This window comes from Alicyclobacillus herbarius DSM 13609 (assembly GCF_000430585.1).
Lineage (GTDB): Bacteria > Bacillota > Bacilli > Alicyclobacillales > Alicyclobacillaceae > Alicyclobacillus_G > Alicyclobacillus_G herbarius.
The window spans coordinates 1-114,523 of record NZ_AUMH01000003.1 but is presented as its reverse complement, the minus strand read 5'-3'; the positions used below and the strand labels follow the sequence as shown (position 1 = coordinate 114,523).

Here is a 114,523-nt window from a genome sequence, read left to right as displayed (position 1 = left end):
ATCGACCTGTTCGGGATCGCGGACATCGGTCGGGACGGCGTAGGCTTCACCGCCGGCCGCAGTGATTTCCGCCACCGCCTTTTCCAGGTTTTCGGCCTTACGGCTGGCCAACACGACGCGGGCGCCGAGCTGCGAAAGGTACTTGGCGATGCCAAGACCGATGCCGGTGCCACCGCCCGTAATGACCGCGGTCTGTCCTTGGAACGTATCTCCAGGCAACATAGGTTTATGCATGTGGATTCTCCTTTCCTCATTGACCAGAAAATTTCGGCTGGCGTTTCTCCAAGAACGCAGCCACGGCTTCCTGATGGTCCCCTGTGTGCGCCAAGCGGTCTTGCGCTTCCCGTTCAAACTGAAGCGTTTCCTCCAATGAATGGGCAGCCGCCAAATCATACAAGCGGCGAATCTCGGCGTATGCCCGCGTGGGGCCGGCTGCCAACTCGGCCAATAGGGCGTGGGCTTCCTCCCAGGCTTCGTCCATGGAGGAGTTGACTTTCGCGGCCAATCCGCATGCGACCGCTTCTTCCGGCGTCAAGGTCCCTCCCCTCAGGGTTAGGCTCGTCGCTCGCGCGTGTCCAATGGCGCGGGAGAGCAAAAAGCTCACAGCCGTGTCGGGAGCCAGTCCTACCTTCACGAACACGGGGGACAGGTTGGACTTAGTATGCAGGATGCGAAAGTCGGCAGCCAAAACCAGTGCCAATCCGCCGCCGACCGCGGCGCCGTTGACCAAGACCACGCAAGGCTTTGGCAGGGAGCGCAGGCGCCGAACAATGGGTATGTACTCTTCGTCCACGACGCGGCCCAGCTCAGGTCCATTTTGTTCATAATAATCAGCGAGTTCACGCACATCCTGGCCGACACAGAACGCCCGGCCAGCCCCGGTGATGAGAAGCGCGCGAATCTGCCGGTCTTGCGCCACTCGTTCCAATGCGTCCAACAGTTCGCGGCGCATCGTGCGCGTAAGCGCGTTTAAGGCCTCTGGACGGTTCAGGGTGATGGTTGCAACCGCCCCATCGACTTGATATAGAATTTCTTGATATTCCATTCCAGACCTCCCTAGCATACAGACGTGCACGTAGTGCATGTCCAGCAGCCGCTCAGGCTACCGCAGAACACAAGCACAGCTGTGAACGATCCCTATTTTAACGATCCCTATTTTATTATAAAAACATGGCGCATGGACAACCCATGCCGCCATCCTCCGGGGGAAGTTTATCTGTTTACCCTTCTGTGTTTCGCCCGCGCCCGCGTGCTGGGTACGGATTCAGCCAAAGTTTTGGCCTCCGACGGAAATGGAAATGGTTCGTCCCAGCCGGGCATCATTGGTACGCGGGTTGACCAAGCAGTTCGGACACCGTGCGGAACGAATACCCCTCCCGGCGCAAGACATGAATGATATACGGCAGTGCGTCCACAGTATCTTGGAGACTCTCGCCGCGCCCTCCGGCCGAGTGCATGAGGATGATGGACCCAGGCGAGACGTGCGAGAGCACGTTGGCCGCCACCTGGGGTCCGGTCAGCCCTGCCCAATCGAGGCTATCCACGTTCCAAAACAAGATTTTCATGTTGAGTTCCTGAACCACCTCGATGACGGTCCGGTTCAAGGCTCCGTACGGCGGACGGATAAACCTGGGCGTACGGTGGATGATTTGCGCGATGGCTTGATTCGTGCTCGTAATCTCGGTTCGAATCTGCTCCCGCGTTATCTTTGTCAAATTCGGATGATGGTAGCTGTGATTGGCGACAACATGCCCCTCGCGGGTGATGCGTCGCAAGACATCCGGGTTGCTGCGGACGCGTTGCCCCACGCAACAGAATGTCGCCTTAACCTGCTCGCTGGAGAGAATGGATAGGATTTGTGGGGTCCATTCCGTGTCTGGGCCATCGTCAAAGGTCAGCGCCACCGCCCGTTCCGTAGCGGGTCCCTGCAGGATGATGAGGTCCGGATAACGGCTGTGCCAGTCGATATGCTGCGGCCGTGGCGGACGCTCAGCTGAGCTTTCTGGACCGTGTTGGTGGATCGGCTGTTGGCGAGCCCATGGTCCTTCGTAGCCTTCGTGGAATCCCGACATTGTAAAACCTCCCTCGTCGGTCATTAAGATATGGGTGTTTGTGGCGAAAGGTGCCGTTTGATCGGGCCGACGAAGTTTTGCTCGACCTATGCGTGCGTAGGTAGTAACCTATACACGTGTGTCCATGGCGTGCCTTTGCGCGATCTCGATGCAGGACATGGCACTACACTTGCGGAATGGTGGTTGAGACGATGGAGTGGATTTTGGGCGGCGTAACCGCAGCGAGAGGCTTTGTCGCTGCCTCTGGGCGGGCTGGAGTGAAATCGTCTGGGGATGACCTCGCGTTGGTTGTCAGCGAGGTTCCCGCGCAGCCAGCCGGGGTGTTTACAACCAATGTCGTGCAGGCCGCGCCTGTGCGCTGGTCACGTCGGATTGTCGAGCAGCAAGGAACAGTGCGAGCTGTTCTGATCAACAGCGGGAATGCGAACGCCTGTACAGGCCGGCAGGGCGAGTTGGACACGCGGATTATGGCCGTCGCTGCGGCGGAAGAGCTCGGGGTCGGGGCGGAAGAGGTTCTGGTTGCGTCCACCGGGGTCATCGGCGTGCCGCTGCCGATGGAACGCATTCGGGCAGGAATCTGTGGCTTGAATCGTCGGTTGGGTCGGGGGCAGGAGCACGATGCACGAGCCGCCGACGCGATCCGTACCACGGACACGGTCATCAAACAAGCGGCGGTGCGAATCGAGCTGGACGGGGTGCCGGTCACAATTGGCGGGATGGCCAAGGGCTCCGGAATGATTCATCCGAACATGGCCACGATGTTGGCCGTCATCACGACCGATGCCAGTCTGGCCTCGGGGGACTTACAGGACGCCCTGCGTAGGGGGGCGGATGCATCGTTCAACATGCTTTCTGTGGATGGGGATACGAGCACCAATGATACCGTGTTTTTGTTGGCCAACGGACAGGCCGGGGCCAGCCCGATAAGTCGAGGGTCCGGTCTGTATGACACGTTTGTCGAGGCTCTGACCGCCGTGATGGTTTCCTTAGCGAAGCAGATTGCACGCGATGGAGAAGGCGCGACCAAGCTGTTGGAAGTTCAGGTAACCGGTGCACGCGATAGAGAAACGGCACGTCGACTCGCCAAGTCGGTCGTATCCTCCAACCTGGTTAAGGCGGCCATTTTTGGCCGGGATGCGAATTGGGGCCGGGTGGTTGCGGCTTTGGGTTATAGCGGCGCTGATTTTCAACCAAATCAGGTTCGCATGGAGTTTGTGAGTCCGTATGGCCAAGTGCTATTGCTTGAGGACGGAGAACCGGTGCCGTTTTCCGAGGCGTTGGCCGAACGTGTTCTGAGTGCCGATGAGGTACAGGTTTACGTGGAGCTGAGAGACGGCGCTGGACAAGCCACCGCCTGGGGATGCGACCTCAGCTACGATTATGTGCGGATTAACGCAGATTATCGAACGTAATGGAGTTGCAGGGCTCAATTGACGGTTGACAATCCGGCGGCATATAATGTCGAAATGGCAGCAAATACGAGGGGGCGAGGCCCATGATTAAGACGTATTTTTACAATCATCAAGATCAACGGATGTATCATGATGTGGACCTATCGCGCCTGCAGGATTTGCTTGCCGATGAACAGAGCCTTTTATGGATTGACCTGTATAATTGCACCCTGGATGAGCTGAAATGGGTTGCGGCCAAGTTCGACTTTCACCCATTGGCGATTGAAGATTGCCTGCATGATTCGCCGCGCTCCAAGGTTGACCGATATGATGAGTACTATTTCTTCACGTTTCATGCACTGAAATACGACGAAGAGAGCGACCGCGAAGTCACCACCGAGGAATTAAACGTATTTTTGGCCAAGAATTATATTGTCACCGTACACCGGCATCCCGTTCAACCCATTGGGCGGATTGCATCCCGGTCGTTGCGGGACCCGTTTCATATGAACAAGGGCCCGGATTTCTTACTCTATTCCATCGTCGACGGCATCACGGACGAATACTTTCCCATCATCGAACGTATTTCGGCTCGTATTGATGAACTTGAGGACGAGATGTATGAGCATCCGGCCATGGAGATCACCGAAGAGTTTCTTTCCTTGAAACGAACGATTGTTTTAATTCGGCGTGTGGTCCAACCGAAGAAACGGATCTTCCAAAATGTTGGTTCCGCTTATTCATTTGCCGTGCAGGAGGAGAACATCCCGTATTACATGGACCTTACGGATCATCTGGAGCGAATTTCCGATTCGATTGAGGTCTTTCGCGATTTGGTATCCGGCGCTTTGGATACGTATTCGTCGCTGGTTTCGGCCAAGACAAACGAAACCATGCGCGTCTTGACCGTGATCACGACGGTCACGGCGACCTTGACCCTTATCACGGGATATTTTGGCATGAACGTCCCGATTCCGTTTCAGAAGCGTTGGATTGCCACGGCCGTGGTCACGGCCGGCTTGTTTGTGATCACCTGGATCATGCTTCGGGTGTTTCGTCGACGGAAATGGATTTAAGACCGAGTCCCTTACCCGGGCACGGAAATTGAATCCTAAGTAAAGCTTGCAGGTATTGAGTTGCTTTTGCCTGACATACTGGAAATAGGCACCCGGCTCCTTGGCATGTTTGGGGCCGGCGTTTTTTCTTTTGATGCCCCGGATGGAAAGGTGAGGTTGCCTCTAGGATTGTTTGGTTGCTAAAATAAGTACGGACAAACCATGGGAGTGATGAACACAGATGAACGACGGGGCACACTGGGTTCGCCAATTCGAAGACATCATGGCCCGGTTTCAACAAATGTCGCACATACATTCGCAGGTGAAAAAGTTCGGCCTGACTACAAGTGAAATGTTTATCCTGCGTTATTTGGATGCATGCGACCGAGCGAAAGCTTCGGATTTGGCACGTGTTGTCGGGCTCAGTCCGGGGGCGGTCACCCAGGTGTGCGACGAATTGGTCAAGGCGGGGTTTGTCGATCGGACGAGATCCGAAGAAGACCGGCGCGTCGTACTGATTGCCATTACGGATAAAGGCCGACAGAAGCTGGAGGACATCCGAGCGGCCCGGATTCAGAAGTGGCGCAGTGTAATGGAGCGTCTCGGGCCCGAAGACGCCGCAGAGCTGTTGCGTATTTTACAGCGTGTTCTCCATCTTGTCGATGAAGCCAGCAAGGAGCATGGTTGTCATGAACAGCGTCCGCCTGCCGACGGCGTACAGTCTTCCCAGTGACGGGAGAATGGGAGGGAGGATAGGCAAACCTGCCGTTGTACTTGACCGGGATGGCGTTATCAATGAATATCGAATGCACGTCAATCGACCGGACGACCTTCATATCTATTCTTATGCCGCAGAGGCCATAGGCTTGCTGAACAAAGCGGGATTTTACGTGTTGGTGGCCACGAATCAGGGAGGCATTGGCCTGGGTTACTTATCGGAGGCTGATTTAGCCGCGATTCATGAGCGTATGCAACAGGAGTTGCGGGAACAAGGCGCGCGTATCGATGGTATTGCATACTGTCCGCATGCCCCAGGGGCCCGCTGCCCCTGTCGGAAGCCGCGTCCCGGAATGCTTTACGACTTGCAGCGGCGTTATGCGTTCGATTTTCGCCGCAGCTATATGGTGGGCGATCGGGAAACAGATGTGGCTTGCGGACGGACTGTCGGAATGAAAACCATCCTCATCCACGAATTCCCCACGCAGACGGCGGCGGATTATACGGCAATCGACCTGCTGCAGGCCGCAAAGTGGATTTTGACGCAAACCAACGGCAAATTCCATACATAGGTTACTCCATGGATTCTTGCCATCGTTCCCGATGGCACCTGGGAGGGGCAAGGTATGAGTGGTCCGGAATCCATGGACAGTTTCGAGGGAGCTTATGCATGGGCTGAACAACCGCCAATGTGGAGCTACCCCTACTGGTACGGCAGTCCGGTAGACGTTCTGCCTTGGTGGATGCGTGCCCATATGGTTTCACCCCATCATTTGTACCGGGTTGAGGTGGATTGGCTCCGCAACCTTTCAAAAGACGCGAACGTGGCGGCTGGGTATCCGGTCAACGGGCCATGGTATCCCTTGGCCGTCCTGCATCCAGATTGGATAGACCCTTGGAGTATGCAGGTTTATCACGGCTATTGGTGGCCATAGTGGCCTGTTGAGGTGGTCTTATAAGCGCCGCAAACGGGCACCAGGAAGGTTAGGTCCGACACCAGACTGGTGCCCGTTTGCGGCGTCCAAGTGTGGTCTATTGGGCAGGGCTCAGGAGCCAGCTGGCAACATATCCGACGCTACCATTCGATAGCTGGACCTTATCCCATCCCCCTGTCTCGCCGAGCTTCCACAGCGTTTCCCCTGGCGCTGCCGTGCCCATGATGGCATAGTCTTTGCTTGGGCCCGAACGCACATTAATGTGGCCGGAGACGACCATCTTTACTGCGTCCGGAACAGGAGGAGTGCTGGTATCGGGATTGACAGTGCTGCTATCTCCTGCCGGCGTGGAGGTTACCGTACGGTTCCCGTTAGCTGCATCGCCCGTCGACGTGGTTCGAATCCGGGCGTTTGCCCCCATCCCGTCGGCGGGCATCCAATGCTCGGTCACGGATGGGTCTTGCACCGGGTCCTTCACATGGGTTCCGTATTCCAGTAGATGCTTTGTTGCATAACGAGCCTCCGTCGGATTGACAATCCAATAACTGGCGTCCTGTGCCACGGTGGGGTCAGGGTTATGGAACGAACCAGGTAGGGTCTCAGAGACAAGCGAGTAGTGTTTATACTCTTTCGCGTGAGCCGCCAAATCGATGACCTGTCCCAGGCTCATATCGGTATCAATGGTTCCCCAGAACTCCCGTATGAGTTGTGGAAGGCGGATGATGTTCGTAGGTTCCATTAACTTTTGTGAGAGTGCCTTAAGAAACTCCTGCTGGCGCTCGGTGCGGCCGATATCTCCCAAACGGTCGTGACGAAAGCGAACAAACCCTAAGGCCTGCGCGCCGTTCAAGGTTTGCACGCCAGGCTGGAGGTTGATGACTCCATACTGTTTATCCCCGGTCCGATAATACATGCGTTCCGGAACGTCGACACGGATACCCCCGAGCGTATCGATGATTTGGACCAAGCCCCCAAAGTGCGTCAAGGCATAGTCATCGATATGCACGCCGAGCAAGTCACTTACCATCCGTTCCGTTAATGCTGGGCCGCCCAACGACAAAGCTTCATTAATCTTTCCTTGATCTCCGTCCGGGAAGGTTACCTTGGTATCCCGAGGAATCGAAAGCAGTTCGATGCGGTTGTGCGCCCGGTCGATGCTGCATAAAATCAGAACGTCGGTGTTGCCACCCACCTGTCCCGGCCGGGTATCCGAGCCAATCAGGAGAATGTTGCTTCGATTCGGATCGGCAGGGATTTGGGATTTGTCTGCCAGGTTCGTGAACGTAGAACCGTTGGGGGAAGGCGCGACCTTGAGAGGACGTTGAAACGCATAATAGGTTACGCCCGCAGCACCGATCACGCAGGCCGTCGCAATGGTGAAGAGGATAGTTCGGCGCCGCCTCGTTCTCCGGCGGTCTTTGGTATACGGGTGCGGCGATTTTGGACGGCCTGGCATGATTCAGTCACTCTCCCACTCGAACAAAATCGAAAAAACACGTGTCCAACAATCAGTCGTGACGACCCTTCCAATCTTCATCCAATACTTGATTGCAATTTGCGCATATGTAACGATACGTCACGTTGGTCGTTCGGCCTTCAACCGGCAGGGAAGGATGAATCACGACACTGGCGTCCAGTTGTACAATTTTCTCCTCACGGAACCATGTATGGTTGCAGTTCGGACAAGCGTGAACATGTCGTTGATGAGCCATTTGTAGTCACCTCGCTCCTGATTATATAGAAGTTTTACCCTCTTAAACAAGCACATACAATGAATGCGTGCGTCCTTTCCCTGGATGGGTGAGCCCAACTTTTCGTCCTGTGAATCGGTGCTATAATGTGGGCAGTATTCACGTGAACATCGCAAGTATGGGGAGGATGGCGGTTGAATCCGTTTTTGCCGGATTGGATGTTTGCCGCATTCGCCATCGGCGGCTGGGAGTTGTGCCGCACGTTGGGACGAATGTTTCATATCATGACGCTTATGACGCGTCTCGGAGCCACCATCGTCGGGATTTGCGCATTGGTTTTGGCAGTTCGGTACGCCATACGGTTTGTCGGGCGAATCCGTCATCCAGAGCCGCCGCCCGATCCGGACGAATGGAAGCGCTATTAAGTCGAGGGGAGGACAACGGGGATGGGCGAAGTACGCCTAGAAAATCGCAATGGCGTCGCCGTGTTGACATTGGACAACCCGCCGTTAAACGTATTAAGTGTGGATATGGGGCGAAAAATTCGCGCGGCGGTGGACCAGGTGGGCACAGACAATCAGGTATTCGCTGTAGTCATTACGGGGCAGGGGAACCGTGCGTTCATGGCGGGCGCAGATATCAAAGAGTTTCCCGAATACATCGCCCAAGGCATTGCCGAGGAGATGGCGCTGCAGTTTGACGAGACGATGACGCGTCTCTATGAGCTGGGCAAGCCCACCATCGCCGCTCTCAACGGTGTGACACTTGGGGGTGGCTTAGAGCTGGCGCTTGCCTGCGATTTTCGCATCGCGGAAGAACAAATCCAGATTGGATTTCCGGAAGTGAAGCTCGGGGTATTCCCTGGTGCGGGTGGCACGCAACGGTTGCCGCGCTTAATCGGAGTGTCCCGGGCTAAGGAGTTGATTTTGACCGGGGAGCCCATTGACGCCGCGAGTGCGTTACAAATCGGATTGGTGAATCGGGTGGTTCCTAAGGGCCAAGCGTTGACAAGCGCCCTTGCGTTCGTGGAGGTTTTTCGGGAACGCAGCCTCGCGTCGGTGCGGCGCGCAAAGTTGGCGATTGATCAAGGCATGGAAGGAACCCTGGAAGCGGGGCTGCGCCTTGAGGCCAAATTATTTGGCGAGGTTTTTGAAACCAAGGACGCCCGCGAAGGGATTTCGGCGTTTATGGAAAAACGCAAGCCGCGTTTTGAACACAGGTAACGGTTACAAGCGAAGATCTATCCGCCAGCGAGGGCCGAGCCGAGTGATTCGTCTCGGTCCCTGTCTTATCAGGCGCGTCCGGACAACCTATAGCCACTCGCCGTCCGCGTTCCGGATGGGGCCGTACCGCGCCGGCTCGGGCAAGCCCAGGTGACGAGCTATGTCGGGATGGATGAGGGAAACAAGTTGCTCCAATCCGTCCATCAGACGTGGTGAAGGTCGGCAATAGAGTCCTTCGCACAGGATGTAGATGCGATGGTTTCGATAAGCGGGGATCTGTCCCCAGCCCTCACGCCGTGCGATTTTTTCAATCGGGACTTTCGCTTGCGGAATACCCGTCCAAACCGCGAACAGGTAATCGGGAGCGGCCGCAATCACTCGTCTTCCGTCATCGCGCACCTGTTGTCCGGGATCTTCGGCAAAGATGTTGATCCCGCCGGCCAACTCTGCCAGTTCCGTGAGCCAATTTGCGCCTGCTGGGGAGAAGATGGGGTTGGGCCACCATTCGAAATACAAGTTGGGCCTCTGCCGGAGTTTGGAGGTTGCTGTCGCGACCCGGTTCAGGCGCTGCGCGAGCGGACGGATGACGTTCACTTCCGCGTCCTTGACCACCTCATCACCGAGTGCCTGAGCCAGCCTCCGCAGGTCGTCAAAGATATCTTGAAAACTCGTCGGGTTCAGCACCAGCATCGGCAAACCGGCCTCTTTGACCTGTCGCACGACCCGCTCCATCCCCGGAACGGACAAAGAAGCCAGCACCAGGTCCGGTTTGATCCGGACCAGAGCGTCGATGTCAATGTGCAGGTCCGGTCCCAATCGCGGCAGGCTCTCGACAAGCGGGGCGGGATAATCGGAGTAGTTGTCTACGGCGACAAGACAGTCGGCCCTGCCCAGGGCACACAGGAGTTCGGTGTTGCTGGGGCAAAGTGACGCGATTCGTGGGTTACGCATCTTCACATTCGCCCTCCTTCGGGTTACACGGTCACCATATAGCTCGAAAACTCGGTACAATAGGGTTGATAGGGTGAGACCGCGATTTGATTTCGAGTGGGGGGACGGGCATGACGAATGGGACGGCGTTTGCCATAGGCGCCTGGTTCCTGTTAGGGTTGCTGGCCATGGTCACCACGTTCGGTGTCGGCGCGTTTTTGAACATGGTATTGCGACGCTGGTGGGTCTCTGTTTGCCTGTATGCGGCCTTTACCGTCTACGTACTGGTGAGCGTGGCAGCGCGCATGTCATTTCCGGAATGGGTGTTGTTCCTGGTGGGCTGGCTTGGCAGCCTGCTCGCAGCCTGGACTGTGCATGGACTAAAAAAACGTGGCTACCCATTGTTTTCCTGATAGAGGTTGTTCAGCTGCATGGACGCACCTGCGTTTAGCGATGCTTCGGGGAGAGGACGAGACGCCGTCGTCCTCTCCCGAATTTCAAGGATTCGCAGACCGTATCTACGGGAAGGCGAGCGGCCGAGTGAAGCCGCGATGAATTACTTACCGTACCGCTCGAGTGCCTCGGAAAGAATGCGCTCTGCGTCTTCGACCCCTTTCCAGCCGTCGATGCGTGTCTCTTTGCCTTCGAGGTCCTTATAGACCTGGAAGAAGTGGGCAATTTCTTTCAAGATATGCGCCGGGATGTCTTCCAAGGTCTGAACGTGCGCAAACCGCGGGTCTTTGGTGGCCACACCGATTAATTTTTCGTCTTGTCCCTTGTCGTCCGCCATCAGCAAGACACCGACTACACGCGTTTCAATCACGCATCCGGGGAATGTCGGATTGCTGACCAGAACCAGGGCATCGAGCGGATCGCCATCCTCGGCGAGGGTGTTCTGTATGTATCCGTAGTCTGCCGGATAGAACATTGGAGAATACAAAACGCGATCCAGACGGAAGACGCCCGCCTCTTTGTCAAATTCATACTTGTTCTGGCTTCCTTTGGGGATCTCGATAAATACATCCACATTGAATGTTTCGTTGGCCATCTGGTAAACCTCCCTATGCGTCACGGATGTCACACGACATCCTGTGAACTCTTTACCAATTCATTATAATGGATTGTATGCGGCGTGGGAACGGGCCAAGGGGCGTGTTGACGAAACCGCGCCGTGTCCGCCATCTTCTTGTCAGGAAACCGGAGGGGTGCAGTAAGTTGAACAAATGGATTTGGCCGGTCACGGCCGTTCTTGTCGGGGCCAGTGCGGTCATGCACTACATGCACGCGGCGGCCATCTGGGTGTTTCTGTTATCTTGCCTGAGCATTATCCCGTTGGCGGGGGTGATGGGAAGGTCGACCGAATCCATCGCCGCACACGCCGGCCCTCGTCTGGGCGGGTTGTTATCCGCCACGTTTGGCAACGCTGTGGAATTAATTATCGGTGTCATCGCCATCAAGGACGGGCTGTTGGACCTTGTCAAAGCGTCCATCACGGGTTCGATTTTGGGAAACCTCTTGTTCGTACTCGGCGTCAGTTTCCTAGTTGGTGGGATTCGCCACCCGATACAGAAGTTCAATATTCGTGCTGCCCGCAGTAATTCCTCCATGCTGGTGGCGGCCATTGGAGTTGCTTACATCGTACCGGCAATCTTTGTCTCGCGTACGCACGGGGCGCACATTCTGTTGTCGAGTGTGGTCGCCGCCGCCTTGTTCGTGCTGTACATAGCGGGGTTGTATTTCTCCTTGATTACCCATCGCGATTTGTTTACCTCGATTAACACGGTCGCGGCCGATCCGGACGAACAAGAACCTTGGCGGCTATGGCCAGCGGTCATCATCTTGTTCCTCACCACCATCCTGGTCAGCTTTGAGAGCGAGTGGTTGGTGGAGACGGTCAAGGAGGTCGGTCATTCGTTCGGGTGGAGCGAGTTGTTTATCGGTGTCATCGTGGTGGCGATTGTTGGAAACGCGGCTGAGCACGCGTCTGCTGTCATTATGGCCTGGAAGAATCGAATGGATTTATCGCTGGAAATTGCGGTCGGCAGCAGCCTGCAGGTGGCCATGTTTGTGGCGCCGGTCCTGTTTGGCGCAAGCCTTTTGCTCGGACATCCCATGTACCTGGTTTTCTCGTGGCCGGAACTGGCCTGCATGGGAGCCGGCGCGATTCTTATTGCGATTTTGATGATGGATGGAGAATCGAACTGGCTGGAAGGGGCCGTGGCGTTGGCCGCGTATGTGATTATGGCGGTAGGATTCTATTCATTACCAAGTTTTTAACCGCCTTGGCACGGGGCCGGCTTTGTCTGGCCCCCGCTGGTTCATCGGCTAGGGCTCGGCCCGCATGGTTTGACCCCCGCTTGGATAGGCGGTTCCGGCTAGCTCAGCTGGTTTGGTAAATACCCGTGTGCCTTCAGCGACTGTAAAATTGCTTCGATGTGGCCCGCGTCGCGCGTTTCGAGATCAATCTCGACCTCGGTCTGGCCGAGTGCGATGCGTGTGCCAACCCGGTGGTGCTGGATGGTCAACACGTTGGCGCCAAGACTTGCGAACACGTCCAGCAGGTCGCGTAGGGCACCGGGGCGGTCGGGGAGAGTCACGGAGAGCCGTAAGAACCGTCCGGACTCCACCAACCCGTGTTCGATAATCCGGGAAAGCATCGTGACGTCGACATTGCCACCGGAGACAATCACCACCACATCGCCGATGCCGCGCGGCACTTTCCCATAGGCGACAGCCGCGACCGCCGCCGCAGCGGCCCCTTCCGCGACAATTTTCGACCGTTCCAACAACAGCACCATGCTGCGAGCAATCTGCTCCTCTTCGACAGTAAATACATCATCCAGCCACCGTTTGACCAACTCATAGGTGATCCGCCCGGGCTCGGCGACGGCAATCCCGTCTGCGATGGTAGGCTGGACGTGGACTTTCGTGCGTTGACCGGTATCCATCGATTGACGAAAGGCTGGGACGGAGGCCGATTCCACGCCGAATACCCGGATGTCTGGGCGCACCGCCTTCGCGGCCATGGCGATGCCGGCCGCCAGTCCGCCGCCGCCGACCGGAACGACAATCGCTTTCGCCGTCGGCACTTGCTCCAAGACCTCCAAGGCAAGCGTGCCTTGTCCGGCAATTACGGCCGGATCGTCAAACGCGTGGACAAACGTGGCCCCGCGCAGGGACTGGAGTTCGCAGGCACGAACGTACGCCTCATCATAGGACGCCCCAGCCAAGACCACTTCTGCCCCATAGCGGCGGGTGGCCGCCACTTTGGCGAGGCTAGCGGCCTCCGGCATGACAATCGTGCAGGGGACCTGGTGGACGCGCGCCGCATAGGCCACGCCTTGCGCGTGGTTCCCGGCAGAGGCGGCAATGACGCCTTTACGCCGTTGTTCTTCGGACAAAAGGGCAATTTTGTTGTACGCCCCGCGGAGTTTGAACGATCCAGTCGTCTGCAGGTTTTCCATCTTCAAATACACGGGGTTTCCACACATCTCGGAGAAGGTCTGTGAGAGATCCACGGGAGTGGTCTGAATGACGCCAGACAGGCGTTGGCGCGCCGCCTTCACTGCGGCGAGATTCGGTACATCGTGAGCGCCCTGTGCTGTGGTCGACAAGCTGACTGCTCCTTTGCGACAGGAATCCGCAGGCGGCCCATTGGGCACCAGTGGATTGTCGCGAATTTTTCGGGTGTGATAGAATCAACTATATTGTAGCAGAGTCAATGGCGGTGAGTCAGGCCGCCAGGCGAGGGGGGCGGCGGAATGCTGCAGGTTGCTGACCGCGTACGGCCGGGATTGGACCGAATCCAGCCGTATGTACCAGGTTTGACAGACGACGAGATTAAACGGATGTATGGTGTGCAGCGTGTCGTCAAATTAAACGCAAACGAAAATGCTTTAGGACCTTCGCCGAAGGCTCTCGAGGCGATTGCTGCCGAGGCTAACATCCTCCATCTGTACCCAGACGGCGGCAGTGGCTGGCTACGTCAGGCCATCGCGGAGTTTCACGGCGTTCGGCAAGAGCAGGTTCTGGCGGGCAACGGATCGGACGATATCATCAAGTTGTTGGCTGAGACGTTTCTCGAGCCGGACGATGAAGTGGTCGTACCTACGCCATCGTTTTCCCAGTACGGGTTGGGCGCCGCCATTATGGGCGCGCGTCAGGTCAGCGTTCCATTGCGGGCAGACTTTAGTTACGATGTGGAAGCCATCTACCAAGCCGTCGGACCGAAGACCAAGGTCGTTTATATTTGTTCTCCCAATAATCCGACGGGGACGTTGTTCACGGCCGAACAGGCGGAATGGCTACTGGATGCGCTGCCCGAACACGTCATGGTCGTGTTTGACCTGGCATACAACGATTACACGGAAAATCCAGCGCGCGTACGCGAGAATCCGCGCTTGTTGAACGATCCGCGCGTCATCATTCTGCATACGTTCTCGAAGTTATACGGGTTAGCTGGTCTGCGCGTGGGTTACGGTCTCGCCCAGCCGGAGGTGTGGGAATTTGTGCATCGCGTGCGGGAGCCGTTCAACGTCAATCGGATGGCGCAGAGGGCTGCGGCCGCCGCGCTCAAAGACGAGGATCACCGCCGGCGCTCACGCGAACATGCAGAAAAGAGCCGTGAATATTATCGCTTTATCGCGGCCGACCTGGGGCTGGACATGGTACCCAGTGAAGCGAATTTCGTCTTAATACGGACCGGGGACGGGATGCAGACGGTGCGCAGCCTAATGTCGAAAGGGGTCCTTGTTCGGGCGGGTTTCCCAGGTGTCGAGGCGTACATTCGCGTCACGTTTGGGACGGACGCCGAGAATCAGGCGTTTCATGCGGCCATGCAGGAACTGCTGGCTGAAAAGGGATAAACCCGTAGCCCCGACAACAGCAAACTTCACGATAGAAAAGCGGTCCACCGTAAGTGGGGACCGCTTTTCGGTATGTCTTTCGAGGCTGCAAGTTACTGCGGCGGGGCGGATCGACATCGCCTTGCTTGACGTTACGGCGTCCTCGACGAAACCGGCGTGCTCACTGAACAACATCGTCGTCTGTCAACCGGAGCCGCCGGTCTCGGAAATACAGATAGATACCCAAACCGAGTCCGATGACAACCAGCGGCGCCGCCGTCCATTGCGCCGCGTCCCAGTGAAACAAGAAGCGCGGCGAGTCGCCCCGGAGCATTTCCAGGAAAAATCGGACCGCATTGTATCCCACCAAGTAGTACGCAAACAACCAGCCTTGCGGCCACCGGCGCTGCTTAAGGATGAGCAGCAGCGCGAACAAGATGATATCGGCTTGGCCTTCCCAGACTTCAGCCGGCCACAACGGTTGGTTCCCATAGGTCTGATACGCCAGGGTGGAATGCGGATACAAGAGCCCGAACCCACGATGCGTCGGATCCCCGAACGCGTCGCCGTTCATCAGGTTGGCGTCTCGCCCAATGCTTTGGCCGAGCAGCAGCGCGGGCGCGAAGATGTCGGCGAGAACCCAGAAGTTGAGACGATGACGCCATATGTACCAAGCCCCGGCAAGCGCCGCCCCGACAAAGCCGCCCTGAATGGATAGCCCGCCATGCCAAATCGCGATGATCTCGCTCGGGTGTTGCGAGTAATAGTTCCAGTCGAAAAAGAATACCTGCCAAAAGCGTGAACCTATCAATCCGGCAATCAAGAGCAAAGGGGCCAGGTTCCAAATGTGCGGTTTGTATTCCTCTCGCCCATCGGCGCTTGCAAAGTATAAAGCGGCTCCTAGTCCGAATAAAAACGCTGCCGCAAAGATGGTGCTGTACGCCCGCACCGGGAAGTTGCCAATCCAAAACCAGTATTGATGCAAGTGAAATCACGTCTCCTTGCGCACCCGAATCCTGCACGGCCTTGGGGACACGGCTGCCAAATTCAACCTGGCCGTCCAGCGTCCCCATTATAGCACACTACAGAAACGCCTCATGGAGCGCAAGGTATCCGGTTAGTTTTCACTTTCAATCGTCCCTTCCGGTGCATTGGCCGGCGGTTCTTCGCGTGCGACCTTTCGGTCACTGGTGACTGGGTTTTGATCTTTTAAATGAGAGACGGTTTGCTGCCCGGGACGCCAGGGCGAAGACTTGCCGAGTTTGTCTGGGTGGGTGGCTGCGCCATACGGGCCGTCCGGAAACTCTTCCAGCTGAAGGTCGTTTTTTCGCGCTTCCACCACATCCGTATCGGCCGGTTCCACCGGTCCGGGATTGTAGGTGCCGGAAGGGGTCGTAGCACCCACAGGGGGGGTGGGATTCCGTTCAAAGGAGTCATCGGGTGCGTAGAAAGTGGACATGGCTATCACCTCGTGGTTATAGTTTCATGGAGAAGGTCGCCCTATCCCCGGGAGTCGGTGAAGACTCAGGGGAAGTTTGAAACGAGGAAGGATGTTCATGACAAAGACTGTACGGGTGCGATTCGCACCCAGTCCGACCGGAGCGCTCCATATTGGCGGGGCGCGTACCGCGTATTTCAACTGGCTGTTTGCACGCCAAAATGACGGGTCGTTCGTACTGCGCATTGATGATACGGATAAGGCGCGCTCAACGGAGGAGTCGTATCGACAAATTTTAGAGAGTTTCCGCTGGCTCGGCATCGATTGGGACGAAGGACCGGATATCGGTGGACCATACGGTCCCTATCGGCAATCGGAACGGTTGTCGTTGTACCGGCAATACCTGAATCAATTGATTGCCGAAGATAAGGTCTATCCCTGTTTCTGTTCGCCGGAACAATTGGCACAAGACCGGGAGCAAATGCAGAAACAGGGCCTGGCTCCGCGCTACGTGGGACGTTGCCGAGAATTGTCAAAGGCCGAGCAGCAAGCACGCTTACAAAATGGCGATCCGCACGTTTATCGACTGCGCACCCCATCCGAGGGCGAGACGGTGGTTCACGATCTAATCCGCGGTACGGTTTCCTTTGCGAACCGTGAGTTGGACGATTTTATCGTCTGGAAAGCGGATGATACGCCGACCTATCACTTTGCTAGCTGTGTCGACGACATGACCATGCGTATCACGCATGTGATTCGGGCCGAGGAACACCTGTCGAACACCCCTCGGCACATCGCCTTGCTACAGGCGCTAGGCGCCGAGGTTCCTGTTTTTGCCCACGTCCCGATGATTCTGGCCCCCGACCGGAGCAAGCTGAGCAAACGCCATGGCGCAACCAGCGTGGAGGAGTTCCGGGAGCAGGGGATTTTGCCGGAGGCGCTCGTCAACTATCTGCTGCTTTTGGGGTTTGCGCCGGGAGACGATGTGGAACTGGTTGACCGGGACGAGGCTCTAAAGCGGTTTGACCTACGACGTGTGACCAAGCACGCAGCCATTTACGACGTAAAGAAGCTCGAGTGGATGAATGCGCAGTATATGCGCCGCTTGTCTCCAGACGTGGTGTTGAATAAAGTCTGGCCCGTCCTGTTAGAACGTGGTTGGGTACAAGCAGACATGAACGAGCAGGCGCTGTCCTGGGTGCGCACCGTCATCCAAGCGGTCCAGGCGCGGGCTCGCAGCCTGCCAAACCTGATTGAGAGCATGTCATATTTCTTTGTGGCCGATTTTTCTTATGACGAAAAAGGCGTCAAGAAACACTTTGCGAATGTAGAGACCGCTGAACGCTTGGAACAGGCGGCTCGTGCGTTGGAAGGCGTTCATCCTTTTTGGGTGACGGAAATCGAGGCTTGCTATCGACAGTTGATTGCCGACTGGGGCATCAAGGGCGGTCAGTTGATTCATCCCACCCGCCTGGCGATTACGGGCGTCACGGTGGGACCTGGCCTGTTTGATGTGATGGCGCTCTTGGGGAAACCCGAGTGTCAACGCCGCATGCGCACAGCCGCCGAGTGGATTCGTCGTCACAACGCCTAAGGTCTCCATGTCGGGAGGGGATGGGGGACCCGACGCGCACCGGCTGAATCATGTCGGGATGTTACCGAGGGTGGTAAGCCCCAACCTCGGGCATCCCGAAAGCCGGGAAAGAAACGGGAAAGAAAAATAAAATCACGTATTGACAAGCGCCTTTGCGCCCTGTATACTAACAAACGTCGACGGGCGATGACGAAAGCGACGACGACAAACGGCACGATGCCGGATGGTGTAATGGTAGCACGACTGACTCTGGATCAGTTAGTCTAGGTTCGAGTCCTAGTCCGGCAGCCAAAGGCCCTATCGTCTAATGGTTAGGACGCCGCCCTCTCACGGCGGTAATCGGGGTTCGAATCCCCGTAGGGTCACCAAGCGGGTCATTAGCTCAATTGGTAGAGCATCCGACTCTTAATCGGCAGGTTGAAGGTTCGAGTCCTTCATGACCCACCATAATTGAGTGTAAAATACCCCGTGGCTGGTTCAGCTTCGGGGTATTTTTATCTCACAGGTGATTTGTGCTGGGGTATCATGGGGAGAGGTTGTGATCGGGGGGAGAGACGTTGGACGTCCGATTGAACATATGCCGCCGACAAGTCGACCGATGGATTGACGACTTTGGTGAGGCGGTGTTTGCGGCTTGCTGTGAGTCAGACGGAGAACCCGTCGAGCGTTTTATTGAGGTGTACCAAGACGCGTTTCTGGCCCTCTATCGTGGGCGGGATCGACAGTTAACGGCTGCGCCGCGAGCGTGGCTCATCCGGCGGGCAGAGGACGGAACACGTCCCAAGGGAGACGCTCGGCAAGACAAGGCGGAAAAGCCGTCGGAGATGGCGTATGAAGCCCTGCTCTGCCAGACAAAAAAACGCGTGAGAGCGATCGCGATTGCGGAATGGGCTCGGCAGCAACAGCAGGGGCCTCGCTGGACTCGTTACGCGTTAGGGCTGACCGGCCTATTTGGACTTTTGGCCGTGGCGGCGGCGGAATTCAGCAGTGTTTGGTTGCATCCAGTGCACGCGGCCGCGGGCAATTCGGACAAAGCCCGCGCCTTGCCGCCCGTTCTCGCTAATCTACCGACGGCCACGCACGCCCAGTTTGCGGTGGAGGGCCAGCAAGTGTCCTTGGACCACGCGGCGGCAAACGACAACGCCCTGTTTCTCCCAAGGTTGCAGACCACTGACGCTAAGGGAACCCGAGAAATTGACGTTTACGGCTACCGTTTCCGAGACAGCGGTCGGCCGCTGGATGGCGCACAGAACTTGTTTGGACGAATTCGTCTCTTGCCTCCGGGTGGAAAGGGTGTTGCCGAGTCGGCCTGGAAAGTCGACGCTTGGTCGTTCCAACCAGCGGGAACCCGCTGGGCCATCGCGACGGTCGAGTGGCAACCACGCGACACGGAATCTGGCCCAGACGGTTCTGTGGTTCAACTGTACGCTCTCTCTCTGGAAAACGGGGAATCGGCTTTGGTCAAATCGCTGACGACGGGTGGGAGCGGTGCTGATGAATATATCATCGCTTCTGGCGCTGGGCGAGTCGTGGTCGAGGGGGAGGTCGGTTCCGCCGATACGGGCACGGCCGATACGTCCGTCGCCTTACCAGTGCAAGTGTATAATCTTGTAGGGGCCCACCCGCAGCACGCGCTCGTTCTGTGGAAAGAGCTTGCGGCACTTCATCATCCCCTCTATCGTCCGGTGGTAACGCGGACGGGGATTATCAGCCAGGCTACGGACACGAGCTCCGCCGGAGAGACGTCGTGGAATTTGCTGAATTGGAACGGGCAGGTCTCGGATTTAGCTGGCCCGCCGGCCGATGGTCAGCCCCATTGGGCGCTCGAGGGAGAGGATGGCCGTCTGTGGTGGGTGGAAACGACGCCGGACGCGCACCAAGGGGATAAGCGGTTGCAGGTCTTGATGGGTTCGCTAAATTCAACGTCGAATGTCGATCAATCCCCGGCCTTAACCCTCGATGGGTCGGTCCTGGATTTTCAGGTCAGCGGGGATAACCTGATCTGGTTGCAAGACGTAGGAAACATTCGTCAACTTGTGGTGGCTGAGGTGAAATGAACGTCCAAATTCGCGATAAGCTTCAGTTGTTGCCCGACAAACCGGGAGTCTATCTCATGAAAGATAGCTCCGGGAGAGTCATCTACGTCGGCAAAGCCAAGGTGCTGCGGAATCGGGTCCGGTCTTATTTCACCGGTTCTCATGACCGAAAAACGCAGCATATGGTTGCCAACATCGCCGACTTTGAGTACATTGTCACGGACAGCGTGGTCGAGGCGCTCGTCTTGGAGTGTAACCTGATTAAACAGTATTCTCCCCAGTACAACATCATGCTGCGGGACGATAAGGCGTATCCGTATATCAAAATTACGCACGAACAACACCCGCGCCTGGAGATTGTGCGGCGCGTGAAAAACGATAAAGCCAAGTATTTCGGACCGTATCCGAACGCCACTTCGGCGACAGAGACGAAACGCTTGTTGGAGCGGTTATATCCGCTGCGCAAGTGCAAGCGTCTCAAACCGAAGGTATGCCTGTACTATCACATCGGTCAGTGTTTGGGACCCTGCGAGTACCCGGTGGAGCCTGGGACGTATGAGCAGTTAACGGGCGAGATCGCCCGTTTTTTGAGTGGGGGGCATAAGGCTGTTCAGGAAGAACTGAGGCAGCGGATGGAGCGCGAGGCGGAGCAACTGAACTTTGAACGGGCGGCCGAGTTGCGTGACTTAATTGCGCACATTGACAGGGTCATGGAGCCGCAGAAGGTGTCCGTGCTCGATCAGACCGACAGGGACGTGTTTGGCTATTATGCAGAAAAAGGGTTGCTCTGTGTGCAGGTCTTCTATGTCCGATCCGGCAAGCTGATTGAGCGGTCTGTCAACATCCTTAAGCACTACGGCGATCCAGCTAACGACTTCATGTCCTATGTGGAGCAGTTTTACTACGAGCAGGCGGACATCCCGAAGGAAGTCTTGTTGCCGCAGGGGACCCATAGCGAAGTCTTGAGCGAATGGCTGGGTACGCGCTGTCTTCACCCGCAGCGTGGACAAAAGCGACAGTTGGTCGATCTCGCCTGCGAAAACGCCCGCCTGGCCCTGCTGGAAAGACTCAAGTTGCTGGAAAAGGATATGGATCGGACGTTGGGTGCCGTAGTGGCCTTAGGGGAAAAGTTGGGGATCCCGGAGCCGCGCCGCATCGAGGCCTTTGACAATTCGAACATCCAAGGCACGGATGCGGTCGCCGCTATGGTGGTGTTTCTCGATGGCAGGCCGGCGCGCAGCGAGTACCGCAAGTACAAGATTCGAACGGTGCACGGCCCGGACGATTACGAGTCGATGCGGGAGGTCATTCGTCGGCGTTATACACGCGTGCTCAAGGAGAAACTTCCCCTGCCCGACCTGATTGTCATTGACGGGGGCAAGGGGCAGCTGCGCGCAGCTCTGGATGTGTTAGAAAACGAACTGGACTTGGAATTGCCCGTCGTCGGACTGGCCAAGGACAATCACCACCGAACAAGCCAATTGTTCTTTCGGGATGAGGAGGAACCGGTGCCTATGGACCGTCATTCGAGTGCGTTTTACTTGTTGGAGCGCATCCAAGATGAGGTCCATCGGTTTGCGATCACGTTCCACCGGCAGCAGCGGAAAAAGTCTGGATTGGCTTCCCGTCTCGACGAGGTGCCAGGGATTGGCCCGCAGCGCAGGCGGCGTTTGCTGCAGCACTTCGGCTCTCTGAAAGGGATTTTAGAAGCGGACGTATCCTCGTTTCGCGAAATCGGGATTGGAGAAAAATTAGCGCGTCGGATACAAGAGCATCTTGCCGGGGCAGAGAGTACGAAAGACGGCGTTTCTTGACGCTGTATGTCGTAACCAGTACAATTTGCAGTGGACCGTCGCAGTGGACCGTCGCCACAACCGGGCAGGCAGTCGTGCTACGACTGCCCTTACATATGTATGGGTATGTTCCGGCAGGTGGAAAGACAGGCCCGTGAAACGGCGCCGTCACGGGCCGGCAACTGAAGGGAGGCACAGGCGTGGCTACTACCAACGCCCACACAGAGTTCATACTGCGTCGCCTACATACGCTCGCAGGTGTCATTCCGGTTGGACTGTTCCTATTGGAACACCTGTTCACGAACTCCATGGCTACATCGGGGCCGGAGACGTTCAACAGTGCGGTGTACACGATTCAGCACATTCCGTTTCTGCATTTCATTGAGTTCATCTTCATCTTCTTGCCGCTGGTGTACCACGGCGTGTTTGGTCTCTACGTCGCATTTACGTCGGGATATAACGCAGGTCAGTACTCTTGGGGCCGCAACGTGATGTTCGTATTGCAGCGAATCACCGGTGTCATCACGTTTGTGTTCATCATCTTCCATCTGTGGACAACCCGGTTTTCGGGCAAGGCGCCGACGTTCCAGATGGTGCATGACCTGCTGACCAATAACCCAGCGTATTTTTGGTTTATGGTCATCGGTGTCGTGGCGGCGACATTCCACTTCTCAAACGGACTCTGGTCTTTCTGTATCCACTGGGGGATTACGGTTGGTCAACGTGCCCAGAGGGTATCGGCCTACGTGTTTTTCGTGGTTTTCATCGTGCTTGCTGCGGTCGGTGTTGATGCTTTGATTGCGTTCACGACACAAACCGCGTAGGCTGAAGGAGGTAGACGTAATGAGCGATCAACGCATCATCGTGGTCGGCGGCGGTTTGGCCGGTCTGATGGCAACGATAAAGTGCGCGGAAGCCGGAGTCTCGGTCGATTTGTTTTCGCTGGTTCCGGTAAAACGTTCCCACTCGGTGTGCGCGCAAGGCGGAATCAATGGCGCGGTCAACACCAAGGGTGAAGGCGACAGCCCGTGGGAGCACTTCGATGACACGATTTACGGCGGCGACTTCTTGGCTAACCAGACGCAGGTTTTAGGCATGTGTGAAGCGGCGCCTGGCATCATTCACTTGATGGACCGGATGGGCGTCATGTTCAACCGTACCCCGGAAGGGCTGTTGGACTTCCGGCGGTTTGGGGGGACGAAGCACCACCGCACCGCGTTCGCGGGCGCATCGACTGGGCAACAGCTGCTGTACGCGCTGGACGAGCAGGTGCGCCGGCATGAGGTCGCTGGCCTGGTCCAGAAGTACGAGGGTTGGGAGTTCCTCTGCGCGGTTTTGGACGATGAGGGTATCTGCCGCGGCATTATCGCGCAGGATTTGCGTTCCATGGAAATCCACGCCTTCCGAGCGGATGCGGTCATCATGGCCACGGGCGGTTTGGGCATGGTGTTCGGAAAGAGCACCAACTCGATGATTAACACCGGGACGGCGCTATCGGCCTTGTATCAACAGGGGGTCTATTATGCCAACCCGGAGATGATTCAGGTACACCCGACGGCCATCCCGGGCGACGACAAGCTGCGATTGATGTCCGAGTCGGCCCGTGGTGAAGGAGGGCGCGTCTGGACGTATAAGGACGGCAAGCCTTGGTACTTCTTGGAAGAATGGTATCCGGAGTACGGCAACCTGGTGCCGCGTGACGTGGCCACCCGTGCAATCTTCAAGGTTTGTGTGGACATGGGGCTCGGTGTGGATGGACAAAACCAGGTGTATCTGGATTTGTCGCACATTCCGGCGGATGTCCTGAATGTGAAGCTGGGCAACATCCTTGAGATCTACGAGAAGTTTGTCGGCGAAGACCCGCGCAAGGTTCCGATGCGAATTTTCCCGGCCATGCACTACAGCATGGGCGGAATGTGGGTGGACATCAACCAACAGACGAACATCCCGGGGTTGTTCGCCTGTGGAGAATGCGAGTATCAATACCACGGCGCCAACCGACTGGGTGCAAACTCCCTGCTTTCCTGCATCTACGGTGGAATGATTGCCGGTCCGAACGCCGTCAATTATGCGCGCAACCTCAATAAGTCTAGCGCCGACATCGAGGCTTCCGTCTTTGAGCGGTACCGCAAACAGCAGCAGGACAAGTTTGAAGACTTGCTGAAAATGGAAGGGGACGAAAATCCCTATCAGCTGCACCGTGAACTCGGTCAGTTGATGACAGACAACGTGACGGTGGTTCGTTACAATGACCGGTTGCAGAAGACGGACGAGAAGATTCAGGAACTGATGGAGCGCTACAAGCGGATTGGCATGGCCGATACGTCGCGGTGGGAAAATCAAATGGCGCCGTTCACCCGTCAACTTTGGAATATGTTTGAGCTGGCCAGAGCTATCACGTTGGGGGCGCTCAACCGCAATGAGAGCCGCGGCGCGCATTATAAACCAGAATTTCCGGACCGTGACGACGAAAACTGGCTAAAGACCACCAAGGCCAAGTGGACTCCGGATGGACCCAAGTTCGAATACGAAGACGTTGACGTGTCTCTCATTAAACCGAGACTGCGCAACTATGCCGTCAAGAAGGAGGAGACCACCTGATGAGTGGCAGCGCAACGGCAGAACGGCAGACGGCTACGAAGACGGTGCACCTGATCATTGAACGCCAGGACGGTCCGAACTCACCGACCTACACCGAAGAGTTTGTCGTTCCCTACAAGCCGGGCATGAACGTCATTGCTTGTCTAATGGAGATTCAGCGGAATCCGGTGAATAAAGATGGCAAGCGTGTCGCTCCCGTGACCTGGGAGATGAACTGTTTGGAAGAGATTTGCGGCGCTTGCTCGATGGTGATTAACGGCAAACCCCGGCAGGCCTGTACCGCTCTGGTCGACAAGTTGGAACAGCCCATTCACTTGAAGCCGATGAGGACGTTTCCGGTAGTTCGCGACCTTGTGGTGGACCGCAGCCGGATGTTCGACGCCTTGAAAAAGGTGAAAGCCTGGATTCCGATTGACGGGACGTATGACCTCGGACCGGGCCCGCGCATGAACGAGCGGGATCGCCAGTGGGCGTATGAGTTGTCTCGCTGCTTCACATGCGGCTGTTGTGTGGAAGCCTGTCCGAATGTCAATGAACGTACGTCGTTCATAGGACCCTTTGCGATTTCGCAGGCTCGCCTTTTTAACGCCCATCCGACGGGAGCCATGCACCGAGCGGATCGGCTAGAGGCTTTGATGGAAGAGGGCGGCATCCACGAATGCGGAAATGCGCAAAACTGTGTACAGGTTTGCCCCAAAGGCATTCCGTTGACCACGTCGATTGCGGCCATGAATCGTCAGGTCACGTACCATGCCATTGGCGCATGGTTGAAAAAGTGAGCTGATGAAATCGGGCGCCCGGAATTGGGCGCCTTTTGTTCGGTTGCTGGTTTCGCCACTGGGCCATACTGAGAGGTATGGGGGTGGCGATATGAAACGGTCTTCGGAGACAGCCTTCATGGTGGCCGTCGCGGCACTAAGCCTGACCGCTACAGTCGGGCTGTTCAACGAGTTAAGACCCGATGGTCAAGGCATGCGGCTGGCGGCAATGGCGAACTCCGTTCGCGAATGGCTGGCAACCCATCCAATTGGGGACGAGCTAGAAAAACGGTACACCGTAGCTGGCACAGTGCCGGCACCAGAACAGGGCGCGCACGCTTCCACGCAGGCGGCGAGCGCCGCCGACCTGCAGGTCTCCGGCGCGGCGGATGTGGCGCGTATGTCCGCGATTCTGGAGAATGTTATCCACTCGCTGAAACCCGACGACTGGAAGGCGTTGGGGAGTGCCTTGACGATGACAGATGAACACAAGGCCAAAGACATTTTTGTGCGCGTGTTATCAAGCCATTTGCAGTCCCAGGATGCAAAGTGGCTTCAGCAGCATTTTCACGGTCGCACGGCCTTTGATGCGGAAGATGTGCGCCTGCTCCGTTCTGCCTTTTCGGAGGTAAAGGGAGAACTTACACCCGACGAGCAGCGGATGTTGATGAGTCAGCTTGGGCTTTGGCTGTCGAATTAACACGAAATTTGGTATTTGCAGGGCGCTTGACTGTTTTTCGCGAACTGTCCGTGTTAGACTAGCGACTGGGCTCGACAAGCGGCGTGAGTGCGCAGGCGTTCGGTTCCAGCATACATACGTGAAATGGTTGTGGAGGAGGAGAACGAGAGGTGTCAAAGCGGAGCCAGCAACTGGTCCAATACCTGGTCGACATTTCGACAAACCTTCGGGAGGCCGCGAATTTGTTCGGTGAGGGGCTTAAGGACCTATCACACCCAGAGTTCCTGGCCGCCAACGTCAAACGGTTGGAGGAAAAAGGTGACGACCTGACCAGCGAGCTAATGTCACTGATTAACGCCACTTACATTACCCCGTTGGATCGCGAAGATTATCTGGAATTGGCCCTTCATATGGACGATATTGTCGACGGATTGGAAGCTTGTACCGTACGCTTTGACTTGTATCAAATCACCGAGCCGACGCCGGTGATGTTTGAATTTGCGCAGAACATCGCGGAGAGTGTCGACGAAATTGCGGCTGCGATGTCAAAGTTGCAGGCGCGTAAGCTTTTGGAATTACGCGAACATACGCAGCGCTTGAACCACCTGGAGAAAACGGGGGATGCCTTGCTGCGCACGTCGCTGCGTGCGTTGTTCAACGAATCCACGGACGCGATACAGTTGATTAAACTCAAGGAAATCTACGAGATTCTGGAGAGCATTACCGATAAATGTGAAGATGTGGGCGATGTACTCGATTCCGTGATTGTGAAAAACGCGTAGGAAGGTGCGACATGTCCGGAATCATCATACTGATTATCGTGTTAGCCGTTGTTTTTGATTTTAGCAATGGATTTCACGATACGGCGAACGCAATTGCGACCACGGTTTCCACACGAGCCCTGTCTCCGCGTCGGGCTGTTATGTTGGCCGGTACGCTCAACTTCATTGGGGCCCTGGTGTTTACCGGCGTGGCGAAGACGATTGGGGGTAACATTGCCGATCCGTCCACGCTTCCGCATGGCATGCGTATTGTCTTGGCCGCCCTCATCGCCGCGGTCGTGTGGAATGTCTTAACCTGGTACTTCGGGATTCCGAGTTCTTCGTCGCACGCCCTGATTGGTGGGCTCAGCGGGGCGGTGGTCGGGGCGGCCGGCTTTCACGCCGTTCACTGGTCCGGCTTCCTCACCATCATCGAAGCGCTGGTGTTTTCACCGATTGCTGCGGTCATCTTGGGCTACATCTTGATGACGATTCTCAAGTGGCTGTTCGGGAGTACGTCTCCCCACAAGGCCAATCGGGTCTTTCGTACGCTCCAGATTTTTTCGGCAGCGTTCCAGGCGTTTAGTCATGGGACCAACGACGCCCAGAAAACGATGGGCGTCATAACCTTTGCGTTAGTAGCGGGTGGTTTCCAGTCGACATTACAGGTCCCGTTGTGGGTGAAGGTCTTGAGCGCCGTCGCAATGGGGGCAGGGACAGCCTCGGGTGGGTGGCGGATTATCAAAACGGTCGGATCGAAAATCATTAAGTTGGAACCGATTAACGGATTTGCGTCTGATTTGACGTCCGCTACGGTCATCTTGACGGCCACATTGTTCAAGCAGCCGGTGAGTACGACGCACGTGATTTCATCCGCTATCATGGGAACTGGAGCGGCGAAGCGTTTCCATCAAGTCAAGTGGGGCATGGCGTTGCGAATTGTTGTCGCATGGGTTATCACTATCCCAGCCACGGGGGTATTGGCCGCTTTGTTGTCCCGGATTTTCCTGTTATGATGGGGTGGACTGCGCAGTATAGGCGCAGTATAGCAGTATAGGCAAGGAACGAGGAAGGCCGATGCAAAAAACTTCATTATCACAATAAGATCATAACAAAGGCGCCGTATGGAACGGCGCCTTTGGCAAGTTCCGCTATCGAGCAACCCCGTCTATCGAGTCACTGCACCGGCAGTCAACGCTTGCTCGACGGCTTGCCATTCGTCTTCGTCCTCAATGTTCGACAAGGCAGGGTTTCCGGCCGTGTCGTAGACCACTTTGACCAAAGCCATTTGTTCGGCGTTCTCTGCGCTTTGCAGCAGCACATACTGGCGTTCGTTCACAACAAACGATTCACCCACATAAAATGGATGCGCCTGCCCATGTTCATCTTGCAGATATAAGACCGATGTATTGCTGCAGGAACACTGGTCATGACCACAACCGCACGCCATCCTCAATACCACCTTCCCTTGCTTCCATGATAACAGAGTGAGCAAGGAAAGGCACGAAGTCAGGAAGAAACCCCTACTGCCGAGGGGCGTAGGGGTGAATAGCCTCAGATGGTGATCTCCCCCAAGCGCACGAGTTCGACGACAGCCTGCGAACGCCCTTTGACGTTGAGTTTCTTCATGACGTTGGAGATGTGGTTCCGAACCGTCTTCTCGCTGACGAACAGTTGCGCGGCGATCTCTTTGGTCGTTTTGTCTTGAACGAGCAGTTCAAAGACTTCGCGTTCCCGGTTGGTTAGAAGCGATTTGGTGCGCATGTCTTGGTCGCCCGACATATCTTTCTATCCCTCCTTGTCGATCGGTCTACAAGTTCGGGATACAGTCAGGGTATAGTATGTCGGCCTGAGATCGCGCGTGCGAGCCAGCGAAAACATGGGCAACCGGGCAAATCAGCGAGGAAATGCGATTTGCAAACCGGAGTGGAACGCAGGTGAGCCATTGACGCTGGTTGGACCCCGTGTTACAATTCGTGGGAGTCTGGGACGACTTTTGCCTGAATGAGGTGTGTGGTTTGAAGCCTTGCCTACCAGAGTACGTCGTCGAGATCGAACAAAGGCTGCGTCAGATATCTTCGCTTGTTCGGCGTCGCGGACGTGCTCTGTTGGAGCAGTATGGGATCACACCTCCGCAATTCGATGCCCTTCTGATTCTCGACAAAGAAGGCGATTTGACGATAGGGGAAATGAGTGTCCGCCTGGGTTTGGCTTACAGCAGCACCACAGACCTGGTGGATCGACTGGAACGGGCTGGATTTGTGGTTCGCCAGCGCGACAAAGCGGATAGGCGTGTCGTACGGGTCTGTATGCAACCGTCCGGGGCGCAGTTGATTGAGGATGTCCTCGATGCACGTCGCGCCTATCTGGCAGGTATCCTTGAGCCCCTTGGACCAGAAGAAAAAAAGGAAGTGTTGCGCGTACTCGACGTTCTCCATGCACACATGGCGAAATGATTCAACACTCGTTGCCGCGGCACGGATAGAGCAGGTCATCCGGGCGGGCAGTTGAATACCTTATATGCGTATTAGCATCCGGGTAGGAGAGATGAGAGACGTGCACGCTGAACAACCAATCGCCGTTTTCGACTCGGGGCTCGGCGGCTTGACCGTGGTCGCCGAGATGATCGCGGCGTTACCCAACGAAAAGATCTTGTATTTTGGCGATACAGCTCGTTGCCCGTATGGGGATCGGACGCCTCAAGAGGTATTGGAGTTTAGTTTACAGATTGCCGACTTTCTCTTGGAGCAACAGGTGAAACTACTGGTCGTGGCGTGCAACACGGCCACGGCGGTGGCGCTCCCGGACTTAATTGAGCGGTCGCCGATTCCGGTAATCGGCGTGATTCAACCGGGGGCGCGGGCGGCGGTGAACCGCGCCAATGCCCGCAGGAAGCGCATCGGCGTCATTGGTACGGCGGTGACGATTGCCAGTGGTGCTTATGCAGATGCCATCCACAGTTTCGATCCGGACGTCGATGTGGTCAGTTTGGCCTGCCCGCGATTCGTGCCATTGGTGGAGAGCGGACGGTGTGACGGACCGGAAGTGGAACAGGTCGTCCGCGAGTCGCTCATGCCTTTACTCATGTATGACATTGATGCGTTGATTCTCGGGTGTACACATTATCCCTTGTTGGCCGGGCCGATTGGGCGTGTAGCCGGCCCCGAGGTTCAACTCATCTCCTCGGCGGCGGAAACGGCCAAGGAGGTCTTTCGGGTCTTGGACGAGAAGAAGCTTTTCCGCACTGAGGAGACACTCCCCAGGCATTGTTTTTACACAACCGGGAACGGCGTACGCATGCGTGTGGCGCTGGAGGGGTGGCTGGGTCTCCATCGTGAGGAGTTGGATTTACGAATTGTGGAACCTGAACTGCTTCATGTGCGCTCGTAGTTCGCCTGCCCGTTGTTCGCCGCCTTGCCGCTCGTACATCGCCGTGCCGTAAGAATGTCTGAGGGGAGTCGCATCGTGCAAATCATCTTTGTCGCGTCGAAGAATCGGCACAAAGTCATGGAGTTCGAGCGTCTGTTGGCCCCCTTGGGGGCGGATGTACGGCCGTTGCCCGACGGAATTCCCGAGGCCCCCGAAACGGGCACCCAGTTTGTCAGTAATGCGGTGGAAAAGGCGTACTTTTATGCTCCCTACTGCGACGGTTGGGTGTTGGCGGACGATTCGGGCTTGTGCGTGGACGCGCTTGGGGGCCAGCCGGGCGTTCTTTCGGCTCGATATGCAGGCAGACATGGAGACGATGTGGCAAACAACCAAAAGCTGTTACAGGAGTTGAGGGGTGTACCTGTAGCCGAACGGACGGCGGAGTTTGTTTGTGCTTTGTCGCTTTGGCACCACCGCCGGGCGCTCGGTTTCACGGTACTTGGCTCTGTGCCGGGTACAGTTCTGGCCGAGCCGCGGGGTGCACACGGGTTTGGCTACGATCCGTTGTTTTACGTTCCCGAAGTGGCCAAGACGTTTGCGGAGATGGTTCCTGAGGAGAAGAATCAATTCTCGCATCGGAAGCGGGCCGTCGACAAGCTGTTGCGACTGCTGGCGGACATTTGGCCAAACATTGCGCACTGATAGTCGATGCGTCGGCCCGCATGTCGACGGTCCCACGGGTCCTGCTATTGATTTGCAGGTGGGACTTCGGTAAACTAAATGTGTATTACCTTCAACATTGAGTTCCGATAAGGCTTCTGCGGGTGTAGTTCAATGGTAGAACTCCAGCCTTCCAAGCTGGTAGCGTGGGTTCGATTCCCATCACCCGCTCCATACGATTGTCTCAGTAGCTCAGCTGGATAGAGCAACAGCCTTCTAAGCTGTGGGTCGGGGGTTCGAATCCCTCCTGAGACGCCAGGAAAATCATCGTTGTGACGCGGTTTTTGAGGTTTCGCCACCATCACGGGTGGCGTTTTTCATGCGCTTGTGTGCGGGCTGTCTTATCGGCCACGAAACAGCATCCGTTGGAGCTTGTCGGCGGCGCTTTTCTGCATGTCGGGGAGGACGTGACTATATCGGTCCAGCGTCATGGTCATATTAGCGTGTCCCAGTCGCTCGGAGACGATTTTGGGATTCTCGCCTGCGAGGAGCAGGAGCGTTGCGCACGTATGGCGTAGGTCGTATAGGCGAATCGATTCGGGCAGACCAGCTGCTTTCAGCAGCGGCTTAGAGTGTCGCTTCACGAAGTTATGATGATGAATGGGCTCACCGTTTTGCGATGTGAACACGAAACCGTGGTCATGGTAGTTGGCTCCGGCTTTAAGCTTGCGCTGGGCCTGCTCAATGCGGTACTGCTGTAATGCCTCCACAACATCCGGTGGCAGGGGCACACTTCGGCGGCTCTGAGGCGTTTTTGGCTCCTTGACATGCCATTTCCCCATCTCTACGTTCCAAGGATCGCTGTACGCGAATTCTCCCGGTTTGGAAGTCCACATCTTCCCATTTTGTAGGCCGCTCACGCTGTTTGGCGGTGAATTTCTCACCGCCAAACAGCGTGAGCGGCTACAATTTCGGTGGCCGGAGTTGCGCTGCTGTTTAAGCGTAAACAACATCGGGAATCCTGTTAGCGTGTTTGCGAAATCCTAAGCTATTTTTAGCTATACGCACATATACATATCGAAAATGACAGTTCCCGCGGGAATTTTCATTTTGACTTCAGCGATAAGGAGGCATAGGATGTGGACAAACAGAACGTTGGCCTTAACAGCGAAAACGAAAAGGATGGGAAGGACATGGTGCTTCGTCAGGAGGAGATCTTGCGGAACCGTCAAGTTGCTGAAGGGAACAAGAATAGAAAAGCTCGAATCCGCACCATTGCGAATCGGGTTTGCGACCGCAATGACAAGGCTCTGAGGAGACTGGCCAAAAGTTGAGCGTCAATTATCTCATGGTTGAGGATATCAGAGAAATTCACGAAGTCGCGATTGAACGTTATGGCGGATTACCAGGAGAACATGAGCCAGGGTTAATTGAATTCATGGCCGAAAAGCCGTCTATGGAGGCTTACGGAACTGAATTGTACCCTGGCTTATTCATGAAAGCAGCCGTATATATGGAGGGTTTTTCGAGAAAGCAACTGTTTGCTGACGGAAACAAACGTACTGCATATATTTGCGCCGCAACTTTCCTTGAACTAAACGGCTACCAAGTGATGGTCGATGATGAAGAGTTGTATCAGTTTTCAATTTACGTTGCCAACGGAAATGGTTCCTTAGAAGACATAGCTCGATGGTTGGAAAGTGTATCAGTTCCAGTTTGAAATGACCCTACTTCTTTGTTCAAGTGGGGCCTTTTTTGTCATGATGTCGGGTCCCCGCACACTCCTTTATACCCACAATTTTATCAATATGCGCCGTAAGACCCCGAGCTTTAGCTCTGGGGATATAAGGCGCTCGCCGTTAGGCGAAAGTTGTTTCGATTTTACACTGTATATGGTACAACGTAAGTAGGGGCTGCTGAATGGACGTAAAACCCAATAACGGCAAGGGATTTCGGGTACAAATGTCGAATCCAAGTGTATGGATTTTTCATGGGAACGGGCGAAAAACCGTGCACATGGAGGTCGACTATGTACGCGCATAACCAGGACCAGCAGATCCTCCCCGGGGAGTTCTTCTTGCCGTTCGGAGGCAAGCTTCGAGAGAACAATCGATGGGTTCAACTCGCTCATTTGATCCCGTAGCGCAGGGTGGAACAGGAATACAGCAAGCTGTTTAGCACCTCCGCGAGAGGTGGGCGGGCAATTTCGGTTCGTATCGCACTCGGAGCCCTCATCATCCAGGAGCGAGAAGGGTTCTCGGATAGGGATTTGGTGCAGCATATCAGGGAAAACCCCTGTATGCAGTACTTCCTTGGGCTTCCCGCCTACCAAGAGGAGCCGTTGTTTCATCCTTCACTGATGACGCACGTCCGCAAACGATTGGGTCCAGACGTGTTGAACCAAGTGAACGAGTGGATTGTTCTCGCCGAACGAGAGAAGGAACAGCGCGACGACGATGAACCGCCTGCCCCGCCGACATCGGGTGAGAAAACGAGTGCCCATGGCGAGTCTTTGGAGCCGATCCCTCATCGAGGGAAGCTGATCCTGGATGCCACCTGTACACCGGCTGACATTGCATTCCCGACGGATTTGTCGCTGCTGAATGAGGCCCGTGAGAAGTTGGAAGACATCATTGACACTCTTCATCGGCCATACAAAGGAACAACAGAGGCCGCTATTTAATTCATTCAGCAGCCCCTAAATAAGCAGATGTCACGAGCGTCCCTGTGTGCGGTTTGTGTGCGAACTCAGCCGAAATGCGCGTCAATGGATGTAAATACGGTTCGAAACTGAAAGCTCAAAATGCCTGTCACGGCGCTGAAAATGACACTCAGAGGAACCGCCCGGTATTCGGTGTAAGATGCTTCTAGCCAGCCTTCTAAGCTGTGGGTCGGGGGTTCGAATCCCTCCTGAGACACCAGGAAAATCTTGATGTGACACGGTTTTTCGAGGCTTTGCCACCCATCATCGGGTGGCGTTTTTCATTGACGACTCGGTTTGAGTTTTGTGGTGAGCCAAAAACTTCGTTTAAGGGTTGTAGCCAAAAAAGAACATGGTATAATGAAACAGCTTATGATAGCCTGCAGATGGATATCGGGATACCTGTACAAGCAGGGATAGAATGATTGCGGCTGAATGTGGGCCGAAGGATTTGGGGAGGAACGTACGCATGACAGCAAAATGGGAAAAAACGGAATCGAACGTCGGGGTGCTGGAGGTTGAGGTTCCCAGCGACCGATTTGCAGAGGCATTGGATTATGCCTTTAAACGTGTAGTGAAACGGGTTAACGTCCCGGGATTCCGGAAAGGGAAGGTCCCACGCAAAGTTTTTGAGATGCGCTTCGGCGTCGAATCGCTGTACCAGGATGCGGTTGAGTATCTGTTGCCGCGAGCCTACGACGAAGCCGTGGAGGAAGCCGGGATTGAGCCGGTGGCGCAGCCGGAGGTGGACGTCGTACAGGTCGAATCCGGGAAGCCGTTTATCTTCAAGGCCACTGTGACGGTCAAGCCGGAAGTGGAGCTTGGCGAATACAAGGGGATTGAGATTGAGGATAAGAAGTTTGAAGTGACGGACGAGCTGGTCGAGGAAGAGTTGACCAATATTCGCAAAGCACATGCGGAGCTGCAGGTCTTGGAAGACGGTGCGGTCGAACAAGGAGACCTGGTCAACATCGATTTCCGGGGGACGATTGATGGCGAACCGTTTGAAGGCGGCGAGGCGGAAAACTATCAACTGGAAATCGGATCGGGCGTGTTCATCAAAGGGTTTGAAGAGCAGTTGATTGGCATGAAGCCTGGAGAAGAGCGAGATGTGACGGTCACCTTCCCTGAGGATTACCATGTCAAGGCACTGGCGGGCAAAGAAGCGGTTTTCCACGTGGTTCTGCACGACGTCAAGCGCAAAGTGCTGCGCGAGTTGGACGACGACTTCGTGCAGGAAATTAGCGATTTTGAAACCGTAGACGAGTTCGTCGCGGATGTCCGCAAACGTTTGGAGGAACGCATGGAGCAGGAGCACCAGCGCTACCTGGAAGACCAGGTGGTCGAAAAGGCGGCGCAGAACGCTACGATTGACATTCCAGCTGTGATGATTGACCATGAGATTGATCACCAGCTCGGGCACTTCTCAGAGCAGTTGGCGATGCAGCAAATTCCGTTGGAGGGATACCTGGAGTTTACCGGACAGACCCGTGATGAGCTGCGGGAGCAATTCCGTGAAGCGGCCGAACAGCGGGTTCGTGTGGGGCTGGTCTTGGAGGCCATCGCCGAGAAGGAAGGCTTGGCCGCGACCGACGAGGAGGTCGACGCCGAGGTCGCCAAGATTGCCGAGTCGGCCGGAATCGAGGTCGAGCAGGCGAAGCAGATACTTTCTCTGCGTGATCCGGGGCTTGCTGGACTACGAAGCGAATTGACCACGCGCAAGACGGTTGCCTTCTTGGTTGAGCATAGCGTTCGCAAGTGAATTGATGTACAATGTCGATAACAGCTGGGAACAAGGCACGAATTCGTGCCTTGTTTTCACAAAGTCGCGGGCCCGTTTCGATGGGTCAGGGAATGGCGAAGGAGGGCTTGGCGATGAGCTTGACGCCCATTGTCATTGAACAGACCAGCCGCGGTGAGCGGTCGTATGATATCTATTCGAGGTTGCTCCGAGACCGGATTATCATTCTCGGAACACCTATTGACGATTACGTCGCCAATTCCATTGTTGCACAGCTCTTATTCTTGGCCGCGGATGACCCAGACCGGGATATTCAACTGTACATCAACAGTCCTGGCGGTTCTGTGACAGCTGGCCTGGCCATTTACGATACAATGCAACACATTAAACCAGATGTCTCGACCCTGTGTGTGGGCCTTGCGGCCAGCATGGGGGCTTTCCTGTTGGCTGCGGGAGCCAAAGGAAAACGTTACGCACTTCCGAATAGTGAAGTGATGATTCATCAACCCCTCGGTGGAGTACAGGGACAGGCATCTGACATCAAGATTCACGCGGACTGGATCTTGAAGACGAAGGAGAAGCTGAATCGGATTTTAGCGCATCACACTGGGCAACCTATTGAACAGGTGGAGAAGGATACCGACCGCGACAATTTCCTGTCCGCCGATGAGGCCAAGGCGTACGGTATCATCGACGAAGTACTCCCTGGTGTAGGTTCTCGAGGCTGACGCCCGGGTGTGCAAGCTGCAGACCATCGGAAGCGGTCGATTTTTTGACTTGACCCTCCGTTGCCGAACATCTTGCCAGAGGGAGGGAACCTGATGTTCAAGTTCAACGAAGAAAAAGGCCAGTTGAAATGCTCGTTTTGTGGTAAGACTCAGGAACAAGTCCGCAAATTGGTGGCAGGACCTGGCGTATATATTTGCGACGAGTGCATTGAGCTCTGTAACGAAATCGTTGAGGAGCAGCTGGGTGAGGATGAGGAATTTGAGCTGAAGGATATACCGAAGCCGACGGAGATTAAGGATATCCTTGATCAATACGTCATCGGGCAGGAGAGCGCGAAGAAGTCGCTTTCCGTGGCGGTCTATAATCACTACAAGCGGATCAATTCGGGAGCGGCGAAAAACGACGACGTCGAGTTGGCCAAGAGCAACATTCTGCTCATTGGGCCTACAGGAAGCGGCAAAACGTTGTTGGCCCAGACGCTCGCTCGTATCCTCAATGTGCCATTTGCGATTGCGGACGCGACAACCTTAACCGAAGCTGGGTATGTCGGTGAAGATGTCGAGAACATCTTGTTGAAGCTGATTCAAGCGGCCGACTACGACGTTGAAAAGGCGGAGCGCGGAATCATCTACATCGACGAGATTGACAAAATCGCGCGCAAGTCGGAAAACCCATCCATCACGCGCGATGTATCAGGGGAAGGCGTGCAGCAGGCACTGTTGAAAATTCTTGAGGGGACGGTGGCGAGCGTCCCGCCTCAGGGGGGGCGAAAACACCCGCATCAAGAGTTCATCCAAATTGATACGACGAACATTCTCTTCATCTGCGGCGGTGCCTTTGATGGGATTGAGCCCATTATCAAGCGGCGTCTTGGCCGCAAGGTGATTGGTTTCGGACACCGCGCCGAATCTTCAGATCTGCGGGCGGATGACGATATTTTGGCGAAAGTTCTGCCCGAGGATTTGTTAAAGTTCGGGTTGATTCCGGAGTTCATCGGTCGCTTGCCGGTCGTGACTACCTTGACCGCGTTGGATGAGCAAGCGTTGAAGCGCATCCTGATTGAACCGAAGAACGCCTTGGTCAAGCAGTATCAGAAGCTACTGGAGATGGATGGCGTAAAACTGGAGTTCGAGGATGAGGCCTTAACGAGCATTGCCAAGGAGGCCATTAAGCGCGGGACGGGCGCTCGTGGACTTCGGTCCATCATCGAAGGAATCATGTTGGACGTGATGTACGAGGTGCCGGCCCGGGACGACGTGCAGAAGTGTCTCATCACCAAGGAGGCTGCGGCCCATGAACAGGGTCCCGTCCTCATTGGCAAGGATGGCAAGCTATCGCAAATTATGCGGACGTCGGAGGAAACCGCGTAAAGGCGTTTCCTTCCACGAGTTTAATGACTTGAGAGAGACTCCAAGGAGCAACGGCTTCTCGAAGGGATAGATATCTTCAGTGTGGCGTACGACGTAGGGTCGTACGCCTTTTTTGTTTAGGCCAGGTTGGGCGCGGGAATACTGGTTTCATCAGTGTTTTTTTACAAGGGAGGGGTCATCGTTGAGCGCCACCATCCTGGCCGTGATCCAGCTTTTCTTCGCCGTGGTCATCGGGTTGTATTTCTGGAACCTACTTAAGACGCAAAATCATAGCCGTCACGCAATTGAACGGGAGTCACGCAAAGAACTCGATAAGTTGAAGAAGCTGCGGGCGATTTCCCTGACAGAGCCGCTGGCAGAGAAAACAAGGCCCACGTCGTTGCATGACATCGTCGGCCAAGAGGAAGGGCTGCGTGCACTGCGGGCGGCGTTGTGTGGGCCGAATCCTCAGCACGTGTTGATCTACGGTCCTCCAGGCGTCGGCAAAACCGCCGCCGCGCGCGTCGTCCTGGAGGAGGCCAAACGAAATCCCGCATCCCCTTTCCAAGCTGATGCGAAGTTTATCGAAATGGACGCAACCACCGCAAGGTTTGATGAGCGCGGGATTGCCGATCCGCTCATCGGATCGGTTCACGACCCGATTTATCAGGGGGCTGGGGCGATGGGCATGGCCGGTATTCCACAGCCCAAGCCGGGTGCGGTCACCAAAGCGCACGGGGGGATGTTGTTCATCGATGAAATCGGAGAATTGCACCCGATTCAGATGAATAAGCTGTTGAAGGTTTTGGAGGATAGACGAGTCTTCCTTGAGAGCGCGTATTACAGTTCACAAGATACAACGATTCCGCCACACGTTCATGACATCTTCCAAAACGGGTTGCCCGCAGACTTTCGCCTGGTCGGGGCTACGACACGGTCCCCGGAAGAGATTCCACCGGCCATCCGTTCACGCTGTTTGGAAGTCTTTTTCCGACCGCTGTCTCGCGAGGAGATTATGCGCATCGTCCGGAATGCTAGCGCCAAGATTGGGCTCCCGATGTCGGAGGAGGCCATTGCGGAAGTGGCCAAGTACGCGACCAACGGCCGGGAGGCTGTGAATATTGTCCAGACCGCCGGCGGGATTGCCTTAACCGAACATCGATCATCGATTGACCTGGCCGATGTGCAATGGGTGGTCCAGTTTAGCCAAATGACGCCGCGTCCCGATACGAAGGTGGCAAGCCAGCCTCAGGTTGGTGTGGTCAATGGTCTGGCCGTTTGCGGACCGGGTGCCGGGACCCTGTTGGAGATTGAGGCGACCGCTGTGGCTGCGCCAGCAGGGGACGGACGCTTGACCATCACCGGTCTGGTTGAAGAGGAAACGTTGGGTGGGCGGGAGCGAAGTGTTCGCAGGCGTTCTATGGCCCGTGCCTCGGTGGATAATGTATTGACCACGTTGCGACGGCTTACAGATCTCGACGCGGCTAATTACCACATTCATCTCAACTTCCCGGGGGGAGTGCCAGTGGATGGCCCCAGCGCTGGAATAGCCATCGCTACAGCCATCTATTCGGCGGTGCGCGGGGTTCCCGTTTTGAATACATTGGCGATGACTGGGGAGATTTCCATTCGCGGCTTGGTGCGGCCGGTAGGTGGAGTACCGGTGAAAGTGGAAGCGGCCCGTGAGGCGGGCGCCGAGGTGGTGCTGATTCCGAGGGATAATTGGCAGGAAACGTTCCAAGGGTTGGACGGCATCAAGGTCATTCCAGTCGAACGCTTTGAGGATGTGCTCCGCCTCGCGCTGGTCGGGGGTGTCGATATGGAGTTGACTCGCGAAAACACTCAGCCTGTGACGCCGCTGGTGCTGCCTTCCGTCCAGAGCGCACAATCCGGCCTGAGCCGTTAGACTTCTTGTAATGGGTTCAGTAAAATTAAGTCCTATCGGATAGGCTTGGCCGTTCGTCTTCGCGTGGCCTCCTTTCCGTAGATGCCGGTGCAATCGCGGAGGTGGAACGTTGAGCAAAGAAGTAGACGCACAAAAACTGCTTCCGTTGTTGCCCCTACGGGGTTTGCTCGTGTACCCAGGGATGGTGCTGCATTTCGATGTCGGCCGCGACAAATCCGTGAAGGCTTTGGAAAGGGCGGCCTCATCGGACCATCGGATGGTATTGGCTTCGCAAGAGGATGGCCAAATTGACGATCCGTCCGCGGGTGATTTATTCCGCACGGGTACGTTAGTGCAAATCAAACAGCTGATGAAGCTGCCCAACGGAACGATTCGCGTTTTGGTTGAAGGCTTAGAGCGAGTGCGTATCCATCAATTCACGCGGGAAGACCCCTGGTTTGAAGTGCTCGTGGAGACGCTGCACGAGCCGGAGACGGATATAACCGATTCGGAAATCCAGGCATTGGTCCGGTCCGTGATGCAGCAGTTCGAACAGTACGTGAAGCTTTCGAAAAAAATCGACGAAGATACATTCTCCGCCGTGCTCGATATTGAGGACCCGAGTCGGCTCGCGGATACCGTCGCTTCGCATTTGCCGCTGAAAATGAAGGATAAGCAAATGTTGCTGGAAACGGTTCCGGTCAAGGAACGCTTGGAGCAGTTGCTGCGCATCCTTTCGGACGAACGTGAGGTCCTCGAGCTGGAACGGGCCATTCATCAGCGGGTGCGCAAGCAGATGGAGCGCACCCAGAAGGAGTATTATCTGCGCGAGCAGATGAAGGCCATCCAAAAAGAGTTGGGGGATGCGAACAGTCGGACGGCAGAGGCGGAAGAGCTGCGGGAAGCCCTTCAAAAAAAGGAACTTCCAGAGGCGGTGCGGGATCGGGTCGAAAAGGAAATCGACCGCCTGGAGCGCATTCCGCCGGCAGCGGCGGAAGGGACTGTCGCACGCACCTACATCGACTGGCTGTTGGCCCTGCCGTGGAAAGAACAGGTTCCCTCGGTGGTCGACCTGCGGAAAGCGGAACGCGTATTAAACGAGCAGCACTTTGGGTTGGAGAAGGTGAAAGACCGGATCCTTGAATTTCTGGCGGTACAAAAGCTCACCGACAAACAACGCGGTCCAATTATCTGCCTGTATGGTCCTCCGGGCGTCGGCAAGACCTCGTTGGCGCGTTCAATTGCGGAGTCTCTGAGCCGTCCGTTTGTCCGTGTCTCGCTGGGTGGAGTACGCGACGAGGCGGAGATTCGCGGCCACCGGCGTACGTATATCGGCGCGCTTCCCGGTCGCATCCTGCAAGGGATGAAGCAGGCGGGCGCTCGCAATCCGGTCTTCTTGTTGGACGAAATCGACAAGATGGCGAGCGACTTTCGGGGCGATCCCGCTTCCGCCATGCTTGAGGTGCTCGATCCGGAACAAAACCACTCGTTTTCCGACCATTACATAGAAATTCCGTTTGATTTGTCGGACGTCATGTTCATCACGACGGCGAACGATGTCTACCAGATTCCGGGGCCCTTGCGGGATCGCATGGAGATCATCCAACTCTCAGGGTATACAGAATGGGAAAAACTGCAGATTGCTAGGCGCCACCTGTTGCCGAAACAGAGGCGGAACCACGCTTTGGAAGGAGACCGTCTGCGGATTCGTGAATCTGTGTTGCAGGCGTTGATTCGCGGTTACACACGGGAGGCGGGCGTGCGTCAATTAGACAGACTCCTGGCTGCGGTGTGCCGCAAAGCGGCGCGTCAAATTGCAGCGGGCGAGAGAAAGCGGGTCACTGTGAGCGAATCGGTGTTGACGGAGTTTCTCGGTCCCCCCCCTTACCGTTTTGGACGCGTCGAAGAGCGCGACGAGGTGGGGGTGGTGACCGGTTTGGCCTGGACTGCCGCCGGAGGAGACACCCTGACCATCGAAGTCTCCGTGGTTCCTGGCCACGGCAAGCTGGTGTTAACGGGTCACTTGGGAGACGTGATGAAAGAAAGCGCCCAGACCGCTTTGACCTACGTTCGCTCGCGGGCGCGTACCCTCGGCATTTCGACCGATTTTACCGAGCGCGTGGATATTCATATCCACGTCCCGGAGGGAGCCATTCCGAAAGACGGCCCTTCCGCTGGCATCACGATGGCGACCGCCATCGCATCGGCGCTGACCAATCGCCCGGTGTCGCGGTTTGTCGCGATGACCGGCGAGGTGACGCTGCGGGGCCGTGTCCTTGCCATCGGCGGCCTCAAGGAGAAGGTTTTGGCGGCACACCGAGCCGGCATCAAGAGCGTGCTGTTCCCGAAGGAGAATGAAAAAGACCTACGGGATATCCCAGAGTCTGTTCGGAGAGAACTGACCCTGCATCCTGTCCGGCACATGGACGAGGTCCTCGAACTCGCGCTCGTCCCGCCGCCGGTCCGCGGTGAAGCCGCGTTTGATCCCGAGCACGCGTTCATTGCCACGTTTGTTCAGGAATCGTCGGAGGGAGAGCAAACGCATCAATGAAGATCCGGTCGTTGGCTTTCGAATTGAGCGCTGTCCGCCCGGCCCAATGGCCGGCGGACGGTTTGCCGGAGTTTGCTTTTGTGGGGCGGAGCAATGTCGGTAAGTCGTCTCTCCTCAACCGTCTCCTGGGGCGGAAAAACCTCGCTCGGGTGTCGAGCAAACCGGGGAAGACGCAACAGATTAACTTCTATCGAGTCAATGATAAGTTTCGCTTTGCAGACTTGCCGGGTTACGGGTATGCGGCCGTCAGCAAAGGGGAGCGGGCGGCCTTCCAGCGAATGATTCATACGTATCTCTCACAGCGCGATCCGCTCGTGCGGGTGCTGCACCTGGTGGACATTCGACATGAACCTTCGCGGGACGACCTGACGATGCATCACTGGCTTTTAGACATTGGGGTTCCCGTCTTGATTGTCGCCACCAAAGCGGACAAGGTGAAACGCGCCGAGTTGCACCAGGCGCCCGCACGGATTGCCAAGCAGTTGAATACGCCGTGGAGGGTCCTGGCGGTTTCCTCAGAAAAGAATACAGGGATCGACGACTTGTGGGCGGTTTTACAAGACGATTTGGGTGTCACGGAACGTCCACCGGATGGGCTGCCCTCTCCGTGATATAATAGAGGAGACAGGCGGCAGCGTCTCGCGTTCTGCCGCCAATTTGATAGGATTCTGGTGATTTGACATGCACATCCTCGGTCTGGGTATCAATCATCGCACCGCGCCGGTCGAACTGCGGGAGCGAGTCAGTGTGGGCGAGGCGGAATTGGCCACTGCCTTAGCTGACTTTCGTGCGACCAGCACGGTGCTGGAGAGTGTCGTTGTCTCCACTTGTAACCGTACCGAGGTCTATGCCGTAGTCAGTTCGTACAAAGCTGGCGAGGATTTTTTAATAACCTGGCTCGCACGACGCGCAGGTTTGGACAAAACGGAAATGCTCCGTCACGTCTACGTACACCGGGGTGCGCAGGCGGTAACTCACTTGATGGAAGTGGCGGCAGGGTTGGACTCCATGGTCTTGGGCGAAACCCAGATTTTAGGGCAAGTTCGGGATGCTTATTTGACAGCGCGTGAGGCCGGAACGACCGGGCTGATGCTCAACCGCCTGTTTCAGATGGCGATTCAGTTAGGAAAACGCGCGCAGACCGAGACCGGGATTGGGCAGTTGCCCGTATCGGTCAGCTATGCGGCAGTGCAGTTGGCCCGCAAGGTGTTCGGATCGCTAGAGGATAAGCGCGTTTTGGTGGTCGGTGCCGGTCAGATGGGCGCGCTGACTGCAGAGCACGTGCATGCCCATGGTGCCACCCGCATGGTGGTCATCAACCGTACTGCGGCTCGAGCCGAAGAATTGGCCGCGCGGGTCGGTGCCAAGGCAGTTCCGTGGTCGCGGCTGCGGGATGAAATCGCTCGTGCCGACTTGGTCATCTCTTCGACCGGGGCATCCCACCCAGTCATCTCGGTGGACATGGTGCGAGAGGCCATGGAGCGTCGCTCGCGGCCGTTGCTCCTTATCGATATTGCGGTCCCACGCGACATTGAGGAGGCTGCGCGTCGATTCGGGAATGTCTACCTGTACGACATTGATGACCTGAACGGTGTGGTTACGGCCAATCAACGAGAACGGGAACGTCAGGCTGAGCGAGTCCGCACGATGATTGCGGAGACTCTGCAGGATTACTCTAGGTGGCTGTCCGAACAAGAAGTGGTCCCTGTCATTGCGGCGATTCGCGCAAAGGGCGAGGCAATTCAGGCGAATGTCATGGAAAGCCTGCGCCACAAGCTCCCGGAGTTGGATGAACGCGAGTGGAAGCTGATTCAGAAACACACGATGAGCATCGTGAATCAACTTCTGCGCGATCCGATACGGAACATGAAGGACCTGTCCGCCTATCCGGGTGGATCGCGGCACGTGGAGGTTTTCGCCCGCCTGTTTGGCGTCACGGACGAAGAGTTGGCGGAATATGAGAAGTTCGCCTTCGTCGCCGAGCCGGAGTCTTCCTCCGCGTCGGATCGATTGACGTTTGCAGACTTTGTTCAGCGTTGGGGAGAATCAATGGCCAAGGTCGGGCGCGCCACGCCGGATGCTTCACTTCACCCGGCACTGCGTTAGGGTGAGGAAGGATATGAACTTGCGGTTCCTGTTTGACACCCTGACGGTACTGTACGCGGTCAGCCTGATGCTGTTTTTCATCGATGCGATGCGGCCGCGGCGCCTGGTCAACCGGACGGCGCTGGTCCTGCTGTTTGGGGTGTTCGTGCTGGAGACCGCTCTGCTTTGGCAGCGGTTGGCCTCGCTCCGCAGGGCCCCTTTGTATACTTCGTTTGATTCTCTGCTCTTACTGTCTTGGTTGATTCTCTTGGTAGCTTTAGTTGTCGACAGTGTCTTCCGTTTTGATTTGATTCTCTTTTTTGCCAACACAATTGGGTTTGTGCTGGTGGTCGTCGATCTGTTCATGTATCGACGGCCTTTGCCGTATACGGGCGGATCGAGCGATATCTTGGCCTTGCACATCCTTCTGGCGGTGGCCAGCTACGCCGCTTTTTCGTTTGCGTTTGTGTTTGCGGCCATGTATCTTGTCCAGGAGTGGTGCCTCAGGGCTCGGCGCTGGAACGGTTGGTACTTTCGTCTTGGCTCGCTGGAAAGCTTAGATCAACTGACCTTTATAGGGGTGCTCATCGGCTATCCGTTGTTGCTTTCAGCCATCGTACTTGGCATCCTGTGGGGGGAGGTCCGGTTGGGTCACATTCCGGTCCAGGACCCGAAGGTGATTGCCACCATCTTACTGTGGCTGATGTACGGGGTTTACCTCCTCCTGCGCCTGCGACGGGGCTGGGGTGGACGCCGGCTCGCTTGGTATGCTGTGATTTGTTTCTTCGGAGTGTTGGCGAATCTGGTCGTGGTGGGGATATTTTCTTGGCTCCATCGCACCATCTGAATGACGACAAAGTAGGTGAGACGATGCGAACCATTCGCGTCGCGTCGCGACGCAGCCGACTCGCGTTGACCCAGACTCAATGGGTCATCGACAAACTCAAGTCTGCTCTGCCTGACGTGGAATTTGAGGTTGTGCCGGTGGTCACGAAGGGTGACCGCGTGCTCGACGTCAGCCTGACTAAGATTGGCGGCAAGGGTCTGTTCGTGTCCGAGGTGGAACAGACGCTATTGGAGAGACGGGCAGATTTCGCGGTCCACAGCCTGAAGGACGTTCCTGCCGAGCTGGCGTCCGGATTGGTCATCGCGGCGATGCCGGCGCGGGAGGATCCGTCCGACGCGTTACTGTCTCGGGACGGAACCCCTTTGGACATGCTTCCGGCCAGGGCTCGGATTGGTACGTCGAGTCTCCGCCGGGCTGCACAACTGCGGGAGCTTCGCCCCGATGTGGAGATTGTCACTTTACGGGGTAACATCGATACGCGCCTTAAGCGGCTGCAGGAAGGGGACTACGACGCGATTGTGTTGGCCGCTGCCGGCCTCTCGCGCATGGGGTGGTCACAATTTGTCACGGAACGACTACCTGTCGAGCGATTTATCCCTGCGGTCGGCCAAGGGATTTTGGCCATCGAGTGCCGTGAGGACGATACCGAGTTGAGGGAGTGGCTCCGGACCGTGGCCGATGTAAACACAGAGTTTGCTGCTACGGCCGAACGCGCGTTTTTGGCTCGACTTGGTGGGAGCTGTCAAGTGCCGATGGGGGCTTTCGCCCGCTTGACCGAGCATGGGGAATGGCGGATGACGGGGATGGTGGCTGGTCCGGACGGCCAGCCCCTGCTTCGTTCCGAGCAGTCGGGACGCGACCCGCGGGAGCTTGGTCTTCGTGTCGCGGAAGACCTGCTGTCGCAAGGCGCGGGGCCGCTGATTGAACTGGGGGCGGCTGTACATGGTTGAAGCCTCGGCGGGTCGACGCGTCGATGGGGACGGGCTGCCACTCAAAGGTGTGCAGGTACTTATTACACGACCCCAGCGGCAAGCCGAGGCCGTCCTGCGTCAGGTCGAGTCCCTCGGGGCACGGGGCTGGGCTTTGCCGCTGATTGACATTGAACTCGTGCTAGACGCGGCATTTTGCGAACAAACCGCGCACGTCGCCGACTTTGATGCAGTCGTGTTTACTTCTCAGAACGCCGTGGCCGCAGTGCAGGCGAGTGCGGAGCGCGTAGCCGCGCCGAGCAAGGAACGCTGGCCGCCGGTTTTTACCGTAGGGAAGGCCACGGAACGGGCGGCTCAGCAACTGGCGGCCTACGTTCAGACCCCAGACGGGGTGCGCACCGGCCGAGATCTGTTCGACTACCTGGCGGATCGCCTGCCGGGAGGTAGCCGAGTGTGGTTTCCACATGGGAATCTGACCGATTCGTCCCTATGGGCCCCGCTCGTAGGAGCGGGCCACGTCGTCTGTGAGACGGTCTGCTACCGGACCAAGCGGATGGCGATAGATCGAGCGTCTTTGCGGCTGCTGGAGTCGGCGCCGGGGCAGGTGGCGGTCTTTTTGTACAGTCCCTCGGCCGCAAAGACGTTTTTCGACCAGGTGGGTTGGTTTACCCGGCAGAAAAACTGCTGGTTGTTGGCCATCGGTCCGACCACGGCCGAGGCGTGCGCCGAGTTCGACAGACCGGCAGATGCCGTGGCCTCCGTGCCATCCGATGCTGGTATGGTGGCCGCGCTGCTGAATTTGGTCGCATCGGCGAGCCGGTGAGTTCATGGAGTTTGATTTATGGAGTTTACATGGAAACAAGGGAGGATACACAATGGAAAGCTTTGCACGCCACCGTCGACTACGCGCCAGTGCCGCGATGCGCCGACTGGTGCAGGAATTTGCATGGTCTCCGGCGGATTTTGTCTATCCGATTTTTGTTCAGGAGGGTCTCCAGGGGCGCGAGCCCATCGAGGCTATGCCGGGGGTGGACCACCTCGGGTTGGACGAATTGCGCCGGGAGGTCGTCGAGTTGTCTGAGCTGGGCGTACCCGGGGTGATATTATTTGGCCTGCCGCTGGAGAAGGACGAGTTGAGTTCCAGTGCCTACGCGGAGCGTGGCGTCGTACAGGAGGCTGTGCGCGCGGTCAAGGCGGAAAACCCGGAACTTGTGGTCATGACCGACGTCTGCCTGTGTCAATACAATCCGGCCGGTCACTGCGGCATCGTTCGCGACGGCAAGATTGTCAACGATGAGAGCCTAGAGTACCTGGTGCGCACGGCAGTTTCGCACGCCCAGGCCGGCGCCGACGTGGTTGCGCCATCGGACATGATGGATGGACGTGTGGCGGCGATTCGTCGCGGCTTGGACGAGGCGGGTCTGACGCATGTGGCCATTCTCTCCTATGCGGTGAAATACGCTTCGGCATTCTATGGCCCATTTCGCGAGGCTGCGCATTCCGCGCCCGCGTTTGGGGACCGTCGGACCTATCAGATGGATGCCGCCAATGCCCGCGAAGCCATGCGCGAAGCGGCGGCTGACGTGGAGCAAGGAGCGGACATGCTGATGGTGAAGCCCGCGCTTGCTTTCCTGGACGTGATTCGTCAACTGCGGCAGCGGTTTGACCATCCGGTGGCCACCTACAACGTTAGCGGCGAATACAGCATGGTGAAGGCGGCTGCGCTGCGTGGCTGGATTGACGAGCGGGCGGTGGTATCGGAAATGTTGACCGCGTTCAAACGCGCCGGGGCGGACTTCATTTTGACCTATCATGCCAAGGATGCGGCGCGCTGGTGGCGGGAAGAGCACCGCTAAAAGTGTATGTCCGGAAGGGGGCGTCATAGAGTGACGGGAGCAAAATCACAGGCCGCGTTTGCGGAGGCGAAGCGCTGGATGCCGGGCGGTGTTAACAGCCCAGTGCGTGCGTTTGCCGCAGTTGGGGGCGAGCCGTTTTTCGCAGATCATGGCGAAGGACCCTACCTGTACGATATTGACGGGAATCGTTACGTCGATTACATCCTCTCCTGGGGGCCGCTTATTCTCGGCCACGCGCATCCCGATGTCATCCGCGCGATTATGGATACGGCCCAAAAAGGAACCAGTTTTGGCGTTCCGACCGAGTTGGAGACGGAAATGGCCCGCATGGTTCATCACCTGGTGCCTGCCATTGAAGTCGTCCGGATGGTCAACAGCGGCACGGAGGCGACGATGAGCGCCCTGCGTCTGGCACGGGCCTACACTGGACGTAGCTGCATCGTCAAATTTGAGGGGTGTTACCACGGGCATGCGGACAGCCTCCTGGTGAAAGCCGGATCCGGCGTCGCCACGCTCGGATTGCCCGATAGTCCAGGTGTGCCGCAGGCTACGGCACGGGCCACGTTGACGCTGCCCTACAATGACTTGGACGCGGCGCGGGAACTGTTTGCCCGGGAAGGCGAAAAGATTGCCGCCGTGATTGTGGAAGGGGTCGCAGGCAATATGGGCGGTGTGCCGCCGAAGCCTGGGTACCTAAAGGGCTTGGAGGAACTGGTCCACAGCCACGGTGCACTGTTTATTTTGGATGAAGTGATGACCGGATTTCGCGTCGCACTGGGCGGGGCGGCCGCCCGGTTTGGGCTGCATCCGGATCTTATCACACTCGGCAAGGTGATTGGCGGCGGCATGCCGGTCGGGGCGTACGGCGGAAAACGGGAAATCATGGAACAGGTGGCGCCGAGCGGCCCGGTCTATCAGGCCGGAACCCTCTCTGGCAACCCATTGGCCATGGTCGCCGGATTGACGACGCTTAGGTGGCTGAAGCAGGCGGAAGAAGACGGTTTGTACGCGCGGATGGAGGAATACGGACAGCGCATCGTCGACGTGTTTGTCGAGACGGGAAAGGCGCGCGGTATTCCCGTCTGGGGCCAGGCCATCGGCGGGATGTTTGGGCTGTTTTTCCATGAAGGGCCGGTCACCGATTTTCGCGCGGCCAAAGCATCCGATGACCGTTTGTATGCCCGCTTCTTTCATGCTCTCCTGGACCATGGGGTACTGCTTCCGCCTTCTCAATTGGAGTCGGGATTCCTCTCCGCGGTCCACACGCATGAGCAGTTGGAAATGACGGAGGATGCGATTCGCAAGGCGCTGCAATCCCTTTAAGTACATGTCCGGACAATCGCTTTAATGGGTCGCGAACCGAAGATTGCCAGCATCCACATGGGGGCTGTTTCCAGAGCCACAGGCACTGGGAACAGCCCTTTTCTAGTAGGGATCCGCCTTGCGGAGGGGTACATCATAATGGTTTCGGCCTGGGCATACGGTGGTAGAGGAATGATGTCAGCCGCAAGGAGGGAACGGATGGTGAGCGACTCGGACCGCACTCCAGGGGTTCACCTGGAGGTCAACCAAGAGGTGTTCCTCGACGTGGTCCGCGACGGTGACGTGATTGAAGACGCGACCGTCGCCACCGAAGTCACGTCGTTTGAGCGCATGGGAGATGCGTACGTATTAGAAGGAGCGATTGTGTTTGCGGGATACATTCCCCGCGGGGACGGCGAGGCCAGGCTGGACGTCGACGACATTCTCGGCTTTGGACCGGAAGATGGTCATGTGGAGCACGTCCATCACCGGATGCCGTTCTCGTTTCGGGTGCCGGTTGCGGCCCAGTCCCGCAGCGTGATGAACGTGACCAGCCGTATATCGAGATGGAAGCTGGAAGTTGTCGGGACGGGATGGGTGCGTGTCGTTGCGGACCTAGTGATCTTTGGATTGAATGCTGATGAAGGGTACCACTTTCAATGCGGGGCCCAGGAGGAAGGGGATGCCCTGTTCGGACAAGGGGCTGGTGATGAACCGGAATCGAGGTATGACTGGGACGATGACGCGCCGGCCTCGACTTCCGATGGGGAGATGCCGCCACCCGAGTCTAGCAAAGGACGGACAAACGCGGCCCATCTGGAGGAAGACCTGGAGTTGGCGCGCGGGCAAAAACGCGTACCGGAGACGCCCGAGGCCATCAGCTGGGCCCGGGGCGGCGCGAAGCTCGACGAGGAGGCCCAGACGCAGAATGAGACGACGCGCGAGCCAGAATCCCTCGCCGGCGCCCTGAAGCAATACGACCGTGCCCTGGACGGGGACAGAGGTCCGGGTAAACCCGGACAAAGCACCCAAGAGCACGATACGCCAGACGCGCGGACGGCGCCATCAGAAGCTCTGGACGAGCAGGAACGGTCTCCCCTTCAGTCCACGGACTACGGCCTGTCCGATGCATCGTCAACACGGGATCAGCCATCGTCCGAAAGTGCACCGGTGGCCGAATTCGAGTTTGAACACCAATTATCCACAGATGAGATGAACCTACCTGTCGATGCGACCGACGCTGCGGAGTCGTTCAGCGCCGCCCGGGCCTTCACAGAGGAAGGGTTTCAGGCCACCCAAGGATTCGCGCCACATGTCACGTACGGATCGCGCCCAGAGACCAACGCGGATGGAGAGGCGCGGGGGCGCAAAGCGGTAGAGGCTCAACCAGAGGATGCGCCATTGGACGAAGACACCGCTGTGCTCGAGGCTGCCCAGGCTGGGGAGCGGGCGGAAACCAAGCCGGTCAGTGATATGTGGTCGTTTGTCGATTTCAGTGCCCCGGAGCGAACCTACACGATACGCTTTGCCATCGTCCTGGAGGACGAGTCGGTCGACGACCTGGCTGAGCGGTTCGGATGTAGCAAGCACGAATTGTTGCGGGTAAATCGGCTTACTTCCGAAACGGCGTTGTATGCCGGTCAAACCTTGATCATCCCGAGCCGGTGACGGCCATGGAGGGTGGTGCGTGATGGCGGGCGTTATCCAAATCAGCCGCACCGCGCTGGAGGACTGCCTGCGCAGTTTTCCGGTTCCAAGGCTGCGCCTGCAGGGAGACCTATCCGCCTCCGACTGCTACGTGGTCAGTGCCATCGATGGTTGTTATGAATTGTGCATCGCGCCGATGGAGTCGGCCGTGCTTCGGCAAACGACTGCCGATTGGGCCGCCGCGAGCGGCTTTCGCCGAGTGCAGCGGCCCCTGCAAAACCTGTACGACGAGCGGCTCGTCCCCATTCAAGAAGGGCGCGTGGCGTACTTAACCCGCGCCTGGCCGGGCTTGGGACTTGCCGTCACTCCCGACGATGTGCGGCTGGCGGCGGAAAACCTCGCTTTCTTGCATTCGGCCCTGGACGGCGCTGGTGCGCGGTTGGAATCCCTGTCGACCCGAAGGCCACGATACGGGGCGTGGCTTTCCCAGTTCCAACACGGTCTGGACTTTCTCGAACGGACGCGGGTACACCTTTTGGGCAGGGAGGACTTGCGACGCGACCAACTACAGCTTGATTGGCTCGCGCGCTGGCAAGACTTGGCGGAGCAAGCGGTGGAACGGCTGCGCCAGGTAGGCTACAGGGAGCTGGCCGAAACGGCCAGGCAAAAGAAAAGCGTGGCCTGGAACGGGTATCACTTGAACTCCTTGCGTCGGCTTCCGGACGGCCAGGTAGCCACACTTCTCACGGCCGATCCGGTCCTGGATGACGCGCTCTATGATCTGGCCTGTTTATGTCGGGATGTCGCTGAAGCTGGGCATGCGGAAGGGGTTGCGGATGCACTGACTTGGTACCACGGTATTCATCCGTTGTCTCGGGAACAGGCGGAGATGGTGAGGGCATTTGCCGCGTATCCGCATCTTGGCGTCCGGATGGCGAAGACGTGGTCACAAGCAGGAAAACCCGAGCCCGAGAGCACAGTCTCCTGGCGGAAGGCCGCGGAGTCTCATCACGACTGCGCACAGTGCTTGTTGGCCGGTGAATCGATGTAATCCTCACATTGGAGGTGAACCCAGGTGACTGGTTGGTCGGATCCCGTGCGCAGGGCGTTCGCATCAGTCGGGGTCCCTATCGAGCTGCGGGAAGAGTATCCGTGGTATGGGCAGATCCGGGCGCGAGCCAGCCGTGGAGGCATCAAGGTGCGAACAGACGCCGGCTCGTATTGGCTGCGTCGCGCGCAGGTCGGACGCCTGCAGCTAGATGCAGCCTTCCGTTGCACAGAGGCGCTCTCTGGGGCCGGGTGGCGGCCGTTGCCACGTTTTGTTCGCACCATTTATGGCGATCCGTACGTGGTCGACGGCACGGGTCTCTATTATGTTACCGCGTGGATTTCCGGCAGTGCTTGTCGTTTCAAAGACCCGGGGCAGATGGAAGAGGCCGTGACGGTGTTGGCCGCCTGGCACAAGAGCGCCCACGGTTGTCTGGGTCCCTCGTCATCACCTGATGTACCGCAGGGCAGTGGTTGGCTGGAACGCCTCCAGGAGGGAATGGATGAGGTCGGACGTCTGTCCAGCGCGTTCTCTGTGCCTGCTGATTCGTCACCGTTTCAACGTCTGTTTCTCTGTGCCGCCGACGAATTGCGGCGCCGCATCGAATACGCCACTGCCGAACTGCAGGCCGTTGACTTTCTCGATCGGGAGCAGACGGCAGGGGCAGAGGGCAACGTATGTCACGGGCGTTTTCACGGCGACGCGCTGCTGCAGAACGGGGAAGGGGTGGTCATCACCGATTATGAGCGGGTGCACCCCGGTCTTCCGCTGACCGACCTGGCCAGCTGGATGCAACGCTACCTTCCGCAGCACGCTTGGGATGTGAATTTGACGACCGAACTCTTTCATCAGTACCTGACGGCCAGCGGGACGGCGAATGAAGCCCAGCCCGACGAGGCGCGCCTGATGGCCGCGCTCTTGGCCATTCCCATGCAGAGCCTGCAGATTATCCGTTGGTACGCGCGCCGAGCGCTGAACTGGGAGGAAGAGGATTACGTAGACGCGCTTGAGGCGAGTCTGGAACAGGAAGAGGCGCGCATGCGAGCTACCCAGGCCTTGCTGGCGCGTTACGCGCTGCGTCCCACCGCGCCGGCGACGTTAGCCGGGGGACCGGTGGATACCGTGGCAACGGACCTGGCGGTCGACGCGTCGGTGGAGACCCCCACAGTCGACAAGGCGGTGGACCCGACTTACGCGGTGGCCACCCTCGGGAAGAACCAGGGACGGGAGGAGGAGGTGCAAGCCGTCGACGCCACCACATCGACATCGGCGGAACCTCAGAGCGAGTCGGATGTCGATGTGGTCGTCGCGGACAGCGCTCCGGAAGCGTCCCTGGAATCACCGCTGCCGATTCGTCTCACGCCGGCTCAGCGTGAGCGCCTCCAACAGCTGCAGGAAGAAAAGCGGCGCATGCGGGAGAGACAAGGGCAAGACCGGGGCATCAAGTTGTGGGGAGACGCTCGCTCCACGGAAAATCCACAGCAAAATCCACATTCCTAATGTCCACATGGTAAGCCTTGGCAGCCGTGTGGGTTTGCCACTTCGCGCACCCATTGGGTGCGCGTTTTCGCGTGACCAACATAAAGGATTATGGCACGACCTTAGCACGACCACGACCCTGCGTGTGGCCAAGAGCCTTATGACGCTGCGACGCAGATGTCGTCGTAAATCCCTTTATCCTATGGCGGCGTGCTGATGAACATGGCCGCAAAGACGATAAACAATAGCAGCAGGACGAACAAATCCAGCGTGTTCGGCCAGAGAATGGCGCGCAGGAACAGGAGAAAGATGGCGATGGCCAGGAGTAGTTTCACAAGTCGAGCCAAGACATAGAAAAATCCCATGACGCGCCTCCTCCCACGCGACTGGTGGCTCTATCGGCTGTCTTTATGTATATGCGTTAAGGCGTCAAAAAGGACCTGTCCGCTGCTGTCTTAGTGGCCAGGCCAGTGTGGGTTTTGATAAGATAAGTGAAGTTGAACTTCTTCGTGCTGCGGGGTTTTCCACAGCCGACTCTACTAGAGGTTGTCCGAAAAGGGGTCAGAACCCCGGGGCTGTCGCACGGCCTAAACGGGACAACAGTGCACTGGACTGTTGTCCTGGCGACCAGGCCCCCAAGGCATTGCTTCGTCAGCACCCATAATGCTCACTCACGTACCGAAAAACGTACGCTCGCGTCGCATTGTGGGCTCGCTTTCTCGCACTGCTTGGGTCTTACCTAACCCCTTTTTGGACACGCATTATCAAGGACGGAGCGGGGGATGTTCACTTGCAGTTTGGGAATGGCAGTGGGGTCTGGCGCGGATGGCACCTCAAGACGGTGGGCCTGACCGTCATCAGCTTGGTCGTTCTGCAGCTCATTGCGAAGTACGCGGTGCATTATCCGCTCTTGTACACCGTTGCCCTGGCAGAAATCATTGCTTGCTACTTTATTGTGCCACGTGTCAAGGAACGGACGGTGGCAAACGCCCTGGCCGGTGCGATTGCCTTATTCGTCATCAATATGGTCCTTCAGTTCGAGCTGGAGTGGCCGATTCTGGCTCAGGTGGGTTGGCGCGGGACCCTCTTGGAGGATGGATTCGCACTCCTCATCGGTTTGGTCTGGTCGGTCCTTTATTTTCGACTGAACGCGTGGTCGGAACGCAAGCGGTTGGAGGCAGAGGAGAAGCGACGGAAGGAGACGGTTACGGAGGACGAGCCGACTCCGCCGCAGCGTGGACGGTCCCCCTATACCCGCAAGCGTCAGATGGAGAAGCGCAAGCGGAAACAGAGGCGGTAGTCCCCTTGACATTGCTTGCACGGAGTCGATAAAATATTTTCCAAATCCCTATATGTAGGGCTGAGACGGGAAGGAGTAAGTGTACCTCCTTCGTACAGAGAGGGCGGTCATGGCTGGAAGCCGCCTCGAAGTGTATGCTGAAGTCGTCCCTGAGCTGTCTTTAGACCGGTTGCACCCCGTTATCGGTGTTTGAGTGCCCGTATCCACCCGTTCAGACCCATCGGGTGAAAAGGATGCGGGAAATCAGGTGGTACCGCGAAAGCAAACCTTTCGTCCTGATGGGCGAAGGGTTTTTTATTTTGTAAGGTGGTCCGGTTTCCGGGCGCGCATTTTATGGCGCAATGCCAAAACATAAAGCGCAGAGTCAGGAGGAGAACCATGGCAGACACGTATCGCGAGCCTTTGCCGAAGGTTTATGATCCGGCACAGGTTGAACAAGATATCTACCGCTTTTGGGAGGAGAACGGGTATTTTAAACCGTCCGGTGACACAAAGCGGCCCCCGTTCTCGGTGGTCATGCCCCCCCCCAACGTCACCGGCCAACTACACCTCGGCCATGCCTGGGACAATACCCTGCAGGACATTTTGGTCCGCTTCAAGCGCATGCAGGGGTATGACACACTCTGGGTGCCTGGTACGGACCACGCCGGGATTGCGACCCAGGCTCGCGTGGAAAAATCCCTGCTCGAAAGCGAGGGGGTTTCCCGACATGACCTGGGTCGCAGCGAATTCGTAAAACGGGTCTGGGCCTGGAAGGAGAACTATGGCAACCGGATTACGGGCCAGGTGCGGCGCCTGGGGGCTTCGTGCGATTGGTCACGTGAACGATTTACGATGGATGAAGGCTTGTCTGCGGCTGTGCGCGAAGTGTTCGTCCGTCTCTATGAGAAGGGCTTGATCTATCGCGGGCAGCGGATTATCAATTGGTGCCCGCGCTGCGCCACTGCGCTCTCCGACATCGAGGTCGAACACGTGGAGGTGCCCGGGCATCTTTACTACGTGCGTTATCCGCTCATCAATGGCGAGGGTTCCGTGACCATTGCGACCACCCGGCCGGAAACCATGTTCGCGGACGTGGCCGTGGCGGTTCACCCACAGGATGCCCGCTACGCCCACCTGATTGGCCAGTCCATTCGACTGCCGCTGGTGGGGCGGGAAATTCCCATCATCGCGGATGACTATGTCGATCCGGAGTACGGCACGGGGTGTTTGAAGATTACGCCGGCGCATGACCCGAATGACTGTGAAGTCGGAAGGCGCCACGGTCTGGAGATGATTCAGTGCATGGACGCGGACGGGCGCTTGAATGAGGTGGCCGGCGCGTATCAGGGGCTTGACCGCGAGCAGGCACGTCAGCGTGTGGTCGACGATTTGCGGCAACAAGGTTATCTCCAGCAGGTAGAAGAGATTCAGCACGCGGTGGGCCACTGCAGCCGCTGCGACACGGTGGTCGAGCCTTATCTGTCGATGCAGTGGTTCGTTCGCATGCAGCCGTTGGCGGATCCCGTCTTGCGCGCGGTCGCGGCAGGGCAGTTACAGTTCGTACCGGAGCGGTTTGAGAAAGTGTTTATCCACTGGTTGGAAAACGTCCGCGACTGGTGTATTTCCCGCCAGCTCTGGTGGGGCCACCGGATTCCGGCCTGGTACTGCGACGATTGTGAGGGCGTCACAGTGGCCAAGGAGCCAGTGGCCGCGTGCGCGCACTGCGGATCGACACGCGTTCACCAGGACGAGGACGTCTTGGATACCTGGTTCTCTTCCGCCCTGTGGCCGTTTTCGACCCTCGGCTGGCCGGAAGACACCGCCGACTTGCGCCGCTACTATCCGACAAGCACACTCGTCACCGGATACGACATTCTGTTTTTCTGGGTCGCCCGCATGGCGTTTACCGGCGTCGAGTTTACCGGTCAGGTTCCGTTTCACAAGGTGGTGCTGCACGGCTTAATCCGTGACTCACTCGGCCGCAAGATGTCGAAAAGCCTGGGCAACGGGGTCGATCCGCTCGAAGTCATCGACGAGTACGGTGCAGACGCGCTGCGGTTTACACTTTCGACCGGATCGTCCCCGGGAAATGACCAGCGGTACTACGAGGAGCGGGTACAAGGCAGCCGGAACTTCATCAACAAGGTATGGAACGCCGCGCGCTTCGTCCTGATGAATCTTCCGAATGAGGCCAAGCTTTCGGAGCCTAACTGGGACGCCTTGAGCATCGCTGACCGTTGGGTTTTGACGCGCCTGGCCGAGACGGTGGAGGCGGTGACGGCGCACTTGGAACGCTATGATTTTGGCGAAGCCGGGCGCGCTTTGTACGACTTCACGTGGGACGAGTTTTGCGATTGGTACATTGAGTTCTCGAAGCTGGCGCTATACGGCGAGGATGAGCAGGCAAAGGCAGAGACGTGTGGTGTGCTCGTCTACGTGCTCGATACGCTGCTGCGTTTGCTGCATCCGTTCATTCCGTTCGTCACGGAGTGCATTTGGCGGTCGCTTCCGGTTGCCGGGGACGCCTTGATGCTGGCCGATTGGCCGGGCGCCGCGAGCATGCCTAGGGATGAACAAGCGGTGCGGCAAATTCGCATCGTGATGGATAGCATCCGCGCGGTCCGCAACATCCGCTCCGAATTGAACGTGGCCCCAAGTAAGGCGATCGCGATGTCGATTCGCTGTCAGGATGCGGAAAGTGAATCTTTGTTCCGCAGTGTCGAGGGGTACTTGAGGCGGTTTTGCAATTTGAATCGTCTCCAAATCGGGACGGATGTCGAGCTGCCAGCCCAAGCCATGACGGCCGTGGTGAGTGGAGCAGAGATTGCGTTGCCTTTGGCGGACTTGGTCGACCTGGATGTGGAGCGGGATCGGCTTACGCGCGAGCGGCAACGGCTCTTGGCTGAGGTCGAACGGGTCGAGCGAAAGCTGGCCAATCCGCAATTTGTCGAAAAAGCCCCTGAACATGTGGTCAAGGCGGAACGGGAGAAGGAAGAAGAGTACCGCGCGAAGTTGGCGGCCGTGGAAGAACGGTTGAACCGCTTGGCAACTTCTTAAGGACAAGTGTCCCTGGTAGGGTGAGGCGAATACATTTATGTCGGAGACCATCACAGATGCGTTGGCATGGCTGAAAAGCCGCGCTCGTTTCGGCGTACGACCTGGCCTGGAACGGATGCAGAAGGCGCTGGCGGCGCTCGAGCACCCGGAGCAAACGCTGAATTTCATCCATGTCGCCGGCACCAATGGCAAGGGCTCGGTTTGCGCGATGATTTCTTCTATACTGGCGCAGCGATTGCGGGTTGGCACGTTCACATCGCCAGCGTTTGACGGATTTCGCGGGCGTTTTATGGTCAACGGGACACCCATTGACCCGGTAGACTTTTCACGGCTTGCGGAAGAAGTGCGAAAGGTGTCGGAAACGGCATTGTCTGACAATCCATTGACTGAGTTTGAAGCCCTGACGCTGATGGCTTTACTGTACTTTCAGGAGCAGCGCGTCGAGGCGGTGGTCTGGGAGACCGGACTAGGCGGGCGCTTGGACTCCACCAACGTCGTGCAGCCCCGTGTCACAGTGATTACCAACGTGGGGTATGACCATCAGGATGTCTTGGGACCCACCCTGCGGGACATCGCCTTTGAAAAGGCCGGGATTATCAAGTCGGGCGGGGTTCCGGTCGTAACCGGGGTCCGCGACGAGGCGTGGCCGCCGGTACGCCAAGCCGCTCTTCGCCTCGGGGCCCCTTATTTCCGTCACGGGATACATTTTCAGGCGGTCTGCGAACAAGTGACGGCACGTTCGCAGCGAATCTATTACCGGGGACTGGGACGTGACGTGTACGGGCTACACTTGCCATTGTTTGGCCGACATCAGGTGGACAACGTGAGCCTTGCGTTGGCCGCTGTTGAACTCTGTGAAATCGGGGCGGTCTCTCCGCGCCTTTCTGACGAACAATGGCGACAAGGACTTGCCGAGACTTCCTGGCCGGGACGGTTTGAGGTACACTGGCATGGTGGGGCCCCGATTGTCCTGGATGGTGCACATAACCCTGAGGCGGCCGCGGCGTTGGCTCGTGCCCTGGCGGAGTTTGGAACGCTAACAGGCGTCGGGCCTGGCGAATGGGTGATGGTCATTGGGATTCTCCGTGATAAAGACGCTGTGATGATGTTGAAGACGTTGCTTCCTTATGCGCGTGCGGTGATGGTCAGTCGGCCGGAAACTGCAAGGGCCATCGATCCAGAACAATTGGCTAGCGAGATTCGCGCCTGCCGACCGGACCTCGAGGTGGCGGTAGAAAATTCGGTGGCCTCAGTCATGGAGAAGGCCTGCCAGACGGGACAGCCGGTTTGTGTTTGGGGCTCGCTGTATACGGTGGATGAGGCGAGGAAGACTATCCAAGAGGTGCTAGATTGACTTTTCGGATATAAGGACGGTGTGGCCTGTGAAACAAGCGGAGCATGTACACTTCGTCGGCATTGGCGGCTATGGCATGAGTGCGATTGCGCGCGTTATGCTGGACCTTGGCTATTATGTATCCGGGTCAGACGTGGCCAGTCAGGAGTTGACAGAGCGACTCATTCAGCACGGGGCCAAGGTCTATCGCGGTCACCGAGCAAGTCAGGTGGATGGTGCGGACGTGGTCGTCTACAGCACCGCGCTATCCGGTGACAACATTGAGATTCAGGAGGCCCGCCGGCGCAACATTCCCGTCATTCACCGTTCACAGATGCTGGCCCGTCTCATGGAGGACCGCATGGGGGTGGCGGTAACGGGGGCGCACGGCAAGACCACCACGTCCTCCATGATTGCCTACGTAATGGAGCGGTGTGGAATCGATCCGACTTTTGTCATCGGCGGGGTCGTGAGTAACATCGGTGACAACGCAAAGGCGGGGCGAGGACAGTTTATCGTGGCCGAAGCTGACGAAAGTGACGGCTCATTTCTTCACTACCGTCCGTATATGGCTGTCATCACCAATATTGAGGCGGATCATCTCGAGCATTACGACGGCAAGTTTGAAAATCTGTTGGCGGCCTATGAACAGTTCATAACACAGGTGCACCCGGACGGGCTCTGTGTCATCTCTGCGCATGACGATTATCTCGCTCGGATTCGCGGTAAGGCGCGCTGTCGCGTGGAATCGGTCGGACTCGAGCAAGTGAACGTCACTATGAACGCCGATTACGTGGCGAAAGAGGTGCAACTCCGCGATCGCGGTAGTCACTGTCAGGTTTACTATCAAGGTCGACACTTGGGTGAACTCACGTTGTCCCTGCCCGGCATTCACAACGTGATGAACGCCTTGGCCGCGATTGCCATCACGCGGGCAGCCGGACTGGAGTTTCAGGAAATTGTCGCCGCGTTGGGTGAGTTTCACGGAGCCAAGCGGAGATTTCAAGTGGTGGCCGAAACGGCCGGCGTCATGGTGGTGGATGATTACGCGCATCATCCGACGGAGATTTCGGCCACCATCGCCGCCGCGCAGGCTACGGGGCGGCGCATCATCGCGGTCTTTCAGCCGCAGCGGTATACGCGTACGTTCTTTTTGTTCGAGCAATTCACCAAAGCGTTTCGCGGCGCGGATGAGGTGGTGATCTGCGAGATCTATTCCCCTGCCGGGGAGAAGAAAATCGACGGAGTCACGGCCGAGCGATTAGCGAAAGAAATCCGCACCCACAGCAATCCGAATGTACGCTATCTCCGTACTAAGGACGAAGTCTTCGAATATCTCTATCGTACGGTTCGCGAGGGCGATCTCGTTTTGACCATGGGAGCAGGAGATATTTGGCAGGTGGCTTACCGGCTCGGCGAGGCATTGACGACGCGCGAAGCGAACGCCATCGTATAAATCCCGTCGCGGCAAGGGCCGTCGCGTATTATTGAGGAATGCCCAACATGCGTTCCGGAATCTTCAACCTGAGAGCCAAGGAATCATCTCGACGATATTCGAACGGAGTGAAATAAGGACCCACTGGCGCGGAGCCAGTGGGTCCTTATTGCGCCGCGCTAATAGCGCGGCCAATGCCGAGAATGCCTGCGCTGGTTATTGGCTCGGGTGAACCAGTAGTAGGCGAGCGCAAGGAGCGCTACAATCACAGCGATTTTCAGGATGAACCCGACAATCACCATCAATACCGTAAACGCAACAACTGCGATAAAAATCCCCACTACCGTACGTAACAGACGCAAAAGGGATTCCCCCCTCCTCTACTAAGAGGTTGTCCAATTTATTCACTTTTGAGTATATCACAATCGGTGAAAGCGAGCCGGATTTGTCAAAGTTTGTCGGGATTGTGCGATGGAGAACAGGCTACTTGTCGCCCATGGCGAATCCTCACATAACTCGTATGGGGAGTGATGATCGCTATGCTGCGGTGCCTGAGCTGGAAGGGATTCATGCTGACATTGGTCGTCTTTTTCATCGCAGAACTGACGTGGTGGAGTCTTCGGACAGACCCGTGGTCCGATGGGGTGACGTGGTTCTGCTTCTGGTTGTTGTTGTTTTCGGCTGTGATTTGCGACCTGTGGTCGATGCGAATTCCCAACGTACTGACGCTTCCAGGGGCGGCTGTGCTGTTTATTCTGCGTGTCACGACTGATGAAGGAATATCCACGACGTTGTTGGGGGCGCTTGTGTGCGCCGGGGCCATGTGCGTACTGGCCATGTTGACGGGCGGGATTGGCTGGGGAGACGTCAAGTTGGCCTTATCGGTGGGGGTTATGCTCGGACCGAAGCAGGGCGCACTGGCCCTATGGATCGCGTTTGCCACGGCGTCCGTCGTCGGAGTGATTCTTCGCTTGTTGGGGGCGATTGGGCCCAGACAACCGTTCCCGTTTGCGCCATTTATGCTGGCAGGGTGTGGTTTTTGTTGCTTATTTGCTTCCGATCTGCTCGAGTGGCTTGCGGTTGTCACGGTGTGAGGAGGTAGAGGAAGCAGCCTGCTGGATTTGGAGGGATTCGATGGATGTATGGAGTTGGTTGGAGCGTGCCGTGGAGGCAGGGGCATCTGACCTTCACCTGTCTCCTTTGGCCTCGCCGGCCATTCGCGTGAACGGACGGTTGCAGTTCTTTCCGGAGGAGCGGGTGGTTGCGGATGAAATGGAACGTTTCCTGAGACAAACGGCCTCACCGTCGCACAGGGATTGGCTGATGACACGCGGCGAGGTTGATTTTTCCTACACCCATTGGAATGATGTTCGGATTCGATGCCATGTCTATCGCAGCCACTCGGGATTGAGCGCGGCTTTGCGGATTCTTCCCAGGAAGATTCCCACTTTATCCGACCTGCATTTACCCGACCGATTTCAAACATTCACGTCTCAACCCGGGCTGGTCATCATCACGGGACCTACCGGGAGTGGAAAATCAAGCACGCTGGCTGCACTGACTCATCATATCAACCAAACCTGCCCATGGCATGTTGTGACCATTGAAGACCCAGTGGAATTCGTCCATTCTCCGGTCCAAGCCATGATTGATCAACGGGAGATTGGTACGCATACGCTCGACTACGCTTCGGGTCTGCGGGCTGCACTACGAGAGGACCCAGACGTCATCGTCCTTGGTGAGTTGCGGGACGCGGCGACCATAGAAGTCGCTCTCTCCGCGGCAGAGACAGGTCACCTGGTTCTTACCAGCATGCACACAGGGGATGCCATACAGACCGTGGACCGGATTCTGGGCAGTGTGGACGGCAGTTTACAGATGATTCGCTGGCAATTGGCCTCGGTTCTACGGGCCGTCATTGCGCAACGGTTGGTTCCGGCAAAGGCGGGCGGACGGGTCCCGCTGCTTGAGGTGCTCGTCAATACCCCTGCGGTCGCCAACCTGATTCGGACCGGTCAGACTCATCATATTGGGTCGATCATGCAGACGGGACGTTGTTACGGGATGCAGACCTTTGCCGCGCATGTTCGGGAATTGATAGACAGGGGAATGATCGAATCAAGGCTCGGAGTCTAGCTGCATAGACATAGCAAAGAGGGGGATCTGGTTTGGTTCTTGTCGGTGTCGGATGGCAAGTCCTAAACAGATTTTGACGGAGTTTCCGTCGAAGGTTCCCGAAACGGAAAGGGCTGGATTGCATACAAAAGGGCCAGCAGATATACTAACCCCAGTCTCAGCTCCAGATCCTCCAGCCCTTTTCTCCAAGAATTGTGGAGAGGTGATGGGGTGCGTATTCCGAAGTCGAAGGTACTCTACGTTTCTGCCGCGATGTTCGCTCTATTTGGCGGATCGGCCATTACGGCGGACGCGGCTTATAAAACGGTGACGGTTCAGGACAACGGAGAACGCAAAGTGGTGCATGGGTTTGGATTTGGAAATGTGAGGGCATTTCTGCGGCGTCACGGGGTGGCGGTAACTTCGGTGGACGACGTGGTGCCAGAGCCGAATCAGCCGGTGACCGACGGTATGGAGGTCACGGTACGGCGAGCACGGCTTATCCATGTGGTTGACGGTGGCGTGTTACGTGACGTTCAAACGACCGCGTCCACGGTGGGGCAATTGCTCAAGGAGCAACAGATTCGTTTGGGCAGCCAAGACGTAGTGAAGCGACCGTTGGACGGGGAACTGACTGAAGGGGAATGGCTGAGGATTTACCGGGTTGAGACTCGCACGTCGACATCGCGAACATCTATACCGTTTCAGACCGAGCGTCGGATGACAGACCAACTGTATCGGGGGCAGCAACGAGTGCTGACGCACGGTGTGAAAGGGTTGCTCGAGGTAAAGAAGACGGTGAAGTATGTCGACGGCCGGAAAGTGAGTACGGAAATTCGGAAAAAGGTTCTTCGTAAACCGCAACACGAGGTTATTTTAGTTGGCACAAAGGCTAGACCTGCTGTTCGTTCGGCTGCGGTCATGTCTTCCCGTGGTGGAGGTGTCTCGGGGTTTGGACGGAAACTGGCGATGACAGCCACAGCCTATGTGGCTGGCGGACGGACGGCGGACGGGAAACCGGCTCGTCCGGGGGTGGCGGCTGTGGATCCGTCCGTCATCCCGTTAGGGTCTCGACTGTATATTCCGGGTGTAGGCACATTGGTCGCGGCCGACACAGGCGGTGCAATTCATGGAAATCGGATTGATATTTGTGTGGCCACGGCTGCACAAGCCAGAGCCTGGGGAGTTCGTACAGTCACGGTTTACGTGTTGCACTAGTGTTCCATGCACGCTACCCGGATACAGATACGGTTTCGATATATTGTAGTGGGATAGACGAATTCATCTCCACATGTCATTGCGGTGTCAAATTGTGAGCAGGTCGGGGGTTCTCCCTTGACCTGCTCGTTGTATATTCGGGTTTCACGTGTCATAGGGTGTGGACAAGCATCATAGGATGTCCCCAAAGGGCTGGCTGGGCCCAGATTTCGAGAGATGGCCCATCCGGAAGGGAGAACCGTCCGAAATGGCAATGGATCGCATTCGTTTCGAAGCTGAACAGGAGCAAAAGTACGGCCGTTCTCAACCGGTTGTGGTTCGTGTGGGCGGAAAAGAATGGATTGTCGGTGGACATGCAGGGTCTCCTCCTAGGAATGCGGAGTCTCGTCTCAGGACTGCGGATCGATGGGACACGCCCACGTCTTATTCCAAAACGACGCCTAAGCCGCCTGTTTCGGCACCACAATCTCTGCAACCTTGGCGAACCTCTCGGAACACGACTCGTCTTTCCAAGCAAGTTCTGCGACCGGTTTGGCAATGGGTTCAATCCCTTTTCCGAAGGGTCGAGTACACCCTCAACCACCTGGCTGAACCGAGACCATCTGGGCAAGCAACCCGTTTTCGCCGGACGCCCGCGCGGAGAGGGCGTGCGGGGAAAATGGCGAATAGCTTTCGTACTGGGATTGGATTTGGTATGGCGATGGGGTGTTTAAGCCTGATTCTCTTTCATGCCATGCAGCCAGAACTTTCGGTACCCCAGCCGGAGCGGGGCCCTGCCCCACCCGTTCCTACAGTGGCTCAACCTACGGTGGCTCAGATGACTGGTACGCCGGTGCAAATTCCTGCGGTTCACTTATCCGTAATTCGCATCGGTTCCTTTAAAGACTTTGCCAGTGCTTCGCACGCCTTAGAGGTCTACAGGAAACGCGGGATACGCGCGACGATCTTTCATCAGTCAAAGTATACGTTGGTCCCGACGGCCGCAGTGCGTGCTACAGATTTACACAGCTTTGAGACGCAGCTGAGCAGACAAGGGCTTGCAACCGAGATTGTCAATCTGTCTGTTCCAACTACCTCCGTGCGTACGTCCAGCCAGACCACGGCAGAGAACGCCGAAAAGGTATCGTCCTGGCTGGCGGCGGCAGTAAGTGCCGGCAACGCCTTAATCGCATCTGTCGCGGATGGCGCTCCAGAACGGGATGCCAACCAAGCGTTTCGGACGGCGGAAAAGCAGCTTCCCACGGCGGCGACACTTGCAGCGACTGGGTATGGGCACGCGCTGAAACAAGCTGAGGCCCATCTGACAGGAGCATTCACTGCCCTTCATAAGGCAGACAAATCCACGGCGATGGGGGAAGTCTTGGAGTTTTACAGCGTTTTGATCGCGTTTTCGCACGCTTAATTGAACGTTGCTTGGCCTTGATTTGTTCACGTATTTGCGAAGAACCGCGGAAGGGATTTGCCGTTTCCTGTCGAAATACGTAGGCGGCTGTCCGACAGACCTCGACGGGGAGGAAGGGTTTTCGTTGCGCGGAACATTCCGCATCGTCTTTGCCATGCTCCTTGGGGCCATTCTGGGTACCCTAGCGGGTCAACTGTTGGTACACCAGGTTCCCTGGTTGAGCCGACAGACCGTGGTGCGCATGAGCCCGAGTGCAGACCTGTCGTTTCTTAAGTTCTCACTCGATCTGACGTTCCGTGTAAACTGGCTCACGCTGGTAGGCGTACTCGGTGCGTGGTACGTCCTACGCCACCGCAAGTGACGTGTTTATGATTTGTTTGGTTCACGTCAATTTGTTGAACACTCGCCACAACTGAAGACAGTAGGATAGATTTATAATGGAATCGGTTTGGCGGACCTGACGCTTTCCCTCTATGGTAAAGGTGGACGGCGGATTCGTTGACAGGTGTTTGGCAGACGCTTCGCAGGCCAACTTTTGACCTAGGGGGAGAGGGGTATGGCTACAAACATCAATACCGTGTTGGAAGACGTGGATACACCGCGTGAACGGCTGTTGCGCTGTGGTGCACAGGCCCTCCGCAATGATGAATTGCTGGCGATTATCTTACAGACGGGGTCGCGCTCCATACCGGTGACCGAGTTGGCGCGTCGAGTGATTGATTCTGTCGGCGGTTTGTACGGTCTCTTGGACTGCGAGGTGCAAGAGTTAGTAGCCATACCAGGCATCGGGACGGCAAAGGCGCTGCAAATCGCAGCAGCGGTCGAGATTGGCCGTCGTATTGTCCGTCGCCCGAGTGCGGAGAGGCTTCGGATTCGGAGTGCAGACGATGCGGCCGAGTATGTTATGGACCGGATGAGGTACCTTAAAAAGGAGCACTTTGTGACATTACACTTGGATACCAAACACTGTGTGATGGCGGAAGAACTTGTCTCGATGGGAAGCTTGGACGCCTCCATTGTCCACCCCAGAGAGATCTTTAAGCCTGCGGTCAAACGGAGTGCTGCGGCCATTTTATGCGTTCACAACCATCCGAGTGGGGATCCCCAACCGAGCCCCGAAGATATTGCCGTCACGAAGCGGCTTTGCGAAGCCGGCAGACTGCTCGGGATTGATGTCCTCGACCATATCGTGGTCGGTGACGGCCGTTTCGTGAGTATGCGCGCTCTGGGGTTTTGTACCTGAATGGTGGCAAAGGGTGGTATTAGCCTGTTCGAGAGGAGCTTGGGACATAGAGATGTTTGCTGGAAGAGACATGGGTGTCGATTTAGGGACCGCGAACACGTTAGTCTATGTAAAAGGGAAAGGGATTGTGGTCCGAGAACCTTCCGTGGTCGCCATCCGCACGGATTCGGGAGCGATTGAGGCGGTTGGTGAGCAGGCCAAACAGATGATTGGCAGAACGCCTGGGAACATCATTGCCGTACGGCCGATGAAAGATGGCGTCATTGCGGATTTTCAGACCACGGCGACAATGCTTCGCCATTTCATTCGGCAGGCAATGCGAAACAAGTCATCCTGGTCGGGGAAACCGAGGGTGATGATTAGCGTGCCTTCGGGCATCACGGCCGTAGAAAAACGGGCTGTGGAGGAAGCTGCGATGGAAGCGGGTGCCAAGGATGCCCAAACCATCGAAGAACCGATGGCAGCAGCCATTGGTGCGGGCCTTCCGGTGGGGGAACCGACCGGGAGCATGGTGGTCGACATCGGTGGCGGAACCACAGAAGTGGCGATTATCTCTCTTGGCGGGATTGTGACCAGCCGTTCCATTCGTGTCGCTGGCGACGAGATGGACGAAGCCATCATGCAGTATATTAAAAAGGAATACAACATGATGATTGGCGAGCGTACGGCTGAGGAACTAAAACTGACCATTGGCACCGCTATGGATATGGGCGAAAAGGAGAGCCTCGAAATCCGTGGGCGGGATTTGGTCACTGGCCTGCCCAAAACGTTTACCATCTCGTCTTCAGAAATCAGTCAAGCTCTAGCGGATACTGTCGGGTCGATTGTGGAGGCGGTCAAGGTGACCTTGGAGAAGTCGCCGCCTGAGCTCGCCGCCGACATTATGGACCGGGGCATCGTTTTGACCGGTGGCGGAGCGCTACTGCGGAATCTAGACAAGTTACTCTCGGATGAAACGGGGATGCCCGTGATTGTGGCTGAAAACCCGTTGGATTGTGTCGCAGTGGGAACGGGTAAAGCATTGGATAATTATGACGTGTACCGCCGCCGGAATCACCCAAATCGGCGGGTGGCCAGTCGTGTGTAGTCGGGCTGTCATGAATTTCAAATCGTTCGCTCTAAGTAGGGAGAGGTTTTCAAGAGATTGCTTTGGGAAAGGGCCTTTCCGGACACATATTGATGGCGCCCGCTTCACGGTTGTTGGGAAGCGGGCGATACCCTGATCAGAAAGTGGGATGCGGGTGTCCCGTTTATTTACAAACCGCAGGCTTTTTATTTTGCTTGCAGGGTTGATTCTCGTCATCGCGATTGCAGGCTTGACGCTACGAGACCGGAATCGTGCCGCTACGTGGCCTGAGCGGATGGTCATGGACGTTCAAAACACGGTGGCCGGCTGGTTGTATCGCCCCATAAGCAACGTGACCGCGTTTTTATCCGGAGTTCACGCTCTGCACCAGATGTACGTGGAGAATGCCCAGTTGCAAGCGGAATTGCAGGATTACGACTCTTTAAAGGCAAAGCTGGCCGATGCCGAGGCGGAAAATCAGCGATTATCCGCGATGCTCGGCTTTAAACGGTCTCCATCCAATCGCTATCAACTGTTGCCTGCTCATGTCATAGGGCGCGATCCGTCCCAATGGAACGCGGTGATTACGATTGATGTGGGCAGCGCTGATGGGGTCAGGGACAACATGCCGATTGTGGGTCCGGACGGAAGCCTGGTGGGACGTGTAGATACGGCGGCGCGTTTCAGTGCCAAAGTGATTTTGATTACTGATACGGAAGTGGGCGATGGCGTTTCCGCCGAGGTACAGAACGGGAGCCAAAAGCCACCGTTTGGGGTCGTCACGGGCTCCACGGGGAAAACCGGAACCTTGCAGCTTAATTTCTTATCGCCACTTGCCGATGTGAAACCGGGTGATACCGTAGTCACCTCGGGTTTGAGCACCGTCTATCCGCCGGATATTGTCATTGGCCACATTAGCTCGGTCAGTGGTGGGAGTCAAGGGTTAACCCAGTCGGCGACGATTAAACCGAGTGCCGATTTGCAATACCTGCGCGATGTGTTTGTAGTGAAGTCGGGTGGACACGGATGAAAAACGGGCTGGCCTTTTTACTTTTGTGGGCGGCCCTCACGATTCAGGCCACACTCTTTCAGATTCCGCCCATCAATGTGATACAGCCAGACCTTGTCCTCGTGGTCATGGTGGTTGTGGCCTTGACACGCGGTCCCAGAGCCGCCTTGCTCTTAGGCATCTTGGTAGGTCTCTGCCAGGATATCGTCTATGGGGCTTTCATTGGTCTCAATGCATTCACGTATGCGGTGATTGGGTATTTTGCGGGCTCTGTGTTTGCCCAATTTCTGCATCGGAACGTGGCGATCACATTTCTGGTGACGATTTCGTTTACCTTTGTAAACGTGTGGATTACATATGGATTGGAGCGCTTGTTTGACGTGACCGAGTACGGCTGGCAAGTGGTGATGCGCCATTCCTTTGCTCAGATGATAATCGATGGGGTGGTTCTTCTCATTCTCTATCCGTTTTTGATTCGCCTATTGGTCGATCGTAAGCGACGTCGCTACCCGGAACCCGAAGGAGACGGGAGCGCTGGATGAATGAGCAGGATTTTTCGACCGAATCGCGAATTGACAAGCCGTGTCCGTTCGAAGGGGCAGGAGGGACGATTGTGGCGGCGAACATAGCAGGGCAGACAAAGATGGCGCCGAGGCCTCCGGTTGCTGTCAAGGGGCTCCGTGATGGGCTCCTGTTTCTATTGGATGACCGCTGCCCATTCGACGAGTTGTTGCGCCATCTGCATGAGTTATTGACTGGTAACGGGTCCACGTTGTTTGATGGTCCGGAAATTGCAGTCTTTGTCGATTATGGTCAGCGGGCTTTGACGCGGGTCCAATCTCAGGCCTTATTAATGGAGTTTTTAAACAAGGAAAATTTCATTTTACAAGAATTTGGGGCGCATACGGTCGCGCGCCGGACGTTGTTTCGGAATCATAATAACGGGACAAAACAATCGATTTATAAAGGAACGGTTCGTGCCGGCCAAAGTCTGTTGTTTGATGGGGATGTTGTGGTCGTTGGTGATGTCAACCCGGGCGGGGAAATCGCCGCCACAGGGGATATCTTTGTCTTTGGCCGCCTCTACGGAATTGCACACGCGGGCATAGAAGGTGACACGCGAGCGGTGGTTGGAGCAGCAGAATTCGCCCCACTACAGGTCCGCATCGCGGATTACATTGGTCATGCCCCTCGGGCCGAAGGGAAACGCCTGCGCACGTTCATGGAACTGGCGTATTTGCATGAAAACACGATGGCGGTGGGACGAATGCATTTCCTACCCTCACTGCGACGGTAAACGGTAGAAGAGGGTGCGAATTTCATCGAGGACAGACGGCAATACGCACCAGGAGTGTAGCCTAGAGCTTGGGGGGAACATGGATGGGGTCTGCTATTGTCATCACGTCGGGTAAAGGGGGCGTGGGCAAGACCACGTCTTCCGCGAATATCGGAACGGCGCTGGCTCTGTTGGGGCGAAGTGTGTGCCTAGTGGATGCGGATATCGGCCTGCGTAATTTAGATGTTGTCATGGGGCTGGAAAACCGTATCATTTACGACATCGTCGACGTGGCATCGGGTGAGTGTAGGCTCGAACAGGCGCTGATTAAAGATAAGCGGTTTGAAAAGCTGTATCTGCTTCCAGCTTCGCAGACCAAGGATAAGTCCGCGCTTTCCGCAGAGTCCGTGCGACGCATTGTAAATGAGTTAAAGGAACAGCATGACTTTGTCATTATTGACTGTCCGGCAGGTATCGAACACGGCTTCAAGGTAGCCGTTGCCGGGGCGGATCAGGCGATTGTCGTGACAACCCCTGAAAACGCCGCGGTGCGAGATGCGGATCGAGTCATTGGATTGCTCGAAGCGGAAGGGTTGCGGGCGCCCAAGCTGGTGATTAACCGCATTCGACCCAACATGGTGAAAGCTGGCGACATGTTGGATATCGATGAAATTGTTCAGGTACTATCGATTGATTTGCTCGGTATTGTTCCGGATGACGAGGCGATTATTCGCAATGCCAATAAGGGAGAACCTACGGTGGTTCGGCCGGATACAAAGGCTTCCATCGCCTATCGCGACATCGCCCGGCGTATCCTCGGCGACTCGGTGCCTCTGATGTCCCTGGAAGATTCCCCAGGTTTCTGGGGGCGTGTGCGTCGGTTGATTAGGGGGAGACTGTAAGCAATTTATCGCGGCGGCTGCAGCATACTCGTCCATGCCTTGTCATACGAATGGTACTGGCATCGCGAGATGAAGGTGCGGTGCGGGAATCGATGATGAGAGGGGCGAGTGACGATGCTCCGCAGTCGCCAATCATTGTGGTCTTGGTTAAATCGCAAGTCTGAAGAAACGTCCTCCAATTCCAGTCAAGCTTCGGTTCCCGGCTCCGAATTTCCCCCGTTGGAAGACAATCCTTGGCTGTCTTTGCATACCCAGAATGCGAAACATCGCCCGGAGACCGGGACGGACACCCGGGCAGTGTATACACGTTGGTTATCGGAAGAGAGCTCACCCTATGGTTTTGCGGATCAAGATGGGACCCTGAAGCAGGTGGACAGTCGCACCTGGCAGCGAGTCAGTCGCCAGTCCAACAGCCGGAGATTCGTCGCATCAGCCGGCAATCGCCGCCGCGTATCGGCGTCAGGCAGACCACGCACGGAGTCCACGTGGATGCTGCAGAGCGTGCTCGCGGTCCTCGTCATTGCCGGTGGCTGGTATGGGGCACATGCCAAGACGCCGGTCGCGCACCAGATGGAGGCCGTTTTTCAACGGGCTTTTATGAGTGACTACAGTGACAAGGTGACGGGTACGTTTAGACGCTTTGCCTCTGCGTATCACATTGACTTGCCGGCATTCGGGGCGAGTTCGTTTCGATATCATGTTCCCTTGACAGGTCGAATCGTCAGCGATTATTCATCTCAGCATCCCGAGATGGTCATTCAAGGAACGCCGCAGGAGGTTGTGCTTGCGTCCGCATCGGGTGTGGTCTCCAAGCTTGCCCAGTCTGGACAAGGATATTTGTTGGTCATTGAGCACGGGGATGGCCGCAGCACGCTGTATGATGGACTGGCCAGTGTCTCCGTTCGCAAAGGAGAATCGGTCGCCTCTGCACAGGTCATCGGCCGACTAGGTTCCGCAGCTGAGCCGACGCTCCGGTTTGGCTTTGAAGAGGATGGAAAATTCGTCAATCCGCATGACTACATCGTTTGGACCCGTGAGCCGGCATGAGGCGTGGAACGGATGATGCTTCAGGCATGTCGACGCCTTCTTGGGGTATCCTCACGCGCATTCGGTTACATCCATTGTTTCTCTGCATGCTCGTACTGGCGGCTAGTCTGGGTTTTTGGGAAGACATGGTCCTGCTTTTCATTCTCGTCATGCTGCATGAGTTGGGTCATGCCATCGTCGCTGATGCGCTCGGGTATGAGGTGGAGGAGGTCTCGCTGCTACCGTTCGGAGGCGTCGCGCGGTTGGCCTACGGCCATTTGGGTTTTGTGCCCAGAGACGAGGCTTTGATTGCCGTGGCGGGTCCGGTGGTCAATGTTCTCTTAATCTTGCTGTCGTACGGTCTGCATCTTTGTGGCTTATGGTCCGAGGCGTTTGTGTCTCATGTGGTGCGCCTGAACGTGTGGATTGCCGTATTCAACCTGCTGCCTGGTCTGCCGCTGGATGGAGGACGAATCCTACGTGCCGCCCGCGCACGCGAAATCGGATTTGAACAGGCAACCCGGGAGGCCTACAGGATAGCCATGCTCTTAACCGTGGCTCTGTTGCTAGTAGGGGGTGTGTCCGTGTGGGCTGGTATGCCCCACATCGGCATGCTGTTTTTGGCCGTATTCCTGGGATTGGCCGTATGGAGCGGGATTAAAGGTTCTGGTGTGGAAACGGTACGATTTCTAGACGCAAAACGAAAAGGAAAGCGGTCTCGACCCCAGGAAATTCGCTCTTTTGCTTCTCCGGCGACAAGCACCGTCCGAGATGTCGTGCGGCGATTCTCTCCCGATCATTACCACATGGTGTATGTTCTCGATGACTCCGGGCAGGTGGTCACGATTGTCGAGGAAGAGGAGCTGCTCGAAGCCGTGTTTCAAGGCCGCTGGTTGGATCCGCTCGATGTGTGGGTCAAGCGGATCGATTAACGCGTCGATGGATAACCATGGATGTTCACAGTGAACTTGCTCGTGTGATAGAAACATGGTATGCTATTACGGATTGAACCACTTCAACCGCTTGTTGCAGGCCATCAAAACCCTGTAGGGGGTGCCTGGACAGCGAGTCTAAGTAAGGAGCGATTCTGGCTCATGTATGCTATTGTAGGTACTGGAGGCAAGCAGTATAAGGTCTCGGTGGGCGACGTTCTGACAGTGGAAAAACTCGACGCAGCGGTCGGCGATTCTGTGACCTTGGATCAGGTGTATCTGGTCAGTGGGGACAATGGCGTTCAGGTTGGGTCACCGCTGGTGGCCGGAGCGCGTGTCATTGCCAAGGTCGAGGGCCACGGTCGGGGTAAGAAAATCGTGGTCTTCAAGTACAAGCCGAAGAAGAATTATCACAAAAAACAGGGCCATCGCCAACCGTACACAAAGCTTAGGGTAGAAGCCATCGAGGTATAACACAGTGATTGTCTGCGACGTTACCGAGGTGGGCGGACGCATAGAGCGTTTTCGCCTGCGCGGCCATGCAGGATATGCGGAGGCCGGATCGGACATCGTGTGCGCAGCGGTTTCGGCATTGGTGACAAATGCCGTGAATAGTTGCGAGGGGCTGTTGAAACTGAAACCGAACTGCGAGGACGACGGGAATCGGTTCGAGTGTCGGCTAGGTACGCTGGCGGCACGGTCTGACGTGCAGCTGCTCTTTCGCAGTATGGTCTTCGGGCTTCAGCAGATTTCGGAGCAATATCCCAAACACGTAAAAGTGCGTATGCGTCAGGAAGAGGAGTGAACATCATGTTGCAACTGAACCTACAGCGGTTTGCGCATAAGAAAGGTGTTTCGAGTACCCGCAACGGACGCGACAGCATTTCCAAGCGACTTGGCGTGAAGCGCGGTGACGGCCAGCTGGTGACGGCGGGGAGCATCCTTGTCCGCCAGCGCGGAACCAAGATTCACCCGGGCGTCAATGTCGGCATTGGGAAAGATGATACGTTGTTCGCCAAGGTCGAAGGTCGGGTGAAGTTTGAGCGTTGGGGGCGCGATCGCAAGCGTGTGAGCGTGTACCCTGTCGCTGTAGAAGCGCAAGAAGCGGTTGCGAGCGAGGCGTAATACCGGTTCGAGCGATACGTGGACATTATGTATAACAGTGGGAAAGGGCCTGGCGGTTGCGCCAGGCCTATTTTTCAAGGGAGGGATAAGGAATCTGTGTCTCCTTGGCCTGAGGTATTTCGACGACACCGGCATGATGTGTTAAATGGGCTTCAGTTGGTGCAGGGGTATCTCCAGTTGGGAAAACCCGAACGAGCATTGACGGCGCTTCAGGAAGTCTCACAATGGCTTTTGGGCGTATCCTTGGTACAAACGCGTATGAAGGACGGAGACCATCCATTCCTCTTCGCTGTGGCCACATGTCCGTCGCTGACCGTTGTGTGCTGTGACCATCTTTTTCCTATGGACGATCGGTTGTGTCAAGAGCTCACCAGTGTGTGGTATAAATTGGAGGACGCGTTGGCCGCATCGAACATTCACCGCCTGCATATTCACGTCCAGGGGGATGCGACGGAATCCGCGTTCAGTACAAGGGTCTGGCTAAAGGTCGAGGAGGCACCTGACATTCATCCTTGGCTGCAGACGATCCGCTCGATGTTGCAGGAGTTTACTCGGATTGATGTGGGCATCCGTGCACAAGGATAAGTCGTCAAGGTCATGAGGAGTAAAAACGTATACACACCAAGTGATGGGGGAATATGGATGTTTGTCGATCAAGCGCGAATCTATGTCAAGGGGGGCGACGGGGGGAACGGAATTGTCGCGTACCGTCGGGAAAAGTACGTCCCGCTCGGGGGCCCGGCGGGTGGCGACGGTGGTCGTGGCGGCGACGTGATCCTGATCGTGGACGAAGGCCTCCGCACCTTGATTGATTTTCGTTATCAGCGGCATTTTAAGGCGGATCGCGGGGAGAACGGGGGCAACAAGAATCGGCACGGGCGCAGCGCCGACGACCTGGTGGTGAAGGTACCGCCCGGGACGGTGGTATACGATGACGACAGCGGGGAGTTTCTGGGGGATCTCGTTCATCACGGGCAACGCCTCCGTGTGGCGCGCGGTGGCCGCGGCGGACGGGGAAACACCCGTTTTGCAACCCCCGGTAACCCGGCGCCGGAAATCGCGGAAAAAGGGGAACCGGGGGAGGAGCGCTGGCTGCGCCTAGAATTGAAGGTGTTGGCGGACGTGGGGCTGATTGGATTTCCGAGCGTCGGGAAATCCACACTACTGTCGGTGGTATCGGCTGCCCGGCCGAAAATTGGTGACTATCCATTCACCACACTGACCCCCGAACTCGGTGTGGTGCAGACCCCTGACGGCCGGAGTTTTGTCATGGCGGACCTGCCCGGACTGATTGAGGGGGCTCACGAGGGTAAAGGACTGGGACATGAATTCTTGCGTCACGTTGAGCGTACGCGCGTGCTTGTGCATGTCATTGATATGGCCGCCGTAGAAGGACGCGATCCCGTTCGGGATTACGCGGTCATCAATGAGCAATTGCAGGCCTATAACGAACGATTGGCTGCTCGACCGCAATTGGTGGCGGCGAATAAAATGGACCTGCCGCAGGCGCAGGAGCATTTGGAGGCGTTTCGGAAGGCTTACCCCAGTCAACCTGTGTTTCCAATATCGGGAGCGACGCGCATCGGCTTGGACGCTCTATTGACGGCGATTGCGGATGTACTGGATGAGCAGCGAGAGAACGAGGATGTTGCGGAGGCGTTCGCCAAAGACGGTGAACCGGAGGCCAGGGTCACGGAACGGAAGGTCTACCGGTATGAACCGTCGCAGCCGTTTCGTATTCGCAGGGAAGGGCATGTATTCATCGTGGAATCAGAGGAGCTGGATAAGCTGGTTCGCATGACGAACTTTTCTCAGTATGATGCCGTGAAAAGGTTTCAGCGCATTCTAAAGCACCGTGGCGTCGACGATGCACTGCGCGAACGCGGCGCCAAAGAGGGCGATGTGATTCGGATTGCCGACATGGAGTTTGATTTTGTCGAGTGAATCCCCGGTTTGGTGGAACCCGCGCGTGGAGAAGGAGTGTATGCGTTGGGCGGACGCCTGTCTGCCCAACGAAGCGTTTGGTTGGATTTACGCAACGAATCACGACAAAGCGGTGTTCTCTCCGTTTCCGGTCACGGCCACGCCATACGGGTTTACGGTGAATCCGCAGGACCTTGTGGATTGGGCCTATAAATCAGACGGATTGGGCCGCGTACTTGCTACCTTTCACACTCACCCACTCAGTGGCGCTTCGTTTTCGACATCGGACCTGACCCTAGCCGTATGGGCAGAGTGGCATGTGCTGTTTGTCCGCGCAGGAGACGAGTGGGACGTGCGTTTTGGGCGCAGCATCAAAACGACAAAGGCAGCATCAAAACGATAAAGATTGTAAAACCCAGCCAAAATGATATCTATTGGTTGTTTTGAAAACAGGCGGTTGACGTGATTCCGCGAATCTATTCATACAAAGAATCCGCCATGGCGGAGTGGAGGGATAGTCGTGGAAGAAACGTCAGCCGCCTTTCTATTTGAAGAAGTGTTGGATCAGGCTTTGCAGCAAGGCTGTACGGATATTCACCTATTTCTTAGTCACACTCTGCTGGAAATCAAGTTTCGTGTACAGGGCTTGCTGGTACCGTTTCTTGTTACCGAGTCACCGGCCGGGACGACACTGGTTCGCCGCATCAAGGCGCTGGCGAGGATGGACGTCACGGATGCGCGAATTCCCCAGGATGGCTCGTTTCGTTGGGATGGAGCGGTGCCATGCGACATACGTGTCTCCAGTTTGCCCTTGGTCGATGGAGAGTGTATCGTTTTGCGTCTATTGTCGGGAGGGGAGCAGACCTACGATTTTCATGCCCTGGGCTTTAACGACCTACAGGTCCATCAATTGGTGCAAATGCTGAGCGTATCTGGTGGGCTCATGTTGCTGGTCGGGCCGACGGGGTCCGGGAAGACCACCACTTTATACGCCATGATGCACTGGTTGGCGGAACACGGTCGACACGTGATTAGTCTGGAGGACCCGGTCGAACGGTCATTTCATGAATTCCACCAGTTTGAAGTCCGCGAAAAGGCCGGGCTGACTTTTGCCGCCGGACTGAGGGCCGCCTTACGGCAAGACCCGGATGTGATTGTAGTAGGAGAGGTGCGTGACGACGAGACGGCTCGTATCCTCCTCCGTGCCGCGCTAACTGGGCACTTGGTGCTCACAACCACACACGCCATGGACCTTGTTGGAGCGGCGGAACGACTTTGGGAATTTGGTTTATCCCGTCCCCTCCTGGCCGACGTCTTAGTGGGAGTGGTCGTTCAGACGATGGTGGACAAGCCCTGCCTGCGTTGCCAAGGTCGCGGCTGTTCTGCTTGTAACGGGGGCGTGGCTCGGCGTCGGCCCCACTTTGTCGTCCACCGCATGACTTCGAATTTACGCAACGCCATTGCGTCCACTGCTCCTTGGCACACGATTCGTTCATCGGGTGGCATCGGGCCGGACGACAGTGAGGAATCGGTGGGTTATGCGAAAGGTTAAGTGGACGGCAAGCGTGGAAATTCGTACCTGGCTGCAGTCGTGCGCGAAGCGTCTTCATTACCTACGGAGGCGGCGGTATCAACGCTGTTTTCCAGAGCTCTGTCAGGACCTCGCGGAATTATTGGAGGCCGGTTTGCCGCTGCCAGACACGTTTGCGTGCTTGAAGGAGGTTCGGTCCGATAAACTCACTCTTGACTTGTTGGACCTGGCCGAAGAAGCGGTACAGCGGGGAGAGTTGCTCCGCCAGGCATGGCAATCCTACGCTCCTCCAGACCTGCTTCTGATGCTGGATGTCGGGGCTCAGTCCGGACAACTGGCGCAATGTTTGCAAATGTGGAGCGAACAAATGCGACAGCAACGGGAGTGGCAGAGTTCCTTGATGCGCACCAGCACGTATCCGCTGCTGCTGTTGGCGGTCACATTTCTCTTGCAAGGCTTTATTGCGCGGACTGTACTCCCCTCGTTGACTGAACTCTACCAATCTGTCGGGGAAACACAGTCCGCCAACGATTCGTGGGTCTTGCAACTGTTGCACATCATGCCGCTCTTGTTCGTTTGCGCAGTGGCTGCCGCAGTTGGCATGATTTTCGGCGCCTGGTGGCTGGATCGATACGCGCCACCGCGCTGCCGCCGGTGGATTCACGGGCTTCCGGTGGGACGTATGTTTCGTCTACAGCGCACTGGCAGGTTTGCGGCCGTGTTGGCTCAGTTGGTCACTGCGGGCGTACCTATTTTGGACGCCTTGTCGGCCCTGGAATTACAGAGGCGGCCACGCTGGTTGTCCCCGGCCTGCCGGGGCTTGGAGCAGCAGTTGTTGCAAGGGCAGGACATGGCATCTACTCTCGGTGGGGAATGGGACCCGGTGTTTCGTGCCTTCATGACGCTCACAGAATCAACCGGAAATTTGGCTGCTGGGCTGGAGCAGACCGCCGCGGTCCTTGGGAAAAGGTGGATTCGAAAAGTAGAAACGTTGATGCACTGGCTGGAGCCACTTCTCGTTGGGGTGTGTGGCAGCTTTGTGGCGGTCACCATGCTGGCGTTGATGCTGCCCATGTACAATCTCATGAACACACTGTCCACCGCGGGCATGCCAGTCCGGTGAATGCTTGTGAGAAACAAACTTCAACAGGAAAGTGAGTGATTGGGGATGCGTTCAACGGGGTGTCAAGGTGTTGGGGTGCGGCGGGCTGAAGAACAGCCGGTTGAAGAAAACCTGATTAGAGTACGGCGGGTGTTGGGGCGAATAAAACGCGGGGCTCAGGAAGAAGGGTTCACGTTGCTGGAGATGGTGGTGGCTGTCTCGATTTTAGCCATCATGACGGCGCTCGTTGCGCCCCATGTGTTCGGCATCGACAAGCACGTGCAAACCGTCGCGCGGGACGAGAATGAAAAAACGATTGAGGCCGCTCTGAACGAATACTACTTGCTCTATCATCAGTATCCCAGTGGAGACTCCGCGCAGCAGCTGCAAGCCTTAAAAGACGCTCAACTGCTGCAGTCGATTCCCCAAGATCCGGCTGGCGGGCAATATGTGATTCACATTCAGACGGACGGAAGTGTTGAGGTGACGTATCAGGATGACACAGGATCCAGCAGCGGTGGCACGGCAGGTTAAGCAGAAACAGAGGGCATGGCGGGGACTTCGCTTTCGCCAGCGAGTGGACGAATGTTCCGATGCGGACGCCGGCTTTAGCCTGCTCGAGGTGTGTGTTGCAGTCGCTTTGACGGGAATCTCGCTGGCCATCCCTGCGGTCGGATTTTCGGGGATGTGGCAGAGCATGCAGCTCTATGAAAGTACCGAGAACCTGATATGGGATTTTCGAACTACGCAAATGCTGAGCCAGTCCGTCGGGCCCTATGCGGTGGTCAATCTCCATAAGTACCAGCCGCAGTACGACCTTCTGATCGGACCTACGACGGTTGCGCAGAAGAGCTTTCTATCCGGCGTGGACTATAAAGACGGCTATCTGCAGATGCGGACTGGCTGGATTTCCTTTGATTCGGCCGGCGACGCCCACGTGGCGGGTGTGATTCGCTTGACCAACGGGTTGCAAGAGTCAGACCTACACATCTATACCGGGGCTGGATGGGTGAGCTTTGGCCCAGACGCCGACCCTGGAGGTGGGTCATGACCCTTATTGAGGTGATGTTGGCGGTCGCGTGTTTAGGATGGGCGGCTGTCGCTGCGAGTTCTGCGGAGCGTAGCGCGTTGTTTGGAATGGAACAGTCGCAGGAATTACGGGCAAGCTCGGAAGCGGCCGACGCCGTGGCGGAGACGATTTCGTCAGGGAACGCGGATGTACCATCCGAACTGCGTGTCAACGGGTACATGTGTACGGTGGAGGTGCACCGCGAGGATGGGTTTCCAGCTTGGAACCGGATTCAAGTACATTGTGGGAACGTTGACCAAACGATATGGGTGCGGACTCCGCCTAGTGACGCCTGATTCCGGCTTTTCACTGCTCGAGGTTACGGCTGCGGTGACCCTGACCGCCTTACTTACGAACGCGGCATTGTTTTGGCTCGTGACTCTCGGGACCCAATGTCAACAGGCCCTGACGGAATTAGAGAGCGATGCGGCCTGGGAAAACGCGGCTCGCGTATTGACGCAGGATGGACACGCCAGCTGCCGGGTGGAAGTAACAAACAACTGTCTGAAGCTCGGTTTAGTGAACGGCAATTCCTATTCGTACCTGGTGAATCCGTCTGGCCAGCTGGTACGGGTTCAGGACGGAGGAGGAACGAGTGTGCTCGGTGACCACATTAAGTCTCTTACCCCCCATGTACAGCCTTATGGATTCTCGATCACGCTGTCCATGCAGGATGGAAGCAGCCGGTCACTTCGCGTTCGGATTCTAGGCGGTTTGATGTCATGAATGCGATTGTCCCACACTTGACCTTGTTCCGAAAGTCGATTTCAGCTTTGAGGGGGCGGGCGTGACATTTGCCGTCAAGGACTGAACAAGTCGGATGGGGGACATGTCTTGTTCACGGTGGTGGGTTTCACCACGTTGTCGACCGGTTGGCTGGCGGTTTTATGGATGGCCGTCGGTATGGAAATGGTCATTCACAGTCAGCAAGCGGACGTGGAAAGGGCGTATTGGCTTGCAAGGGGAGAAATGGACTCGGTCGTTCAACAATTCAAATTAGACGGTCCATCCGTCTTGGATGAGGACGTACCTACTCCGGCTGGGCAAGTGCACGTTTGGACCCAGAACGAGTCTGGTCGAGACCACGGAGACCAGAACCCAAATGAGTGGAAGATTTTTATTATCGCGCGCGTAGGCGGCGCTCAGGATGTCGAGACGGTTGCGTACGATGCGGCCCAAAAGCGGATTGTGGATTGGTTGGATGAATCCCCTCCCCCAGAATACTGAACCGTTTGCGGAGCGGTAGTATCCCCGTTGTCGCAGCCAGTGGATGATTGAACGTTGGAGACTGCCGCTCTAGCGATTATACTGGGGTTAGCTTTTGCAATGCATCAATACGAGGAAGGGCTTCATCATGCAGCATATCAAGGCAGTTTTACCTGCCGCTCGGATGGCGGAAGTCTCAAATTGGGATGCGTCATATTTTCGCAGCGAAATTCCCGAACTGGATGCTTGGGAGATCGATGAGGAGACGCTCTTGCGTCACCGTCACCTTTTGCTTGAGTACATTCGGCAACGGACCATTTGTGCCGCTTGCAAAGGCTATGAACACTGCCCGAAAGAAGGCGACATGAAGGGGTTTGTGCAAGTCCTAGAGCGGTACGGTCGGCAGTTGACCGTCGGTGTCCACCGCTGCGAGCCGTTTCAGGAGTACAGCCTTCACCTACGTCTGCAGCGCTACGTAAGAGAAGCGGGAGGACTTCCGCAGGATAGTTCCTTCCGGTTTTCCAATTTTCCCTTGGAGCAGAGGCAGAAGTATCCGCGCCTATTGCGTTTTGCCGAACAGTTTGCCGAGACTTATGAGGTGGGTCGCGCCAGTCCGGGCGTTTACTTGTTTGGACCACCAGGCGTAGGTAAGACCCACCTTCTGTTGGCCGTACTGAATCGCTTGCGTGACCGCGGAATTCCGTGTCTGTTTGTGCGTTCCGACTCGATCTTCGATCGGATGCGGCAGATTATTTCTGAAAACGGAGACTTGGAATCGCTGCTGCAGGCGCTAGCGACCGCACCAGTATTGGGGATTGACGAGTTTGCCCAAGAGCGAGCCAACGAGTTTACGTTGGAAAAGTTATTTCGTATTATTAATCATCGGTTCCACGCCAAGCTGCCCACGTGGTTTACGAGCAACTATGCCCCTCCCGATATCTATCGACGCAACGGGGAGGATTTGTTGGATTCTGTAGGGCCTTTGCGCAGTCGGATCATGCAAATGGCAAAATTGGCGAGAATGGATGGCCCAGATGCGCGGCAGCGCAATCTCCAATCTTTAACGTGAGTTCGTTGTCGCGTCCGGCTGGCGCGAAGGGGAACCCGAGTGCATGGTCCGTTCCGGCAGACCAATCAGTGCGGCTTGACGAAAGGTGATTTCAACACGTGGCGCACTGCGTTCGCGTAGTTCGTGTCGTTTGCGGTTTCGTTCTTTTTCTAGGATTGCGCGTTCCTCTTCGCTAACGTCGTACAGAAGACTGTCGTAGTATAGATCAATTTGGTCCAGTTCCTGCTTTAGGTTTTCCTGAGCCCGAATCGCCCAGGACATGTCACTGCGCAGAATATCTTGGTGTAGCTTGTCCCGCACTTTTGCAAACGCTTCGGAGATAGACAAACGTACGTTGTGCAGCAGTTCATCTGAGCGTATTACGCGCATCGGAATGTGCTTGATGTACGCATAGAAACGGTCGATCATCTGCCCGTTTTCCAGACAGACCGCCAGGGAGCGGTAAGATTGCTGAGTGAGGTCCGATTTGCAGGAAACCATTACGTTGACCATCAACCATGGGATGAGGCGATGATCTGCTCCTGAACCTACATGGATGGGGGCCACACATGCGAAACGCCCCCGTTTTTCCAAGGAATCAAAGATCTTCTCCAATCGAAAACTGCCCAGAGAGATCAACTCACACGTCGGTGGGCGGAAAAACATGCGCTCGATGTCGGACATTCCGCGGGTCTCCGCACGTTGCCAGGCTTCATCTCGCAATCGTTGATTCTCTCGTTTTGCGGCTTCTTCGGTGAATGCGAGTCTCAGGACGGACGGTTCGACTTTTTGACCGGTTTGTTCCACCCACATCCAAAAGTACGGCCGGTCGCTCAACTCTTTATCCACGTCTAGAGGCAACACGTACTCCATATAGAATTCGCTTTTGTACTGTTCTGTAGCACCTAAGGCTTGCAGATACCGCTCGCAAAATCTCATGCGTTCGTCTGCCGTGCGCAGTGGAAGGGTATGCGCTGTGGTATCCGATAGTTGCGCGCGTGGCTTCATGTCTTGTTCGAGGCCTGCCATGATTTTCGAGCGCCCTCCTCTCTCCATGCGTTCAGAATGTCATCCCCGAACTCTTGTAAACGCTCGCGTAACTGAGTTTCGTCTTCGCTGGTCATGGCGATGTCCATAACCCTACGGTCAAAGTCTGGGCCTAACTTATGGTCTCCGACGATGTAATCCAGTTCGCCAATGATCATCTCAAACATGCGGATCTTTTCTTGCAACAGGTCAACGATGTGGGCTTCAATCGTATTCTCTGTCGATAGGTTGTGGATATATACTTGCTGGGTCTGACCGAGTCGATGAATTCGGCCGATGCGCTGCTCCAGTCGCATCGGATTCCAGGGTAGATCAAAGTTGATCATGTGATGACAAAACTGTAGATTAATTCCCTCTCCGCCCGATTCAGTCGCCACGAGAACCTGGACCTTGTGCGCAAACAAGTCCTTCATCCAATCTTTTTTGCCGCGCCCAAAACCGCCGCGGAACGGAACGGCTGATATTCCATGCCGTTTGAGCATGTACAGCAGAAAGTCTTGCGTAGCGCGGTACTCTGTGAAAATCACGCACTTGTCGTCAATGTCCTGAAGCATCTCCAGCACCGTGTTGACCTTTGTATACGTTTGAATGCTCTCCGCCATGTGAATGAGCTCTTGCAGCGTCCGTTGCAGCGCTTCGTCTTTGCTGCGCTTCACCATGCGCTCCATGGTGACCATGGCGGCGTATGGGGAACTGCAGATTTCCCGCTGCAGGGTGATGAGCGGGAGAACCGAACCTCTCCCAGCAGCGCGGATCCGATATTGTGAGCGTAGAAACGTCTGTACGGAATCGTAGAGGGTGCGTTCTTCCGGACTTAGGGTGAGTGGAACCGAACGGACATGACGTGGTGGAAGTGAGGTCGATCCGTCCCTACGCCGATTCCGTATCATCACATCCGCAACTTGTTCGCGCAAGGTTGCGGGCTGTTTAGCACTTCGGGGTGACTCCAAGAAGGCTTGCGAAAATTCCCGGCTGTTTCCCAGGTGCCCGGGCCGCAAGAGTGTCACCAGGGTATGCAACTCACGCAGGTCGTTCTGCATGGGGGTTGCCGTAAGCAGAAGCAGGAACTTGTTCGGGATCTGATTCACCATCTGCCAGTTCTTAGTCCGGGGATTTTTCAATTTATGCGCCTCATCGATAATCACCAAGTCCCAGGATTGTCCCACGACTGCAGTTCGATGCGGCTCGCGTTTGGCCGTATCCAGGGACGCCACGATGATATCGTGTTCCGTCCATGTCCATTCATTTCTTTGTGCGAAGCAAGAAATGCGAAATTTTTCGTTCAACTCTCGCGTCCACTGTAGGACCAATGAGGCGGGCACCAAGATTAAGGCCTTGCGGACCAGTCCACGTAAGAGGTATTCCTTAAGAATCAGGCCAGCCTCTATCGTCTTGCCGAGACCCACTTCGTCCGCCAGAATGGCGCGGCCGCGCAGGTCGCGCAAGACGCGACGCGCGGTCTCCACTTGATGGGGAAGTGGCGTAAACCCGTGAACATGTTCCAGTGCCATCAACTCGTCAAAGCCTTGCGCCATTCTGGCTGTCACAGCAGCTGTCTGTAATTCAAACAGAACCCACTCCGACGCACGCTGGCTGGTATCCGGAAGGCTGGATAAAAACTGGAGGAAATCCTGTTCCATTGTCGTACCGTCATCGTAGATCGGCGGTGTATTTTGGGACGTGTCGACCTTGTGGGACGTATCGACTTGGCGCTTGCAATTCATTCCCATGACTCATGACCTCCATCGCCGAGACAGCCACTGTCCACCTGAGCCTAGGCATCTAGTATGGACCACGACGAAAAAAGGTTGCACCCGGCGACGGATGTTAGAGGTGAAACGGATAGGTCCTGACCGGACACATAGGTTTACTCTTGCTGTCGAAGGGGAAGGGGATGGTCAACATCACCGAAGATGCGGCCCGAAGCGTACGGCAAGTGGTCCTGGCAGTTGACGCACATCACCCGCCAACCGTGCGGCCCTAGTGCGAATCGGGTGATGCTCGTGTTGCCAAGAGCGGGGGCGGGTTGCCCTAAGTAGGTCAGCCAGGCGCGAATCAGGCCGCCGTGACTGACGCAGAGGACGCGTCCTTGACGGACATCCGTGGTGATACGCTGAATCACCTTCAACAGCCGTTGCCGCATCTGGGCTTCCGGTTCCCGAGATGGCGCACCGTTCGGAAAACGCTGATTGGCCACGCTGCGGAGTAGGCCCTCCGCCTCCCCGAGGCATTGCTCTCGAAGTCCGTCGGTGATGTGAACTGGTGCTGGAATGCGGCGAGCTAGGATACGCGCCGTAACCAACGCCCGATCGAGATCGCTCGTATAAATAGCTTGAAAAGGAATTCCTTCTAGGCTTTCGGATAAAACTGCGGCCTGGTGAAGTCCGTTTGTATTCAAGGGGATATTGGTCCAACCTTGAATACGGTGTTCGACGTTCCAGTCCGTCTCCCCATGGCGAATCAACCAGAATTCGAGCATGGGCTTACCTCCCCTTGTAGTGGTTCCAGTATAGCAAGAGGTTATGGTACAATGAACACGATTTTGGCCTTAATTTCGGGTGTACAATACGGTTCTTGACCTCGGCGAAAGGGGGGAAGGGATACAGTGGCGGGTCTCATATTGCTCCTCCATGGTCCGAATCTGAACCGCTTGGGTCAACGTCAGCCGCATATCTACGGAAAAGAAACCCTGGCGGATGTGGTTGCGCGGGTGCGCAAGGTATGTGAGCCGCACGGTGTGGAGGTCAAAGACTTTCAATCCAACCACGAAGGTGCCATCATCGATTTCGTACAGACACACGGACCACAGGCTCAGGGCATCATCCTCAACCCTGGGGCACTGGCTCACTATGGGTATGCGCTGCGCGACTGTTTAGAGGATATCGGCCGTCCCGTGGTTGAAATACATATTTCCAATGTTCATCGCCGGGAACCATTTCGGCACCAGCTCGTGTTGGCACCGGTGGCAGTTGGTCAGATTGTCGGGCTGGGCCCGATTGGATATGAATACGCGGCCCACTATCTATTGCAGTTGATGACATCTGAATGACGGGTCCCTACGCAAAGGAGGGCTAGGAATGAATTCTCGTCTGCTGGAGCTACGCAAGGCACTCCGGACGCAGGGGCTGGAGGCTCTATTTGTTGCCGAACCTAATAACCGACGGTATTTAAGCGGGTTTACGGGAACCTCTGGGTTCCTTTTGGTCACTCCGGAGAAACAATGGTTTCTTACCGATTTTCGGTACATAGAGCAGGCGAAGGCGCAGTGTCCGGAGTTTGCGGTGGTGGATCATGGTGCGTCCGTTGTCGACGCGATGGCAGATCTGCTGCAAGACGCAGGCGTAAAGTCACTGGCATTTGAACAAGACTATCTAACGTATGGAGAGGTCTTGCGTTATAAAGAACTGGAGAACCGGGTGCCCGGCTTAACGCTTGTTCCGGTTTCGGACCTGATTGAGTCCTTGCGGATGACCAAAGATACCGCTGAGATTGACCGGATTCAGCAAGCGGCGGCGATTGCAGATGCTGCCTTTACGTACGTTTTGGGTGTCATTCGTCCGGGCATTACGGAAAAGGAAGTAGCCCTGGAATTAGAACTGTACATGCGGAGGCAAGGTGCCAGTGGTCCTTCTTTTGAGACCATCGTCGCCTCAGGCTGGCGTTCTGCGCTCCCTCATGGGGTCGCAAGTGACAAGGTGATTGAGACCGGGGATTTTGTTACGCTGGATTTTGGGGCGGTTCTTGATGGGTACTGCTCGGACCTCACCCGTACCGTTGTCGTAGGCCAACCAGAACCGCGGCAACGAGAGATTTATGGATACGTGAAAAAAGCCAATGAACTCGCTTTGGCGGCGGCTCGACCCGGATTGACGGGGCGAGAACTGGACGCCGTCGCCCGCAATTACCTGGCCCATCAAGGCTTGGCCGATGCCTTTGGTCATAGTCTCGGCCACGGCGTAGGTCTTGCGATTCATGAATCACCGCGTGTATCTAAACAGAGCGAAGACCGACTGGCCAAAGGGATGGTCATCACTATTGAACCCGGGGTGTATTTGCCGGGCTGGGGCGGGGTTCGCATCGAGGATGACATCGTTTTAACGGACGACGGATGTAAAATCCTTACCCATGCACCGAAGGACCTGATCTCCGTGGGATAAGGTAAGCCGTAAATCGCATGGACATCTGTAGAGGAGGCAGTGGAGTTGATTTCAAGCAACGATTTTCGTCCGGGTACAACCATTGAGGTGGATGGAAATATTTATCGCGTCATCGAGTTTATGCACGTAAAGCCGGGGAAAGGTGCCGCTTTCGTGCGTACCAAACTAAAGAACGTGAAGACGGGTGCGGTCAAGGAACAGACGTTCCGAGCCGGAGAAAAAGTTCCGCGCGCCCGGATTGAAACGCGGGAAATGCAGTATCTATACAATGACGGAGAGAACTATACTTTTATGGATACGGAGACGTATGAACAGATTCAAATCAATAAATCCCAGCTCGAATACGAGTTGAACTTCCTCAAAGAGAATATGAATTGCTACGTTGTGATGCATGAAGGGCAATCGATAGGCATCGATCTACCCAATACGGTGGAGCTGGAGGTCGTTCGTACGGAGCCGGGCATTAAAGGCGATACGGCTCAGGGTGGAAGCAAACCCGCCACGTTGGAAACCGGCTATACACTCAGCGTTCCTCTATTTGTCAATGAAGGTGAACGTATTATTGTGGATACGCGCAGTGGGGAGTACGTTTCACGCGCCTAGGGATTCCCGATACAACGAGAACCGAACGCTCCAGAATTTCATAATCCGTTTGAAAACCGTCTCGGCTTACTCGGGACGGTTTCTTTTTGCCCGAAATTTTCCTGCGCGCGTCTACTCCGCGGGTTGTCCGCATAGCACTGGTTAGGGGGGATGAATATGTGGAACGTGGTGGACAAAGTGGTGTACGCGATGGCGGGTCTGCGGACTATATCCGGTCTGATTGAATTGACAGCGGCGATGCTCATGATCTACGCAGGAACTGCGGCGAAGGCTCTGCAGATCAATGGGGCGTTGGCGCTGGTTGGTCCTTTCATTCTGGTTGCCGTCACGGCCTTGGGCCTCGCCGGGCTGGCGAGCGAATTAAACTGGGGGAGGCTCATTTGGATTCTTGTCGGAGTCGGCTGCATTCTGTATGGCGCCCGCGCGGCGTGACACCATTTTCGGCGGCACAACCGGCGAAACCGTGTGCACTCCGCGGGCTGCCATGTGGATTACGTGGTTTGCTTGCGAAACAGGCTGAACACGAAGAACATCAAGAGGACAAAGATTACGAGAAAGACGACAATCCATCGGATGAGAACGGTGATTTCCATTCGATTCGTTCCCTCCTTTTTTCTTTATTCACCTCTCTCGTTTCATCACTCCTTCCATCACATGCAAAACCGGACCAGAATGTGCGCTCGAACGAAAAAACCGTGACCCCCGTCCGCCTGGCATAAGGAGCTCTGCCCGTCCATATACATGGACTAACCGAGGGGGTGGACGACCGTGGACGCCCAGAGGGAACGTGGGCTGGGAACTGGACACCGCAGTTGGGACGCAGTCATCCGGGTATGTCCGCCGGATGTTTTCACGTACCTGGAAAAACTCTCTGCGTTCGAACGCGAACGGATTGAGGAATTGCGATTTCGCCTAGGTCAACCACTGCAGGTTTGCGGGGACGGCGTCAACGCGTTTGTCGGACGGAATGGGGAGTTGACGCAAGACCCCAAGGAGGGTGTGTGTATCGAACAGGAGCACATCACCCGGGTTTTGCAAGTGGTGACACAGTCCTCGCTGTACGCGGTCGAAGACGAGCTTCGTCGCGGTTTTGTGACGATGCCCGGCGGCCATCGGGTCGGTGTTGCGGGACGGACTGTCCTCTACGACTCAGGTGCAGTTCGGTCCGTTCGCAGTATCACTTCTCTAAACATTCGCCTGGCTAAGGAGAGGCCTGGATGTGCCAGTACGGTTTGGCCGCATCTCTGGAATCCCGACACGAAACGACCGTTCAGCACCTTGCTCATCTCTCCACCGCAGTGCGGAAAGACGACGATGCTGCGCGACCTGGCCCGACACTTCAGCGAGGGAGAGGGGCGGATTGCAGGGATGAAAGTCAGCATCGTCGACGAACGGTCCGAGATTGCCGGATGTGTGGATGGGGTACCCCAGTTCTCGTTGGGACCACGCACGGACGTCCTCGATGCCTGTCCCAAGGCGGAGGGGATGCTGATGGCCATCCGAAGTCTTTCGCCGGACTTGATTGTCACGGACGAAATCGGTCGTGCCGCGGATACCGACGCGATTTTGGAAGCCTCGCATGCGGGGGTTGCGGTGCTGGCCAGCGCGCACGCCCGCAATCTTCAGGAATGGAGCGAGCGCCCTTACATGCGCGACCTGTTTGAAATGCGCGCTTTTGAGCGGTTTATCGTCCTCAGTCGACGCGATGGTCCCGGAACCATCGAGGCCCTTTTAGACGAGACAGGGCGGAGACTTGCCGCGTCCGTTCCAGCCGGGCGGAGAATTCGCGGATGATCCGCGAGCTGGGGGCAGCCCTGGTCTTCATCGCCTGCACCGGTCTCGGGTTTCGCGTGGCGCGGGATTATCGGGACAGGCCTCGGCACCTTTCGACGCTGACGCACGCCATCCGATTACTACAGGCCGAGATTGAGTTCAGCGTGACGCCGTTGCCGCAGGCGTTGGCGCGGACGGCAGAGCGCAGCCGCCCACCGGCGAATCGGCTGCTGCGCGCCGCAGCCGAGAATTTACAGCGTGGAGAGGTCAGCGTCGAGGACGCGTTTGCAGCCAGCATCGAATCCGTACGGGGATATGCCGCGCTGACTCGCCAGGATTGGGAGGTTGTCAAGCAATTCGGCGCGACGGTGGGGACATCGGACAGGGCGCATCAAAGTCAGCAGTTCGCAGTGGCCCTTGCAAACCTGAATCGGCTGGAGCAGGAGGCCCGCGAGAGCCAGAGAAAGAACGAGCGTTTATGGCAGTACCTCGGGGTTCTGTGCGGACTTCTCATTGTCATCCTGCTCTATTGATAAAATGCCTGTTTTGTGGGGAGGAGCCGTCATGACCCCAGAAATCCGCGCGGTGTTTCAGATCTTTGGCATTGGTTTTTTGGTGGCCATCCTACACACCATTCTTAAACAAAGCGGAAAGGAAGAGTTTGCCCACTGGACCACTCTACTCGGATTTGTCGCCGTCTTCGTGATTGTCATCGGATACGTGGATCGCCTCTACGATGAAATCCAACGCGTGTTCCTGAGTCAGTAGGTGACCGCATTGCACATTTTGCAGCTTGTTGGGATTGGGCTGGTGGCGACCGTTTTGGCAAGCGTACTGCGCCCACAGGTGCCGCAGTTCGCCTTGCTGATAGGGCTTTTGGCTGGGACGGTCATGCTGCTGGCGGTGGTGCGGAATCTCGACGCGGTGGTGGTCGTTTTAAACGATTTGGCGCGCGAGGCCAACGTCGACAAAGGCGTTCTCTCCACCGTCCTCAAGATTATTGGCATCGCCTACATTGTCGAGTTTGCCGCGCAAATTGCCCGGGACGCACAGGAGGGAGCTTTGGCCAACAGGATTGAGTTGGCCGGCAAAGTGGGGATTGTCGTCTTGGCGATCCCGATTGTCACCGATGTCGTGGAGTCGCTGATTCATCTCCTGCCGTAACGGCCGATAAGGGGGGCTAGCCGTGTGGACTCGCCGCTTCGGTCGCATCGGGGTTATCCTCCTGACGACGGCCATGTGTCTCATTGTGACGTTGTTTGGGAGTCCGCACATAGTGCACGCCGAGCAAGCGGATAACCCGACGGCAGCCACAACCTCGGTGTCCAGTGCGGCGGCAACCACGGCCCATGACATGCTCGAAAAAGCGGCTGAGGGTCAACTGGATGATTTGCCCACGGAGTCCATCACAAAGTTCTGGACGGAGTTGGAGCAGGAATACGGAGGTTATCTTCCGGAGGCATCGGGCACGGACCTCATTCGTTCCATTTTGGACAATGGCGGCGTCAACTTGCACGGCTTTACAGCCGGTCTGTTGGAGTACTTCTTTCACGAAGTGCTCGGCAACTTGCGGATTCTTGGCTCCATCCTGATTCTTGCCGTCTTGGCCGCTGTCCTAGAGTCGCTCCAGACCGCCTTTGAACGGCAAACGGTCAGTCAAGTCGCGTATGCGATGATCTTTTTCGTCTTGATGATTCTCGCCATCGGCTCCTTTACACAGGCCATGGGTTATGCCAAGCATGCAATTCACACCATGACTGATTTTATGCTGGCAACCGTCCCGCTTGCGGTCACACTGCTGGCCGCTTCGGGAGCGCCCGCGTCAGCCGCGTTTTTTCACCCCATCCTGTTGTTTGCCGTGCACATGATTAGCAACGTGGTCTTTTTGTTGGTCTTTCCGATGATTTTCTTCGCCGCTGTCTTGGATATTACGAGCGCCCTGTCGCCTCGCTATCAGTTGACGCGCTTGGCGGGTCTTTTGCGTACCATCGGGGTCGGCGTGCTCGGTTTGTCGTTAACCGTGTTTTTGGGGATTGCCAGTGTGCAAGGGTTGGGGCGGGGCATCGCGGATGGCGTCGCCATGCGCACCGCAAAATTTGCCGTTGGTGCCTTTGTGCCTGTCATCGGCAAGGCGCTGTCGGATGCCGCGGAGACTGTGGTCAGTGCGTCGTTGCTCGTCAAAAATGCGGTGGGCATCGCAGGGCTTATCATCCTCGCGTGTATTGCCGTGTTTCCGGCCCTGAAGATCCTGGCTCTGGCCCTGATATACAACGGGAGCGCGGCGTTGATGCAGCCGCTTGGGGAAACGTCGATGGTCAATTGCTTAGGCGCTCTCGCCAAGAGCTTGATCCTGGTTTTTGCTAGTGTGGCTGCGGTGGCGTTGATGTTCTTCATCTCGATTTGCATTCTATTGGCGGCTGCAAACATTGCAGCGGTGATGACGTGAGCGCGCTGGGTGGATGGCTGAAGCAAATTGTGTTGGTCGTCATGTTGGCCATTTTGGCCGATATGCTGCTCCCGACTCGCACGATGCAAAAGTATGTCCGGATGGTAATGGGATTGGCCGTCATCGCCGTCATGCTGGGACCCGTGACGCCGTTGACGCAGCGTGACTGGGCGGCACACCTCGCTGACTGGGCGTTGCGGCAGATCGACACGGTCGGTGCGCCGCCAAGCTCTCATACGGACGTCGTGGCCGGATGGGGTGCGGATCAGCTCGAAAAAACCTTGGCCGAACAACAGAACCGAGTCGCCAATCATAACCTGGCGCAAGCGTTGGAGCAAGGGTTGAATCAGCAGTTTGGGATTCATAGCGACGGCATCACGGTTTCTGGGGCAGCGGCCACCCACTCGCCAAGCGTCGTCATCCGCTTGCCGGCGACCGAGGCGGATCGCGCAGATGCTGTCCGCGACTGGGTGGCCAGGACGCTCGAGATTTTACCGACGCAGGTCCAGGTCGTTATCCAAGGGGGGGAAGGCGATGGAATGGAAACGGCTTTTGGAAAATAGGTGGCTCGTGGTGCTCGGCGTGATTGGCGTGCTCTGTCTACTTATCGGGTCGTTTTGGCCGGGTTCCGTCGCTGCGGTGGCGACCATGAGCAAAAACACGGGGAAAAGCGTCTCAAACACGAAGTCCGACGCGAGAACGAGTACATCGGGAGATTCGCAACAGCTGGACCAGCAGTTGACCAAAATGCTGCAAAACATTGCAGGGATTCACCGCGTGTCGGTGATGATTACGTTCGATTCCAACGGTAGTGTGGAGGTGGCCAACAATGTGCGCAAGACCATCACAAAGCAGGGAGGGCGTTCTGGCTCCGAATCGACCACCACGGATACCGAGGTCTTCTCGCAGCGAAACGGAGACGGGAGCGACTCACCGTACGTTATCAGCCGGAAAACGCCGACCGTTCGGGGGGTATTGGTCACGGTGAACGCGGATGATTTTGACCTAGCCAAGGCAGAAATTATTGACGCAATTACGAATGTGTTGGACGTGCCCGCATATAAAATTAGCGTGGAACCTCAAAAGCCGAGTTCATAGAATCGGGGAGGAATGTACAGTGGTAAAACGGCAGACCGTTTGGCTCTCGACGATGATGGTGTTGTCGCTGATGCTAATCGGCTACTACACCATGAACGGATCGCAAAGTCAGACTGGATCAAACCAGGACGAGACGATTACCACGACGGCTGGCGACAATGGCAAGGATACCAATAAGGACAATAGCAACGACCAGGCCAACCAAGGCTCCATAACAAATCAGTCGGGTCAACAAACGTCGACGGGGTCGGAAGATTGGTTTATCAGTCAACAGACACAGGTGCAGCAGAATCTCGCAAAATTGGAGGATACCTATAAGAACATTATCACGAACACCAAGTCGCCGGACTCGCAGGTGGCACAAGCCCAGGAGGCGATACAGGTACTGGAGAACGTCCGCGGTGGGATTGAGAACGCCCATGACGCCATCGTGAACGACGGATTTCAGGATTGTGTCATCTACCCGGTCTTCGACAAGCAGGGAGACCTGACGAAGGTGAACGTCTACGTCAAGGCCAAAAAGCTGTCGGCTGATCAGGCGGTGAAAGTGATGAATATTGTCCACCAGCAGCTGAACATCGATTTGATGAATGTGTCGGTACAAGTCCCTAAGTCCAACTAAATTCAATCCGCCCGAAAATTCGCCCGAACCCCCTGGAGCCCCGTTCGCAGGAGCGGGGCGGACGTTTGTCCAGTGGCTCCGATTTATGCGCCTCAAGAGGGTCTGTGCTATACTAATGCGAGTAATTTGGACACGTCTTGGGGAGTGAGTCAGGCTTGTTAAAGTTTGAGGAGATTCGCGAACTGGTTCGCCTGTTCGATGAAACGAACGTGGTCGAACTCAATCTTGAACTTGAGGGCGCAAAGATTCGCTTGAAAAAGGCAGAGGCGGTCCTACAGACGGCGCCGAGCACGGGATTCGTTCCGGCCCTCCCAGCAGTGTCGAACCAAGCTGTGGCGCCTGTGCCGCGGGTGAGCGATACAGCGGTCGAGACGACCGAGCCGCAATCGACGGCGCCTGTAGCGGTCGAAACGTCCGTCGAGGAGGCTGGGATTCATATTGTCAGTTCACCGATGGTCGGTACGTTCTATCGCGCGCCGTCACCAGATGCTCCCCCGTTTGTGGAGCGCGGATCGAAGGTCGATGAAAAGACGGTGGTGTGCATCGTCGAGGCCATGAAGCTGATGAACGAGATTGAGGCCGAAGTCAAAGGCGAAGTGGTCGAGGTCTTGGCGGAAAACGGGCAACTGGTTGAATACGGGCAACCATTGTTCAAGATTAAAGTGTCGTGAGGAGCTTAAGTCATGTTTAAGCGTGTACTCATTGCGAATCGTGGAGAAATCGCTGTTCGTGTCATCCGAGCCTGCCGTGAATTAGGAATTCAAACGGTTGCCATCTATTCAGAGGCCGATGCGGATGCCCTTCACGTCCAATTGGCAGACGAAGCCTATTGTATTGGACCAACGCCAAGCGCTAAGAGCTATTTACATATTCCCAGCATCATGTCGTTGGCCACGCTGCGCGGCGTCGATGCGATTCATCCCGGGTATGGATTTTTGGCGGAAAACAGCGACTTCGCGCAGGCCTGTGAAGACTGTGGGATCACGTTCATTGGGCCGAGCAGCCACGCGATTGAGACGATGGGCGACAAGTCGGTGGCGAAAGCGACGATGAAAGCCGCCGGGGTGCCCACGGTGCCAGGCAGTGACGGGTTGGTCGAGGATGTCGAAGAGGCGGTTGCGGTCGCAGCGCGCATTGGTTATCCGGTCATCATTAAGGCGACCGCAGGGGGCGGCGGCAAAGGCATTCGCGTCGTGCGCGATGAGGCATCCCTGCGCCAGGCCATCGTGACCGCACAGCGGGAGGCCGAAACGGCATTCGGAAACCCGGGTGTGTATTTGGAAAAGTACATTGAGCGCATGCGCCACGTGGAGATTCAGGTCCTCGCGGATAAACACGGAAATGTGATTCACCTCGGTGAACGAGACTGTTCCGTGCAGCGGCGCCTACAGAAACTCGTCGAGGAATCTCCGTGCCCTGTGTTGACTGAAGAGACCCGGCAGAAGATGGGAAATGCTGCGGTTGCGGCTGCCAAAGCGGTCGATTACGTCGGTGCGGGAACAGTCGAGTTTATCTATGCACCGGACGGACAGTTCTACTTCATGGAGATGAACACCCGGATTCAAGTTGAGCACCCGGTTACCGAGTGGGTGACTGGTGTCGATCTGGTCCGTGAGCAGATTCTCGCCGCCGCGGGCGAACCGCTGTCGATCCGGCAGGAGGACGTTCATCTGCAAGGCCATGCCATCGAATGCCGCATCAATGCCGAAGACCCGTATCGCCAATTCATGCCTTCGCCAGGGACCATCACGGAATACCTGCCGCCGGGCGGTATTGGGGTTCGAGTGGACAGCGCTGCCTATCCGGGGTACACGGTGCCACCTCACTATGACTCGATGATTGCCAAGTTGATTGTATGGGCGCCTACCCGGGAGCAAGCCATTGATCGCATGCTGCGAGCCTTGGCGGAGTATCGGATTGAAGGCGTCAAGACGACGATTCCCTTTCACCTGCGCCTGCTTGCGCACGAAAAATTTCGCGTTGGGGACGTCAGCACACGGTTTTTAGAGGAAAATTCGGTGCTCTGAACGGGTGGCCGCGGTTGGCCGGCCGATTCGGCTCTGATATACTGCCACGTAAGTGGGACGGGAGGGATGTCTTGCCATGCAAGACATGGAGTTTCAATCCACCGAATATGGTAAAATCCAGATCGCCGATGAGGTCATCCAGGTGATTGCCGGCTTGGCGGCCACCGAGGTGGCGGGTGTCCTTGATATGACGGGGAGTATCGCGGGGGGGATTACCGAATCCCTGCTCGGACGGAAGAATCTGTCCAAAGGTGTACGCGTGCGCTTCGCCGATGACGACCGGAGTTGTTCCATCGACTTGTCCGTCGTGCTTGAGTTTGGCGTGAACATTCCAGAGACCGGGGCGGCTATCCAAGAACACGTCAAAGAAGCCGTCGAAGGCATGACGGGGTTGGATGTGGCCAGCGTCAACGTGAGTGTAGCCGCTGTTGTGCTCCCTGGTGACAAGGAACGGGTGAGGGAACTTTCGGAACCCGACAGGCGCAACCGCGCATAAGACGTGCGATGCGGCGGCCCCCTGCGGTCGCCTTCGTTGCTTGCCGAGGAGGGAGTTTGTGAGCATCATTGATCGATTCTTGCTGGTGATTCTTTCATTAGGGGTTTTATGCGCCTCCATCCTCTTGGTCGTCTTCGGCCTGGGTGCTGGGGCGCAGTGGCAAAGTGACGTATATCTTACCTTGACGACATATCCCGGGAATATTTACACCGTCGTCTTGGCGGTTGTCTTTGCGCTCGTCGCCCTGCGTTTTCTGTTCTACCGTGTGGGCAAGGCCAGTCCAGAATACATTTCGCTTCCGGGACCGAACGGACAAATCCGCATTTCGTTTGATACCATTCGCCAATTAACCAATCGAACCGGACGTGAAATTCGGGGCGTGCAGGAGTTTGACTCCCGTGTGCGGCACGGACAAAACGGCATCCTGTTGGCAGTTCGCGTACGCGCCCTGCCGGACGTAGATCTATCCGCGATGGGGAGTGAAATCCAGTCTGCCGTCAAGGAGTATGTCGAACGGAATTCGGGCATCCTGGTCGAACGGATCACCGTAAACGTGGTTGAGTTGGCGAGAAGTCCACAGAAGGTCCAGAGAGCGTAGGTGGACAGCGATGGACTGGGTACGGGGGGCGCTCCTTTGGCTGGTGACCCGCAAACGCCGCTGGCACGGACTCATGGCAGGGTGCTTGTTGTGGGTCTTGTGGATGCTGTTTGGTTTCTGGGCCGTCCTTGGCTTGGTGTTTCTTGCCGCGGCCGGTTATGTCGTCGGCCGCTTTTTGGAGGAGCGTCAGTCTTGGAAGGATATTGTGGACAAGCTGCTGTCTGAACGATACGGCGAGTAAGGAGTCGATTTTTTCTGTAGCAGGAAACGGAGGATTTGGCTGTGAGACGACGAGATGTCCGGCGCCTGGCCCTGCAGGCGCTGTTTGAATTGGATATGGGAGAAACGGACGTGGAAGCGGCCATCGCGCATGTCGTGGGCGAAGTATCTGGTGCTTCGGATGAGGACGTGGGCTATCTGCGGCGGTTGGTGCGTGGGACACGGGCGCGCCTTGCAGACATCGACGATTTGCTGGCTTCCCATGTGCAAGGTTGGCGTTTGGACCGGATGGCCAAAGTGGACCTGAACATTCTGCGTCTGGCCATTTATGAGTTGTTGGAAGAACAGGATGTGGACGCGGCGACGATTGTCAACGAGGCCGTGGAGCTGGCAAAGTACTTTAGCACGGATGAGTCTGGCCGATTTGTCAACGGAGTCTTGGCCAGGTGTCTGCCTTATACGCGCACAAAGGCATAGGGGGAAGGCCCATGCAGTGGGTACTCGGCATCGATACAAGCAACTATACGACGTCACTGGCGGCCGTGGATGTCAGCGGCCAACACGTGATCCAGGCGCGGCGCATCCTGCCAGTGCCAGCTGGAGAAAGAGGGCTTCGTCAATCAGAAGCGCTCTTTTTTCATGTTCAGCGCTTACCACTGTTGTTGGATGAATTATACGCCCAACTCTTGTCCATCGACGCCAAGGTAGAGTGGCTGGGCATCGGGGTGAGCAGTCGACCGCGTCCGCTTGGCCGCTCGTATATGCCGGTGTTCACGGTCGGTGTCCAGTTCGGCTTGGCCCTAGCCCGCAGTCACGGAATTCCCCTCTTACCAGTATCACACCAAGAAAATCACCTGGCGGCCGCCGAATATGGCTTATCTAAGGGTCTGTCTCCAGATGAATCTGCTGAGGCCGACTTTGCGCCGTCTTTGGGGCCGTTTATCGGGATTCACGTTTCGGGAGGCACCTCGGATGTCCTGGTGGCAGAGAGAACTCGTTTCGGTTACCGCATTGAACAGGTGGGGGAAGGACTCGACCTGCACGCGGGGCAATTTGTCGACCGGGTCGGTGTGGCGATGGGGCTTCCTTTTCCCGCCGGACCGCACCTGGAACGCCTGGCCGAGGGGGCGGAAAAGGCATTCCCGTTGCCTTCACGCGTCATCGATGGGCAGATGAGTTTTTCTGGGCCTTGTTCAGCCGCCCTGCGGGCGCTTGCGGACGGGGTATCCGCTGCCTCGGTGGCGCAAGGGGTACAGACATGCATCGCCAATTCTTTGGTCAAGGCGATTGCTTTTGCCTACCAGCAACACCCTGAGGTGCAGGGTGTGATGATCGCTGGGGGAGTGGCCGCCAACCGTACCATCCGTCAGCGTGTGCGGCACAGGCTGCGCATTCAGTTGCCTGGTGTTCCCGTGGCAGTGGCTCCGCCCGAGTACGCTCGCGACAACGCGGTTGGCACGGCCCATCTCGCGCACCGTTTTCTACTTGCACATTCTTGATGCAGGGTTGTCCAGAGTGCGGTATAATAGCCTAGATCGTTAATTTCGACTATTTCCGACGCGGGAGGCGAGGGTCTCTACCATGACTGATATCCAGAAACTGCAGGTGGATAACCAAATCTATGATATTACCATTATTGGCGGAGGCCCAACGGGTCTGTTCGCGGCGTTCTATTGTGGTATGCGTGATTTATCTTGCAAGATTATTGACAGTCTGCCACAACTCGGTGGACAGCTGGCCATGTTATACCCGGAAAAATACATTTACGATGTCGCAGGCTTTCCACGGGTCTTGGCGAAAGACCTGGTCGAGCAGCTGAAAGAGCAAGCCGGACAGTACCACCCGACCGTCTGCCTCAATGAACAGGTGCAGACCCTGCATAAACGGGAGGACGGGGTTTTTGAACTTGGCACGAGTGAAAAGGTGCACTTGACGCGGGCAGTCATTATTTGCGGCGGTATCGGTTCGTTTACGCCACGTCCACTGCCTGCAGCCAATGCCCAAAAGTTCGATGGGCGGGGCGTCTATTATTATATCGACCAGCTGGAACGGTTTCGTGGACAACGCGTCCTCGTCGTCGGAGGCGGAGACACCGCCCTGGACTACGCACTCATGCTCGAGGCGGCGGCAGCTCACGTGACCCTGATTCATCGTCGCGATAGGTTTCGGGCTCACGAAGACAGTGTCAAGCAGCTGTTTGCTTCCGGTGTAGAGGTGAAGACGTTTACCGAACTCATCGATGTAGATGGAGACGATCGACTCCGCGGCGCTACATTGATTCAGAATCAAACGAAAGAGACGGAGCGTATCGAAGTGGATGCAATTGTCAGCGGTCTCGGCTTTTCCGCATCCTTGGGGCCGATTAAAGACTGGGGTCTGACGATTGAAAAAAACGACATTGTCGTCAACACACGCATGGAAACCAACATTCCAGGCGTTTATGCGGCGGGTGATATTGTGACCTATCCTGGCAAGTTGAAACTGATTGCGACCGGATTCGGCGAAGCCCCCACGGCTGTGAACAACGCGAAGACGTATCTCGATCCGGACGCGCGATTGTTCCCAGGGCACAGCAGCGAACGAAAGGCGTAATCGAAAATGGAAAACCCGGCGATTGAAAGGGGGACGCTGCCGGCGGATGGGGTCTTGAGTGTCTCCGATCTGACGGCACTTATCAAGGAACGGCTGCACGGGGACCCGCGTTTGCGGATGTGTACGGTGGTCGGCGAAATCTCAAACTTTAAGCACCACACGAGCGGTCACATGTACTTTACCCTCAAGGATGAGAAAAGCCGCATTCGGGCCGTGATGTTTGCCCGCTGGGCGCGCTCCCTTTCCTTTGCGCCAAAAGACGGCATGCGCGTGATTGTACGCGGCAGCGTCAGCGTCTTTGAACGGGATGGACAGTATCAACTCTACGCCGAGGACATGCAGCCGGACGGTATCGGGGCGCTCTACGTTGCGTTTACGCAGCTGCGCGACCGACTGGCGGCAGAGGGGTTGTTTGCCGACGCGCGCAAGCGCCCGTTGAAGACCTATCCGCGTCGGATTGGCGTCGTCACGTCGCCGACGGGGGCTGTCCTGCGCGATATCTGTTCGACCCTGCGGCGCCGATATCCGCTGGCCAAAGTCTTGCTCGCGCCCGCCCGAGTACAGGGCGATGGGGCGGCAGAGACGGTAGTCGATGCCTTGCGTCAGCTTACCCGGTTTCACTTAGAACAGGAACCGATTGACGTTATCATCGTCGCCCGGGGCGGCGGTTCACTGGAGGAGTTGTGGCCGTTCAACGAGGAAATCGTGGCCCGGGCCGTGGTTCGTTGTCCGGTTCCTGTCGTTTCGGCGGTCGGACACGAAACGGACTATACGATTTGTGACTTTGCCGCTGACGTGCGGGCGGCCACACCGACTGCCGCGGCCGAATTGGTAGCTCCCCATGTGGCGGAGCTGCGAGGGCTTCTTGGTTATCTGGAGCAAAAAGCTACTCAAGCCCTGGTCGCCAGTGTCGACCGTGCCCGAAGGCGCCTGGAAGTGACGGTGGCCAGCTCCGGTTTACAGCATCCAGAACGAGATCTTGCGCGCCGTCGGCAGCTGGTCGACTACCTGGAGGGTGAGGTCCGGCGCCAGGTGCACCGCCCACTGACTCTGACCGAGCGCCAATTGAACGGCTTGCAAGAACGGCTGCAGCGCATCCAGCCGGGCGTGCGCCTCACCCGTGCCCGGGGGCAGGTGGAAGGGATTGCGCAACGGCTTTACGGCACAGAACGGCAACGAATTCAAAACTGGACAGCAGTACTCGATACGCGCATTGCGCAATTAACGGCGCTCAACCCGTTGGCTGTTTTACAACGTGGGTATACCCTGGTTTATCGGGGGGAACACGAACTTGTGACCTCCGTCTCCTCGATAAAGTCCGGTGACTCCTTAAACATTCGCTTTGCGGACGGTACGGTACCCGTTCGGGTGATGCGAAGTGAGGGAGGGAAGACAGATGGAAACACACGGCGAAACTCAGGGGGGGCCGGACGGATCGAACAAACCCGCCTTGACCTTTGAACAGGCTCTCGGCCGTTTAGAAGAGATCGTTCGCTTGTTAGAAAATGGTTCCCTCTCCCTTACAGAGTCTATCGAAAGGTATAAGGAAGCGATGCAGCTGGTCCACTACTGCCGTCAGCAGCTTGATCAAGCCGAGTTGGAGATTGAACGGTTGGTGGATGGGGGCCAGACGGTCGGTCATACCTTGGAGGGAGAGAATGAATCATGACAACCTGGTCTGGGGGCGCAGAAGCCTACATTTCCTCGTGGGCAGAACGTGTGAACCGGTACTTATCGTCAATCTTCGCAGACGATCAGGTTCAGCCACGGAAATTGTTTGAAGCGATGAATTACAGCCTGCTTGCAGGTGGCAAGAGGCTGCGGCCTGTCCTCTGCATTGCCACGGCAGAAACCCTGGATGCTTCGCCGGAGGACGCGCTGCCGGTTGCCGCAGCCATCGAAATGATTCATACTTACTCTCTTATCCATGACGACTTGCCATCCCTTGACAACGACGATCTGCGCCGTGGGCGCCCCACCAATCACAAGGTGTTTGGTGAAGCGATGGCCCTTTTGGCGGGTGATGCGTTGCTGACGTACGCCTTTGAACAATTGTCGCAACCCCGTCTGACTTCCCTGCTGTCTGCTGATGCCTTGCTCCGCATCATCTATACGTTGGCGCACGCCGCCGGTTGCTACGGCATGGTCGGTGGACAGGTTGCGGATGTGGAAGGGGAAGGCCGCATGGGGACAGAGGAAGACCTGCGTTTCATCCACATTCACAAGACGGCGAAGCTGATACAGGCTGCGGTCCTTTTGGGGGCTCATGTCGCTCTTGCGGATGAGCAGCAACTGCAGACACTAGGCAGGTTTGGACTCCATCTCGGGCTTGCCTATCAGATGGTCGACGACTTATTAGATGTGACAGAAACGACGGAACACCTTGGGAAAACCGCCGGGAAAGACGAGGCGAACGAGAAGTTGACTTATCCTCGGATGTTTGGCATTGCCGCTACCCGCGAACGAATTCAGCAAGAGTTCGACATGGCTGTGGGCGAGCTACGGAGTCTAGAAGCAACCGGGGTTCTCCCGTCTCGACTATTCGATTTGGCCAACTATATGATTCGACGCTCCCATTAAAGTCCGATCTACCAGCTTGCCGGATCCGCCCACGGAATCGTCAAGAATGCCTCTTGCAGGTGCTTGGGCGTGTGCGCGTGCGATTGCATGGCTGCGGACAACTTCTTTGTAAAAGTCGGGCGCCCATCGTGGCCAGATGCGCTTTCTCCCCGCATGCGTGCATTAGGGCGTAAAATCGACGTATGCTATAATAGTTGCTGTCAACGGGTGGCGCAGTATTCTAGTCAACCGTCCGTTCCTGAAGGCGGGGCTAAAAATCCGCCAAAGGGCACATCGATGAAGTTCCTGGTGTTGGCTTGGGGCGCCCAGCCTTGGGCTGATGCTGGGAGTTAAGAAAGGTGGGCAGCCCGCAATGGCATGCGGAGTCTGACCCAACTTTCGCGGAGGCCCAAGTGCGTGGCCTGCTATGCCAGGGGGGCTACGGCTTGGGGTATGAACCTGCATGCGGAGACCATCTGTGTGCAGTGTAGCCTGCCTTGAGTGGTGCTGAAGGATTGCGGGGAGCAGGCGGTTCCGTCTTGGCCGAGACGGAGCTGCCGGTGCCGCATGAAATCTTCACTGCAAAAGAGGCTAGGGGACGAGAAGCGGTTGTCGCGGAAAACGCCTAGACTGTTCGCCAAAAGCGGGGCTTTCTGAGGATTATAGTGTGGACTGAGTGGTAATCTAGTCTGACAGTCGGTGACGCTGTCAAGGAACGGGTAAAGGGAAACCGCCCTGGCGGCGACGCGGGGTTCCGTTCTTGGGAAAACCTACTGGACCTAAGCCACAGCGTTTACTCAGGAAGCTGCCACCCGGCTGCCTTATCCGGCAGTCGGCAAGGCGGAGGTACGTGGATACATAATGAAAAAAAGTTCGTTACGCGGTGCATTGCCGTTCATCCTTACCGTTGCCGCGTTATCCTTTCCTATCAGTGGCGTTTTTGATACGTCCACTATTTTTTTAAATAAAGCGCCATGGTACATTGGTGCGGTTGTCGTCTTGCTGATTGTCTTCATCGGCGCTCTGTTTGACATGTTGGGGGTGGCGGCTGCCGCTGCTCGCGAGACGCCGTTTCATGCCATGGCCTCGAAGCGTGTGTTTGGCGCCCGCCGTGCAATACAAATCGTGCGTAATGCTGAAAAGGTGTCCAGCGTCTGCAGCGATGTGATCGGGGATATCGCAGGGGTTTTAAGTGGTGCCGGATCGTTGGCTGTCGCAACCCAGCTAGCGGCCGCTTTTGGTTGGTCTGGATGGTTGGAGGAAGCTTCGATTATTGTTCTGACAGCGCTTACAACCGCCTTGACGGTAGGGGCAAAAGCGTGTGGAAAAACGATTGCCATCTCTTCACCCACTCCCATCATCTTGTTCGGGGCAAGGGCTGCGGATACCCTTCTATTCTTTCGTCGAGAACGCAGGCACTAACTGCCCGGTGTGCCACCCCGATGCAGGTGGTGTTGAAATGCGTTATTATGGAAGCAAGAAATGGGGTGTTCGTCACGCTGTTAGATCAAATTCATGAACCGTCTGACCTTAAACACCTGACGGATGCAGAGTTGGTCGAACTAGCCGCCGAGATTCGTCAATTCCTGGTCGAATCGGTGGCTCGCACAGGGGGGCATTTTGGTGCCAATCTCGGCGTTGTGGAGCTCACGCTGGCCCTGCACAAGGTGTACGACAGCCCCCGGGATAAACTGATCTGGGACGTTGGTCACCAGGCCTACGTCCATAAATTGTTGACTGGGCGAAAGGATAAATTTCCAACCTTGCGCCAACACGGTGGACTGGCCGGTTTTCCGCGCCGGGATGAGAGTCCACACGATGCGTTCGGGGTCGGGCACGCCAGCACTTCCATCTCGGCAGGTGTGGGTATGGCAGTCGCGCGTGATCTGAACCATGAACGGCACAAAGTCGTGTGTGTGATTGGCGATGGGGCGTTGACCGGCGGCATGGCGATGGAGGCGCTCAACCATGCCGGCCACCTGGGCCTAGATCTGACCGTCATTTTAAATGACAACGAGATGTCCATTGCGGAAAACGTGGGGGCAGTATCGCGTTATTTGACGCGGTTGCGGACGGATCCCACCTACTCGCGTGCAAAAATCGAGATTGAGCAGACGCTTCGCAAGTTGCCGGCGATTGGCGGACGCTTGACGAAGGGACTCGAAAAACTGAAGGACAGCCTGCGCCAATTCGTCGTTCCTGGACAACTCTTCGAGGCGTTTGGATTTAAATATCTAGGACCGATTGACGGTCACGACTTACCGGAACTGATTCGTGTTCTCAAGGATGCAAAGAGTCTGCGTGGGCCTGTGCTGATTCACGTTGTGACCAAAAAAGGAAAAGGTTACGCGAGCGCGGAAGCTGCCCCGGACAAATTTCATGCCTGGCCATCCAAGTCCAAGGGAAAAGCGGCCCCCAGCTACTCGGCTGTCTTTGCTCAGACGCTTATCGAGCTGGCCAAGCAGGATCCGCGTATCGTTGCGGTCACGGCAGCGATGCCCGACGGCACCGGATTGAACAAGTTTGCCGAGGTGTTCCCACAGCGTACATTTGATGTCGGCATCGCGGAACAGCACGCGACCACCTTTTGCGCTGGTTTGGCAGCGGCTGGGAAGCGGCCTGTTTTTGCGGTCTATTCAACGTTTTTGCAACGCGCATACGATCAATTCATTCACGATGTATGCATTCAAAAACTGCCTGTCGTGTTTGCGATTGACCGGGCGGGTCTGGTTGGGCCTGACGGTGAGACGCACCAGGGCGCGTTTGACATTTCTTATCTGCGGACCGTACCCAATGTCACCGTGATGATGCCCAAGGATGAAAACGAGTTGCGCCACATGCTGCGTACAGCGCTCACGATTCAAGGACCGGTGGCTGTCCGGTATCCGCGAGCAGACGGAACAGGGGTTCCACTTGACCCGGAACTGCAAGTATTGCCCGTCGGTAAAGCGGAGGTTTTGAAGCACGGGACGGATTTGGCGATTTTCGCCTTAGGGCCGATGGTGCAATTGGCCCAAAAGGCGGCTGAACGACTGTCGGTGCAAGGGGTCTCCGCTGCGGTTGTGAACCTGCGGTTTGTGAAACCGTTGGATGTGGATGTGGTATTGAAGTTCGCAGACGAGGGGATCCCTATATTGGTGGTTGAGGAGGCGTCCTTAGCGGGTGGAGTCGGATCAGCCGTCTTGGAATGCCTGGCGGATAACGGTCGACACGTTCCGGTCCGGCGGCGGGGATTGCCAGATCGGTTTATTGAACACGGGTCCCGTGGGGAACTCCTTGAAGAGCTTGGGTTGACGGTCGAGCAATTGGTGTTGGATGGCTTGACGCTCGTTGCAAACAGCCGCCAGGACGAGACCCCGTCCACCCGGGTATGGGGATGACGATGGCGAAAGTGCGTGTAGATGTACTGGCGGCTTCGCGTGGCTTGTTTCCGAGCCGAGAAGCCGCCCGGCGGGCCATCATGGCCGGCCTCGTGACCTGTAATGGAGTGCGGGTGGACAAGCCAGGAACGATGGTTGCAGAGGATGCGGTGCTGACGACCGAGCGGGCGGAGCATTCCTACGTAGGTCGAGGCGGCCTAAAACTCGAGCGGGCTCTGCGGCGATTTGACGTTCGCTTGGACGGAAAAGTCGTGGTGGATGTCGGGGCCTCCACCGGAGGCTTTACAGATTGTGCTTTGCAAAACGGAGCGAGCTTGGTCTATGCCGTAGATGTCGGCTATGGACAGTTGGCCTGGCGCTTGCGGACAGACCCGCGTGTGCGGGTGATGGAGAAAACGAATTTTCGCTACGTGGACCCCGAATCATTCTCTCCCCGACCGGAGGTCGGGGTCATGGACGTGTCTTTCATTTCGACGCGCTTGCTCCTACCCAAATTAACCGAAATCCTTACGCCCGGCGGCGACATCATCAGTTTGGTGAAACCTCAGTTTGAAGCGGGACGGGACAAGGTCGGCAAGGGCGGCATCGTGCGTGATCCGTGCACGCACCTGGCGGTCCTGCGGGACTTGGTCCGTTGGATTTACGATCACGGACTGTCCTGTCGAGGATTGGATTATTCGCCGATTACGGGCGGTGACGGGAATCTGGAGTATTTGGCCTGGTGGCATATGGATCTCGAATCTTCCCTGACGGACTCGTCGATCTGGTTGGCCAAGGCGAACGAGGTCGTGACTTTGGCTTGGTCTGAACTTCGCGGCGAACAGGTGGATTTATCCGCTTGTGAATAGGGCTTGACCCTCCCGGTCCGGAGGGACCGGTATGAGGAGGGAGCGCATGAGTTGGCAGGCGGTAATTGCCATCGTCATCGGAGCCGCCTTTGTTTCGCTGGTGGTTCGTTCGATGTTCTCCCAATGGCGATCTCCCGAACAAGCGGTCCCATTAAAAGGGAAACTTAGCACCGCCAAAGAGTGGCTTGAGGAGAACGGATACCAAGTCGTTCGCGTGAAACCCCGCGCCGAGTGGATTGGTTATTACGATGCCCGTGAGTTTCGGAAAACCTTGACCGCTGATTTTATCGTCCGTAAGGGGCCTCACTCTTATCTGGTCAAGGTCGTAAACGCACGCGATACGGGAATAAGTGGTACTCGGCTTCGCGATCAATGGTATCCACTTTACGTTGCGTTTCAGGTGGACGGAATTCTTCATGTAGATCTCGATCAAGAGCAAGCGCATAAGGTGGATTTTGATCTGAACGCCCCACGCTATACGACGACGCGCAAGGTCGTCAATCGTTGTCTTTGGTTATTATCAGGCATCCTGATTGGTTTAATCTGGTCCCACATGGCATAAGGCGGCGGAGGACCTGACGAGGAGGGACCGGCAATGAGAACGATTGCGGTTGTGGCCAACCCAAACAAACCACGCGCACTGGATGTGCAATCCGCCTTGGCGCGGCGGCTTGAGTCCAGTGGGCTTAACGTATACAGCGAGAAGATAGCCATCAATCGAGGATGGCCAGAATCGGTACGTTCTCACCTCGCTCAGGCAGAGCTGGTGTGCGTACTGGGCGGTGACGGTACACTGCTGGGCGTGGCTCGAGAACTGGTGGGTCGAAACGTCCCCCTGTTAGGTATCAATATGGGACGCCTCGGGTTTCTGACCGAAGCCGAACCCGCGGACCTAGATGACATCGTCCATCGCCTGGTTCACCGGGATTACGATTTGGAAAATCGATTAATGTTAGAAGCCAACGTCTCTCGCGATGGCAAGGAATTTGAACGCATGGTCGCCCTAAACGAGGTTGGCGTCGCCAAGGCCGCGTTCGGCCACATGGTTACGGTGGATACCTACGTGGATGGCGTGTTCTTAGACTCGTACAGCGGCGATGGGGTCATCATTTCAACACCGACTGGATCGACCGGGTACTCCTTGTCCTGTGGTGGCCCGATTGTCTGTCCCCATCTGTCCGTGATTCTCATCACGCCGATTTGTCCCCACACACTCTCTACGCGCCCCTGCGTGGTCGATGATACGCAACACATTCACCTCGTTGCGCATGCCGCCCATGAAGACCTGGTCATGACGGTTGACGGGCAGGTGAGCGTGCGGTTACAGCCCGGCGACGCGGTGGACATTCGTCGCTCCCCTGCGGATGCGGTGCTTGTGAAATGGCGGGATCGTGAGTTTTTCTCGGTTTTGCGCACGAAGCTGCATGGCGGGGAAGGAAACCGGTGATGGCGACGGGGGGAATGAACGTTCATGTTGTTAGAACTGTCCATTCAGCGGATTGCCCTCATTGAATCGCTGCATTTGAATCTGCGTTCTGGATTGACCGTGTTTACCGGGGAAACGGGCTCTGGGAAATCTATTCTTCTCGATAGCATTGGTCTGTTGTTGGGGAATCGGGCGAGCGTGGATTGGATTCGTACCGGGTGCGACGACGCCATCGTCGAGGCGCTATTTGACACCACTCGCGCCGAGGTGCGGGAGTTGTTAGCCGATTGGGGGATTGCGGAGGAGCCGGACGATCCGATTCTCGTGTCGCGTACGATTCACCGTTCGGGAAGAAACGTGTGTCGCATCAACGGTCGTCTGGCCACCGTTCAGATGCTGCGGGAACTCGGTTCGAAACTGGTGCAGCAGCACGGGCAGCATGAGCATCAAGGGCTGGTCCGCGCCGAGGAGCAGATGCGCGTATTGGATTTATACGGTGGGCATACTGAAGCATTGGAACGGATGCGAACGGCCTACGCGGCTTGGCGAGAAGCGGATGCAGCCTGGCGGAATGCGCAGATGGATGAACAGGAGCGGGCTCGACGGCTCGACATTTTGAACTTCCAAATCGAGGAGATTGAGCAGGCGCGTATTTCTCCGGGAGAAGAGGACGACCTGAGGGCGCGTCGTGCGCGTTTGCAAAATTTGGACAAAATCTATCGTGGCGTGCAACAGTCTTTAGAACTCTTGGAAGGGGGCCCGGGGGCGGTTTCCGCGCTCGCCGAAGCTCGCGAACAGGTGGCGGCGGCTTCACAGTTTGCGACCGAATTGCAGGAGACCGTGACGCTCTTGGAGACGGCGCAGGTGCACGCGGAAGAGGCTGTACATGCTCTGTCCCGGTTTGGCCACCAATTGGATGCGGATCCGGAGGAATTGGAAAGAACCGAAAACCGCTTGGCTGAGATCCGCGCCCTGGAACGGAAATACGGGGCCACCGAGGTTGATATTCTCCGCTATTATGAGCAAATTGTTCAGGAACGCGAGCGCCTGCAGAGTCATGAGGAGCAACTCGCGGAATTGGCGGAGCGGCGAGATGTATGCTGGCGTGAGCTTGCAGCGGCCGCTGAATCTCTGCATCAAGCCCGGGTCCAGACGGCCGAGCGATTGAGTGAGGAAATTCAACAGGTTCTGCGCTCATTGGATATGCATCATGCGCGTTTTCGCATCGAAGTGCGCGTACGACTTGCCACGACTGGCGATCCGGTCCTCAATGAACACGGCAAAGATCAAGTGGTGTTCCTGTTTAGCGCCAATAAAGGGGAAGAACTCAAGCCATTGTCCAAGATTGCTTCGGGTGGAGAGTTATCGCGGACGATGTTGGCGATAAAATCCGTGTTAGCCGATGTGGATCAGATGGAAACCTTAATTTTTGACGAGATCGACACAGGGGTCAGCGGCTCGGCGGTTCATAAGCTGGCCAGCCAACTGCGCCGGCTCGGTGCTGGCCGCCAGGTTCTCTGCGTTACGCATTCCCCGCAGATTGCCGCCGCTGCGGTTGATCACTTCCTCATCCGCAAAGTAGAACGGGAGACCGACACGGTGAGCGTGGTCGAGCGCCTAGATATGCAAGGGCGCATTGGCGAGGTGGCTCGGCTCATCGGGGCGGACTTGGCGGATGCTACAGCCTTTCGGCACGCCCAGGCGTTGATGGATGGCTTTACGGGAGCGTCTACATCCACGCCCTGACGTGGTATGTTTTTTGCATCATTAAAGGGCTCCCCCTGGGGTACCTTACAACCACGAAGCGAACCGTGGGAGGTGCCGTCAAGGGGGGCTTGAAGATGCAGTTCAGACGCAGGTTATGCTCGTGGTGGCGCGTGTTGCTGGCTATAACTGTCCTGGCGGTTTGTCTGTCGCCGCCGGTTCGTCAGTTGACAGAGTCCCCTTCAGAGGTTTGGCTGCCGCTGGGTGATCGGGCCGATGTCGTCGTCGGGTGGAAAACCTTTCGTGTGAATTCGTCCGATCCGCGTGTCGTGGAAGCGGATGTCCAGACGAAACAGCGTCCCGCCGTATTTTCATTGATTGGTAAACGTCTCGGAGAGGCCTATGTCTCGACGAAGGTTTTTAGCATCCTTCCCTGGAAGGCTGTGCGCGTCGAGGTTGTCCCGCAACAGATCGTTTACGTGGGCGGGCAATCGGTGGGCATTCGCATGAAGTCGCATGGCGTCATGGTCATTGGTTATCAGCACGTCGGAGGCCAGAACTCTCCGGCAGCGCAGTCGCACGTCGAAATTGGGGATGTCATCGAACGTCTAAACGGCGTGCCCTTGACCAGTGCCGACGACCTGCAGCGTCTGTTGGCACGTGTCGCTCCGAGAGATGTGTTAACCTTGACGATTCGCCGTCATGGACAAGTGCGAACGGTGCGCGTGCAACCGGTACAAGACAAGACGGGCCGAGAACGTCTCGGGTTGTTTGTACGCGACCGTACCTCTGGCGTTGGCACATTAACCTTTTACGATCCGGATCACCACCGGTTTGGCGCCCTAGGTCACATTATCACGGACGTGGATACCGGTCAGCCGATTGACGGGCAGGGTACCGTGTATCCGGCCGAAGTGATTGGAATGATTAAGGGAACCGCAGGTCACCCCGGCGAGAAGCGAGGTCGTTTTGTCTCCCCGACGACACCTATCGGCGAGATCGATAAAAACACGGCATTCGGTATCTTTGGCAACATGCAAGCACCACCCCCAAATTTGTATTTACAACATGAAGTGCCTGTCGCGTTACCTTCGCAAATTCATGATGGACCCGCTCAACTCTTAACGGTCGTTTCCGGCGAAACTGTGGAAGCGTTCCAGGTACAGGTTGAAAACATACAGTCACAAACCCATCCAGCGACAAAGAGCATGGTCATTCGCGTAACTGATCCCCGTTTGTTGAAACTGACGGGCGGAATTGTACAGGGGATGAGTGGTAGTCCGATTCTTCAGGACGGTCGACTGATTGGCGCGGTCACGCACGTATTTGTGTCGGACCCCACACGGGGATATGGAGTGTATGCTCGGTGGATGATGCAAGAATGTCAAAGTGAGGGCGAGGAGGACGGGAAGGAAATCCAAGCGGCTTTCTCGCCCTCTCGTTTTGTCGAATCATGTCGAATGAACTTTCTTTCGCGCGAAAACTATTCAGAAACCTTCGGCAGGACATCCGCTGGACATGTCGAATAACAAAAACCGACAGTTAAGTGGGGAGGAATTGCTGAGTGGCAGCGTTTCGTGTATTGATTGCCGATGATAACCGGGATTTTGCGGAATTGTTGAATGAGTACATTTCAAGCCAAGAGGATATGACCGTCTGTGGCTTGGCTTATAATGGCAACGATGTGTTGAAGCTCGTGCGTGAACACCAGCCAGACGTCCTCATCCTTGATATCATTATGCCGGTCTTAGATGGTCTAGGCGCTTTGGAGGGGTTGGTAAAGAGTGGAGACCGTTTACCCAAAGTGATTATGTTGACGGCCTTTGGGCAAGAGTCTGTTACGCGGCGTGCGGCGGAATTGGGCGTCTCGTACTTCGTGTTGAAACCATTTGACATGCCCGTGCTGGTGGAACGAATTCGTCAGGTCTGTGCACCCGCGGCCGTCGCAGCGACCGCACAGGCCCCAGCTCTGCCGGGAGCGTCCACAGCGATGAACGTCGGGAGGGGTGGTGTACACGTCACCACCCAATCGGAAGCTCAAGAAGATTCGCCGATTTCACGCCATGCCCTGGACGCGGCCATTACGCAGATTATTCATGAGATTGGTGTACCGGCCCACATCAAGGGATATCACTATCTGCGCGAAGCCATTGCTATTGTCTTTCGCGATGTCGAGATCCTCGGCTCCATCACAAAGGTGCTGTATCCACAGATTGCGGAACGCTACAAAACCACGCCATCTCGGGTTGAGCGCGCTATCCGACATTCGATTGAAGTGGCGTGGGGACGCGGAAACATGGAAGCGATTCGAAACGTGTTTGGGTACACGGTAAGCGCTGCCCGCACAAAACCCACCAATAGCGAATTTATTGCTATGATTGCGGACAAGCTGCGGATTGAATATAAGGTGGGGTAAGGGTTGATGGGCCAAGGGTTTTTGGGAGATGGTATCAGAAAATCGTTTTGGAGTACCTCTGGATCTTCTGGATGAATTCCAATGAACTTCACTACACGATGGCCACAAACTCCTTTCTTTCAATTTAGGGAAATATTACATCAGCGGAATGTCTCTGTCAAATGCCCAAGATCGTGAACGGCGTTTGCTCGTAGCCGTAAAAACGAACCACCCCATCCCGAGGTGATGGAGTGGTTCATTTCTCGTTCATGTTATGGATTGTCGGGAGAGAGGTAATCCGAGAACATAAGCGGTGCATCGCCTGTCCAAGTGATTTTCCGTTTTCCGGGCTTACGTCCTGGCTTCTGGATGAGGTCATGTGCTGGACTGTACCGATTATTGATTTCTCGTAGATCGTGTTTATAGCCTCGTAAATACCGCATCGTGGTCTGGATATTTTTGTGACCCAGCAGTGCCTGAACCTGCTCCAACGTGGCACCGTTCCGGCAGTGCTGAACGGCGCTGTAGTGTCGGAGGATGTGTGGGCTGATGTGTTTCGGGTCAAGTCCTGCCATTCGTGCGTATTTGTGCAGTTGCTTGATGAAGGCCGTGTAAGTGAGATTCGTCCCTTCATCCGTAATCCACAGCCAGGGTAAGTCTTCCGAGGTGACGGGTGCCATGGATCGAATCAGGACGCTGAGCATATAGGCGGTGCCCTCCGTAATGACCATGTTACGACCTTGTTTGGTCTTGTTGATCTCTGGCCGGACGCGGATGATGCGCTGACTGGTGTCTACGTCTTCAACTCGCAGCGCCAAGCATTGGCTGATACGCATGCCGATATCGACAAGAACTTGGATCAAGGTGGCGTCCCGGTACCCCGAAAAAGTCTGCCGATTGGGTTGTTGGATGAGCCGCCAGATCTCGCTTGGATCTGGGACACTGCCGTAGCCAGTCTCGTCTTCTCGGATCTTCCCGATGTTTGCCACTGGAGATACGGGCAAAATACCCTTTCGGACGAGGTAATGGAAGAATGCACCCAGATACCGTCGTTCGTTGTTGATGGTGGTGGCCTTCAGGCCCACCTGGCATGTCCGGGTTCGCTGATTAAATGGGTGATCGTCCCATTGCGCTCCGTCTGTGATCTTCGTTGACCTCGGGATGTTCGGCTTGGCCTCTTATACAAGGCCCGTACAAACTCTGCGAAGTCCTTGTCCCAGTAAAGTCGTATACATTTGTAGACCTCCAGCAGTTTGCCTCGGTGTGCCGCCTTCAACTGCATGAGGACCAAGAGCCAGTACGTGATCAACGCAAGGCGCAGTTGGTTATACACAGCCGCTTCGCTTTTGCCATAAAGGTGTTTGAGTACCAGGTGCTGCTTGACCCATTTGAAAAAAAGCTCGATTTGCCATCTCCAGCGATAAACGTCGCAGATTTCCTCGGCGCTCAGTTTCGCATCGTTGCTGAGAATCGTGACGGGGTTACCTTCGCTGTCTGTCGTCTTGATTAAGCGCAAGGGGTACTCCATCACGTAGTTGGGGTAACTGCCCAAGCAAACCAAGGCGTCTCGAATAACCGGTGAGTCTGGCACCACCATACGCTCCTCGAGCACTTCGTGAATGACCGCATTGTCCTTAAGGCGAGTTACGAAGCGGGTTTTGGCCTTGCAATAATCATCGAACTTGCGGTAATCCACGTATCCTCTGTCGTATACGTTGAGGGCATCCTTTTCCACGACAATCAACTCATCCATTTTCGTCTTGTCCGCATGACGAGCGTGGGTCAGAATGACTTTGTCGGGGATCACCTGGCGGTCCATGAAGACCAAGCGCAGATGCATCTTCACGCCGGCCTTGGTCTTCCGAAACTCTGCCCACCGATACTGAGATAGGCACATGGTGATCGTGGATGAGTCGACAAGATGAATTCGTCCAAGCTTTTCATTCGCTCGCCTCATACCGACCTGGTCATAGATTTGCTGAACGCATTGGCGGAAGACGAAATCCATGAACTCCGGCGGCATATCCCGCAGCCTTCTGGACAACTGCGCTGTACTGATAGACTTCAACCCGAGTTCGTTCTGAACGTCCCCATTCGCCGCCAATTCTAGGCTGAGATCGGTAAGCGATCCGACCTGGCGAACTTGGGCAAACACGAAGAGTCCAATCAACGGCACTGTCCCGAACTTCTTCACATACCGATCCAACCTGAGACGATTCAATTCCTGTCGTATGGACTCGGCGCCGAGCGGGAAAAGGTATTCCGCAAACGCCGATCGTGTGGTACCCTTGTCCATGTATAATCTCCTTCTATATGAGATTTGGACAGGGCTACCTGTTCATTTCTCATTTCAGGAGACTTTTTCATGTACATGGATGACAGTACAATGAACATTCATAACCTTATGCCTATAAAATCTGACATCTTAACCCCTTGACAAACCGAGATCTTGTTAATGCAAAGCTAGTACAATAAGGCGAAAGACCTTGTTCTTTTGGACTGATAAGGGATAGGGATTCGACAGAACACCCGTTGAATGAAAACTGTACCGGGGAGGTTTATGCGTATGAAAAGACGATGGTACATCTATATTATCGTAGGGATTCTATTTGGTGTCTTTGACTTTTATTTTCCCAATTTCCTGACATATTGGCGGATTGATTCCCGTTTTTGGGGGAACACTGTTGGATTTGTGTTGACGGTTGGCCTTTGGTTAGTGTCCGTTGTTCCCATTGTTCTATACGAAGTGAAAGTCTCCCGCTCACGAATTCTGTCGACTTTAGCAAACAGCTTGACGTGGTGTATTGCGGTTATCGTTTATTATCTAACCAATGTCATTCAACTGGCGATTGGAGATTCAACGCAGCCCTATCTAGGTATCTCCAATCATAGGGAACCAAGTTTCTGGGCCAATTGGGGAACTGTATTGTTAACCTATATATTAGGGCACATTATCGAATGGACTCTTGTTGCGGTGATCGGTGGCTCCATGATCGGATTTTTGATGAGCTCGATCTATCTTTGTTTAAAGGCGAAGAAAAATAAGCATTTGCTCTCGGAATAAAAAGAAGGTGCGCAAGTTCCTGGAATGGGATATCGTTGTACAAGACGACCAAGGGGTTGCCTTTGAACAAACCGCTGTCCGCTTGTAACGGACGGCGGTTTGTTTCTGTGTCGATCTCTCCTATCCACGCAACTCATTCTTTGACACAGATTCCGCGCCTAAGAATCGGCTCTTGACTGGAAACTCAATATCTTGCCTTGATACAGCAACCCTGCTCTCCGCCGTTCCCTTTATATGGTTCTATGAAAGTGCGATCATTTGGAAATTTGATCGGATTTGGAAACGCCGGGCGTGCTGACGCAATCGCCCATCAGGCCGATTTTTTCGCAACTCCAAAGATGCTCAGGTCCATATCCAGGAAAGACAGTACCCGTTCCAACTGTGGCTCAAGATGGGTATTGGTGATTCGATGGCGTTCACCATGAATTTCAATATCCATCGTGCAGATCCCCTCGAACATGTCGATCACGGAG

Annotated in this window: 122 protein-coding genes, 5 tRNA genes, 1 pseudogene and 2 other annotated features (1 of these 130 cut by a window edge); of the genes and pseudogenes, 109 read left to right on the top strand and 19 right to left on the bottom strand. The window is 56.3% G+C overall.

All coding sequences use genetic code 11. The features are described 5' to 3' along the window. The 3 genes from H522_RS0103070 to H522_RS0103060 all read right to left on the bottom strand — a co-directional run. Positions 1-234, bottom strand: the beginning of a protein-coding gene (locus H522_RS0103070) for an SDR family oxidoreductase (RefSeq protein ID WP_026961183.1). Its footprint begins 558 nt before the window's first position; the window shows 234 of its 792 coding nt (coding positions 1-234); its start codon is at positions 232-234; its stop codon lies off the left edge, out of view. Between the two features lie 16 nt (positions 235-250). Next, on the bottom strand, positions 251-1,045 hold the full coding sequence (locus tag H522_RS0103065) for an enoyl-CoA hydratase-related protein (protein WP_026961182.1): 795 nt from the start codon (positions 1,043-1,045) through the stop codon (positions 251-253). A gap of 274 nt (positions 1,046-1,319) precedes the next feature. Beyond that, positions 1,320-2,072, bottom strand: a complete 753-nt coding sequence (locus tag H522_RS0103060) for a polysaccharide deacetylase family protein (protein ID WP_081411819.1) — start codon at positions 2,070-2,072, stop codon at positions 1,320-1,322. A 191-nt stretch (positions 2,073-2,263) separates the two neighbouring features. Between H522_RS0103060 and argJ the strand changes: the two genes are divergently transcribed. The 5 genes from argJ (at position 2,264) to H522_RS0103035 (ending at position 6,170) form a co-directional block, all read left to right on the top strand. After that, a complete protein-coding gene (gene argJ, locus H522_RS0103055; protein WP_026961180.1) occupies positions 2,264-3,484 on the top strand; it encodes a bifunctional glutamate N-acetyltransferase/amino-acid acetyltransferase ArgJ in 1,221 nt (406 codons plus the stop codon). Positions 3,485-3,567: 83 nt separating this feature from the next. After that, positions 3,568-4,539: a magnesium/cobalt transporter CorA gene (corA, locus tag H522_RS0103050; protein WP_026961179.1), complete on the top strand. Its 972-nt coding sequence runs from the start codon at positions 3,568-3,570 to the stop codon at positions 4,537-4,539. A gap of 220 nt (positions 4,540-4,759) precedes the next feature. Further along, the gene (locus tag H522_RS17255; RefSeq protein WP_051343755.1) at positions 4,760-5,251 is read left to right on the top strand and encodes a MarR family winged helix-turn-helix transcriptional regulator; all 492 of its coding nucleotides are present in this window, start codon (positions 4,760-4,762) and stop codon (positions 5,249-5,251) included. Continuing rightward, positions 5,208-5,807: a D-glycero-alpha-D-manno-heptose-1,7-bisphosphate 7-phosphatase gene (locus H522_RS0103040; protein WP_245577993.1), complete on the top strand. Its 600-nt coding sequence runs from the start codon at positions 5,208-5,210 to the stop codon at positions 5,805-5,807. The genes H522_RS17255 and H522_RS0103040 overlap by 44 nt, the downstream gene beginning before the upstream one ends. Before the next feature lie 54 nt (positions 5,808-5,861). Next, complete coding sequence (locus H522_RS0103035; protein ID WP_026961177.1) at positions 5,862-6,170, top strand: hypothetical protein; 309 nt, start codon at positions 5,862-5,864, stop codon at positions 6,168-6,170. A gap of 97 nt (positions 6,171-6,267) precedes the next feature. Here H522_RS0103035 and H522_RS17250 read toward each other — a convergent pair whose 3' ends face one another. Further along, a complete protein-coding gene (locus H522_RS17250) occupies positions 6,268-7,626 on the bottom strand; it encodes an LCP family protein (protein ID WP_051343752.1) in 1,359 nt (452 codons plus the stop codon). 429 nt (positions 7,627-8,055) lie between these two features. On the opposite strand from H522_RS17250, the gene H522_RS0103020 reads away from it, so the two are divergent. Together H522_RS0103020 and H522_RS0103015 are read left to right on the top strand one after the other, a co-directional pair. Beyond that, complete coding sequence (locus H522_RS0103020; protein ID WP_026961175.1) at positions 8,056-8,286, top strand: hypothetical protein; 231 nt, start codon at positions 8,056-8,058, stop codon at positions 8,284-8,286. Between the two features lie 21 nt (positions 8,287-8,307). Continuing rightward, on the top strand, positions 8,308-9,084 hold the full coding sequence (locus tag H522_RS0103015; protein WP_026961174.1) for an enoyl-CoA hydratase/isomerase family protein: 777 nt from the start codon (positions 8,308-8,310) through the stop codon (positions 9,082-9,084). An 87-nt stretch (positions 9,085-9,171) separates the two neighbouring features. Here the strand turns inward: H522_RS0103015 and H522_RS17245 are convergent, their stop codons facing one another. Next, entirely contained in the window at positions 9,172-10,035 is an 864-nt protein-coding gene (locus tag H522_RS17245) for an ABC transporter substrate-binding protein (RefSeq protein WP_081411839.1), read from the bottom strand. Between the two features lie 110 nt (positions 10,036-10,145). Between H522_RS17245 and H522_RS0103005 the strand changes: the two genes are divergently transcribed. Beyond that, a complete protein-coding gene (locus H522_RS0103005) occupies positions 10,146-10,427 on the top strand; it encodes a hypothetical protein (protein ID WP_026961173.1) in 282 nt (93 codons plus the stop codon). A gap of 143 nt (positions 10,428-10,570) precedes the next feature. Here the strand turns inward: H522_RS0103005 and H522_RS0103000 are convergent, their stop codons facing one another. Next, a complete protein-coding gene (locus H522_RS0103000) occupies positions 10,571-11,062 on the bottom strand; it encodes an inorganic diphosphatase (protein ID WP_026961172.1) in 492 nt (163 codons plus the stop codon). Positions 11,063-11,229: 167 nt separating this feature from the next. On the opposite strand from H522_RS0103000, the gene cax reads away from it, so the two are divergent. After that, entirely contained in the window at positions 11,230-12,291 is a 1,062-nt protein-coding gene (gene cax, locus H522_RS0102995; protein ID WP_026961171.1) for a calcium/proton exchanger, read from the top strand. 98 nt (positions 12,292-12,389) lie between these two features. Here the strand turns inward: cax and ilvA are convergent, their stop codons facing one another. Then, positions 12,390-13,628 (bottom strand): threonine ammonia-lyase, encoded by a 1,239-nt coding sequence (gene ilvA, locus H522_RS0102990; protein WP_035452332.1) that lies wholly within the window; start codon positions 13,626-13,628, stop codon positions 12,390-12,392. A 147-nt stretch (positions 13,629-13,775) separates the two neighbouring features. On the opposite strand from ilvA, the gene hisC reads away from it, so the two are divergent. Then, positions 13,776-14,879: a histidinol-phosphate transaminase gene (gene hisC, locus H522_RS0102985; RefSeq protein ID WP_026961169.1), complete on the top strand. Its 1,104-nt coding sequence runs from the start codon at positions 13,776-13,778 to the stop codon at positions 14,877-14,879. Positions 14,880-15,039: 160 nt separating this feature from the next. On the opposite strand, the gene lgt is transcribed toward hisC, so the two are convergent. Then, positions 15,040-15,843, bottom strand: a complete 804-nt coding sequence (gene lgt / locus H522_RS0102980; RefSeq protein ID WP_026961168.1) for a prolipoprotein diacylglyceryl transferase — start codon at positions 15,841-15,843, stop codon at positions 15,040-15,042. Between the two features lie 132 nt (positions 15,844-15,975). Then, positions 15,976-16,317, bottom strand: coding sequence for a hypothetical protein (locus H522_RS17240; RefSeq protein WP_035452329.1), 342 nt, complete (start codon positions 16,315-16,317; stop codon positions 15,976-15,978). A 97-nt stretch (positions 16,318-16,414) separates the two neighbouring features. Between H522_RS17240 and gltX the strand changes: the two genes are divergently transcribed. The 12 genes from gltX (at position 16,415) to H522_RS0102915 (ending at position 27,534) form a co-directional block, all read left to right on the top strand. Then, a complete protein-coding gene (gene gltX / locus H522_RS0102970) occupies positions 16,415-17,890 on the top strand; it encodes a glutamate--tRNA ligase (RefSeq protein WP_035452327.1) in 1,476 nt (491 codons plus the stop codon). 217 nt (positions 17,891-18,107) lie between these two features. Further along, a tRNA-Gln gene (locus tag H522_RS0102965) sits at positions 18,108-18,181 on the top strand. A gap of 2 nt (positions 18,182-18,183) precedes the next feature. Continuing rightward, positions 18,184-18,258, top strand: a tRNA-Glu gene (locus tag H522_RS0102960). 3 nt (positions 18,259-18,261) lie between these two features. Continuing rightward, positions 18,262-18,337: transfer RNA gene (locus tag H522_RS0102955), tRNA-Lys, on the top strand. Positions 18,338-18,447: 110 nt separating this feature from the next. Next, positions 18,448-19,947 (top strand): hypothetical protein, encoded by a 1,500-nt coding sequence (locus H522_RS0102950; RefSeq protein ID WP_026961166.1) that lies wholly within the window; start codon positions 18,448-18,450, stop codon positions 19,945-19,947. Next, complete coding sequence (gene uvrC / locus H522_RS0102945; RefSeq protein WP_026961165.1) at positions 19,944-21,740, top strand: excinuclease ABC subunit UvrC; 1,797 nt, start codon at positions 19,944-19,946, stop codon at positions 21,738-21,740. Before H522_RS0102950 ends, uvrC begins: the two co-directional genes overlap by 4 nt. A 179-nt stretch (positions 21,741-21,919) precedes the next feature. Continuing rightward, positions 21,920-22,543 carry a succinate dehydrogenase cytochrome b558 subunit gene (locus tag H522_RS0102940; RefSeq protein WP_026961164.1) on the top strand — a complete coding sequence of 208 codons (624 nt, stop codon included), beginning with the start codon at positions 21,920-21,922 and terminating at the stop codon, positions 22,541-22,543. Between the two features lie 19 nt (positions 22,544-22,562). Next, positions 22,563-24,320, top strand: a complete 1,758-nt coding sequence (gene sdhA, locus H522_RS0102935; RefSeq protein WP_026961163.1) for a succinate dehydrogenase flavoprotein subunit — start codon at positions 22,563-22,565, stop codon at positions 24,318-24,320. Beyond that, positions 24,320-25,099, top strand: a complete 780-nt coding sequence (sdhB, locus tag H522_RS0102930; protein ID WP_026961162.1) for a succinate dehydrogenase iron-sulfur subunit — start codon at positions 24,320-24,322, stop codon at positions 25,097-25,099. Before sdhA ends, sdhB begins: the two co-directional genes overlap by 1 nt. A 91-nt stretch (positions 25,100-25,190) precedes the next feature. Next, the gene (locus H522_RS0102925) at positions 25,191-25,778 is read left to right on the top strand and encodes a hypothetical protein (protein ID WP_026961161.1); all 588 of its coding nucleotides are present in this window, start codon (positions 25,191-25,193) and stop codon (positions 25,776-25,778) included. A 149-nt stretch (positions 25,779-25,927) separates the two neighbouring features. Continuing rightward, entirely contained in the window at positions 25,928-26,539 is a 612-nt protein-coding gene (locus H522_RS0102920; protein ID WP_026961160.1) for a DUF47 domain-containing protein, read from the top strand. Between the two features lie 11 nt (positions 26,540-26,550). Next, on the top strand, positions 26,551-27,534 hold the full coding sequence (locus H522_RS0102915; protein ID WP_026961159.1) for an inorganic phosphate transporter: 984 nt from the start codon (positions 26,551-26,553) through the stop codon (positions 27,532-27,534). Between the two features lie 152 nt (positions 27,535-27,686). Here H522_RS0102915 and H522_RS0102910 read toward each other — a convergent pair whose 3' ends face one another. Next, positions 27,687-27,968 (bottom strand): DUF1292 domain-containing protein, encoded by a 282-nt coding sequence (locus H522_RS0102910; RefSeq protein ID WP_026961158.1) that lies wholly within the window; start codon positions 27,966-27,968, stop codon positions 27,687-27,689. A 104-nt stretch (positions 27,969-28,072) separates the two neighbouring features. Further along, complete coding sequence (locus H522_RS0102905; RefSeq protein ID WP_026961157.1) at positions 28,073-28,300, bottom strand: helix-turn-helix domain-containing protein; 228 nt, start codon at positions 28,298-28,300, stop codon at positions 28,073-28,075. A 236-nt stretch (positions 28,301-28,536) separates the two neighbouring features. On the opposite strand from H522_RS0102905, the gene H522_RS0102900 reads away from it, so the two are divergent. The 5 genes from H522_RS0102900 to H522_RS0102880 all read left to right on the top strand — a co-directional run bounded on the left by H522_RS0102900 (position 28,537) and on the right by H522_RS0102880 (position 30,865). Next, positions 28,537-28,974 carry a MarR family winged helix-turn-helix transcriptional regulator gene (locus tag H522_RS0102900; protein WP_026961156.1) on the top strand — a complete coding sequence of 146 codons (438 nt, stop codon included), beginning with the start codon at positions 28,537-28,539 and terminating at the stop codon, positions 28,972-28,974. 100 nt (positions 28,975-29,074) lie between these two features. Then, positions 29,075-29,908: a glutamate racemase gene (gene murI / locus H522_RS0102895; RefSeq protein ID WP_245577992.1), complete on the top strand. Its 834-nt coding sequence runs from the start codon at positions 29,075-29,077 to the stop codon at positions 29,906-29,908. 75 nt (positions 29,909-29,983) lie between these two features. Beyond that, entirely contained in the window at positions 29,984-30,589 is a 606-nt protein-coding gene (gene rdgB / locus H522_RS0102890) for an RdgB/HAM1 family non-canonical purine NTP pyrophosphatase (RefSeq protein WP_035452325.1), read from the top strand. A 118-nt stretch (positions 30,590-30,707) separates the two neighbouring features. Beyond that, positions 30,708-30,781, top strand: a tRNA-Gly gene (locus H522_RS0102885). 7 nt (positions 30,782-30,788) lie between these two features. Continuing rightward, a tRNA-Arg gene (locus H522_RS0102880) sits at positions 30,789-30,865 on the top strand. 83 nt (positions 30,866-30,948) lie between these two features. Here the strand turns inward: H522_RS0102880 and H522_RS17235 are convergent. Then, positions 30,949-31,443: a tyrosine-type recombinase/integrase gene (locus tag H522_RS17235; protein ID WP_211230636.1), complete on the bottom strand. Its 495-nt coding sequence runs from the start codon at positions 31,441-31,443 to the stop codon at positions 30,949-30,951. Between the two features lie 243 nt (positions 31,444-31,686). Here H522_RS17235 and H522_RS0102870 point away from each other — a divergent pair, with 243 nt between their 5' ends. The 18 genes from H522_RS0102870 (at position 31,687) to H522_RS17215 (ending at position 52,717) form a co-directional block, all read left to right on the top strand. Further along, positions 31,687-31,881 (top strand): hypothetical protein, encoded by a 195-nt coding sequence (locus H522_RS0102870; RefSeq protein ID WP_026961153.1) that lies wholly within the window; start codon positions 31,687-31,689, stop codon positions 31,879-31,881. Next, complete coding sequence (locus H522_RS0102865) at positions 31,878-32,267, top strand: type II toxin-antitoxin system death-on-curing family toxin (protein ID WP_026961152.1); 390 nt, start codon at positions 31,878-31,880, stop codon at positions 32,265-32,267. Before H522_RS0102870 ends, H522_RS0102865 begins: the two co-directional genes overlap by 4 nt. A 429-nt stretch (positions 32,268-32,696) precedes the next feature. After that, positions 32,697-33,230: a transposase gene (locus tag H522_RS20285; RefSeq protein WP_081411817.1), complete on the top strand. Its 534-nt coding sequence runs from the start codon at positions 32,697-32,699 to the stop codon at positions 33,228-33,230. 487 nt (positions 33,231-33,717) lie between these two features. Beyond that, a complete protein-coding gene (tig, locus tag H522_RS0102845; RefSeq protein WP_026961150.1) occupies positions 33,718-35,010 on the top strand; it encodes a trigger factor in 1,293 nt (430 codons plus the stop codon). A 113-nt stretch (positions 35,011-35,123) separates the two neighbouring features. Next, positions 35,124-35,717 (top strand): ATP-dependent Clp endopeptidase proteolytic subunit ClpP, encoded by a 594-nt coding sequence (gene clpP, locus H522_RS0102840; protein WP_026961149.1) that lies wholly within the window; start codon positions 35,124-35,126, stop codon positions 35,715-35,717. Between the two features lie 93 nt (positions 35,718-35,810). Then, positions 35,811-37,088: an ATP-dependent protease ATP-binding subunit ClpX gene (gene clpX, locus H522_RS0102835; protein ID WP_026961148.1), complete on the top strand. Its 1,278-nt coding sequence runs from the start codon at positions 35,811-35,813 to the stop codon at positions 37,086-37,088. Positions 37,089-37,269: 181 nt separating this feature from the next. Continuing rightward, on the top strand, positions 37,270-38,973 hold the full coding sequence (lonB, locus tag H522_RS0102830; RefSeq protein ID WP_026961147.1) for an ATP-dependent protease LonB: 1,704 nt from the start codon (positions 37,270-37,272) through the stop codon (positions 38,971-38,973). A gap of 109 nt (positions 38,974-39,082) precedes the next feature. Continuing rightward, positions 39,083-41,503 carry an endopeptidase La gene (gene lon / locus H522_RS17225; RefSeq protein ID WP_273365439.1) on the top strand — a complete coding sequence of 807 codons (2,421 nt, stop codon included), beginning with the start codon at positions 39,083-39,085 and terminating at the stop codon, positions 41,501-41,503. Further along, entirely contained in the window at positions 41,500-42,114 is a 615-nt protein-coding gene (gene yihA, locus H522_RS0102820) for a ribosome biogenesis GTP-binding protein YihA/YsxC (protein WP_026961146.1), read from the top strand. Before lon ends, yihA begins: the two co-directional genes overlap by 4 nt. Before the next feature lie 70 nt (positions 42,115-42,184). Then, entirely contained in the window at positions 42,185-43,609 is a 1,425-nt protein-coding gene (hemA, locus tag H522_RS17220; RefSeq protein ID WP_051343746.1) for a glutamyl-tRNA reductase, read from the top strand. 13 nt (positions 43,610-43,622) lie between these two features. Further along, entirely contained in the window at positions 43,623-44,435 is an 813-nt protein-coding gene (ccsA, locus tag H522_RS0102810) for a cytochrome c biogenesis protein CcsA (RefSeq protein ID WP_051343744.1), read from the top strand. A 23-nt stretch (positions 44,436-44,458) separates the two neighbouring features. Further along, on the top strand, positions 44,459-45,385 hold the full coding sequence (hemC, locus tag H522_RS0102805; protein WP_026961144.1) for a hydroxymethylbilane synthase: 927 nt from the start codon (positions 44,459-44,461) through the stop codon (positions 45,383-45,385). Beyond that, entirely contained in the window at positions 45,378-46,187 is an 810-nt protein-coding gene (locus H522_RS0102800; RefSeq protein WP_026961143.1) for a uroporphyrinogen-III synthase, read from the top strand. The genes hemC and H522_RS0102800 overlap by 8 nt, the downstream gene beginning before the upstream one ends. A 52-nt stretch (positions 46,188-46,239) precedes the next feature. Then, the gene (gene hemB, locus H522_RS0102795) at positions 46,240-47,220 is read left to right on the top strand and encodes a porphobilinogen synthase (protein ID WP_026961142.1); all 981 of its coding nucleotides are present in this window, start codon (positions 46,240-46,242) and stop codon (positions 47,218-47,220) included. A gap of 30 nt (positions 47,221-47,250) precedes the next feature. Next, complete coding sequence (hemL, locus tag H522_RS0102790) at positions 47,251-48,543, top strand: glutamate-1-semialdehyde 2,1-aminomutase (RefSeq protein ID WP_026961141.1); 1,293 nt, start codon at positions 47,251-47,253, stop codon at positions 48,541-48,543. Between the two features lie 201 nt (positions 48,544-48,744). Beyond that, on the top strand, positions 48,745-50,190 hold the full coding sequence (locus H522_RS0102785) for a LysM peptidoglycan-binding domain-containing protein (protein ID WP_162143473.1): 1,446 nt from the start codon (positions 48,745-48,747) through the stop codon (positions 50,188-50,190). A 22-nt stretch (positions 50,191-50,212) separates the two neighbouring features. Continuing rightward, positions 50,213-51,220: a protein kinase family protein gene (locus tag H522_RS0102780; protein ID WP_155836147.1), complete on the top strand. Its 1,008-nt coding sequence runs from the start codon at positions 50,213-50,215 to the stop codon at positions 51,218-51,220. A gap of 24 nt (positions 51,221-51,244) precedes the next feature. Next, entirely contained in the window at positions 51,245-52,717 is a 1,473-nt protein-coding gene (locus tag H522_RS17215) for a hypothetical protein (protein ID WP_035452319.1), read from the top strand. A gap of 179 nt (positions 52,718-52,896) precedes the next feature. On the opposite strand, the gene H522_RS21800 is transcribed toward H522_RS17215, so the two are convergent. Next, positions 52,897-53,061: a hypothetical protein gene (locus H522_RS21800; protein WP_169726622.1), complete on the bottom strand. Its 165-nt coding sequence runs from the start codon at positions 53,059-53,061 to the stop codon at positions 52,897-52,899. Between the two features lie 425 nt (positions 53,062-53,486). Between H522_RS21800 and H522_RS0102765 the strand changes: the two genes are divergently transcribed. From H522_RS0102765 to murC, 4 genes are all read left to right on the top strand, one after another. Beyond that, the gene (locus tag H522_RS0102765) at positions 53,487-53,996 is read left to right on the top strand and encodes a hypothetical protein (protein ID WP_026961138.1); all 510 of its coding nucleotides are present in this window, start codon (positions 53,487-53,489) and stop codon (positions 53,994-53,996) included. A gap of 53 nt (positions 53,997-54,049) precedes the next feature. After that, positions 54,050-54,277 (top strand) — a binding site (T-box leader). Positions 54,278-54,374: 97 nt separating this feature from the next. Then, a complete protein-coding gene (locus H522_RS0102760; RefSeq protein ID WP_026961137.1) occupies positions 54,375-57,035 on the top strand; it encodes a valine--tRNA ligase in 2,661 nt (886 codons plus the stop codon). A 37-nt stretch (positions 57,036-57,072) separates the two neighbouring features. Next, on the top strand, positions 57,073-58,389 hold the full coding sequence (locus tag H522_RS0102755) for a bifunctional folylpolyglutamate synthase/dihydrofolate synthase (protein WP_026961136.1): 1,317 nt from the start codon (positions 57,073-57,075) through the stop codon (positions 58,387-58,389). 28 nt (positions 58,390-58,417) lie between these two features. Next, positions 58,418-59,824 (top strand): UDP-N-acetylmuramate--L-alanine ligase, encoded by a 1,407-nt coding sequence (gene murC, locus H522_RS0102750; protein ID WP_026961135.1) that lies wholly within the window; start codon positions 58,418-58,420, stop codon positions 59,822-59,824. 158 nt (positions 59,825-59,982) lie between these two features. On the opposite strand, the gene H522_RS0102745 is transcribed toward murC, so the two are convergent. After that, the gene (locus H522_RS0102745; RefSeq protein ID WP_026961134.1) at positions 59,983-60,165 is read right to left on the bottom strand and encodes a hypothetical protein; all 183 of its coding nucleotides are present in this window, start codon (positions 60,163-60,165) and stop codon (positions 59,983-59,985) included. Positions 60,166-60,372: 207 nt separating this feature from the next. On the opposite strand from H522_RS0102745, the gene H522_RS17210 reads away from it, so the two are divergent. The 28 genes and pseudogenes from H522_RS17210 (at position 60,373) to zapE (ending at position 81,017) form a co-directional block, all read left to right on the top strand. Beyond that, entirely contained in the window at positions 60,373-60,897 is a 525-nt protein-coding gene (locus H522_RS17210; protein ID WP_162143472.1) for a prepilin peptidase, read from the top strand. Positions 60,898-60,937: 40 nt separating this feature from the next. Beyond that, positions 60,938-61,939 carry a type IV pilus twitching motility protein PilT gene (locus tag H522_RS0102735; protein WP_026961133.1) on the top strand — a complete coding sequence of 334 codons (1,002 nt, stop codon included), beginning with the start codon at positions 60,938-60,940 and terminating at the stop codon, positions 61,937-61,939. A gap of 210 nt (positions 61,940-62,149) precedes the next feature. Beyond that, positions 62,150-63,136, top strand: a complete 987-nt coding sequence (locus H522_RS0102730; protein WP_026961132.1) for a resuscitation-promoting factor — start codon at positions 62,150-62,152, stop codon at positions 63,134-63,136. A 658-nt stretch (positions 63,137-63,794) separates the two neighbouring features. Continuing rightward, a complete protein-coding gene (locus tag H522_RS0102720; protein WP_155836145.1) occupies positions 63,795-64,538 on the top strand; it encodes an SPOR domain-containing protein in 744 nt (247 codons plus the stop codon). Between the two features lie 124 nt (positions 64,539-64,662). Next, positions 64,663-64,899, top strand: coding sequence for a DUF4321 domain-containing protein (locus H522_RS0102715; RefSeq protein WP_026961129.1), 237 nt, complete (start codon positions 64,663-64,665; stop codon positions 64,897-64,899). A 195-nt stretch (positions 64,900-65,094) separates the two neighbouring features. Beyond that, on the top strand, positions 65,095-65,781 hold the full coding sequence (gene radC / locus H522_RS0102710; protein WP_051343741.1) for a RadC family protein: 687 nt from the start codon (positions 65,095-65,097) through the stop codon (positions 65,779-65,781). Between the two features lie 52 nt (positions 65,782-65,833). Further along, complete coding sequence (locus H522_RS0102705) at positions 65,834-66,868, top strand: rod shape-determining protein (protein WP_026961127.1); 1,035 nt, start codon at positions 65,834-65,836, stop codon at positions 66,866-66,868. A 154-nt stretch (positions 66,869-67,022) separates the two neighbouring features. After that, complete coding sequence (gene mreC / locus H522_RS0102700) at positions 67,023-67,877, top strand: rod shape-determining protein MreC (protein WP_026961126.1); 855 nt, start codon at positions 67,023-67,025, stop codon at positions 67,875-67,877. After that, positions 67,874-68,398, top strand: a complete 525-nt coding sequence (mreD, locus tag H522_RS0102695) for a rod shape-determining protein MreD (RefSeq protein WP_026961125.1) — start codon at positions 67,874-67,876, stop codon at positions 68,396-68,398. The genes mreC and mreD overlap by 4 nt, the downstream gene beginning before the upstream one ends. Then, on the top strand, positions 68,395-69,153 hold the full coding sequence (locus tag H522_RS0102690; protein ID WP_155836143.1) for a septum site-determining protein MinC: 759 nt from the start codon (positions 68,395-68,397) through the stop codon (positions 69,151-69,153). The genes mreD and H522_RS0102690 overlap by 4 nt, the downstream gene beginning before the upstream one ends. Before the next feature lie 83 nt (positions 69,154-69,236). Beyond that, positions 69,237-70,034, top strand: a complete 798-nt coding sequence (gene minD / locus H522_RS0102685) for a septum site-determining protein MinD (RefSeq protein WP_026961123.1) — start codon at positions 69,237-69,239, stop codon at positions 70,032-70,034. A gap of 114 nt (positions 70,035-70,148) precedes the next feature. Further along, complete coding sequence (locus H522_RS0102680; protein ID WP_245578000.1) at positions 70,149-71,081, top strand: murein hydrolase activator EnvC family protein; 933 nt, start codon at positions 70,149-70,151, stop codon at positions 71,079-71,081. Between the two features lie 26 nt (positions 71,082-71,107). Next, complete coding sequence (locus H522_RS0102675; RefSeq protein ID WP_026961121.1) at positions 71,108-71,992, top strand: M50 family metallopeptidase; 885 nt, start codon at positions 71,108-71,110, stop codon at positions 71,990-71,992. Between the two features lie 75 nt (positions 71,993-72,067). Continuing rightward, positions 72,068-72,142: a sequence feature (ribosomal protein L21 leader region), on the top strand. Between the two features lie 12 nt (positions 72,143-72,154). Continuing rightward, positions 72,155-72,466, top strand: coding sequence for a 50S ribosomal protein L21 (gene rplU / locus H522_RS0102670; protein WP_026961120.1), 312 nt, complete (start codon positions 72,155-72,157; stop codon positions 72,464-72,466). Positions 72,467-72,470: 4 nt separating this feature from the next. Then, positions 72,471-72,797 carry a ribosomal-processing cysteine protease Prp gene (locus H522_RS0102665; protein WP_026961119.1) on the top strand — a complete coding sequence of 109 codons (327 nt, stop codon included), beginning with the start codon at positions 72,471-72,473 and terminating at the stop codon, positions 72,795-72,797. A gap of 5 nt (positions 72,798-72,802) precedes the next feature. Continuing rightward, positions 72,803-73,117: a 50S ribosomal protein L27 gene (rpmA, locus tag H522_RS0102660; protein WP_026961118.1), complete on the top strand. Its 315-nt coding sequence runs from the start codon at positions 72,803-72,805 to the stop codon at positions 73,115-73,117. A 27-nt stretch (positions 73,118-73,144) separates the two neighbouring features. Next, positions 73,145-73,333: pseudogene (locus H522_RS22465) on the top strand (Spo0B domain-containing protein); the annotation flags it as partial. A gap of 159 nt (positions 73,334-73,492) precedes the next feature. Continuing rightward, positions 73,493-73,702, top strand: coding sequence for a hypothetical protein (locus H522_RS22020; RefSeq protein ID WP_245577991.1), 210 nt, complete (start codon positions 73,493-73,495; stop codon positions 73,700-73,702). 57 nt (positions 73,703-73,759) lie between these two features. After that, positions 73,760-75,061, top strand: coding sequence for a GTPase ObgE (gene obgE, locus H522_RS0102650; RefSeq protein WP_026961116.1), 1,302 nt, complete (start codon positions 73,760-73,762; stop codon positions 75,059-75,061). Beyond that, entirely contained in the window at positions 75,051-75,443 is a 393-nt protein-coding gene (locus tag H522_RS0102645; RefSeq protein WP_155836139.1) for a Mov34/MPN/PAD-1 family protein, read from the top strand. The genes obgE and H522_RS0102645 overlap by 11 nt, the downstream gene beginning before the upstream one ends. 117 nt (positions 75,444-75,560) lie before the next feature. After that, on the top strand, positions 75,561-76,592 hold the full coding sequence (locus tag H522_RS17205) for a GspE/PulE family protein (RefSeq protein WP_051343739.1): 1,032 nt from the start codon (positions 75,561-75,563) through the stop codon (positions 76,590-76,592). Further along, positions 76,579-77,694 carry a type II secretion system F family protein gene (locus H522_RS17200; RefSeq protein WP_035452316.1) on the top strand — a complete coding sequence of 372 codons (1,116 nt, stop codon included), beginning with the start codon at positions 76,579-76,581 and terminating at the stop codon, positions 77,692-77,694. The genes H522_RS17205 and H522_RS17200 overlap by 14 nt, the downstream gene beginning before the upstream one ends. 45 nt (positions 77,695-77,739) lie before the next feature. Then, complete coding sequence (locus H522_RS20280) at positions 77,740-78,207, top strand: competence type IV pilus major pilin ComGC (RefSeq protein ID WP_155836137.1); 468 nt, start codon at positions 77,740-77,742, stop codon at positions 78,205-78,207. Continuing rightward, positions 78,170-78,724: a pilus assembly FimT family protein gene (locus H522_RS0102625; protein WP_051343735.1), complete on the top strand. Its 555-nt coding sequence runs from the start codon at positions 78,170-78,172 to the stop codon at positions 78,722-78,724. Before H522_RS20280 ends, H522_RS0102625 begins: the two co-directional genes overlap by 38 nt. Beyond that, positions 78,721-79,038, top strand: a complete 318-nt coding sequence (locus tag H522_RS0102620; protein ID WP_026961113.1) for a hypothetical protein — start codon at positions 78,721-78,723, stop codon at positions 79,036-79,038. The genes H522_RS0102625 and H522_RS0102620 overlap by 4 nt, the downstream gene beginning before the upstream one ends. Then, on the top strand, positions 79,028-79,468 hold the full coding sequence (locus H522_RS0102615) for a hypothetical protein (protein ID WP_026961112.1): 441 nt from the start codon (positions 79,028-79,030) through the stop codon (positions 79,466-79,468). The genes H522_RS0102620 and H522_RS0102615 overlap by 11 nt, the downstream gene beginning before the upstream one ends. A 108-nt stretch (positions 79,469-79,576) precedes the next feature. Then, on the top strand, positions 79,577-79,969 hold the full coding sequence (locus H522_RS0102610; protein WP_026961111.1) for a hypothetical protein: 393 nt from the start codon (positions 79,577-79,579) through the stop codon (positions 79,967-79,969). Between the two features lie 127 nt (positions 79,970-80,096). Continuing rightward, complete coding sequence (zapE, locus tag H522_RS0102605) at positions 80,097-81,017, top strand: AFG1/ZapE family ATPase (RefSeq protein ID WP_026961110.1); 921 nt, start codon at positions 80,097-80,099, stop codon at positions 81,015-81,017. Here the strand turns inward: zapE and H522_RS17190 are convergent. The 3 genes from H522_RS17190 to H522_RS17185 all read right to left on the bottom strand — a co-directional run bounded on the left by H522_RS17190 (position 81,009) and on the right by H522_RS17185 (position 84,522). Further along, on the bottom strand, positions 81,009-82,025 hold the full coding sequence (locus tag H522_RS17190; RefSeq protein WP_051343733.1) for a YqhG family protein: 1,017 nt from the start codon (positions 82,023-82,025) through the stop codon (positions 81,009-81,011). The genes zapE and H522_RS17190 overlap by 9 nt on opposite strands. Next, positions 82,001-83,767: a DEAD/DEAH box helicase gene (locus tag H522_RS0102595; RefSeq protein ID WP_245577990.1), complete on the bottom strand. Its 1,767-nt coding sequence runs from the start codon at positions 83,765-83,767 to the stop codon at positions 82,001-82,003. The genes H522_RS17190 and H522_RS0102595 overlap by 25 nt, the downstream gene beginning before the upstream one ends. 143 nt (positions 83,768-83,910) lie before the next feature. Then, positions 83,911-84,522 carry a histidine phosphatase family protein gene (locus tag H522_RS17185; RefSeq protein ID WP_051343730.1) on the bottom strand — a complete coding sequence of 204 codons (612 nt, stop codon included), beginning with the start codon at positions 84,520-84,522 and terminating at the stop codon, positions 83,911-83,913. A gap of 126 nt (positions 84,523-84,648) precedes the next feature. Between H522_RS17185 and aroQ the strand changes: the two genes are divergently transcribed. From aroQ to spo0A, 31 genes are all read left to right on the top strand, one after another. Beyond that, the gene (gene aroQ / locus H522_RS0102585) at positions 84,649-85,092 is read left to right on the top strand and encodes a type II 3-dehydroquinate dehydratase (RefSeq protein WP_026961108.1); all 444 of its coding nucleotides are present in this window, start codon (positions 84,649-84,651) and stop codon (positions 85,090-85,092) included. Between the two features lie 28 nt (positions 85,093-85,120). Continuing rightward, positions 85,121-86,200, top strand: coding sequence for a M24 family metallopeptidase (locus H522_RS0102580; protein ID WP_026961107.1), 1,080 nt, complete (start codon positions 85,121-85,123; stop codon positions 86,198-86,200). A 45-nt stretch (positions 86,201-86,245) separates the two neighbouring features. After that, the gene (efp, locus tag H522_RS0102575) at positions 86,246-86,803 is read left to right on the top strand and encodes an elongation factor P (RefSeq protein ID WP_026961106.1); all 558 of its coding nucleotides are present in this window, start codon (positions 86,246-86,248) and stop codon (positions 86,801-86,803) included. 156 nt (positions 86,804-86,959) lie between these two features. Beyond that, the gene (locus H522_RS0102570; RefSeq protein WP_026961105.1) at positions 86,960-87,235 is read left to right on the top strand and encodes a YqhV family protein; all 276 of its coding nucleotides are present in this window, start codon (positions 86,960-86,962) and stop codon (positions 87,233-87,235) included. 336 nt (positions 87,236-87,571) lie between these two features. After that, positions 87,572-88,597 (top strand): stage III sporulation protein AA, encoded by a 1,026-nt coding sequence (gene spoIIIAA, locus H522_RS17180; RefSeq protein ID WP_245577989.1) that lies wholly within the window; start codon positions 87,572-87,574, stop codon positions 88,595-88,597. Continuing rightward, positions 88,594-89,109 (top strand): stage III sporulation protein SpoIIIAB, encoded by a 516-nt coding sequence (gene spoIIIAB, locus H522_RS0102555; RefSeq protein WP_026961104.1) that lies wholly within the window; start codon positions 88,594-88,596, stop codon positions 89,107-89,109. The genes spoIIIAA and spoIIIAB overlap by 4 nt, the downstream gene beginning before the upstream one ends. Before the next feature lie 31 nt (positions 89,110-89,140). Continuing rightward, entirely contained in the window at positions 89,141-89,344 is a 204-nt protein-coding gene (gene spoIIIAC, locus H522_RS0102550) for a stage III sporulation protein AC (RefSeq protein WP_026961103.1), read from the top strand. After that, complete coding sequence (gene spoIIIAD / locus H522_RS0102545) at positions 89,345-89,740, top strand: stage III sporulation protein AD (protein WP_337956068.1); 396 nt, start codon at positions 89,345-89,347, stop codon at positions 89,738-89,740. It begins immediately after the preceding gene. Between the two features lie 22 nt (positions 89,741-89,762). Then, positions 89,763-91,022, top strand: a complete 1,260-nt coding sequence (spoIIIAE, locus tag H522_RS17175) for a stage III sporulation protein AE (protein WP_245577988.1) — start codon at positions 89,763-89,765, stop codon at positions 91,020-91,022. Further along, positions 91,019-91,585, top strand: a complete 567-nt coding sequence (gene spoIIIAF / locus H522_RS0102535) for a stage III sporulation protein AF (RefSeq protein WP_026961101.1) — start codon at positions 91,019-91,021, stop codon at positions 91,583-91,585. The genes spoIIIAE and spoIIIAF overlap by 4 nt, the downstream gene beginning before the upstream one ends. Beyond that, positions 91,557-92,120, top strand: a complete 564-nt coding sequence (locus H522_RS0102530) for a hypothetical protein (protein ID WP_026961100.1) — start codon at positions 91,557-91,559, stop codon at positions 92,118-92,120. Before spoIIIAF ends, H522_RS0102530 begins: the two co-directional genes overlap by 29 nt. A gap of 19 nt (positions 92,121-92,139) precedes the next feature. After that, complete coding sequence (locus H522_RS0102525; protein ID WP_051343728.1) at positions 92,140-92,742, top strand: SpoIIIAH-like family protein; 603 nt, start codon at positions 92,140-92,142, stop codon at positions 92,740-92,742. A 155-nt stretch (positions 92,743-92,897) separates the two neighbouring features. Then, positions 92,898-93,413 (top strand): acetyl-CoA carboxylase biotin carboxyl carrier protein, encoded by a 516-nt coding sequence (accB, locus tag H522_RS0102520; protein WP_026961098.1) that lies wholly within the window; start codon positions 92,898-92,900, stop codon positions 93,411-93,413. Positions 93,414-93,425: 12 nt separating this feature from the next. Continuing rightward, positions 93,426-94,769, top strand: a complete 1,344-nt coding sequence (gene accC, locus H522_RS0102515) for an acetyl-CoA carboxylase biotin carboxylase subunit (RefSeq protein ID WP_026961097.1) — start codon at positions 93,426-93,428, stop codon at positions 94,767-94,769. Positions 94,770-94,845: 76 nt separating this feature from the next. Next, positions 94,846-95,265, top strand: a complete 420-nt coding sequence (locus H522_RS0102510; RefSeq protein ID WP_026961096.1) for an Asp23/Gls24 family envelope stress response protein — start codon at positions 94,846-94,848, stop codon at positions 95,263-95,265. A 58-nt stretch (positions 95,266-95,323) separates the two neighbouring features. Continuing rightward, on the top strand, positions 95,324-95,863 hold the full coding sequence (gene amaP, locus H522_RS0102505) for an alkaline shock response membrane anchor protein AmaP (protein ID WP_026961095.1): 540 nt from the start codon (positions 95,324-95,326) through the stop codon (positions 95,861-95,863). Positions 95,864-95,873: 10 nt separating this feature from the next. Continuing rightward, entirely contained in the window at positions 95,874-96,104 is a 231-nt protein-coding gene (locus H522_RS0102500; protein WP_026961094.1) for a hypothetical protein, read from the top strand. Between the two features lie 41 nt (positions 96,105-96,145). Continuing rightward, positions 96,146-96,559, top strand: a complete 414-nt coding sequence (gene nusB, locus H522_RS0102495) for a transcription antitermination factor NusB (protein ID WP_026961093.1) — start codon at positions 96,146-96,148, stop codon at positions 96,557-96,559. An 11-nt stretch (positions 96,560-96,570) separates the two neighbouring features. Next, entirely contained in the window at positions 96,571-97,581 is a 1,011-nt protein-coding gene (locus H522_RS0102490; protein ID WP_026961092.1) for a Kae1-like domain-containing protein, read from the top strand. Positions 97,582-97,663: 82 nt separating this feature from the next. Continuing rightward, positions 97,664-98,674, top strand: coding sequence for an NAD(P)/FAD-dependent oxidoreductase (locus tag H522_RS0102485; RefSeq protein ID WP_035452314.1), 1,011 nt, complete (start codon positions 97,664-97,666; stop codon positions 98,672-98,674). A 6-nt stretch (positions 98,675-98,680) separates the two neighbouring features. After that, positions 98,681-100,135: an exodeoxyribonuclease VII large subunit gene (gene xseA, locus H522_RS17170; RefSeq protein WP_051343726.1), complete on the top strand. Its 1,455-nt coding sequence runs from the start codon at positions 98,681-98,683 to the stop codon at positions 100,133-100,135. Next, entirely contained in the window at positions 100,071-100,343 is a 273-nt protein-coding gene (gene xseB, locus H522_RS17165; RefSeq protein ID WP_035452312.1) for an exodeoxyribonuclease VII small subunit, read from the top strand. Before xseA ends, xseB begins: the two co-directional genes overlap by 65 nt. Beyond that, positions 100,340-101,254: a polyprenyl synthetase family protein gene (locus H522_RS0102470; RefSeq protein WP_026961089.1), complete on the top strand. Its 915-nt coding sequence runs from the start codon at positions 100,340-100,342 to the stop codon at positions 101,252-101,254. The genes xseB and H522_RS0102470 overlap by 4 nt, the downstream gene beginning before the upstream one ends. 840 nt (positions 101,255-102,094) lie before the next feature. Next, complete coding sequence (locus tag H522_RS17160; RefSeq protein ID WP_051343724.1) at positions 102,095-102,655, top strand: CNNM metal transporter family protein; 561 nt, start codon at positions 102,095-102,097, stop codon at positions 102,653-102,655. A gap of 20 nt (positions 102,656-102,675) precedes the next feature. Beyond that, the gene (gene dxs, locus H522_RS0102460; protein ID WP_081411809.1) at positions 102,676-104,613 is read left to right on the top strand and encodes a 1-deoxy-D-xylulose-5-phosphate synthase; all 1,938 of its coding nucleotides are present in this window, start codon (positions 102,676-102,678) and stop codon (positions 104,611-104,613) included. Next, positions 104,610-105,461, top strand: coding sequence for a TlyA family RNA methyltransferase (locus H522_RS0102455; RefSeq protein WP_026961087.1), 852 nt, complete (start codon positions 104,610-104,612; stop codon positions 105,459-105,461). The genes dxs and H522_RS0102455 overlap by 4 nt, the downstream gene beginning before the upstream one ends. 46 nt (positions 105,462-105,507) lie before the next feature. Further along, a complete protein-coding gene (locus H522_RS0102450; RefSeq protein ID WP_026961086.1) occupies positions 105,508-106,023 on the top strand; it encodes a hypothetical protein in 516 nt (171 codons plus the stop codon). A 33-nt stretch (positions 106,024-106,056) separates the two neighbouring features. Next, entirely contained in the window at positions 106,057-106,908 is an 852-nt protein-coding gene (locus tag H522_RS0102445) for an NAD(+)/NADH kinase (protein WP_026961085.1), read from the top strand. A gap of 24 nt (positions 106,909-106,932) precedes the next feature. Further along, complete coding sequence (gene recN / locus H522_RS0102440) at positions 106,933-108,633, top strand: DNA repair protein RecN (RefSeq protein ID WP_026961084.1); 1,701 nt, start codon at positions 106,933-106,935, stop codon at positions 108,631-108,633. Positions 108,634-108,728: 95 nt separating this feature from the next. Continuing rightward, on the top strand, positions 108,729-110,120 hold the full coding sequence (spoIVB, locus tag H522_RS17155; RefSeq protein ID WP_051343720.1) for a SpoIVB peptidase: 1,392 nt from the start codon (positions 108,729-108,731) through the stop codon (positions 110,118-110,120). A 35-nt stretch (positions 110,121-110,155) separates the two neighbouring features. Further along, positions 110,156-111,007 carry a sporulation transcription factor Spo0A gene (gene spo0A / locus H522_RS0102430; RefSeq protein WP_026961083.1) on the top strand — a complete coding sequence of 284 codons (852 nt, stop codon included), beginning with the start codon at positions 110,156-110,158 and terminating at the stop codon, positions 111,005-111,007. A gap of 251 nt (positions 111,008-111,258) precedes the next feature. On the opposite strand, the gene H522_RS0102425 is transcribed toward spo0A, so the two are convergent. Both H522_RS0102425 and H522_RS17150 read right to left on the bottom strand, forming a co-directional pair. Then, a complete protein-coding gene (locus tag H522_RS0102425; protein ID WP_026961082.1) occupies positions 111,259-112,071 on the bottom strand; it encodes a tyrosine-type recombinase/integrase in 813 nt (270 codons plus the stop codon). Beyond that, the gene (locus H522_RS17150; protein WP_035452310.1) at positions 112,062-113,282 is read right to left on the bottom strand and encodes an IS4 family transposase; all 1,221 of its coding nucleotides are present in this window, start codon (positions 113,280-113,282) and stop codon (positions 112,062-112,064) included. The genes H522_RS0102425 and H522_RS17150 overlap by 10 nt, the downstream gene beginning before the upstream one ends. Positions 113,283-113,552: 270 nt before the next feature. Between H522_RS17150 and H522_RS0102415 the strand changes: the two genes are divergently transcribed. Beyond that, positions 113,553-114,050, top strand: a complete 498-nt coding sequence (locus H522_RS0102415) for a hypothetical protein (RefSeq protein WP_026961081.1) — start codon at positions 113,553-113,555, stop codon at positions 114,048-114,050. The last annotated feature ends 473 nt before the right edge of the window (positions 114,051-114,523 follow it).

Coding starts and splice junctions, on each gene's coding strand:
- H522_RS0103065 (WP_026961182.1), bottom strand. CDS start 1,045: ATGGAATATCAAGAAATTCTATATCAAGTCGATGGGGCGGTTGCAACC.
- H522_RS0103060 (WP_081411819.1), bottom strand. CDS start 2,072: ATGTCGGGATTCCACGAAGGCTACGAAGGACCATGGGCTCGCCAACAG.
- argJ (WP_026961180.1), top strand. CDS start 2,264: ATGGAGTGGATTTTGGGCGGCGTAACCGCAGCGAGAGGCTTTGTCGCT.
- corA (WP_026961179.1), top strand. CDS start 3,568: ATGATTAAGACGTATTTTTACAATCATCAAGATCAACGGATGTATCAT.
- H522_RS17255 (WP_051343755.1), top strand. CDS start 4,760: ATGAACGACGGGGCACACTGGGTTCGCCAATTCGAAGACATCATGGCC.
- H522_RS0103040 (WP_245577993.1), top strand. CDS start 5,208: ATGAACAGCGTCCGCCTGCCGACGGCGTACAGTCTTCCCAGTGACGGG.
- H522_RS0103035 (WP_026961177.1), top strand. CDS start 5,862: ATGAGTGGTCCGGAATCCATGGACAGTTTCGAGGGAGCTTATGCATGG.
- H522_RS17250 (WP_051343752.1), bottom strand. CDS start 7,626: ATGCCAGGCCGTCCAAAATCGCCGCACCCGTATACCAAAGACCGCCGG.
- H522_RS0103015 (WP_026961174.1), top strand. CDS start 8,308: ATGGGCGAAGTACGCCTAGAAAATCGCAATGGCGTCGCCGTGTTGACA.
- H522_RS17245 (WP_081411839.1), bottom strand. CDS start 10,035: ATGCGTAACCCACGAATCGCGTCACTTTGCCCCAGCAACACCGAACTC.
- H522_RS0103005 (WP_026961173.1), top strand. CDS start 10,146: ATGACGAATGGGACGGCGTTTGCCATAGGCGCCTGGTTCCTGTTAGGG.
- H522_RS0103000 (WP_026961172.1), bottom strand. CDS start 11,062: ATGGCCAACGAAACATTCAATGTGGATGTATTTATCGAGATCCCCAAA.
- hisC (WP_026961169.1), top strand. CDS start 13,776: ATGCTGCAGGTTGCTGACCGCGTACGGCCGGGATTGGACCGAATCCAG.
- H522_RS17240 (WP_035452329.1), bottom strand. CDS start 16,317: ATGTCCACTTTCTACGCACCCGATGACTCCTTTGAACGGAATCCCACC.
- gltX (WP_035452327.1), top strand. CDS start 16,415: ATGACAAAGACTGTACGGGTGCGATTCGCACCCAGTCCGACCGGAGCG.
- uvrC (WP_026961165.1), top strand. CDS start 19,944: ATGAACGTCCAAATTCGCGATAAGCTTCAGTTGTTGCCCGACAAACCG.
- sdhA (WP_026961163.1), top strand. CDS start 22,563: ATGAGCGATCAACGCATCATCGTGGTCGGCGGCGGTTTGGCCGGTCTG.
- sdhB (WP_026961162.1), top strand. CDS start 24,320: ATGAGTGGCAGCGCAACGGCAGAACGGCAGACGGCTACGAAGACGGTG.
- H522_RS0102925 (WP_026961161.1), top strand. CDS start 25,191: ATGAAACGGTCTTCGGAGACAGCCTTCATGGTGGCCGTCGCGGCACTA.
- H522_RS0102915 (WP_026961159.1), top strand. CDS start 26,551: ATGTCCGGAATCATCATACTGATTATCGTGTTAGCCGTTGTTTTTGAT.
- H522_RS0102910 (WP_026961158.1), bottom strand. CDS start 27,968: ATGGCGTGCGGTTGTGGTCATGACCAGTGTTCCTGCAGCAATACATCG.
- H522_RS0102905 (WP_026961157.1), bottom strand. CDS start 28,300: ATGTCGGGCGACCAAGACATGCGCACCAAATCGCTTCTAACCAACCGG.
- H522_RS17235 (WP_211230636.1), bottom strand. CDS start 31,443: ATGTGGACTTCCAAACCGGGAGAATTCGCGTACAGCGATCCTTGGAAC.
- tig (WP_026961150.1), top strand. CDS start 33,718: ATGACAGCAAAATGGGAAAAAACGGAATCGAACGTCGGGGTGCTGGAG.
- clpP (WP_026961149.1), top strand. CDS start 35,124: ATGAGCTTGACGCCCATTGTCATTGAACAGACCAGCCGCGGTGAGCGG.
- clpX (WP_026961148.1), top strand. CDS start 35,811: ATGTTCAAGTTCAACGAAGAAAAAGGCCAGTTGAAATGCTCGTTTTGT.
- yihA (WP_026961146.1), top strand. CDS start 41,500: ATGAAGATCCGGTCGTTGGCTTTCGAATTGAGCGCTGTCCGCCCGGCC.
- hemA (WP_051343746.1), top strand. CDS start 42,185: ATGCACATCCTCGGTCTGGGTATCAATCATCGCACCGCGCCGGTCGAA.
- ccsA (WP_051343744.1), top strand. CDS start 43,623: ATGAACTTGCGGTTCCTGTTTGACACCCTGACGGTACTGTACGCGGTC.
- hemC (WP_026961144.1), top strand. CDS start 44,459: ATGCGAACCATTCGCGTCGCGTCGCGACGCAGCCGACTCGCGTTGACC.
- H522_RS0102800 (WP_026961143.1), top strand. CDS start 45,378: ATGGTTGAAGCCTCGGCGGGTCGACGCGTCGATGGGGACGGGCTGCCA.
- hemB (WP_026961142.1), top strand. CDS start 46,240: ATGGAAAGCTTTGCACGCCACCGTCGACTACGCGCCAGTGCCGCGATG.
- H522_RS0102780 (WP_155836147.1), top strand. CDS start 50,213: ATGGCGGGCGTTATCCAAATCAGCCGCACCGCGCTGGAGGACTGCCTG.
- H522_RS21800 (WP_169726622.1), bottom strand. CDS start 53,061: ATGGGATTTTTCTATGTCTTGGCTCGACTTGTGAAACTACTCCTGGCC.
- H522_RS0102760 (WP_026961137.1), top strand. CDS start 54,375: ATGGCAGACACGTATCGCGAGCCTTTGCCGAAGGTTTATGATCCGGCA.
- H522_RS0102755 (WP_026961136.1), top strand. CDS start 57,073: ATGTCGGAGACCATCACAGATGCGTTGGCATGGCTGAAAAGCCGCGCT.
- H522_RS17210 (WP_162143472.1), top strand. CDS start 60,373: ATGCTGACATTGGTCGTCTTTTTCATCGCAGAACTGACGTGGTGGAGT.
- H522_RS0102735 (WP_026961133.1), top strand. CDS start 60,938: ATGGATGTATGGAGTTGGTTGGAGCGTGCCGTGGAGGCAGGGGCATCT.
- H522_RS0102720 (WP_155836145.1), top strand. CDS start 63,795: ATGGCGAATAGCTTTCGTACTGGGATTGGATTTGGTATGGCGATGGGG.
- radC (WP_051343741.1), top strand. CDS start 65,095: ATGGCTACAAACATCAATACCGTGTTGGAAGACGTGGATACACCGCGT.
- H522_RS0102705 (WP_026961127.1), top strand. CDS start 65,834: ATGTTTGCTGGAAGAGACATGGGTGTCGATTTAGGGACCGCGAACACG.
- mreD (WP_026961125.1), top strand. CDS start 67,874: ATGAAAAACGGGCTGGCCTTTTTACTTTTGTGGGCGGCCCTCACGATT.
- H522_RS0102690 (WP_155836143.1), top strand. CDS start 68,395: ATGAATGAGCAGGATTTTTCGACCGAATCGCGAATTGACAAGCCGTGT.
- minD (WP_026961123.1), top strand. CDS start 69,237: ATGGGGTCTGCTATTGTCATCACGTCGGGTAAAGGGGGCGTGGGCAAG.
- H522_RS0102680 (WP_245578000.1), top strand. CDS start 70,149: ATGCTCCGCAGTCGCCAATCATTGTGGTCTTGGTTAAATCGCAAGTCT.
- H522_RS0102675 (WP_026961121.1), top strand. CDS start 71,108: ATGTCGACGCCTTCTTGGGGTATCCTCACGCGCATTCGGTTACATCCA.
- rplU (WP_026961120.1), top strand. CDS start 72,155: ATGTATGCTATTGTAGGTACTGGAGGCAAGCAGTATAAGGTCTCGGTG.
- rpmA (WP_026961118.1), top strand. CDS start 72,803: ATGTTGCAACTGAACCTACAGCGGTTTGCGCATAAGAAAGGTGTTTCG.
- obgE (WP_026961116.1), top strand. CDS start 73,760: ATGTTTGTCGATCAAGCGCGAATCTATGTCAAGGGGGGCGACGGGGGG.
- H522_RS17200 (WP_035452316.1), top strand. CDS start 76,579: ATGCGAAAGGTTAAGTGGACGGCAAGCGTGGAAATTCGTACCTGGCTG.
- H522_RS20280 (WP_155836137.1), top strand. CDS start 77,740: ATGCGTTCAACGGGGTGTCAAGGTGTTGGGGTGCGGCGGGCTGAAGAA.
- H522_RS0102625 (WP_051343735.1), top strand. CDS start 78,170: ATGACACAGGATCCAGCAGCGGTGGCACGGCAGGTTAAGCAGAAACAG.
- H522_RS0102620 (WP_026961113.1), top strand. CDS start 78,721: ATGACCCTTATTGAGGTGATGTTGGCGGTCGCGTGTTTAGGATGGGCG.
- zapE (WP_026961110.1), top strand. CDS start 80,097: ATGCAGCATATCAAGGCAGTTTTACCTGCCGCTCGGATGGCGGAAGTC.
- H522_RS17190 (WP_051343733.1), bottom strand. CDS start 82,025: ATGGCAGGCCTCGAACAAGACATGAAGCCACGCGCGCAACTATCGGAT.
- H522_RS0102595 (WP_245577990.1), bottom strand. CDS start 83,767: ATGAATTGCAAGCGCCAAGTCGATACGTCCCACAAGGTCGACACGTCC.
- H522_RS17185 (WP_051343730.1), bottom strand. CDS start 84,522: ATGCTCGAATTCTGGTTGATTCGCCATGGGGAGACGGACTGGAACGTC.
- H522_RS0102580 (WP_026961107.1), top strand. CDS start 85,121: ATGAATTCTCGTCTGCTGGAGCTACGCAAGGCACTCCGGACGCAGGGG.
- H522_RS0102570 (WP_026961105.1), top strand. CDS start 86,960: ATGTGGAACGTGGTGGACAAAGTGGTGTACGCGATGGCGGGTCTGCGG.
- spoIIIAB (WP_026961104.1), top strand. CDS start 88,594: ATGATCCGCGAGCTGGGGGCAGCCCTGGTCTTCATCGCCTGCACCGGT.
- spoIIIAC (WP_026961103.1), top strand. CDS start 89,141: ATGACCCCAGAAATCCGCGCGGTGTTTCAGATCTTTGGCATTGGTTTT.
- H522_RS0102530 (WP_026961100.1), top strand. CDS start 91,557: ATGGAATGGAAACGGCTTTTGGAAAATAGGTGGCTCGTGGTGCTCGGC.
- accC (WP_026961097.1), top strand. CDS start 93,426: ATGTTTAAGCGTGTACTCATTGCGAATCGTGGAGAAATCGCTGTTCGT.
- H522_RS0102510 (WP_026961096.1), top strand. CDS start 94,846: ATGCAAGACATGGAGTTTCAATCCACCGAATATGGTAAAATCCAGATC.
- H522_RS0102500 (WP_026961094.1), top strand. CDS start 95,874: ATGGACTGGGTACGGGGGGCGCTCCTTTGGCTGGTGACCCGCAAACGC.
- H522_RS0102490 (WP_026961092.1), top strand. CDS start 96,571: ATGCAGTGGGTACTCGGCATCGATACAAGCAACTATACGACGTCACTG.
- H522_RS0102485 (WP_035452314.1), top strand. CDS start 97,664: ATGACTGATATCCAGAAACTGCAGGTGGATAACCAAATCTATGATATT.
- xseA (WP_051343726.1), top strand. CDS start 98,681: ATGGAAAACCCGGCGATTGAAAGGGGGACGCTGCCGGCGGATGGGGTC.
- xseB (WP_035452312.1), top strand. CDS start 100,071: ATGGAAACACACGGCGAAACTCAGGGGGGGCCGGACGGATCGAACAAA.
- H522_RS0102470 (WP_026961089.1), top strand. CDS start 100,340: ATGACAACCTGGTCTGGGGGCGCAGAAGCCTACATTTCCTCGTGGGCA.
- H522_RS17160 (WP_051343724.1), top strand. CDS start 102,095: ATGAAAAAAAGTTCGTTACGCGGTGCATTGCCGTTCATCCTTACCGTT.
- dxs (WP_081411809.1), top strand. CDS start 102,676: ATGCAGGTGGTGTTGAAATGCGTTATTATGGAAGCAAGAAATGGGGTG.
- H522_RS0102455 (WP_026961087.1), top strand. CDS start 104,610: ATGACGATGGCGAAAGTGCGTGTAGATGTACTGGCGGCTTCGCGTGGC.
- H522_RS0102450 (WP_026961086.1), top strand. CDS start 105,508: ATGAGTTGGCAGGCGGTAATTGCCATCGTCATCGGAGCCGCCTTTGTT.
- H522_RS0102445 (WP_026961085.1), top strand. CDS start 106,057: ATGAGAACGATTGCGGTTGTGGCCAACCCAAACAAACCACGCGCACTG.
- recN (WP_026961084.1), top strand. CDS start 106,933: ATGTTGTTAGAACTGTCCATTCAGCGGATTGCCCTCATTGAATCGCTG.
- spoIVB (WP_051343720.1), top strand. CDS start 108,729: ATGCAGTTCAGACGCAGGTTATGCTCGTGGTGGCGCGTGTTGCTGGCT.
- H522_RS17150 (WP_035452310.1), bottom strand. CDS start 113,282: ATGGACAAGGGTACCACACGATCGGCGTTTGCGGAATACCTTTTCCCG.
- H522_RS0102415 (WP_026961081.1), top strand. CDS start 113,553: ATGAAAAGACGATGGTACATCTATATTATCGTAGGGATTCTATTTGGT.